This window comes from Burkholderia anthinoferrum (assembly GCF_002925705.1).
GTDB classification, from domain to species: domain Bacteria; phylum Pseudomonadota; class Gammaproteobacteria; order Burkholderiales; family Burkholderiaceae; genus Burkholderia; species Burkholderia semiarida.
Genome location: NZ_LFZP01000011.1, coordinates 1 through 112442, shown reverse-complemented (window position 1 = coordinate 112442; position 112442 = coordinate 1). Strand labels below are relative to the sequence as shown.

105 protein-coding genes, 1 tRNA gene and 1 riboswitch (1 of these 107 running past the window's edge) are annotated in these 112442 nt (G+C 67.5%); of the genes, 53 read left to right on the top strand and 53 right to left on the bottom strand.

Translation table 11 applies throughout. The annotated features are described in order from the left end of the window. The 4 genes from waaF to C5F75_RS04450 form a co-directional block, all read left to right on the top strand. On the top strand, positions 1-841 hold the 3' portion of the coding sequence (waaF, locus tag C5F75_RS04465; protein WP_059578574.1) for a lipopolysaccharide heptosyltransferase II. It extends 197 nt beyond the left edge of the window; the window shows 841 of its 1038 coding nt (coding positions 198-1038); its start codon lies beyond the left edge, outside the window; it ends in the stop codon at positions 839-841. 115 nt (positions 842-956) lie between these two features. Further along, complete coding sequence (locus tag C5F75_RS04460) at positions 957-1403, top strand: nuclear transport factor 2 family protein (protein WP_006477934.1); 447 nt, start codon at positions 957-959, stop codon at positions 1401-1403. A 33-nt stretch (positions 1404-1436) separates the two neighbouring features. Next, entirely contained in the window at positions 1437-2474 is a 1038-nt protein-coding gene (locus C5F75_RS04455) for a hydrolase (RefSeq protein WP_059578575.1), read from the top strand. Then, the gene (locus C5F75_RS04450; RefSeq protein WP_059578578.1) at positions 2467-3054 is read left to right on the top strand and encodes a DUF2946 family protein; all 588 of its coding nucleotides are present in this window, start codon (positions 2467-2469) and stop codon (positions 3052-3054) included. Before C5F75_RS04455 ends, C5F75_RS04450 begins: the two co-directional genes overlap by 8 nt. Positions 3055-3093: 39 nt before the next feature. Here the strand turns inward: C5F75_RS04450 and C5F75_RS04445 are convergent, their stop codons facing one another. Then, complete coding sequence (locus tag C5F75_RS04445) at positions 3094-4788, bottom strand: M48 family metalloprotease (protein ID WP_060011305.1); 1695 nt, start codon at positions 4786-4788, stop codon at positions 3094-3096. Between the two features lie 271 nt (positions 4789-5059). Between C5F75_RS04445 and moaC the strand changes: the two genes are divergently transcribed. The 5 genes from moaC to C5F75_RS04420 all read left to right on the top strand — a co-directional run bounded on the left by moaC (position 5060) and on the right by C5F75_RS04420 (position 11866). After that, positions 5060-5548, top strand: coding sequence for a cyclic pyranopterin monophosphate synthase MoaC (moaC, locus tag C5F75_RS04440; RefSeq protein ID WP_050014564.1), 489 nt, complete (start codon positions 5060-5062; stop codon positions 5546-5548). Positions 5549-5668: 120 nt separating this feature from the next. Then, on the top strand, positions 5669-8356 hold the full coding sequence (locus C5F75_RS04435; protein WP_059578582.1) for a type VI secretion system Vgr family protein: 2688 nt from the start codon (positions 5669-5671) through the stop codon (positions 8354-8356). Further along, complete coding sequence (locus tag C5F75_RS04430) at positions 8349-9215, top strand: calponin homology domain-containing protein (protein WP_059578584.1); 867 nt, start codon at positions 8349-8351, stop codon at positions 9213-9215. The genes C5F75_RS04435 and C5F75_RS04430 overlap by 8 nt, the downstream gene beginning before the upstream one ends. Before the next feature lie 79 nt (positions 9216-9294). Then, complete coding sequence (locus C5F75_RS04425) at positions 9295-10446, top strand: WD40/YVTN/BNR-like repeat-containing protein (RefSeq protein ID WP_059578587.1); 1152 nt, start codon at positions 9295-9297, stop codon at positions 10444-10446. A 70-nt stretch (positions 10447-10516) separates the two neighbouring features. After that, positions 10517-11866: a glycosyl hydrolase gene (locus C5F75_RS04420; RefSeq protein ID WP_104011931.1), complete on the top strand. Its 1350-nt coding sequence runs from the start codon at positions 10517-10519 to the stop codon at positions 11864-11866. 23 nt (positions 11867-11889) lie between these two features. Here C5F75_RS04420 and C5F75_RS04415 read toward each other — a convergent pair whose 3' ends face one another. The 9 genes from C5F75_RS04415 to recA form a co-directional block, all read right to left on the bottom strand. Beyond that, positions 11890-12240 (bottom strand): TonB family protein, encoded by a 351-nt coding sequence (locus tag C5F75_RS04415; RefSeq protein WP_059578589.1) that lies wholly within the window; start codon positions 12238-12240, stop codon positions 11890-11892. Positions 12241-12691: 451 nt separating this feature from the next. Next, entirely contained in the window at positions 12692-14470 is a 1779-nt protein-coding gene (locus C5F75_RS04405) for a PglL family O-oligosaccharyltransferase (RefSeq protein ID WP_059578593.1), read from the bottom strand. A gap of 155 nt (positions 14471-14625) precedes the next feature. Next, entirely contained in the window at positions 14626-15222 is a 597-nt protein-coding gene (locus C5F75_RS04400; protein WP_059578595.1) for a pilin, read from the bottom strand. A gap of 95 nt (positions 15223-15317) precedes the next feature. Then, positions 15318-16022 carry a TerC family protein gene (locus C5F75_RS04395; protein WP_059578598.1) on the bottom strand — a complete coding sequence of 235 codons (705 nt, stop codon included), beginning with the start codon at positions 16020-16022 and terminating at the stop codon, positions 15318-15320. Between the two features lie 157 nt (positions 16023-16179). After that, positions 16180-17061, bottom strand: a complete 882-nt coding sequence (gene sucD, locus C5F75_RS04390; RefSeq protein ID WP_006477916.1) for a succinate--CoA ligase subunit alpha — start codon at positions 17059-17061, stop codon at positions 16180-16182. 69 nt (positions 17062-17130) lie between these two features. Continuing rightward, entirely contained in the window at positions 17131-18297 is a 1167-nt protein-coding gene (gene sucC / locus C5F75_RS04385) for an ADP-forming succinate--CoA ligase subunit beta (RefSeq protein ID WP_059578600.1), read from the bottom strand. 68 nt (positions 18298-18365) lie between these two features. Then, a complete protein-coding gene (locus C5F75_RS04380) occupies positions 18366-18974 on the bottom strand; it encodes a DUF2889 domain-containing protein (RefSeq protein ID WP_050014576.1) in 609 nt (202 codons plus the stop codon). A 146-nt stretch (positions 18975-19120) separates the two neighbouring features. Further along, entirely contained in the window at positions 19121-20002 is an 882-nt protein-coding gene (recX, locus tag C5F75_RS04375; protein WP_059578603.1) for a recombination regulator RecX, read from the bottom strand. Then, positions 20002-21072 carry a recombinase RecA gene (gene recA / locus C5F75_RS04370; RefSeq protein WP_059578606.1) on the bottom strand — a complete coding sequence of 357 codons (1071 nt, stop codon included), beginning with the start codon at positions 21070-21072 and terminating at the stop codon, positions 20002-20004. The genes recX and recA overlap by 1 nt, the downstream gene beginning before the upstream one ends. 190 nt (positions 21073-21262) lie before the next feature. Here recA and C5F75_RS04365 point away from each other — a divergent pair, with 190 nt between their 5' ends. The 4 genes from C5F75_RS04365 to C5F75_RS04345 all read left to right on the top strand — a co-directional run bounded on the left by C5F75_RS04365 (position 21263) and on the right by C5F75_RS04345 (position 25676). Then, positions 21263-21991, top strand: a complete 729-nt coding sequence (locus C5F75_RS04365) for a response regulator transcription factor (RefSeq protein ID WP_059578609.1) — start codon at positions 21263-21265, stop codon at positions 21989-21991. Between the two features lie 17 nt (positions 21992-22008). After that, complete coding sequence (locus C5F75_RS04360; RefSeq protein ID WP_059578611.1) at positions 22009-23556, top strand: sensor histidine kinase; 1548 nt, start codon at positions 22009-22011, stop codon at positions 23554-23556. A gap of 226 nt (positions 23557-23782) precedes the next feature. After that, positions 23783-25441 carry an MFS transporter gene (locus tag C5F75_RS04355; protein WP_059643034.1) on the top strand — a complete coding sequence of 553 codons (1659 nt, stop codon included), beginning with the start codon at positions 23783-23785 and terminating at the stop codon, positions 25439-25441. 158 nt (positions 25442-25599) lie between these two features. Next, positions 25600-25676 (top strand) — tRNA-Met (locus tag C5F75_RS04345). A 326-nt stretch (positions 25677-26002) separates the two neighbouring features. On the opposite strand, the gene C5F75_RS37100 is transcribed toward C5F75_RS04345, so the two are convergent. Then, entirely contained in the window at positions 26003-26137 is a 135-nt protein-coding gene (locus tag C5F75_RS37100; RefSeq protein ID WP_256939976.1) for an RNA-dependent RNA polymerase family protein, read from the bottom strand. A 186-nt stretch (positions 26138-26323) separates the two neighbouring features. Here C5F75_RS37100 and C5F75_RS36170 point away from each other — a divergent pair, with 186 nt between their 5' ends. Together C5F75_RS36170 and C5F75_RS36165 are read left to right on the top strand one after the other, a co-directional pair. Next, a complete protein-coding gene (locus C5F75_RS36170; RefSeq protein WP_124862688.1) occupies positions 26324-26908 on the top strand; it encodes a hypothetical protein in 585 nt (194 codons plus the stop codon). Then, positions 26905-27501, top strand: coding sequence for a hypothetical protein (locus C5F75_RS36165; RefSeq protein ID WP_143328721.1), 597 nt, complete (start codon positions 26905-26907; stop codon positions 27499-27501). The genes C5F75_RS36170 and C5F75_RS36165 overlap by 4 nt, the downstream gene beginning before the upstream one ends. A gap of 173 nt (positions 27502-27674) precedes the next feature. Here C5F75_RS36165 and C5F75_RS04325 read toward each other — a convergent pair whose 3' ends face one another. Together C5F75_RS04325 and C5F75_RS04320 are read right to left on the bottom strand one after the other, a co-directional pair. Further along, complete coding sequence (locus C5F75_RS04325) at positions 27675-28649, bottom strand: LysR family transcriptional regulator (RefSeq protein ID WP_059578621.1); 975 nt, start codon at positions 28647-28649, stop codon at positions 27675-27677. A gap of 177 nt (positions 28650-28826) precedes the next feature. Continuing rightward, positions 28827-29801 carry a GlxA family transcriptional regulator gene (locus C5F75_RS04320; protein ID WP_104011923.1) on the bottom strand — a complete coding sequence of 325 codons (975 nt, stop codon included), beginning with the start codon at positions 29799-29801 and terminating at the stop codon, positions 28827-28829. A 115-nt stretch (positions 29802-29916) separates the two neighbouring features. Here C5F75_RS04320 and C5F75_RS04315 point away from each other — a divergent pair, with 115 nt between their 5' ends. Then, positions 29917-30600, top strand: a complete 684-nt coding sequence (locus tag C5F75_RS04315; RefSeq protein ID WP_059578626.1) for a DJ-1/PfpI family protein — start codon at positions 29917-29919, stop codon at positions 30598-30600. Positions 30601-30659: 59 nt separating this feature from the next. Then, the gene (locus C5F75_RS04310; protein ID WP_059578629.1) at positions 30660-30971 is read left to right on the top strand and encodes a cupin domain-containing protein; all 312 of its coding nucleotides are present in this window, start codon (positions 30660-30662) and stop codon (positions 30969-30971) included. Positions 30972-31029: 58 nt separating this feature from the next. On the opposite strand, the gene C5F75_RS04305 is transcribed toward C5F75_RS04310, so the two are convergent. Continuing rightward, positions 31030-31314 carry a PAAR domain-containing protein gene (locus C5F75_RS04305; protein WP_059578632.1) on the bottom strand — a complete coding sequence of 95 codons (285 nt, stop codon included), beginning with the start codon at positions 31312-31314 and terminating at the stop codon, positions 31030-31032. A 293-nt stretch (positions 31315-31607) separates the two neighbouring features. On the opposite strand from C5F75_RS04305, the gene C5F75_RS36670 reads away from it, so the two are divergent. From C5F75_RS36670 to C5F75_RS04295, 3 genes are all read left to right on the top strand, one after another. Beyond that, entirely contained in the window at positions 31608-31769 is a 162-nt protein-coding gene (locus tag C5F75_RS36670) for a hypothetical protein (RefSeq protein WP_155634633.1), read from the top strand. 231 nt (positions 31770-32000) lie between these two features. Next, on the top strand, positions 32001-32888 hold the full coding sequence (locus C5F75_RS04300) for a LysR family transcriptional regulator (RefSeq protein ID WP_059578634.1): 888 nt from the start codon (positions 32001-32003) through the stop codon (positions 32886-32888). Between the two features lie 242 nt (positions 32889-33130). Beyond that, positions 33131-36238: a transglycosylase domain-containing protein gene (locus C5F75_RS04295; RefSeq protein WP_059578637.1), complete on the top strand. Its 3108-nt coding sequence runs from the start codon at positions 33131-33133 to the stop codon at positions 36236-36238. 39 nt (positions 36239-36277) lie between these two features. Here the strand turns inward: C5F75_RS04295 and C5F75_RS04290 are convergent, their stop codons facing one another. Then, entirely contained in the window at positions 36278-36625 is a 348-nt protein-coding gene (locus C5F75_RS04290) for a GFA family protein (RefSeq protein WP_059578639.1), read from the bottom strand. A 141-nt stretch (positions 36626-36766) separates the two neighbouring features. Here C5F75_RS04290 and C5F75_RS04285 point away from each other — a divergent pair, with 141 nt between their 5' ends. Beyond that, a complete protein-coding gene (locus C5F75_RS04285; RefSeq protein ID WP_059578642.1) occupies positions 36767-37012 on the top strand; it encodes a DUF1272 domain-containing protein in 246 nt (81 codons plus the stop codon). Positions 37013-37046: 34 nt separating this feature from the next. Here C5F75_RS04285 and C5F75_RS04280 read toward each other — a convergent pair whose 3' ends face one another. Next, positions 37047-37730 (bottom strand): FadR/GntR family transcriptional regulator, encoded by a 684-nt coding sequence (locus C5F75_RS04280; RefSeq protein ID WP_059578644.1) that lies wholly within the window; start codon positions 37728-37730, stop codon positions 37047-37049. 146 nt (positions 37731-37876) lie between these two features. On the opposite strand from C5F75_RS04280, the gene dgoD reads away from it, so the two are divergent. Next, positions 37877-39025 (top strand): galactonate dehydratase, encoded by a 1149-nt coding sequence (gene dgoD, locus C5F75_RS04275; RefSeq protein ID WP_104011930.1) that lies wholly within the window; start codon positions 37877-37879, stop codon positions 39023-39025. A gap of 135 nt (positions 39026-39160) precedes the next feature. Here dgoD and C5F75_RS04270 read toward each other — a convergent pair whose 3' ends face one another. After that, positions 39161-40093: a CopD family protein gene (locus tag C5F75_RS04270; RefSeq protein WP_059578801.1), complete on the bottom strand. Its 933-nt coding sequence runs from the start codon at positions 40091-40093 to the stop codon at positions 39161-39163. Positions 40094-40471: 378 nt separating this feature from the next. Here C5F75_RS04270 and C5F75_RS04265 point away from each other — a divergent pair, with 378 nt between their 5' ends. The 3 genes from C5F75_RS04265 to C5F75_RS04255 all read left to right on the top strand — a co-directional run bounded on the left by C5F75_RS04265 (position 40472) and on the right by C5F75_RS04255 (position 44131). Continuing rightward, positions 40472-41236, top strand: coding sequence for a c-type cytochrome (locus C5F75_RS04265; protein ID WP_006477898.1), 765 nt, complete (start codon positions 40472-40474; stop codon positions 41234-41236). Between the two features lie 19 nt (positions 41237-41255). After that, a complete protein-coding gene (locus C5F75_RS04260; RefSeq protein ID WP_059578646.1) occupies positions 41256-42554 on the top strand; it encodes a c-type cytochrome in 1299 nt (432 codons plus the stop codon). A 137-nt stretch (positions 42555-42691) separates the two neighbouring features. Continuing rightward, a complete protein-coding gene (locus tag C5F75_RS04255; RefSeq protein ID WP_059578649.1) occupies positions 42692-44131 on the top strand; it encodes a DEAD/DEAH box helicase in 1440 nt (479 codons plus the stop codon). Here C5F75_RS04255 and C5F75_RS04250 read toward each other — a convergent pair. From C5F75_RS04250 to C5F75_RS04240, 3 genes are all read right to left on the bottom strand, one after another. Beyond that, positions 44125-44631, bottom strand: a complete 507-nt coding sequence (locus C5F75_RS04250; RefSeq protein ID WP_059578652.1) for a hypothetical protein — start codon at positions 44629-44631, stop codon at positions 44125-44127. The two genes, C5F75_RS04255 and C5F75_RS04250, sit on opposite strands and share 7 nt — an antisense overlap. Positions 44632-44701: 70 nt before the next feature. After that, entirely contained in the window at positions 44702-45529 is an 828-nt protein-coding gene (locus tag C5F75_RS04245; RefSeq protein ID WP_011546143.1) for a ferritin-like domain-containing protein, read from the bottom strand. 325 nt (positions 45530-45854) lie between these two features. After that, positions 45855-47495: a gamma-glutamyltransferase family protein gene (locus C5F75_RS04240; RefSeq protein WP_059643124.1), complete on the bottom strand. Its 1641-nt coding sequence runs from the start codon at positions 47493-47495 to the stop codon at positions 45855-45857. Positions 47496-47708: 213 nt separating this feature from the next. On the opposite strand from C5F75_RS04240, the gene C5F75_RS04235 reads away from it, so the two are divergent. Together C5F75_RS04235 and C5F75_RS04225 are read left to right on the top strand one after the other, a co-directional pair. After that, complete coding sequence (locus tag C5F75_RS04235; protein WP_034208319.1) at positions 47709-48488, top strand: DeoR/GlpR family DNA-binding transcription regulator; 780 nt, start codon at positions 47709-47711, stop codon at positions 48486-48488. A 301-nt stretch (positions 48489-48789) separates the two neighbouring features. Beyond that, the gene (locus C5F75_RS04225) at positions 48790-48987 is read left to right on the top strand and encodes a hypothetical protein (protein WP_006477892.1); all 198 of its coding nucleotides are present in this window, start codon (positions 48790-48792) and stop codon (positions 48985-48987) included. Positions 48988-49077: 90 nt separating this feature from the next. Here C5F75_RS04225 and C5F75_RS04220 read toward each other — a convergent pair whose 3' ends face one another. Continuing rightward, the gene (locus C5F75_RS04220) at positions 49078-49446 is read right to left on the bottom strand and encodes a hypothetical protein (protein WP_181035366.1); all 369 of its coding nucleotides are present in this window, start codon (positions 49444-49446) and stop codon (positions 49078-49080) included. Positions 49447-49608: 162 nt separating this feature from the next. On the opposite strand from C5F75_RS04220, the gene glpD reads away from it, so the two are divergent. The 3 genes from glpD to C5F75_RS04205 all read left to right on the top strand — a co-directional run bounded on the left by glpD (position 49609) and on the right by C5F75_RS04205 (position 53543). Next, positions 49609-51132 carry a glycerol-3-phosphate dehydrogenase gene (gene glpD / locus C5F75_RS04215; protein ID WP_059643008.1) on the top strand — a complete coding sequence of 508 codons (1524 nt, stop codon included), beginning with the start codon at positions 49609-49611 and terminating at the stop codon, positions 51130-51132. Between the two features lie 110 nt (positions 51133-51242). Next, positions 51243-52745: a glycerol kinase GlpK gene (gene glpK / locus C5F75_RS04210; RefSeq protein WP_059578659.1), complete on the top strand. Its 1503-nt coding sequence runs from the start codon at positions 51243-51245 to the stop codon at positions 52743-52745. A gap of 81 nt (positions 52746-52826) precedes the next feature. Further along, the gene (locus tag C5F75_RS04205) at positions 52827-53543 is read left to right on the top strand and encodes an MIP/aquaporin family protein (RefSeq protein ID WP_011546148.1); all 717 of its coding nucleotides are present in this window, start codon (positions 52827-52829) and stop codon (positions 53541-53543) included. 42 nt (positions 53544-53585) lie between these two features. Here the strand turns inward: C5F75_RS04205 and C5F75_RS04200 are convergent, their stop codons facing one another. Genes C5F75_RS04200 through C5F75_RS04190 form a run of 3 tightly spaced genes read right to left on the bottom strand, consistent with a single transcriptional unit; the run spans position 53586 to position 56286 of the window. Next, the gene (locus tag C5F75_RS04200) at positions 53586-54854 is read right to left on the bottom strand and encodes an NAD(P)/FAD-dependent oxidoreductase (protein ID WP_104011921.1); all 1269 of its coding nucleotides are present in this window, start codon (positions 54852-54854) and stop codon (positions 53586-53588) included. Between the two features lie 4 nt (positions 54855-54858). Continuing rightward, on the bottom strand, positions 54859-55167 hold the full coding sequence (locus tag C5F75_RS04195) for a non-heme iron oxygenase ferredoxin subunit (RefSeq protein ID WP_059578663.1): 309 nt from the start codon (positions 55165-55167) through the stop codon (positions 54859-54861). Between the two features lie 36 nt (positions 55168-55203). Continuing rightward, positions 55204-56286 carry a fatty acid desaturase family protein gene (locus C5F75_RS04190; RefSeq protein WP_104011920.1) on the bottom strand — a complete coding sequence of 361 codons (1083 nt, stop codon included), beginning with the start codon at positions 56284-56286 and terminating at the stop codon, positions 55204-55206. Between the two features lie 172 nt (positions 56287-56458). Here C5F75_RS04190 and C5F75_RS04185 point away from each other — a divergent pair, with 172 nt between their 5' ends. The 5 genes from C5F75_RS04185 to C5F75_RS04165 all read left to right on the top strand — a co-directional run bounded on the left by C5F75_RS04185 (position 56459) and on the right by C5F75_RS04165 (position 61496). Beyond that, positions 56459-57523: a LacI family DNA-binding transcriptional regulator gene (locus C5F75_RS04185; RefSeq protein WP_104011929.1), complete on the top strand. Its 1065-nt coding sequence runs from the start codon at positions 56459-56461 to the stop codon at positions 57521-57523. A gap of 162 nt (positions 57524-57685) precedes the next feature. Next, on the top strand, positions 57686-58693 hold the full coding sequence (locus tag C5F75_RS04180; RefSeq protein ID WP_059578667.1) for a hypothetical protein: 1008 nt from the start codon (positions 57686-57688) through the stop codon (positions 58691-58693). A gap of 37 nt (positions 58694-58730) precedes the next feature. Continuing rightward, positions 58731-59558, top strand: coding sequence for a TIM barrel protein (locus C5F75_RS04175; protein ID WP_104011919.1), 828 nt, complete (start codon positions 58731-58733; stop codon positions 59556-59558). A gap of 74 nt (positions 59559-59632) precedes the next feature. Beyond that, positions 59633-60619 carry an inositol 2-dehydrogenase gene (gene iolG / locus C5F75_RS04170; protein ID WP_104011918.1) on the top strand — a complete coding sequence of 329 codons (987 nt, stop codon included), beginning with the start codon at positions 59633-59635 and terminating at the stop codon, positions 60617-60619. 190 nt (positions 60620-60809) lie between these two features. After that, entirely contained in the window at positions 60810-61496 is a 687-nt protein-coding gene (locus C5F75_RS04165; RefSeq protein WP_059578675.1) for an HAD family hydrolase, read from the top strand. Between the two features lie 72 nt (positions 61497-61568). On the opposite strand, the gene ribB is transcribed toward C5F75_RS04165, so the two are convergent. The 3 genes from ribB to C5F75_RS04150 all read right to left on the bottom strand — a co-directional run bounded on the left by ribB (position 61569) and on the right by C5F75_RS04150 (position 64817). After that, positions 61569-62279, bottom strand: coding sequence for a 3,4-dihydroxy-2-butanone-4-phosphate synthase (gene ribB / locus C5F75_RS04160; protein ID WP_012329192.1), 711 nt, complete (start codon positions 62277-62279; stop codon positions 61569-61571). A 116-nt stretch (positions 62280-62395) separates the two neighbouring features. Beyond that, positions 62396-62545, bottom strand: a riboswitch (FMN riboswitch). A gap of 192 nt (positions 62546-62737) precedes the next feature. After that, positions 62738-63424 carry a helix-turn-helix domain-containing protein gene (locus C5F75_RS04155; RefSeq protein ID WP_059578678.1) on the bottom strand — a complete coding sequence of 229 codons (687 nt, stop codon included), beginning with the start codon at positions 63422-63424 and terminating at the stop codon, positions 62738-62740. 217 nt (positions 63425-63641) lie between these two features. Next, positions 63642-64817, bottom strand: coding sequence for an MFS transporter (locus C5F75_RS04150; protein WP_059578810.1), 1176 nt, complete (start codon positions 64815-64817; stop codon positions 63642-63644). A 147-nt stretch (positions 64818-64964) separates the two neighbouring features. Here C5F75_RS04150 and C5F75_RS04145 point away from each other — a divergent pair, with 147 nt between their 5' ends. The 8 genes from C5F75_RS04145 to lnt all read left to right on the top strand — a co-directional run bounded on the left by C5F75_RS04145 (position 64965) and on the right by lnt (position 73260). Next, positions 64965-65897, top strand: coding sequence for a LysR family transcriptional regulator (locus tag C5F75_RS04145; RefSeq protein ID WP_104011917.1), 933 nt, complete (start codon positions 64965-64967; stop codon positions 65895-65897). 223 nt (positions 65898-66120) lie between these two features. Then, on the top strand, positions 66121-67494 hold the full coding sequence (gene miaB / locus C5F75_RS04140) for a tRNA (N6-isopentenyl adenosine(37)-C2)-methylthiotransferase MiaB (RefSeq protein ID WP_059578683.1): 1374 nt from the start codon (positions 66121-66123) through the stop codon (positions 67492-67494). A 33-nt stretch (positions 67495-67527) separates the two neighbouring features. Continuing rightward, positions 67528-68574, top strand: coding sequence for a PhoH family protein (locus C5F75_RS04135; protein WP_059578685.1), 1047 nt, complete (start codon positions 67528-67530; stop codon positions 68572-68574). 151 nt (positions 68575-68725) lie between these two features. Further along, positions 68726-69502 (top strand): rRNA maturation RNase YbeY, encoded by a 777-nt coding sequence (gene ybeY / locus C5F75_RS04130; protein WP_104011916.1) that lies wholly within the window; start codon positions 68726-68728, stop codon positions 69500-69502. Between the two features lie 12 nt (positions 69503-69514). Beyond that, positions 69515-70147, top strand: a complete 633-nt coding sequence (locus C5F75_RS04125; protein ID WP_059578691.1) for a gamma-glutamylcyclotransferase — start codon at positions 69515-69517, stop codon at positions 70145-70147. Between the two features lie 43 nt (positions 70148-70190). Further along, entirely contained in the window at positions 70191-70340 is a 150-nt protein-coding gene (locus C5F75_RS36665) for a hypothetical protein (RefSeq protein WP_167351617.1), read from the top strand. A gap of 276 nt (positions 70341-70616) precedes the next feature. Next, complete coding sequence (locus C5F75_RS04120; protein WP_059578694.1) at positions 70617-71504, top strand: HlyC/CorC family transporter; 888 nt, start codon at positions 70617-70619, stop codon at positions 71502-71504. A 52-nt stretch (positions 71505-71556) separates the two neighbouring features. Then, positions 71557-73260 carry an apolipoprotein N-acyltransferase gene (gene lnt / locus C5F75_RS04115; protein ID WP_104011915.1) on the top strand — a complete coding sequence of 568 codons (1704 nt, stop codon included), beginning with the start codon at positions 71557-71559 and terminating at the stop codon, positions 73258-73260. Between the two features lie 57 nt (positions 73261-73317). Here lnt and C5F75_RS04110 read toward each other — a convergent pair whose 3' ends face one another. Further along, complete coding sequence (locus tag C5F75_RS04110) at positions 73318-74973, bottom strand: hypothetical protein (protein ID WP_104011928.1); 1656 nt, start codon at positions 74971-74973, stop codon at positions 73318-73320. A 287-nt stretch (positions 74974-75260) separates the two neighbouring features. Between C5F75_RS04110 and glyQ the strand changes: the two genes are divergently transcribed. Genes glyQ through C5F75_RS04085 form a run of 5 tightly spaced genes read left to right on the top strand, consistent with a single transcriptional unit; the run spans position 75261 to position 80705 of the window. Further along, positions 75261-76265, top strand: a complete 1005-nt coding sequence (glyQ, locus tag C5F75_RS04105; protein WP_006477868.1) for a glycine--tRNA ligase subunit alpha — start codon at positions 75261-75263, stop codon at positions 76263-76265. Between the two features lie 22 nt (positions 76266-76287). Further along, positions 76288-78387 (top strand): glycine--tRNA ligase subunit beta, encoded by a 2100-nt coding sequence (glyS, locus tag C5F75_RS04100; protein WP_059642974.1) that lies wholly within the window; start codon positions 76288-76290, stop codon positions 78385-78387. 10 nt (positions 78388-78397) lie between these two features. Then, the gene (gene gmhB / locus C5F75_RS04095) at positions 78398-78961 is read left to right on the top strand and encodes a D-glycero-beta-D-manno-heptose 1,7-bisphosphate 7-phosphatase (protein ID WP_060314991.1); all 564 of its coding nucleotides are present in this window, start codon (positions 78398-78400) and stop codon (positions 78959-78961) included. A gap of 43 nt (positions 78962-79004) precedes the next feature. Next, positions 79005-79769, top strand: coding sequence for a lysophospholipid acyltransferase family protein (locus tag C5F75_RS04090; protein WP_059578704.1), 765 nt, complete (start codon positions 79005-79007; stop codon positions 79767-79769). A 45-nt stretch (positions 79770-79814) separates the two neighbouring features. Then, entirely contained in the window at positions 79815-80705 is an 891-nt protein-coding gene (locus C5F75_RS04085) for a M48 family metallopeptidase (protein ID WP_060966681.1), read from the top strand. A 108-nt stretch (positions 80706-80813) separates the two neighbouring features. Here the strand turns inward: C5F75_RS04085 and gloA are convergent, their stop codons facing one another. Further along, complete coding sequence (gloA, locus tag C5F75_RS04080) at positions 80814-81197, bottom strand: lactoylglutathione lyase (RefSeq protein WP_059578709.1); 384 nt, start codon at positions 81195-81197, stop codon at positions 80814-80816. Positions 81198-81547: 350 nt separating this feature from the next. Between gloA and C5F75_RS04075 the strand changes: the two genes are divergently transcribed. Further along, entirely contained in the window at positions 81548-82483 is a 936-nt protein-coding gene (locus C5F75_RS04075) for a DMT family transporter (protein WP_104011914.1), read from the top strand. Between the two features lie 88 nt (positions 82484-82571). Here C5F75_RS04075 and rsmA read toward each other — a convergent pair whose 3' ends face one another. From rsmA to C5F75_RS04055, 4 genes are read right to left on the bottom strand one after another with little or no spacing between them, the layout of a single operon-like run. Continuing rightward, positions 82572-83399 carry a 16S rRNA (adenine(1518)-N(6)/adenine(1519)-N(6))-dimethyltransferase RsmA gene (rsmA, locus tag C5F75_RS04070; protein WP_059578714.1) on the bottom strand — a complete coding sequence of 276 codons (828 nt, stop codon included), beginning with the start codon at positions 83397-83399 and terminating at the stop codon, positions 82572-82574. Positions 83400-83446: 47 nt separating this feature from the next. After that, positions 83447-84436 (bottom strand): 4-hydroxythreonine-4-phosphate dehydrogenase PdxA, encoded by a 990-nt coding sequence (gene pdxA / locus C5F75_RS04065; protein ID WP_060314975.1) that lies wholly within the window; start codon positions 84434-84436, stop codon positions 83447-83449. Between the two features lie 11 nt (positions 84437-84447). Further along, a complete protein-coding gene (locus C5F75_RS04060) occupies positions 84448-85806 on the bottom strand; it encodes a peptidylprolyl isomerase (RefSeq protein WP_059578719.1) in 1359 nt (452 codons plus the stop codon). A 51-nt stretch (positions 85807-85857) separates the two neighbouring features. Further along, positions 85858-88218 (bottom strand): LPS-assembly protein LptD, encoded by a 2361-nt coding sequence (locus C5F75_RS04055; RefSeq protein ID WP_089465126.1) that lies wholly within the window; start codon positions 88216-88218, stop codon positions 85858-85860. A gap of 222 nt (positions 88219-88440) precedes the next feature. Between C5F75_RS04055 and C5F75_RS04050 the strand changes: the two genes are divergently transcribed. Then, on the top strand, positions 88441-89490 hold the full coding sequence (locus C5F75_RS04050; protein WP_059642949.1) for an aminoglycoside phosphotransferase family protein: 1050 nt from the start codon (positions 88441-88443) through the stop codon (positions 89488-89490). A gap of 22 nt (positions 89491-89512) precedes the next feature. Beyond that, positions 89513-90232: an N-acetylmuramate alpha-1-phosphate uridylyltransferase MurU gene (murU, locus tag C5F75_RS04045; RefSeq protein ID WP_104011913.1), complete on the top strand. Its 720-nt coding sequence runs from the start codon at positions 89513-89515 to the stop codon at positions 90230-90232. A 78-nt stretch (positions 90233-90310) separates the two neighbouring features. Here murU and C5F75_RS04040 read toward each other — a convergent pair whose 3' ends face one another. Continuing rightward, positions 90311-92182: an ABCB family ABC transporter ATP-binding protein/permease gene (locus tag C5F75_RS04040; protein ID WP_104011912.1), complete on the bottom strand. Its 1872-nt coding sequence runs from the start codon at positions 92180-92182 to the stop codon at positions 90311-90313. Positions 92183-92357: 175 nt separating this feature from the next. On the opposite strand from C5F75_RS04040, the gene C5F75_RS04030 reads away from it, so the two are divergent. Continuing rightward, positions 92358-92753 (top strand): acyl-CoA thioesterase, encoded by a 396-nt coding sequence (locus tag C5F75_RS04030; RefSeq protein ID WP_006485741.1) that lies wholly within the window; start codon positions 92358-92360, stop codon positions 92751-92753. Between the two features lie 33 nt (positions 92754-92786). Here the strand turns inward: C5F75_RS04030 and C5F75_RS04025 are convergent, their stop codons facing one another. Continuing rightward, on the bottom strand, positions 92787-93269 hold the full coding sequence (locus tag C5F75_RS04025) for a nitrate reductase associated protein (RefSeq protein ID WP_059642940.1): 483 nt from the start codon (positions 93267-93269) through the stop codon (positions 92787-92789). Positions 93270-93383: 114 nt separating this feature from the next. Between C5F75_RS04025 and fdhD the strand changes: the two genes are divergently transcribed. Next, positions 93384-94238: a formate dehydrogenase accessory sulfurtransferase FdhD gene (gene fdhD / locus C5F75_RS04020; RefSeq protein ID WP_104011911.1), complete on the top strand. Its 855-nt coding sequence runs from the start codon at positions 93384-93386 to the stop codon at positions 94236-94238. A 49-nt stretch (positions 94239-94287) separates the two neighbouring features. On the opposite strand, the gene C5F75_RS04015 is transcribed toward fdhD, so the two are convergent. From C5F75_RS04015 to C5F75_RS37585, 18 genes are all read right to left on the bottom strand, one after another. After that, positions 94288-95055 carry an enoyl-CoA hydratase gene (locus C5F75_RS04015; RefSeq protein ID WP_104011910.1) on the bottom strand — a complete coding sequence of 256 codons (768 nt, stop codon included), beginning with the start codon at positions 95053-95055 and terminating at the stop codon, positions 94288-94290. Positions 95056-95146: 91 nt separating this feature from the next. Next, positions 95147-96346 (bottom strand): acetyl-CoA C-acyltransferase, encoded by a 1200-nt coding sequence (locus C5F75_RS04010; protein ID WP_059642934.1) that lies wholly within the window; start codon positions 96344-96346, stop codon positions 95147-95149. A gap of 27 nt (positions 96347-96373) precedes the next feature. Then, positions 96374-98809, bottom strand: a complete 2436-nt coding sequence (locus tag C5F75_RS04005) for a 3-hydroxyacyl-CoA dehydrogenase/enoyl-CoA hydratase family protein (protein ID WP_059578752.1) — start codon at positions 98807-98809, stop codon at positions 96374-96376. A 112-nt stretch (positions 98810-98921) separates the two neighbouring features. After that, the gene (locus C5F75_RS04000; RefSeq protein WP_104011909.1) at positions 98922-100709 is read right to left on the bottom strand and encodes an acyl-CoA dehydrogenase C-terminal domain-containing protein; all 1788 of its coding nucleotides are present in this window, start codon (positions 100707-100709) and stop codon (positions 98922-98924) included. A 57-nt stretch (positions 100710-100766) separates the two neighbouring features. Further along, positions 100767-101366: a TetR/AcrR family transcriptional regulator gene (locus tag C5F75_RS03995; protein ID WP_059578757.1), complete on the bottom strand. Its 600-nt coding sequence runs from the start codon at positions 101364-101366 to the stop codon at positions 100767-100769. 198 nt (positions 101367-101564) lie between these two features. Continuing rightward, complete coding sequence (gene clsB, locus C5F75_RS03990) at positions 101565-102839, bottom strand: cardiolipin synthase ClsB (RefSeq protein WP_060314944.1); 1275 nt, start codon at positions 102837-102839, stop codon at positions 101565-101567. Further along, the gene (nudB, locus tag C5F75_RS03985; RefSeq protein WP_059578816.1) at positions 102836-103330 is read right to left on the bottom strand and encodes a dihydroneopterin triphosphate diphosphatase; all 495 of its coding nucleotides are present in this window, start codon (positions 103328-103330) and stop codon (positions 102836-102838) included. Before nudB ends, clsB begins: the two co-directional genes overlap by 4 nt. Positions 103331-103490: 160 nt before the next feature. Next, the gene (aspS, locus tag C5F75_RS03980; protein ID WP_006485737.1) at positions 103491-105293 is read right to left on the bottom strand and encodes an aspartate--tRNA ligase; all 1803 of its coding nucleotides are present in this window, start codon (positions 105291-105293) and stop codon (positions 103491-103493) included. A 67-nt stretch (positions 105294-105360) separates the two neighbouring features. Further along, positions 105361-106011 (bottom strand): DUF502 domain-containing protein, encoded by a 651-nt coding sequence (locus tag C5F75_RS03975; protein WP_059578762.1) that lies wholly within the window; start codon positions 106009-106011, stop codon positions 105361-105363. A gap of 61 nt (positions 106012-106072) precedes the next feature. Continuing rightward, positions 106073-106435, bottom strand: coding sequence for an FmdB family zinc ribbon protein (locus tag C5F75_RS03970; RefSeq protein WP_059578765.1), 363 nt, complete (start codon positions 106433-106435; stop codon positions 106073-106075). A gap of 95 nt (positions 106436-106530) precedes the next feature. Further along, complete coding sequence (locus tag C5F75_RS03965; RefSeq protein ID WP_059578768.1) at positions 106531-107157, bottom strand: methyltransferase domain-containing protein; 627 nt, start codon at positions 107155-107157, stop codon at positions 106531-106533. A 17-nt stretch (positions 107158-107174) separates the two neighbouring features. Then, positions 107175-108752: a ubiquinone biosynthesis regulatory protein kinase UbiB gene (gene ubiB / locus C5F75_RS03960; protein ID WP_059578770.1), complete on the bottom strand. Its 1578-nt coding sequence runs from the start codon at positions 108750-108752 to the stop codon at positions 107175-107177. Between the two features lie 12 nt (positions 108753-108764). Beyond that, on the bottom strand, positions 108765-109391 hold the full coding sequence (locus tag C5F75_RS03955) for a ubiquinone biosynthesis accessory factor UbiJ (protein WP_059578773.1): 627 nt from the start codon (positions 109389-109391) through the stop codon (positions 108765-108767). Positions 109392-109555: 164 nt separating this feature from the next. After that, the gene (locus tag C5F75_RS03950) at positions 109556-110590 is read right to left on the bottom strand and encodes a Tim44 domain-containing protein (RefSeq protein ID WP_059578775.1); all 1035 of its coding nucleotides are present in this window, start codon (positions 110588-110590) and stop codon (positions 109556-109558) included. 41 nt (positions 110591-110631) lie between these two features. After that, on the bottom strand, positions 110632-111363 hold the full coding sequence (gene ubiE / locus C5F75_RS03945; protein ID WP_059578778.1) for a bifunctional demethylmenaquinone methyltransferase/2-methoxy-6-polyprenyl-1,4-benzoquinol methylase UbiE: 732 nt from the start codon (positions 111361-111363) through the stop codon (positions 110632-110634). Positions 111364-111415: 52 nt separating this feature from the next. Next, a complete protein-coding gene (locus tag C5F75_RS03940; RefSeq protein WP_006487879.1) occupies positions 111416-111829 on the bottom strand; it encodes a gamma-butyrobetaine hydroxylase-like domain-containing protein in 414 nt (137 codons plus the stop codon). Continuing rightward, positions 111826-112269: an HIT family protein gene (locus tag C5F75_RS03935; protein WP_059578780.1), complete on the bottom strand. Its 444-nt coding sequence runs from the start codon at positions 112267-112269 to the stop codon at positions 111826-111828. The genes C5F75_RS03940 and C5F75_RS03935 overlap by 4 nt, the downstream gene beginning before the upstream one ends. 87 nt (positions 112270-112356) lie before the next feature. After that, the coding region (locus tag C5F75_RS37585; protein WP_124556541.1) for a DUF3400 domain-containing protein at positions 112357-112442 on the bottom strand (86 nt) is incomplete at its 5' end.

Genomic DNA, 112442 nt, shown 5'->3' with positions numbered 1-112442 from the left:
GCTGCTGCGCCGCTGGCAGCTCGCGAGCGACCTGCGCGACGTCGGCTACGACGCGGCGTACGTGCTGCCGAATTCGCTGAAGTCCGCGGTGATCCCGTGGCTCGCGAACATCCCGCTGCGGATCGGCTATACGGGCGAGCACCGCTACGGGCTGCTGAACGTGCGGCACGCGAACCCCGACAAGTCGGGCGAGCGGCCGCCGATGACCACCCACTACGCGGCGCTCGCGTACGCGCCGGGCGCGAAGCTGCCCGAGTCGATGAAAACCCTGCCCGCGCCGCGCCTCGACGCCGACCTGAACGAGACGGCGCGCGTGTCCGCACGTTTCAATCTCGATACACGCAAGCCGCTCGTCGTGTTCTGCCCGGGCGCCGAATACGGCCCGGCCAAGCGCTGGCCGCCCGAGCACTTCGCGTCGCTCGCGACCATCGTCCATCAATCGTTCCCGTATACGCAGATCGTCGCGCTCGGCTCGCAGAAGGACGCCGCGGCCGCGCAGGCGATCGCCGACCACGCGCCGAACGTGCGCAACCTGTGCGGGCAGACGTCGTTGTCCGAGGCGTGCGCGCTGATCGCGCGCGCGAACGCCGTCGTCACCAACGATTCGGGGCTGATGCACGTCGCGGCCGCGTTGCGCCGGCCGCTCGTCGCGTTGTACGGATCGACCGATCCGCGCCATACCCCTCCGCTGTCGGACCTGGCGAAGGTACAATGGTTACATCTCGAATGCAGTCCCTGCTTCGAACGCGAGTGCCCGCTCGGCCACCTGAAGTGCCTGCGCGAACTCGGTCCCGAGCAGGTATTCGGCGATTTGCGCGGCATGCTCGTCGGGCAGCGCTGACCCTGGCCGGCAGCGTCGCACGGCGCGCCGGGCAATCCGATTCACCGGTGTGCGGCGGCTCCATCCGGGCCGCCGCGCTGAATACGGCGCGCGACGCGCGCGAGAGACAACCCCGATGCCACGTTTTGCCCGCCTCTTCGAAGCCGCTGCCGATACGCTGAACGCCTACTACCAGGCCGTCGCGGATGCCAATCTCGACGCGCTGCTGGCGTTGTGGATCGACGAGGATTTCGCCAGCTGCGTCTGGGCGGACGGCGAGCATCTGCACGGTCTCGACCAGATCCGCGGCGGGCTCGCCAACCGGCTCGCGACGCGCCCGGTCACGATCGAGCCGCTCGACATCCGCGTGTACGACAGCCTCGGCACGGTCGTCTATACGATCGCCGAAGCGCATCAGCAGGCCGACCTGACGGCCGAACCCGACATGGTTTTCGCGACGTACGTGATGATCCACGAACGTGGCGAGTGGCGGATCGCGCACATCCACGCGAGCCCGATTCCCGAACAGGCGGCCGGACAATTCGCCGCGAAGATCCGTCATGGGCAGGGTCCGCTGCACTGACGAAAAACGAAGCAACGCATTAGCGGGGCGATCATGAGTACGGCTTCTCCGCCCACCTCGCCGCTGACCGGGGCCCCGGCCCCCGCCGACGACACACTGCGCTATCGCGCACCGCGCTGGCTACCCAACAGCCATGTGCAAACCATCGTGCCGGCGCTGTTCGCGCGGCGTCCGGTTGTCGCCTACCGGCGAGAGCGATGGGAAACGCCCGACCACGACTTCATCGATCTCGACTGGGTCGCGCACCTCGACAGCGCGGCGCCGGCGCCCGACGCGCCGCTGTTCGTGCTGTTCCACGGCCTCGAAGGCAGCTCCGGCTCGCACTACGCGCTCGCGATGATGGCCGCCGCGCGCGCGAAGGGCTGGCACGCCGTCGTCCCGCACTTTCGCAGTTGCAGCGGCGAGATCAACCGCCAGCCGCGCTTCTACCATCTCGCGGACAGCGCCGAGGTCGACTGGATCCTGCGCCGGCTCGCCGGGCAGCATCGCGGGCCGCTGGTCGCGGCCGGCGTATCGCTCGGCGGCAACGTGCTGCTGCGCTGGCTCGGCGAGCATCGCAGCGACACGTCGATCGTGCGCGCCGCCGCCGCGATCTCGACGCCGATCGACGTGCACGCGGGCGGCCGCGCGCTGTCGCAGGGGTTCGCGATGGTCTACACGCGCAGCTTCCTGAAGACGCTGAAACGCAAGGGACTCGCGAAGCTCGAGCAGTATCCGGGGCTGTTCGACCGCGACGCGATGCTGCGGGCCGTGACGATGCGCGACTTCGACGAAGTCGTGACCGCACCGCTGCACGGCTTCGCGAACGCGGACGACTACTGGACACAGGCCACGACCCGCCCGCTGCTGCGCGCGATCGACGTGCCCACGCTGCTGCTCAACGCGCGCAACGATCCGTTCCTGCCCGAGTCCGCGCTGCCGGGCGCCGCCGACGTGTCGCCGGCCGTCGAGCTCGACCAGCCCGCGCACGGCGGCCATGCGGGCTTCATGACCGGCCCGTTCCCCGGCCGCCTCGACTGGCTGTCGGCGCGGGTGTTCGGTTATTGCTCGAAATTCGTCGACCATGGATGACATCGTCAGGCAGGCGCTCGCCAAATGGCCGAACGTGCCGCATTGCACCGGCTGGCTGCTGCTCGACCGGCGCGGCACATGGCGGCTGCGCGACGACGCGGCGCAGGCGGCCGGCGAGCTCGGCTCGCCGGTCCGGCATGCGGCGCTGAACGCGTTCATCGGCCGCAACTACGCATGCGACGCGCAGGGCCAGTGGTTCTTCCAGAACGGGCCGCAGCGCGTGTACGTCGAGCTCGCCTATACGCCGTGGATCGTGCGGCTCGCCGAACGCGACGGGCAGCTCGCGCTCACCGACCAGACGGGCGCCCCGTTCGAACCGGACGCAGCCTGGCTCGACGACGGCGGCGGCGTGCTGTTTCGCGAGGCCGGCACACCCCCGCGCATCGCGGCGCTGCACGACCACGATCTCGGGCTATTCGCCGATCACGCGGATTTCGATGCCGAGCCGCCCATGCTGCGTTGGCGCGACGGCCGCACGCTGCCGCTCGGCAGCATCGCCTGTGCCGACGTGCCTGCGCGGTTCGGCTACGTCGCGAGCCCGGCGCGCCACGCATGCGACGCCGCCGGCAGCAGCAACTGACCCGCCCCGGCGCCGTCGGCGTTCGCCCCGTGGCGGCCGCTACCCGCGGCCGTTCTTCTCGTCGTCGCGCTCTTCCTTGTAGCGCGCCTCGAACTCCAGCAGCCGCGCGCCGATGATCGACTGCTCGTAGAACGACACGTCCTTCGCATCGCGCGCTTCCTTCAGTTGCCGGATCGCCGACGGCCACGCGCCGTCGAGCGCCAGTTTCTCCGCCAGCGCCCGGCGCCGCGCGAGCACGTCGCCCTTGCCGTCGCTCGCCTTCGCGAGGTAATCCCACCAGTCCGGCTGTTCGGGGTCGGCCTTCGCTTGCGCCCGGGCGAGCGTCTGCGCTTCGGCGAAACGGCGCGCGGCGAGCAGCGCCTGCAGGTGCGCGACGATCGCCGCGTGCGACGCCGGCCAGCGCCGCTGCGCGAGCGCCGAGAGCCGCACCGCGTCGTCGGTGCGGCCCGCGCGGCGGGCGATGTCGGCGGCCAGCACGTCGAGGCTCGGCGAACTCGTCGCCGGATCGTCGTCGCGCCGCTCGCGCGCGTCGAACGCGCCGCGCGCCGACGCGAGCGCCTTGTCCGCCGTGTCGTACTGGCCGAGCAGCGTGTTCGCGAGCGCGATGCCGTACCAGTTCGCCGCGACGTTCGGCGCGGTGCGATCGTCGATCTCGAGCTGCATCCGCCGCGCCTCGGCCGAGATGTCGGTCGGCGCCCGGTTCTGCAGCACGCGAAGACGCGCACGCACGAACCCGTATTCGGCCGACTGGCGCGGCTGCCGGTACGGCGCGCGGCGCGCGCGATCTTCCATGTCGGCAATCCGCTCGCCGGTCAGCGGGTGCGTGCGCGCATAGGCCGGCACGCCCGCATCGCCCATCGACGCGCGGTCGAGCCGCTCGAAGAAGCCCGGCATCCCGTACGGGTCGTAGCCGGCCCCCGCGAGCAGCTGGAAGCCGACGCGATCGGCCTCCCGCTCGGCCGACCGCGAGAAGCGCAACTGGTTGTCGACCGCATACGCCTGCCCGCCCATCGCGATCGCGCTGCCGAGATCGCCGCTGCGCGCGAGCACGCCGGCCAGCACACCGAGCAGCATCGTCGCCAGCGCCGTGTAGCCGGTCTTCTCGTTCGCGCCGATCATCCGGGCGATGTGCCGCTGCAGCACGTGGCCCATCTCGTGGCCGACCACCGATGCGAGCTCCGATTCCGTCTGCGTCGTCACCACCAGCCCGCTGTTGATCCCGATGAAGCCGCCCGGCATCGAGAACGCGTTGATCTGCGGATCGCGTACCGCGAACAGGTCGAAGTCCGGCGTGTAGCCGCCGATGTAGCGCGCGGCCGCCGCGGCCGCGAGCCGCGCCGCCATCGCGTTCAGGTAGTCGCGCACGAGCCAGTCGTCGAGATAGTCGGGATCGCGCCGCACTTCGCGCATCACGCGCTCGCCGAGCCGGCGCTCGGCTCGCGGCGTCAGCGAACCGCCGGAGCCATCGCCGAGATCGGGCAGCTCCAGTGCACGCAGCGGCGCGCGCAAGCTCGCGACGGGCGCCGACGCACCGGCCGCGCCCGAGAATCGGCTCTCCGCGCCGCCGTATGTACCGAACACGCCGGTCGCGATGCCGGACGGCACGGTGGAAATCGACGTCCCGCCGCCGGCCGCCGGCTCGAGCGGTGGCGCGGATGCGCTCTGAGCATGGCCGCCCGGCGGCAGCGCGAGCGCCGCCGACAGCGACACGGCAAGCAACTGTTTGACACGCATGGCAGGATGAAAACGACGCCGTCCCGCGCGAGCGGCGCGCATCGCGGCGTTTGGTCTGAATATTCGGGTCATTGTACCGGCGCCGCGACGACTGTCCCGTGCCGCGCGTGCGTCATCTGCGCCCCCGGCGACGCAGGCGCCGCTGCTATGATAGGCGCCCGTCGCGAGGCTGGATCGGTTCGCCGCGTCGGCATGGGTTCCGGTACCCGGCCGATCGCGAAGCAGCGATCGACGGACGTGCGCGCGCACTCCGTTCTCACAAGAGGAAGACATGTCAGGACTCACCCATTTCGATGCCGCCGGCCATGCGCACATGGTCGACGTCGGCGACAAGCAGGAAACCCGGCGCATCGCGATCGCGCGCGGCACGATCCGGATGCTGCCGGCCACGTTCGCGCTGATCCGCGACGGCAAGGCCAAGAAAGGCGACGTGCTCGGCGTCGCGCGCATCGCGGCGATCCAGGGTGCCAAACGCACGGCCGACCTCATCCCGCTGTGCCACCCGCTCGCGCTCACGCGCGTGGCCGTCGACTTCGAACTCGACGACGCGCTGCCCGGCGTGCATTGCGTCGTGCAGGTCGAGACGTTCGGCCGGACCGGCGTCGAGATGGAAGCGCTGACGGCCGTCCAGGTCGGGCTGCTGACCGTCTACGACATGTGCAAGGCCGTCGATCGCGGAATGGTGATCACCGACGTGAGCGTGCGGGAGAAACGCGGCGGGAAGTCGGGGGACTGGAAGGCGGAAGACGCGGCGGGCTGAACGGCCGGGCGCGGCCGGCCCGCAAATTCGAGATAAAGCCGTTTATCTCATACAATTACCGGATTCCGCACGAGAGAGCGTGCGAACCAGCAAAACAGCACAACAAAGCGAGCCCTGGTGATGAATTCGCAAGCGTCAAGAAGCGCGTTGCTGGCCGGACCGGTCCAGCACGAGCGCCTCGTCAAGCTGGATACCCCGCTCGGCCCTGACGTCCTGTTGCCGCAGCGGGTCACGGGCCGGTCGCGGCTCGGACGCCATTTCGAGTTCACCGTCGATACCGTGTCGGTATCCGACGACGTCGAACTCAAGAAACTGATCGCGCAGCCGGTAACGCTGTGGATCCAGCAGGCCGACCAATCGTACGCGCCACACCACGGCTACGTGCATGCGGTCCGACGGCTCGGATCGGACAGCGGCCTCACGCACTTTCAGGTCGTTTTTGCGTCGTTCCTGCACTTCCTGAAATTCCGCCGCGATCAGCGGATCTGGCAGGACCGGTCGGCAGACGACATCATCGCCGACGTGTTGAACCAGCACCCGCAGGCCAAGGGCCGCTTCACGTTCAAACTCTACCAGCCGCTGCCGTCGCGCTCGTTCTGCATGCAATACGAGGACGACTGGAATTTCGTCCATCGCCTGATGGAATCGGAAGGCCTGTACGGTTTCTGGGAACAGGACGACGACGGCAAGTCGCACCGACTCGTCATCGTCGATCGCCTCGATGCGTTGCCCGCGCTGTCGCCGCGAACCGTGCGCTTTCATCACGCGGGCGCGGGCGACGAAGCCGACACGCTCGTCCAGTTCGCCGGTACGCGCACGCTGCGAAGCGTCGCGCGCACCACGCGCACGTTCGACTACAAGCAGCCGCCCACCGCGTCGAATCCGAAGGCCACTCACACGCCGACGATCGCGAACCAGGGCGACCTGCCGGGGCAACTCGAAGTCTACGAATACACGGGTGCGTACACGTATCCCGAGCAGTCGCGCGGCGACCATCTGTCGAAGATCTGGATGGAGGAACAGGAATCGCACGCCAAGCGCTTTCACGGCGTCGGCGGCGTGCGACGCATGGACGCGGGACGCACGTTCGAGTTCGCCGATCATCCCGAACATGACAAGGACGATGCCGGTCAACGCGAATTCGCCGTGATCGAGACGACGTGGATCATCGTCAACAACCTGCCCGTGGCCGACGAGTCGGCCGTTTTCCCGCACAGCCTGCAGGCCGAAATCGGCCGCCTCATGCGGGAAACCGATAACGACCTGTCGCGCGTGCGGCATCCCGACGGCAGCGAGGGCTTCTTTCAGATCCGCATCGAAGCGCAGCGCACGACGGTGCCGTTCCGCAGCCCGTTCGAGCATGCGAAGCCGCCGATGCACCTGCAATCGGCGATCGTCGTCGCCCCGCAGGGCGAAGAGGTTCACACGGACGAGCTCAACCGGGTCAAGGTCCGATTCCACTGGGACCGCGTGAACGACGGCGACGAAAAGGCGTCGTGCTGGCTGCGCGCCACGGCGTCCGATTCGGGCAATGGCTACGGCGCCGTTCACCCGCACCGCGCCGGCGAGGAAGTGCTGGTCGATTTCCTCGGCGGCGACTGCGATCGCCCGATCGTCGTCGGCAAGGTCTACAACGGCGCGACGCGTCCGCAATGGCACAGCAACGGGCTCCTGTCCGGATACCGGTCAAAGGAATATGCGGGCGCCGGCTACAACCAGCTGGTGCTCGACGACGCGACCGCACAGAACCGCGTGCACCTGTACAGCAGCCAGGCCAACACGCACTTGCACCTCGGCTACCTGATCGACCACACGGGCAACAACCGCGGCAGCTATCTCGGCAGCGGTTTCGACCTGCGTTCCGACGCATACGGCGCGGTGCGCGCGAACCGCGGGCTGTATGTGACGACGCATCCGAAGCAGGCGGCAAGCCAGCCGCTCGACGTCGACGAGACGCGGGAGCAGCTCGTGCGCGCGCAAGGGCTGATCGACGCCATGTCGCAGGTCAGCGCGCAGCATCAGGGCGAATCGCTCGACGCCGGCCACACGGCGCTGAAGCAGTTCAGCGATGCGACGCAGCACAGCGTGGGCGGCAACAGCGCCGGCGGCAGGACCTCAGGTGGCGGAACCGGCTCGGCCAATGCGTTCAAGGAACCCGTGATGCTGTTCGGCAGCCCGGCCGGCATCGGGCTGTCCACGCAGCAATCCGCGCAATTTGCCGCGGACCAGCACATCAACCTCGTCAGCGGGCAAAGCACGCACGTCGCCGCCGGCAAATCGCTGATCGCCAGTGTCCTCGACCGGATCAGCCTGTTCGCGCAGAACGCTGGGATGAAGCTGTTCGCCGGCAAGGGCAAGGTCGAAGTGCAGGCGCAGGCGGACAACATCGAGCTGACCGCACAGAAGGCGCTGAAGCTGATCGCCGTCACGCAATCGGTCGAAGGCGCCGCGGCGAAGGAGATCCTGCTGACGTCCGGCGGCGCTTATATCCGCATCGCGGACGGCAACATCGAGGTGCACGCGCCCGGCAAGATCGACATCAAGGGCGCGCAGCATGCGTTCAGCGGCCCCACCCACCTGTCGCAAACGATGCCGACGCTGCCGAACTCCAGCGGCAACTACGACCAGGCGTTCATCGCGCACTGGGCCGGCACCGACATTCCGGTCGCGAACACGCGGTACCAGATGTTCTCGAACGGCAAGCTGATCTCGGAGGGCGTCACCAACGCGGCAGGCGAGACGGGGCTCACGCAGAGCCACGTGCCGCACGACGTCGTCGTCAAGTTTCTGGGGAAATCGAATGGCTGACGGACAACACGACAAGGTGCTCGGGACAGGTGCGGCGATGCTCACCCCGACGGGATACCAGGATCGGCCGAAGGTGCAGATCAACATCTGCGACAAGCATGTGACGCCGGCACCGAAATGGGTCGTCGGTACCTGCCCGTTTTACTATCGGCCGCTTCACGGCGAATACTGGGAGACGGTCCAGAAAGTCAGTATGTCGAGCATATGGGAAACCGTGAAGAAGTTCGCCACGTCATGGGATCCTTGGAAAGACAAGAAGGTCGCCCAGGAATTGCTGCATCGGCGCGAAAACCTGATCAAAACGGAAAGCACGGATTCCGACTGGTCGCGCCACGGCAACTTCATGATGCGTCATATCGGGTGCGGACATAAACCACCCGATTACTACGTTAGTTACGGCTACTACTATTGCTCCGACTATGGCAAGAATCTTTACCCTCGACTCAGCCGCCAAGGGAAAGCGTGGTTGAACAAAGCGCGGAAATTGCTTCAGGTCAACATGGAAGACGGCCTGAATCAGAACATGATGGGCGACACGATCCAGATGGCCAGTCCGACACCCGGAAACGGTAGCGTCGACATGACGTGGCCACAGTTCGAACTCGAAATGAACACAGAAAAGTTCAAGGAATTCGCATTCAAGACGCACCCGATGGCCTATCTCGACGGCGGATTGGCAGACCTGCCGATCATGGATCTAGTCAAGATCGGGATGCGCCCGAACATTCAGGAATGGGGCGACGGAAGAACGTGGGGACAGGCAGTCGATTCGGCCATCCCCGTGCTCAGGAACAAGGCCGACGCATGGGACGTCGATGATCCGGTCGGCAAGGCCCTCGGAAGGCTGCTGGTGAAGTGACATGCGAAAAAGCAAACAATGGCTTTTGATCGCGGGATGCGCGCTCGCTCTACCGATCGCTATTTACGGATATACGGAAATGACTTCAGGGTGGGAAACAGTATCGACCGAATTCATGCGCAACGAGAAGCCGTACGGTGCGGGCGCATTTCGCGTACAGCGCAACGACTTCATGTCATTGAAGGTCGCACGACCGGAACTCACGTTCAAGCCGGAAAGCGAGCAGAAGAACCCTGACGTCGCGGAGTTCGCCGAACCGTGGATGGACGATTCGAACCAACGGCTGAACCGATCGACCGTGAGTTTCCTGCGCGGCACGCTAGGCGGCAGCTCCGTGCGTCACTTTCAGGAACCGGGCCAGACCGCGTCATGGTGGTACTCGCCTGACTGGCGAATCCTGTACGTAAGCACCGGCTGGATGGATTACGCGGCACCGCGCCCCGGCGACGGAGCGGCCCCTCAGACGACCAAGCTCTGGAAGTCGAGCGATGGCGGTCAGCACTGGACCCAGCTCGAATGGCCGGCGAACCGCAACATCAACCGCTTGCTCTTCATAGACTCGCAACGAGGCTACGCCATCGGCTGGGGGCCGCACGTATGGCGAACGGCAGACGGCGGGCAAACGTGGCAGGAAATCACGGAGCCACCTGGTGCCGCCGTCCAAGGCAAGCCGCGCGGGACTTTCGACGGATCCAGCCTCGGTCCGGACGGCATATTGCGCATCGCCTATCAGGTCGAAAACGCCGAACATCGGCAACCGGCAGCCGTTGTCTGGCGGCTCGCGTGGAGTCAGCAGGATTTCGTCCGGGAAGCGGTGCTGCCCGGACAAGTTGTCGTCAGCCTCGAATCGCCACCGGCACCCGTCCGCAATTACGCGGTGTATGCGTTGTCGCGTACAAGCGGCGAATCCGGCAGTGGTCGTGGTGCGGGCGTCATTTCGACCTGGACCAGCGAGCATCCCGATCACATCCAGCAGCTGCATGCGTTCGACAGCTCGCTGACGCTCAACGGACTAAGCGCGGGTCGCAACGGCGTCCTGCTGGTTCACGCGACCGATCCGAACGTCGCGAACGGCGGTGGCGCGCCGATCGATCTGACCATCAGCAGCACCGACGGTGGGAAGACATGGCGGCAAACCGCCGACAAGGCTTCGCAGGGCGGCTACTTCGACCCGGAAACGAATACGCTCTATTCGGTGTTTGCCTACACACTTCGGAAACGGCAGTTCTGATCGCTACCAGACGCATTTGCCGTGGGCCGGGTCCGCAGAATCGGACGACGCCTGCGGCATGATCGGCCTCATGCCCTCTTCTCCATTGACTCCAGCCCACCCCGTGCGCAACCGGTCCAGAGCGAAGTGGCTGACAGCCATCGCGATCGGCAGCATCGTAGTGATTCTGCTGTTCGAAAACACAGGCCCTCGATGGGAAACCGTTTCGTCGAAGGTGACGTGGCCCGACCGACCGGCGGGTGTAGGTGATTTTTACGTCACCGGCAATGAAATCATGTCGCTCACGGTCGCCGACCCTGTGGTGACGCTGAAGCCTCCCGGCGAGTGGAAGAATCCAATGGTCGCGGAACCCACCGAAGCGTGGATGAACAACGCAGCAGAAACCCTCAATCGGCGGACCGTAAATTTCTTCCGTGGCACCCTCGATCAAGGGCTGCAGCGCTTCTTGCAAGCGCCGGGCCAACACACGGCGTGGTGGCATTCGCGAGACGGTCAGGTCCAGGTCATCGGCGTCGGCCGGACTAGCTACACGGCGCCACATCCGGCAGACGGCCTCGTCTCGCAGCAAACCCGTGTCTGGAAATCGCTCGACGGCGGCCGTCACTGGTCACCGCTCGACTGGCCCGAGCACGAGGATATCGCTCAGTTGCTCTTCATCGACGCGCGACGCGGTTATGCGATCGGTCGGGGCCCGGCCGTGCGGCGAACATCCGACGGCGGCGTGTCCTGGCAGCGGATTGCACTACCGCCGGATGCAGCCGTCCGCGGTGCTCCCTGGCGCAGCTTCGCAGGAGTAAATCTTGGGCCCGACGGCACCCTGCGAGTGACCTACCCTGTCGACCGGTCGGCTACGGCCCCTGCCCGCAGCGTCGTATACCGACTCGCGCCAAATCAGCAGGCGTTCGTTCTCGATACCGTCTTACCTGACCAGACCGTCACTCGACTCGTGTCTGCGCCCGCCACGGCTGGCGGCTACGTGCTTTACACGCTGTCTCTCCTCGATAACGAGAGCGGCGAGGATACTGCACCGGATCGCGCACGCCGGACCGGCGTGCTTTCGACGTGGGCGAACACGCGCCCCGACCAAGTCCGGCAAGTGACGACGTTTGACAGGAAGCTCATCCTGAGCGGCCTCGACGTGGGCCGCGATGGCCTATTGCTCGTCTATGCGACCGACCCCGGGCAGGCAATCGATGATCCACCGATCCCCCTGATGATCAGCAGCACTGACGCAGGCAAGACCTGGAAGCAGAATATCGACGCGATCGTCTATCACACTCGGTATTTCAATCAGGATACGAACACGCTGTACTCGTTGCTCGATGAAAGACTGAGGAAACTGTCGTTCCCGGTCCGAAATAACCGTGCCTTACAAGACCGAATCCCGCTGCTACGACGGGAGACTCAATTCGATGAATAAATCACTGCGCCGCGCCGCGCTCGTCATTCGGCGCGCCGCGGCTCGAACACGAACGGTTGCGTGAGCAGGAACGGATTCGCCGTCGCGCCCGTCTGCGTGCAACTCGCGTGCGTCATCGCCTCGACGGCCGCGCGATCGGCCGCCGCATTGCGGCTGCTCGTCGTCACGGTCACGTTCTGCGCTTCGCCGGACGTCGTCATCAATGCGCGCACCAGCACGGTCGCCTGGCGCGTGAGCGGCTTCGCGGTATCCGGATAGACCGCGCGCGGAATGTGGCAGGTCAGCTTGCTTTCCTGCGACGACGTCAGCATCGCGCAGCCAGAAAACAGCATCGCGACGGCGGGCAGGATCAGGTAGGTTGAGCGGATAGCCATGGTCGAATATCGTTCTTGAGTACTGGTCTGGGCACGCGCGCCGCACGACGGAAGCCTTCCCCGGCCGCGCCGCGTGTGTCGCACCGCGCCGCGGCCATCGGACCGGCGCCCCGTTACGGCCGCACGGCCGAGCGACGCTCGACCGCGATCCTGTTCGTGGAATGTCCCGGATAGCCGCGGGCGTTTTCTACGCTCGCACCGGTTAGCCCCGCGCCGCTTTCATGCGAGCGCTTTCGCGCATTGTGCACGCGCCACCCGGTCAACGGCGGCGATTTGACAATGGTTGACGCGAATCGCCGCCCATTCGAGCGGACTCCACGCGATCCGCGATGTAATCGATACCCGACCGGCGTGGCGCGTTGCGCGTGCACCGGGCCGCGGGGCCCGACGTCGATCCGCCTTCATCGCAACCGATAGACGCCGGTATTCCCCGTGCCGGCACGCGCAGCCGTCAATCCGAATCGTCGTCGTCCGAGTCGTCGCCCGCGTCGGCCGGCGCTTCCCCGTACTTTGCTGCCAGTGCGGCCCGGAACGTCTTCAGCGTCGGCTCGTCATCGCACAGCTTGTACAACGCGGCCAGCTGTTGCGGCCAGTCCTTCAATTCCTTTGCAAACACATGCAGGCGCGCGACGGTATCGAGCGCGTCGGCTTCGCGGCCGGCCAGCGCCTGCAGCACCGCGTAGCGGCGCAGCACCGTCTCGCCCGGCAGCAGCGCGATCGCGCGCTCGTGCGCGGCGAGCTTGAGCGGCAGGTTCTCCGACGAAATGGTGAGCAGCGTCGCCGCACCGTAATCGCCCCATGCGCCGAACAGCCGCGACGGCGCATCGCGATACTGCGCGGCCGGGCTGCTGCCGTAATAGAGCACTTCCGCGCGCTGGTAGTCACGCAGCACCGGCACCGCCGCCAGCACGCCACCGAACGACAGCACCGCGAACAGCCCGAATGCCGCGCGCCCCGGCAGGATGCGCAGCGGCTTCACGTCGAGCAGCCCGATCACGAACATCGCCGGCAGCAGGAAGAACATGTATTGCTGCGGATACTCGACCAGCGCATGCATCAGCAGGATGCCGATCAGCGCGAAACCGAACACGCGCATGCTCGACTGCGGCGCCCGCACCGCGCGCACGAACCACGCGACGAGCGTGACGGCGAGCACGCCGAGGCCGACCAGACCAGACTTCGCGAGCAGATCGATGAAGATGTCGTGCGAGTTGTTCGCGATCTCGACGCCGCCGAGCGTGCGCGCGAGCGCAAACTGGTGCGACGGGAATTCGCCCCAGCCGACCCCGAGCAGCGGATGCTCGCGGAACATCGCGAGCCCGTACTTCCACAGCGCGAGGCGCGGCGCGATCTGCCCGGCGTCGCGCATCCGGTCGGCTGCCGACTCCGCGAGATTCAGGTGGTAGTGCACGTTGGCCCAGCGCACCGCGACGTTGACCGCGATGAATGCAACGGCGAGCACGACCGGGATCAGCCACGCACGCGCATTGCCCTGCGTGCGGCGCGATTCGACCCACGCCATCCAGAACCCCGCGACGACCATCACCGCGACCTGCAGCCACGGCCCGCGCGACACCGTCAGCGCGAGACCGACCGACAGCACGATCGACAGCGCGAGCCATGCCCACACCGCGAGCCGGCGCGTCTGCACCAGATACAGCGCGCCCGCCATCGCGAACGCGATATAGCTGGCCAGATGGTTCGCCTGCGCCATGTTGCCGTACGGACGGCGGTCGACCGCGATGTTGTACACCACGACGAACGGCGAGACGGCCGACTCGAGGTGGAACAACTGCACGATCTGCGTGCCGACCGCGAACACGCCGCCGACGAGCAGCGCACCGGCCATCATCCGCGACACGGTTTCCGCGATCCCGTCGCGCGCGAGCGCGTAGCCGGCCTGCATCGCGACGAGCGCCGCGGCCAGATAACCGAGCGCCAGCCAGTTCATCGACGGCACCTTGAGCGGGATCAGCGCCAATTGCGCGATCAGCACCACCGCGAAGCCAATCGGCACGACGAACGCAGCCGGCGCGGCGAACGGCTTGACCGGCCGGCCCGTGCGCGCGAGCAGCACGACCGATACGCCCAGCAACAGATACAGCACGAGCGCGGAAAACTCGGAATAGAAGGTCGGGATCGGATACGTGTGATTCGTGATCGCATACGGCACGATCAGGGCGACAGCCAGCGCAACGAGCGACAACGAACGGGAAAAAGTAGAAGGCATGAGCGAACCGGGTGTCAGCAACCGGCGCACTATACAAAACTTTCCCCGCTCTGTGCGGCGCACGCGCGATGAACCGCGGCGCGGCCGCCGCCGCATCGGACACGCGGCGGCCGGCTTTGCGCACGGGCCACCGCCCTTCCATACCGGCGGCGGCGCTACGCACGGCACTCCGCGGGCGCATATTTCGCGGGCAGCGTCGCGGCGTTACCCGGCAACGGCCCCGCTCCCGGCGCGGGCAGCGACGATGCCTCCTTGCCGGCGGCGAAACATTCCCACGCGATCGCGCCCGCCTGTATCGCCCCCTTTTTGAGCGGTACGCGCGCGGTGGGCGCATCGGCCTTGTCTGGCGCGGACGGTACGAGCACCAGCGTATTCGCGCCAGCCGCGGCGACGCGGGGGGTAAACGCGACCGTGATCTGGCCGGTGGCGCCGTCGATCGCAACCGATTCGACGTTGCGGGTCGCGGCAGGCGGGCTGTAGCCGCCGTCGAGGCTCGCGCCGCTCGCCGCGTTGTCGGCAACCGCGAGCCGCGCCGACGACGCGAGCGCAAGGCCCTCGCCGACGCGCGACCGCGCGAGGTAATCCTGGTACGCGGGAATTGCATAGGCGGCGACGACGCCGACGATCGCCAGCACGATCATCAGTTCGATCAGCGTGAAGCCGGCCGGCCGCCAGCGCGGCGACGGCCGGTTCGCGCGCCGCAGGTCGGCGGCAACGCGACGAAACAGGGAAACGGAAAAAGCTTCGAACATGACAGGCTCCGGAAACGAAAAACGCCTGCCGATACAGGCAGGCGTCTCGATCGTAGCCAGCGGGCCGCGAAGCCGACAGTCGGCCGGATGGCCAGTCAGGGCGCGTGCGTCACGCCGCGGCGCTTCCTGAGCGCGTAACCGATCGCCACGACGAACAGCGCGCCGGCGATGCTCGCGCCATAGACCACCGACGGCGAATCGAGCACCGGCCAGCGGTCGCCGACCGGGTCGTTCACGATCAGCCCGCCCGCGATCCAGCCGAGCAGCCCCGCGCCAAGCGCCACGACGACCGGGAAACGGTCGAGCAGCTTCAGCACCAGCGTGCTGCCCCACACGATGATCGGCACGCTGACGACGAGCCCGAAGATCACGAGCGCGAGCCGGTGCGACGGATCGGCCTGCTCGGCCGCGCCGGCGATCGCGATCACGTTGTCGAGGCTCATGACCGCATCGGCGATCACGATCGTCTTCACGGCATCCCACAGCCGGTCGGCCGGTTTGATGTTGTCGTGCGCGTCGGCGGCCGGCGCCATCAGTTTGATACCGATCCACAGCAGCAACAGCCCGCCGCCGAATTTCAGGAACGGTACGTCGAGCAGCGCGACCGCGAACGTGATCAGCGCGACACGCAGCAGGATCGCCCCCGCGGTGCCCCAGACGACGCCGCGCAGCCGCTGGTTCGCCGGCAGGTTGCGGCACGCAAGCGCGATCACGACCGCGTTGTCGCCGCCGAGCAGGATATCGATGATGACGATCTGGAGAATGGCGCCCCAGTGCAGCGAGGTCAGGAATTCGAGCATGGAGGTGAGGAAAGGACAACGGCCGCCTCGCGGGCGACCCGGTTCATCGCCGGCACATGCATGACGCATGCCCGGTGCTTACGAATTCATTGCGGGAGCATAACAAAAAACGCCGGCAAAGCCGGCGTTTTCTGCAGGACGAGCCCAACGGAAACAATTACAGCGCCTTCTTCAGCAGACGGCCCATTTCCGACGGGTTGCGCGTGACGGTGATGCCGCACGCTTCCATGATTTCCAGCTTCGCTTCGGCCGTATCCGCACCGCCCGAGATCAGCGCGCCGGCGTGGCCCATGCGCTTGCCCGGAGGCGCCGTGACGCCCGCGATGAAGCCGACGACCGGCTTCTTCATGTTGTCCTTGATCCACTCGGCGGCGTTGGCTTCGTCCGGACCGCCGATTTCGCCGATCATCACGACCGCATCCGTATCCGGATCGTCGTTGAACATCTTCATCACGTCGATGTGCTTCAGGCCGTTGATCGGGTCGCCGCCGATACCGACTGCCGACGACTGGCCGAGGCCGAGTGCCGTCAGCTGCGCAACCGCTTCGTACGTCAGCGTGCCCGAACGCGACACGACGCCGATGCGGCCCTTGCGGTGGATGTGACCCGGCATGATGCCGATCTTCAGCTCGTCCGGCGTGATCGTGCCCGGGCAGTTCGGCCCGAGCAGCAGCGTCTTGCGGCCTTCGCGACGCATGCGGTCCTTCACTTCGATCATGTCGCGCACGGGGATGCCTTCCGTGATGCAGATCGCGAGATCGAGGTCGGCTTCGACCGCTTCCCAGATCGCAGCGGCCGCGCCTGCCGGCGGCACGTAGATGACCGACACGGTCGCGCCGGTTTCCGCCTTCGCTTCCTTGACGCTCGCGTAGATCGGAATGCCTTCGAAATCTTCGCCGGCCTTCTTCGGGTTCACGCCCGCGACGAATGCTTCGCGGCCGTTTGCGTATTCACGGCAGGCGCGCGTATGGAACTGACCGGTTTTGCCGGTAATGCCCTGCGTGATGACCTTCGTGTCCTTGTTGATCAGAATCGACATGTATTTTGACCTCTGTTCGATGGGCGTCGCGAGCAAGCCGCGCCGCCCTACGTGTTCATTAGCGCGTGCTTACTTGCCTGCGGCAGCCGCGACGACCTTCTGCGCGGCTTCTTCCATGCTGTCCGCCGAGATGATCGGCAGGCCCGAATCGGCCAGCATCTTCTTGCCGAGGTCCTCGTTCGTGCCCTTCATGCGCACGACGAGCGGCACGTTCAGGTTCACGGCCTTCGAACCGGCGATCACGCCTTCCGCGATCACGTCGCAGCGCATGATGCCGCCGAAGATGTTCACGAGGATCGCCTTCAGGTCCGGGTTCTTCAGCATCAGCTTGAACGCTTCCGTGACCTTCTCGGTCGTCGCGCCACCGCCGACGTCCAGGAAGTTCGCCGGCTCGCCGCCGAACAGCTTGATGGTGTCCATCGTCGCCATCGCGAGGCCCGCGCCGTTCACGAGACAGCCGATGTTGCCGTCGAGCGAGATGTACGCGAGGTCGAACTTCGACGCTTCGATTTCAGCCGGATCTTCTTCGTCCAGATCGCGGTACGCGACGATTTCCGGGTGACGGAACAGCGCGTTCGAATCGAAGTTGAACTTCGCGTCGAGTGCGGTAACCTTGCCGTCGCTGGAGACGTTCAGCGGGTTGATTTCAGCCAGCGATGCGTCGGTTTCCCAGAATGCCTTGTACAGGCCTTGCAGGATCGCGCGCGCTTGCGGAATCGACGCGGCCGGCACGCCGATCTTCGCGGCGAGGTCGTCGGCCTGCGCGTCCAGCAGGCCCGTCGACGGCTCGACGATGACCTTGTGGATCAGTTCCGGGTGCTTTTCGGCGACTTCCTCGATGTCCATGCCGCCTTCGCTCGAACCCATCAGCACGATCTTCTGCGAGATGCGGTCGACGACGAGGCTGACATACAGTTCCTGCTTGATGTCGGCGCCTTCCTCGATCATCAGACGGTTGACCTTCTGGCCTTCCGGGCCCGTCTGGTGCGTGACGAGCTGCATGCCGAGGATCTGGTTCGCGTATTCGCGCACCTGTTCGATCGACTTCGCCACCTTCACGCCGCCGCCCTTGCCACGGCCACCCGCGTGAATCTGAGCCTTCACGACCCATACCGGGCCGCCGAGCTCTTCCGCCACCTTGACGGCCTCGTCAACCGAGAACGCCGGCTTGCCGCGCGGTACCGCGACTCCGAATTTCCGCAGGATTTCCTTACCCTGGTACTCGTGAATCTTCATGCGTGATTCCCTTCAGTCTGAGAGTTGGATGAAAAGTCGCTTAAGACGCTTCTTCGAATGATTTCCGTTCATTCCTTCGTGCTGCCTTCACCGGGCAGATCCGGCCGAATCGGGCCGTACCAGCGCGGGTAGTACTGCCGTACGACCTCGCCGTCGAATCGCAGCGCCCGGCAGCGGCCGAGCTGGAAAGGCGGTTCGGCGTGCACGCCGTCATGGTCCGGCCCTTCGCCGCCCTCCTCGCGCACGTTCCACACATCACCGGCGAACGCCTGGATCGCGGCCGTCGGCAGCACGGCGCACAGTTCGGTGAGATGGGAACAGCCGGCGACGCCGGCGAGCAGCCGGTTCGCGTTGCGGCGGAAATTGCGGAAGAGGTTGAGCCCGATGAGGGCCCGATAGGCGGGAGAAGCGGATTGACAGTGACCGGGATAGGGAACCCATTCCGAAGACGCTTCGGCGTCGACGACATTGAGGTCACGATCGATGGTCACGCGTAGCCAGAGTTCGTGGATCGGCAGGCCCTGGGGCCGGATGCCCGACGCAAGCGCGACATCGCGCGGCTTGTGGTCGGTCAGGCAGGCTTCGATGTCCCACAAGCCGTCGCCGCGCTCGTAGGCTTCCGCTCGGATTGCGCGTCGATGTCGCAACTGACGGGGCACGGGCTCGGATAGCGGCATGCTGGAGGTTGAGGCCGAAGAGGAAAACCCGTGGATTTTAGCATATTGGGTATTTGAGACATCCGGCCTCGACGGCGGGTATTCCCGCCTGTCCGGAAGCGGTTGCGATGCAGCAAAATCGCGCGCCCCGCGCGCGACCGGGCGGCTCAGTCGTCGAGCGGGAAATCGTCGCCGACCTTCAGCAACTTCACGATGGTCGCGCTCGAGAAGCCGCGCGCGGCAAGGAAGCGCGCCTGCTTCGCGCGCTCGGCGGGCGTTTGCGGCAGCGCACCGAATTTCTTGCGCCACACGGCCTGCGCGCGCGTCAACTCGGTCTCGCGCAATTGGGCATTCACCGCTTCGACGAGGCTGTCGCCGACCGCATGGCGCTTCAGTTCGCTGACGATGCGCGCGACGCCGACGCGCGACGCGCGGCGATGCACGAGACTCTCGGCGAAGCGCGCGTCGGACAGCCAGCCTTCCTGTTCCAGCGCATCGAGCACCGGTTCGACGGACTCGTCTTCGCCGACGTAGGGGGCGAGCTTGCGCGCAAGCTCCGCGCGGCTGTATTCGCGCCTTGACAGATAACCGAGCGCACGGCCCTTCAACGACCGCGGCGGTTTCGACGGCTTGCGCTCGCCTACGCCCGACGCGTCGCTCGAAGCAGCGCCGCGGGAAGATGCGCCGGCAGTGCGACGTATGCGGCGCGGATGCTGGCTGCTGCGCGTATAGACATCTTCCGTCGCGGGCGCATCGGCTGCGCGATCGTCCGGGACGCGATCGCCCGGGAAGCGGACACCGGACACGCGACGGCGGGAGCGGTCGTGCGCGTCGAACGACTCATCGTCGTCGAACGGGTCGTCCGGTGCGGCAATCTCAAACGAAACGAGGGCATCGTCGGATGCCCTCGTCGCGGTGCGGTTCGCGGCGTTGCCGCCTGCGCCCCGCCGGTCGGCGCCCGAGGATCCGGCTCGCCGCCCGGAGCGACCCGCCGTTTCGGGCGTGTCGTGCTCCGCCGGCTCGCCAGCCTGACCTCGGCGCGCAACCATCACTCTTCTTCGTCCATCGCCTCGGCTTCGTTGACTACGCCATCGGGCATCGCGACGACACCGAGCGATTCGCGGATGCGGTTCTCGATCTCGCGCGCGATTTCCGGATTTTCGCGCAGGAATTCACGCGCGTTGTCCTTGCCCTGGCCGATCTTCTCGCCGTTGTAGCTGTACCAGGCGCCCGCCTTGTCGACGATCTTCGCCTGCACGCCGAGATCGATGATCTCGCCCTGGCGCGAAATGCCTTCGCCGTACAGGATGTCGAAGATCGCTTCGCGGAACGGCGGCGATACCTTGTTCTTGACGACCTTCACGCGGGTTTCGTTGCCGATCACCTCGTCGTTCTTCTTGATCGAGCCGATCCGGCGGATATCGAGACGCACCGACGAGTAGAACTTCAGCGCGTTGCCGCCCGTCGTGGTTTCCGGGTTGCCGAACATCACGCCGATCTTCATCCGGATCTGGTTGATGAAGATCACGAGGCAGTTCGTGCGCTTGATCGTGCCGGTCAGCTTGCGCAGCGCCTGCGACATCAGGCGAGCCTGCAGACCCGGCAGCGAATCGCCCATCTCGCCTTCGATTTCGGCCTTCGGCACGAGCGCCGCGACCGAGTCGATGACGATCATGTCGATCGAGCCCGAGCGCACCAGCGCGTCGGTGATTTCGAGCGCCTGCTCGCCGGTGTCCGGCTGCGAGATCAGCAGCTCCGGCACGTTCACGCCGAGCTTCGCGGCATATTGGACGTCGAGCGCGTGCTCGGCGTCGATGAACGCCGCGGTGCCGCCCAGCTTCTGCAGCTCGGCGATGACCTGCAGCGTGAGCGTGGTTTTACCGGACGATTCCGGACCGTAGATCTCGACCACCCGGCCGCGCGGCAGGCCGCCGACGCCCAGTGCGATATCGAGACCCAGCGAGCCCGTGGAGACGACCTGGATATCCTCGGCCGCTTCGCCGTCGCCCATGCGCATGATCGAGCCTTTGCCGAACTGCTTCTCGATCTGCGCGAGTGCGGCCGCCAGCGCCTTGCTCTTCTCGGCGGTCATCCCGGAGCCCTTCTTGCTATCTTCCATGAATCGTCCTTTGCTATGATGAGCAGCGTCTGTTAAAGGCGCGCCCGCTTTCAAGCGCCGCCCACGAATGCAGACACTGTATAAAAAAACAGTGTTTTATGCAAGCCCGCAATGCAGGCTGCGTTGTACACGGATAACTTCGGAGACAGCCGCGCCGGCACGAACGCCTCGCCGGCCATCGGTCAGCAACATGCGAATTCTCATCGCCGAAGACGACAGCATACTCGCGGACGGCCTCACCCGGTCACTCCGCCAATCGGGCTATGCCGTCGATCACGTGAAGAGCGGCGTCGACGCCGACACCGCGCTGTCGATGCAGACTTTCGACCTGCTGATTCTCGATCTCGGGCTGCCGAAAATGTCCGGGCTCGACGTGCTCAAGCGCCTGCGCGCCCGCAATTCCAATCTCCCCGTGCTGATCCTGACCGCCGCCGACAGCGTCGACGAGCGCGTGAAGGGGCTCGACCTCGGCGCCGACGACTACATGGCCAAGCCGTTCGCGCTCAACGAGCTCGAGGCGCGCGTGCGCGCGCTGACCCGGCGCGGCGCGGGCGGCGGGCCGACCGTCGTGCGCCACGGCTCGCTCGCGTTCGACCAGGTCGGCCGCATCGCGTATGCGAACGATCACGTGCTCGATCTCTCGGCGCGCGAACTCGGCCTGCTCGAGGTGCTGCTGCAGCGGATCGGCCGCCTCGTGTCGAAGGAACAGCTCGTCGATCACCTGTGCGAATGGGGCGAGGAAGTCAGCAACAACGCGATCGAAGTCTACGTGCACCGGCTGCGCAAGAAGATCGAACCGAGCGGCGTGCGGATCTCGACCGTGCGCGGCCTCGGCTATTGCCTCGAGAAGGTCGCGCCCGCGACGCCGGCCGACCCGGCGGCGCCCCAGCCCGCGGCGGCCGGCACGCCGCTGCGCTGACGCCGGGCGGCGCCGCGATGGCCACGCCGGCCCATTCCCGTCACCCGACCGGCGCGCCGTCGTCGGCCGCCGACGAGGCGCGCGACGCGCGCTACGAGAACCCGTTCGCGCCGCCCGACGAAACCGAATCGGCCGAAACGCCGCGCCCGCGCTCGCTGTTCGGCGAAATCCTCGACTGGATGCTCGCACCGCTGCTGCTGCTGTGGCCGATGAGCATCGCCGTCACCTATCTCGTCGCGAAGACGATCGCGAACAGCCCGTTCGACCGCGCGCTGGAGACCAACGCGTACGTGCTCGCGCGGCAGATCCATCCGGTCAACGGCGTCGCCGAGCTGACGCTGCCGGAGCAGACGCGCGACTTCCTGCGCGCGGACAACATCGACAGCGTCTACTTCCAGGTGCTCGGCACGCGCGGCGAGCTGGTCGCGGGCGAAGCCGACATGCCGCTGCCGCGCGACGAGGACCGCCCGCCGCCGGGCGTCGTCGTGTTCCGCGACGACCTGCTGCGCGGCAACGACGTGCGCGTCGCGTACACGACCGTCGCGCTGCCGCAGGCGAGCGGCGCGCAGCCCGTGCTCGTGCAGGTCGGCGAGACGCTCGACAAGCGCAACGCGCTCGCGAACGACATCATCAAGGGCGTGATCCTGCCGCAATTCGTGATCCTGCCGCTCGCGATCCTGCTCGTCTGGTTCGGGCTGTCGCGCGGGCTCGCGCCGCTCAACGCGCTGCAGGCGCACATCCGCGCGCGCCGGCCCGACGACCTGTCGCCCGTCGAGGCGCAGCGCGCGCCGCCCGAGATCGAGCCGCTCGTCACGTCGTTCAACGACCTGCTCGCGCGCCTCGAACAGAACATGGCGCTGCAGAAACGCTTCATCGCCGACGCCGCGCATCAGATGAAGACGCCGCTCGCGGGCCTGCGCACGCAGGCCGAATTCGCGCTGCGCCATCCGGTGCCGCCCGACGTGCAGCGCTCGCTCGAGCAGATCGCGACGAGCTCCGAGCAAGCCGCGCGGCTCGTCACGCAACTGCTCGCGCTCGCGCGCGCCGAGAACCGCGCGAGCGGGCTCACGTTCGAGCCGGTCGAGATCGGCGCGCTCGCGCGGCGCACCGTGCGCGACTGGGTGCAGGCCGCGCTCGCGAAACGCATGGATCTCGGTTACGAAGGCCCGGACGACGACGCGCCGCTCGACGTCGACGGCAATCCGGTGATGCTGCGCGAGATGCTCGGCAACCTCGTCGACAACGCGATCCGCTACACGCCCGAAGGCGGCCGCATCACCGTGCGCGTGCGCGCCGAGCGCACGAGGCGGCTCGTGCATCTCGAAGTCGAGGATACGGGCCCCGGCATCCCGGCCGGCGAACGCGAACGCGTCGTCGAGCGCTTCTACCGGATCCTCGGCCGCGAAGGCGACGGCAGCGGCCTCGGGCTCGCGATCGTGCGCGAGATCGCCACGCAGCACGGCGGCACGCTGACGCTCGACGATCACGTCTACCAGCACACGCCGCGCCTCGCCGGCACGCTGGTGCGCATCAGCCTGCCGCTGACCGACACCACCCCGGATTAACCCTGACGCGCGCCGCCGCGGCTGGGTGCAAATATGCCGAAACCGGCGTTTTAACGGACGTTCGCATCACGATCGACACGCGAAGCGGCCGGTTCGCCACGGGTTAACGTGCAGTCGTTTTGTACGCGCGAGTCAGTACGCCGTAAGTTTCCGTGCCAATAATCGTCGACAGGCCCGCCCTCCCAAGGCGGCCGCACATCTATATCAAGGGACTTGGAGACGATTCATGGCAACGTTAGGCGGGCAAATTTCGCACTCGCCGATGACGGGCGAAGAGAAGAAGGTGATCTTCGCGTCGTCGCTCGGCACCGTGTTCGAGTGGTACGACTTTTACCTGGCCGGCTCGCTCGCGGCCTACATCAGCAAGAGCTTCTTCTCCGGCGTCAATCCGACCGCCGCGTTCATCTTCACGCTGCTCGGCTTCGCGGCCGGCTTCGCGGTGCGGCCGTTCGGCGCGATCGTGTTCGGCCGGCTCGGCGACCTCGTCGGCCGCAAGCACACGTTCCTCGTGACGATCGTGATCATGGGCGTGTCGACGTTCGTGGTCGGCTTCCTGCCCGGGTACGCGTCGATCGGCATCGCCGCGCCGGTGATCTTCATCGCGATGCGGCTGTTGCAGGGCCTCGCGCTCGGCGGCGAGTACGGCGGCGCGGCGACCTACGTCGCCGAGCATGCGCCGGCCAACCGGCGCGGCTTCTACACTGCGTGGATCCAGACGACGGCCACGCTCGGCCTGTTCCTGTCGCTGCTCGTGATCCTCGGCGTACGCACGTTCGTCGGCGAGGAAGCGTTCGGCAACTGGGGCTGGCGCGTGCCGTTCGTCGCGTCGATCCTGCTGCTCGGGGTGTCGGTGTGGATCCGGTTGCAGTTGAACGAATCGCCGGTGTTCCTGCGCATCAAGGCGGAAGGCAAGACGTCGAAGGCGCCGCTGACCGAGGCGTTCGGCCAGTGGAAGAACCTGAAGATCGTGATCCTCGCGCTCATCGGCCTGACGGCCGGCCAGGCCGTCGTGTGGTACACGGGCCAGTTCTACGCGCTGTTCTTCCTCACGCAGACGCTGAAGGTCGACGGCGCCAGCGCGAACATCCTGATCGCGATCGCGCTGCTGATCGGCACGCCGTTCTTCCTGTTCTTCGGTTCGCTGTCGGACAAGATCGGCCGCAAGCCAATCATCCTCGCGGGCTGCCTGATCGCCGCGCTGACCTACTTCCCGCTGTTCAAGGCGCTCACGCACTACGCGAACCCCCAGCTCGAACTCGCGACGCAGAAGGCGCCGATCACGGTCGTCGCCGATCCGGCCACCTGCTCGTTCCAGTTCAACCCGGTGGGCACGTCGAAGTTCACCAGCTCGTGCGACATCGCGAAGAGCGCGCTCGCCAAGGCCGGCCTGAACTACGAGAACGTCGCGGCGCCGGCCGGTGCGCTGGCCCAGATCAAGGTCGGCGACACGGTGATCCAGACCTACGACGGCAAGGCGGCCGACGCGAAGGCGCAGGGCGCGGCGTTCGACAAGACGCTCGCGTCGACGCTGAAGGGAGCCGGCTACCCGGCGAAGGCCGACCCGGCGCAGCTCAACTGGCCGATGACGATCGTGATCCTGACGATCCTCGTGATCTTCGTGACGATGGTCTACGGCCCGATCGCCGCGATGCTGGTCGAGATGTTCCCGACGCGGATCCGCTACACGTCGATGTCGCTGCCCTATCACATCGGCAACGGCTGGTTCGGCGGCTTCCTGCCGGCGACCGCGTTCGCGATCGTCGCGGCGAAGGGCAACATCTACTCGGGGCTCTGGTATCCGATCGTGATCGCGCTGGCCACGTTCGTGATCGGCCTGCTGTTCGTCAAGGAGACGAAGGACTCGGACATCTACGCGCAGGATTGATGGCGGGTGCGCAGCGGGGAAAGGCGGCGGAGGCACTGCTTCCGCTGGCCGGCTCCCGCCCGTGATGGAGGCCGGCACGGGGCGGCGGCAACTTTTTTCGGGAAAGATGGAAAAAGGTATTGACAGCCAGCCGGCCGATCGACATAATTCAAGTCTTCGGCGAATTAGCTCAGTCGGTTAGAGCGACGGAATCATAATCCGCAGGTCCGGGGTTCGAATCCCTGATTCGCCACCAAATGCAGAAAGGGCTCAGCACAAGCTGGGCCCTTTTTCTTTGCTCCGCAGACATCGCGCGCCAACAATTCGGGCATCGCCAATCCTAATCACGCGACTCCCGCCAAGGTTGCCCAAAATCTGACTGCCCGCCCGAAGCCGCCCCCCAACGCCCGCATCAGTGACGCCTTCTCATCGCGCCCGCAGCGCAACAGCTCCTGCTTCGTTTGCCGTATTTTTCGATACCGCTCGCTTGGAGGTCGCAGCTCGCGGCCAACCACAACTGCACTCGTGACAACCTTCACCGAGGTTGCGGCATAGGTCTTCCTTCTGCTTGGTCTTGTAATCCTACCTGCTTACCACCTTGCGAAGCTCGCCCAGCAGCTTCTTCGTGGCGGCAGGCCCGGAAATGGTCACGTCGTCTACATAAGCCGTCATCCGGCATTTCTCACCCTCTGCCAGTTCAGCGATATCGTTGAACATATGCCTCGCCGCAAAGAAAGCGATCTTCGCCGCACGATTCGTAATACACAACCTCAAGAACGTCGGCCACTTGCCGTTATCACGACATACTGCGTCGATAGCCAATCGGTCCGACTCTGGCCACGGTCTTTGCCGCCGATGGTCCCTGGCGGTCTGCGCAGCAAGTAACGTTGCCTGCAAGACGCCATGTCAAAAATGAAACCGGTAGCCCTCCTCGCGAGCGTTTTTATTGCGGCGACATCTGGTTGCGCATCGCGGCCGCCCATTTCCTTCGAGCCGCCAGCGCCGGCCCAATGCTGCTCCACTTTCCAGAGCTTTCACTTCGGCGACCTTGGGCCCGACGGGGCCGACAGCGTGTCAATCCAGGTCGGACAAAGTCCCACTTTCGACTTTCCTGAAGGGCGATCTACCTTCGTAGCCTACAAAGTTCCGGCAACGCATCCCGAAGTGGTGGAAGTAAGAACGTATATCGCTGCTTGGGGAGCAATGCTGCTTCCCCATGTGACCATATTCAAACCGCGCCTGATGTTCCTCGACGACAACCTGCACATCACGGAAACCGATCGTCTCGAACCACTGAAGCGCCGCTCCAGGTCTCTCGCCACCCCTTACTTTTTCGCAAGAGCGCAGATTCCGGCAAACGCGAAGTACATGATCGTCTACGCCGCATCGTCGGCAAATAGCGAGCGGCTGATTGCCTATTCACAAAACGGCTCGATGTACGCCATACCGAACGCCTACGAAGGCAAAATCTCAATTACTTTCCCATGAACAAGTCAGTACGTATATTCGCACGCGCCCGAGCAATCGCCTTGTGTGTGATTTCTGCTTGGCTCCTCTCTGCTTGCGTCTCGCCTCTACTCACGACCGATATCAAGCTTGGACCAAACGACACGACCGCAAAGGTACGATTCCGGTTCGTCGGTAACGGTTGGTTGAATATCCTCGAACACGGAAGTGCCGCTTGCTATGCTGAAGCAGACCCGGCCATTCGGTCGCTCGCCTCCATCACCTATCAGGCGCGCTCCCTGAATGCAACAACTTGGCTCTTTAGTCAGCCAAGGCTTGGTATGCCGAACGACCTGGAGGATGTGTCGCAACTCACATACGCTGAAGTCCTCGTCAAGGCCGGCATCCCCCTCGTTTTCTCAGCACATTGGAGCATTGGGGATCGCTATCGGTACTACAAGGCTTGGCGATTCCTTAGCTTCACTCCGGTAACGGGAGCGGACTACGAGGTTGTCGTCACGGACGACGTCAAGATACCGATGTCCGTGACTATTGCCCGACTTCAGGTCGATGATGGAAAGATCGTGCGAACTCCTGTGGAGGTAACGCCGCTGCGCATCTGCGGGACTTCCTGACTCGTCGATTGACAGGAGCGACGCAAATCGGTCTGGACAATAGCCGTGCACATCCCTGATTCGCCACCAAATGCGAAAAGCCGCTGTTTCTTTCGAAACAGCGGCTTTTTTCATTGCTTCATCCAGCACCCGCCGTGCCGCGCGCTGCCCGTCCTTCAGGCCGCGCGCCGCGACTACGCCACCACCGCTCCGCGCTGCGCCTCTGCCGCCTCCACCCCCACCTTCCCGCGCCAGTTCTCCCCGCCCTCCAACGCCGGCGTCGCCTCGAACACCTCCGCGATCCAGTCCGCGAACACGCGCACCTTCTGCGACAAATGCCGGTTGTGCGGATACACGATCGAGATCGGCTTCGGCTTCGGATTGCAGTCCGGCAGTACCTCGACCAGCGAACCGTCGAGCAAGTGCGGCAGCACCATGAACAACGTAGGCTGGATCATCCCGAAGCCTTCGAGCCCGCACGTCACGTAAGCATCCGAATCGTTGACCGTGACGCTGCCGTTCATCCGCACCTCGAACGGCTTGCCGTCGATCATGAACACCCACGGAATCGTCCGCGCGCCGTGGCTCGCGCGAAAATTCACCGCCTGATGTTCGACGAGATCGGCAATCTCGTTCGGCTCGCCGTGGCGCGCGAGGTAATCGGGCGACGCGCACGTCACGCGCTTGAGCATCCCGATGCGCCGCGCGACCATCGACGAATCCTCGAGCGGCCCGACCCGGATCATGCAGTCGATGCCTTCCTCGACCGGATCGACGTAGCGGTCCGACAGCCCCAGCTCGAGCGTGATGTCCGGATAGCGCTGCCGGAAGGTCGACAGCGACGGCAGCACGATACGCCGCCCGAGCGAACTGGGCATGTGGACGCGCAGCATGCCGCTCGGCTTGCGGTTGCCCGCCTGGAAACTCGCGTCGGCCTCGGCGATCTCCGCGATGATCTTCATGCAATGCTCGTAGTACGCGGCGCCCTCCGGCGTCAGCGACAGCCGGCGCGTGGTCCGGTGCATCAGGCGCACGCCGAGCAGCGCCTCGAGATTCTGGATGATGGTCGTCACCGACGCGCGCGGCATCGAGAGCGTGTCGGCCGCCCGCGTGAAGCTGTTCGCGTCGACCACGCGGGTAAAAACTTCCATTGCCTGGATTCGGTCCATGCTGCTCCCCCCTTTCGAATCGCCAACGGAACAGAATAGAGCGCGCGGTGGGCGCGGCACAAGCCCCTGCCTATTGTTCTCCGATCCTGAATAGTTTCGAAACTTCGGACTGGAAACCGACCGGTTTCCGTTCAGTTCCGGGCGCCACCCGCTCCGGCCCCGATGATCGGTCGACCGTTACCGCACGAACCGCTCGCGATATCCCTGCGGCGACACGCCGAACACGCGCACGAAACTGCGCCGCAGCGTCTCTTCGGAACCGAAGCCGCACCGCCCGGCGATCCGCTTGACGGGCCACGCCGTTTCGCCGAGCAGGCGTTGCGCGGCCTCGACACGGATCTGCTCGACCGCGCGCGCGGGCGTGCGGCCGGTTTCCGCGCGATAGTGACGCACGAAGCTGCGCTCGCTCATGCTCATGCGCTCGGCCAGCGCGGGCACCGACAGGTCGGCCGTCAGGTGCTCGGCCATCCACGCGTGCAACTCGCCGAACCGGTCGGCGGTGCGCTGCATCGACAGCATCGTGCTGAATTGGGCCTGCCCGCCCGGACGCTTCAGGAACACGACGAGCTCGCGCGCGACGTCGAGCGCGGTCGCCCGCCCGAGATCGTCCTCGACCAGCGCGAGCGCGAGATCGATGCCGGCCGTCACGCCGGCGGACGTCCACAGCGCGCCTTCGCGGATGAAGATCGGGTCCGGCTCGACGCGCACGTTCGGGTAGCGCGCCGCGAATTCCTCGCAGCGCGCCCAGTGCGTGACCGCGCGCCGCCCGTCGAGCAGACCGGCCTCGGCGAGCAGGAACGCGCCGGTGCACACCGACGCCACGCGCCGCGCGCGTCCGGCCTGCTGCCGCACCCAGCGCACCACCCGCGCATCCTTCGACGCCGCGTGCACACCCTTGCCGCCGGCGACGATCAGCGTGTCAGGGTGGCGCGCGATGGTGCGCAGCGACTCGGCCATCACGACGAGGCCCGACGACGTCTCGACAGGCCCGGCTTCGACGGCCACGACGCGCGGCGCATACGGCGCCGGCTGCCCGCGCTCCAGCGCGAGTTCGTTGACGGACGCGAACACCTGCAGCGGCCCCGTCACATCGAGCAACTGCGCACGGGGAAACGCGAAGATCAGGATCGAACGCGGGGCGGCGGCAGGCATGGCGATTGGCTGAAAACGTGGGTGATATGGCAATTTCGCCAAACACTACGCGCCTAGAATCGATCTGTCCATCCCGTGCCGAACGGCGCGTTCCCTTCCTCTCCGGAGCCTTCGCATGACACTTCACATCGGCCTTCTCGTCTTTCCGGGCGTCCAGCAACTCGACCTCACCGGCCCGCACGACGTGCTCGCGTCACTGCCGGACGCGGCCGTTCATCTGGTGTGGAAGTCGCGCGACGCGGTCGCGTCGAGCAGCGGCCTCGCGCTCGCGCCGACCTGCACGTTCGACGACTGCCCGCCGCTCGACGTGATCTGCATCCCGGGCGGGATCGGCATCAACGAATTGCTGCTCGATGCCGAAACGATCGCGTTCGTGCAGCAGCGTGCGGCCACCGCGCGCTACGTGACGTCGGTCTGCACGGGCTCGCTGCTGCTCGGCGTGGCCGGCCTGCTGCGCGGACGACGCGCGACGACGCACTGGCGGTTCCACTCGCTGCTGGAACCGCTGGGCGCGATACCCGTGCGCGAGCGCGTCGTGCGCGACGGCAACCTGGTCACGGGCGGCGGCGTGACGGCCGGCATCGACTTCGCGCTGACGATCGCCGCGGAGCTCGTCGGCGACGAAGAAGCGCAGGCGATCCAGCTTCAGCTCGAATATGCGCCCGCGCCGCCGTTCGACGCCGGCTCGCCCGACACCGCGCCGGCCGCGGTCGTGACGCGCGTCACCGAACGTACGGCGGCCGGCTTCGCGAAGCGCAAGCAGATCGTCGAGCAGGCGCTGCGCGCCACGTCGCGCTGAAGGCGGATGTCGGGAAAATGACTGGAAAGCGGCGCCCGCGCGCGCCGGGGAACACATCGATGAACATCATCCGAAGCGCCGCATTCACGGCGGACCGCGCGTGGGGCGCCCTCGACATCGCGAACCTGAACGGCATCACGGTCCGGCTGCACTGGACCGACCAGCCGTATCGCTGGCACGTGAACGACGGCGAGGAAGTGTTCGCGGTGCTCGATGGCCGCGTCGAGATGCGCTACCGCGAAGCAGGCGTCGAGCACGCGACGGTGCTCGAAACGGGCGACGTATTCCACGCGACGGTCGGCACCGAACATGTTGCGCATCCGCTTGGCGCCGCGCGCATCCTCGTGATCGAGACCGAAGGCAGCGCCTGACGGCCGGTATCGGCGCCGCGATGCCGCGCGAACGACGAGCGCCTGCGGGCGGCGGGACTCAGCCCGAGATCGTCCCGGTTGCCTGCGATGCGATCAGTTTCGGCTGCGGCGTGCACTGGCACTGGCACAGGTCGTGTTCGAGCGCGACGACCTTGCCCATCACGGTCATCGTGCGCTCGCCGCCGTCCGACACGATCACGCCCGGCGACTTGCACGCCGCACAGAACACGGATGCGCCGAGATACGCGAGTTCGCGCCCGTCGAACGACGAATTGGCGATCCCTTCGAGCACGACGCCGCCGTGATCGGTCGTGTCGCCCTTCAGAATGAATTTGCGGCTCATGATGTCGGTTCTTCCCTCGGAAACGCCGCGCAACGCAGCCGTGCACGGGCATCGTGAAACCGCCCGTCGGTCGCGGGCGTCCCGCGAGCATATCACCGCTCGCGGCCCCCGCAGCCGATCCACGCGGCCGGCAGCCCTCCACCGACGCGCCGCGGCCGTTTCGCGGCAAACGCGCCCCTGCCGCGTCGGCGCCCGCCGACCGTACGCCCACACCGCGCGCCGAACCGCCTCATGGTGGCCGGCCGGATGCGCGAGCATGGCCTGGATCGATATCGGGGCAACGATTCCCCGCCGTGTCGGCCAGCCTGCTCGCGCGCCGCGATGGGCCGGACACGATTGCATGCGACGGTTCGATCCGCTGCTTCGTCGCGGCCGTGCGTCGGCACGATGGCGCAAAAACGCCGGAAATACTTTATCTCGATAAAATCGAATCGCCCGATATCTCAAATACGTGAAAAAAACAATCGTATGAACATTCGTACAATTACTAAAAATGGTTGTAAAAATTACCCTTAACCGGACGCAAACCAGCGCTACCAAAACGCCGAAACCCTATATTTTCCGGGCTTCCCAGCCATCAAATCAACCTGTCGTTTCATAATACTTTTTTCCTCCATCGTCCGACGCTCTGAACAGCAAATTGGAAGATAGAATTAAATAAACAATTTCTGATTCTAGGCAAAAAAATGGACGAACTCCTTCCAATGCGACTATTTGTCAAGGTTGCCGAACTACAAAGTTTCGTGCGCGCCGCGACCGAACTGAACATCTCCAATTCGTCGGCCACCCGCATGATCATGAGCATCGAGAACCGGCTCGGCGCGCGCCTGCTGAATCGCACGACCCGCAGCCTGTCGCTGACCGACGCCGGCCACCTCTACCTGGCGCAGATGCGTCACGTGATCGAGGAAATCGACCGCGTCGAGGAAACGATCGCGTCGATGCACCAGGAACCGATCGGTTCGCTGAAGATCGCCGCGCCGGTCATGTTCGGCATGCACGTGCTCGCGCCCGCGATCGACGCGTTCAAGGCACGCCATCCCAACATCGTGCCGGAAGTCACGATCGTCGACCGCCATGTCGACCTCGTGTCGGAAGGCTTCGATATCGGGCTGCTGCTGTCGCAGCACATCGGCAACAGCACGTTGGTGAAGCGCCCGCTCATGCAATTCCAACGCGTCGTCTGCGCGTCGCCGCAATATGTCAGCCGGCACGGCTCGCCGGCCCATCCGCACGATCTCGCCACGCATGCATGCCTGGTGTTCCATGCCGACTTCGCGAGCGATTACCTGACGTTCGAGCACGACCAGACGCGTGTCACGGTGCGCCCGAACAAGGCCGCGTCGTCGAACAACTTCGGCATGATCCGGAACTGGGCGCTTGCCGGCATGGGCATCGCAGTCCTGCCGGACTTCCTCGCCGAACCGGATCTTCATGATGGCCAGCTTCTGGCCCTGCTCGCCGACTATCGTCTCGAAGCGCTCCAGATGAACGTCGCATACCCGAGCCGCAAGCACTTTCCGCGTAAATCCCGCCTTTTCATCGATCACCTCGTCGAACATTTCGTCAGTTGAATGATGCGATCGCGACGGTCTTTTCGGTGCCAGATGGCTTTCGAACGCGGATGCGGGACGACGTGTACCGCGAGGCCGCACCCGCGCGCGGGCCCGGCCTCGCGGCGCACGATTCCGGTGCGGGCACGGGTGTTGCGCCGCTGCATCTCAGTAGTGAACCACCCTTGGCAGCCCGCTGCGGAGGACTACACTAATCCTTAATGAGGTGCGGCCGGAGCCCGCGCCTTCAGGGAGACGCCGCCATGAATCGGCCGCTGAATCGCATCCTGCCGCGCGTGACCGGAGCTGCATCGGTCTGGACGTGGATCAAGTGGTCCTTGCTGGCCGCGCTGGTGATCGCGATCGCGGTCGTGGTGAGGCTCGTGATGACCGAAATCGCGACGTCGCGCCTGCAGGCGCACTATTTGTCCGAGCTCACCCGCGACGTCGGCTACACGGTCGAAACGGGCGCGAGCAACCACATCCGTTTCCCCGCGAACGGGCCGTACGATCAACGCCTCGGCTATTCGATGATTCCCGCGTTCCAGCAGCGGCTGCTCGCGCGCGGCTTCGTCGTCGGCAAGCAGGCGCGCGATTCCGACCGGATGCTGGCGCTCGCCGATCATGGCCTGTTCCTGCCTTACGAAGAGAAAGACCAGACCGGGCTGATGCTGTTCGACTCGACCGGCTCGCCGCTGTTCGCGACCGTGTTCCCGCAGCGCGTGTACGCCGATTTCGACACGGTGCCGCGCATGGTCGTCGATTCGCTGATGTTCATCGAGGATCGTTACCTGCTCGACCCGAACCAGCCGAACCGCAACCCGGCGATCGACTGGGGCCGCTTCAGCCGCGCGCTCGCCGACCAGGCGCTGCACGTCGTCAATCACCACCAGGCGCGCCCGGGCGGCAGCACGCTCGCGACGCAGATCGAGAAGTTCCGCCACTCGCCCGACGGCCGTACCGCGACGCCGCCGGAGAAACTGCGGCAGATCGCGTCCGCGTCGATCCTCGCGTACCTGAACGGCCCGCAGACGATGCTCGCGCGCCGCTCGATCGTCGTGCGCTACCTGAATTCGGTGCCGCTCGCCGCCCGGCCGCACGTGGGCGAAATCACCGGTATCGGCGACGGTCTCGCCGCGTGGTACGGCCGCGACTTCAACGACGTGAACCGCATCCTGTCCGCGCCGACGACCGGCGACAACGTCGACCAGCAGGGCAAGACGTTCCGCGAGGTGTTGTCGTTGCTGATCGCGCAGCGCGCGCCGTCGTACTTCCTGAATCGCGGGTATCCGGCGCTGCAGAAGCTGACCGACAGCTACCTGCGGCTGCTGTCGAACGGCGGCGTGATCTCGCCCGCGCTGCGCGATGCGGCGCTCGCCGCGCAGATCGAACGCAGCGCGCCGCCGGCCGCCGCGCGCGTGCAGTCGTTCGTGTCGCGCAAGGCCGTCACGTCCGCGCGCGCGTCGCTGCTGTCGGCGCTCGGCATCGCCGACCTGTACCAGCTCGACCAGCTCGACCTGGAAGCGACCAGCACGCTCGACAACGGCGTGCAGCAGGCGGTCGCCCAGCGGCTCGCGCAGGCGTCGACCCGCGACGGCGCGCAGGCGGCCGGCCTGTACGGCTTCGAGATGCTCGCGCCGAAGGACGACCCGTCGCACCTGACGTACAGCTTCACGCTGTACGAGCATCGCAACGGCGCGAACCTGCTGCGCGTGCAGACCGACAGTGTGAACCAGCCGTTCGACGTGAATCGCGGCGGCCGCATCAACCTCGGTTCGACCGCGAAGCTGCGCACGTTGATCACGTACCTGCAGATCGTCTCCGACCTGCATGCGCGCTACGCGAACCTGTCGAACGCGGAGCTGGCGCGCGTGAAGCCCGATCCGATCGACGGGCTGTCGCGCTGGGCGCTCGACTACCTGTCGCATACGCGCGACCGCTCGCTGCAGGCGATGCTCGATGCGTCCGTCGAACGCAAGTACTCGGCGAGCCCGGACGTGTTCTACACGGGCGGCGGCGCGCAGGTGTTCTCGAACTTCGAGAAGTCGGACAACGGCCGCATCATGACGCTGCACACGGCGTTCGAGCACTCGGTGAACCTCGTGTTCGTGCGGCTGATGCGCGACATCGTCCACTACGAGACGCTGCAGGCGGCCGGACCGTCGTCGTCGTGGCTGAACGATCCCGCCCAGCGCCAGCACTACCTGCAGCAGTTCGTCGACGGAGAAAGCCAGGTCTACGTGAAGCGCTACTACACGCGCTATGCGGGCAAGGCGCCCGACGACGCGCTCGCGCTGATGCTGCGCGACGTACGCAAGTCGCCGCCGAAGCTCGCGACGGTGCTGCGCAGCGTCGCGCCGAACGAATCGGTCGCGTGGTTCGCCGCGCGGATGCGCGCGCAACTGAAGGGCACGCCGGCCGCGACGCTGTCCGACGACGATCTCGCCGCGCTCTACGCGAAATACGCGATCGACCGCTTCAACCTGAACGACCGCGGCTATATCGCGAGCGTGCATCCGCTCGCGCTGTGGACGCTCAACTACCTGCGCGCGCATCCCGCCGCGTCGCTCGCGGACGTTCAGCGCGACAGTCGCGACGCGCGTTTCTACACGTATTCGTGGCTGTACAAGACCCGCTACCACGCGACGCAGGACCGGCGCATCCGCCGCATGGTCGAGCTGCGCGCGTACGCGGAGATCACGAAGTCGTGGCGCGCGCTCGGCTATCCGTTCGCGGAAGTGACGCCGTCGTATGCGGCCGCGATCGGCGCATCGGGCGACCAGCCCGACGCGCTCGCGAAACTGATCGGCCTGATCGTGAACGGCGGCCAGAAGGCGCCGACCGAGACGATCACGCGGCTCGATTTCGCGAAGGGCACGCCGTACGAAACGCGCTTCGTGCGCGCGGCCGCGCAACCTCAGCCGATACTGCCGCCGGAGATCGTCAAGGTGGCGCACACGCTGCTGCGCGACGTCGTGCTCAACGGCACCGCGCGCCGCCTCGCGAGCGGGCTCACGCTGCCCGACGGCAAGACGCTCGACGTGTACGGCAAGACGGGCACGGGCGACCAGCGCTTCAACGTGTATGCGCGCGGTGCGCGGCTGATCGAATCGCGCAAGGTCAACCGCAGCGGCACCTTCGTGTTCGCGATCGGCGACCGGTTCTTCGGCGTGCTGACGGCGACCGCGCACGAGCCATACGCGGCGCGCTACGACTTCACGAGCGCGATGGCCGTGCAGCTGCTGAAGTCGATGGCGCCGGCGCTCGCGCCGCTGATCGAACGGCCGGCCGACGCCGGCACGCGCACCGCGGGCCCGGCGCCGCAGGCGGAAACGCCCGCGCCGGGCGCGACGACCGCGCACCCGTCCTGACCCGATCGCCGCGCGCAGGCGCCCGCACCGGCGCGCCGGTCAGTGCGAGCGGCCGTCGTAGTGCGTGACGGGCAGCGCGTCGAGATCGACGCCGTCGATGCAGCGCACGTTGATCGCGGCCATCGCGGTGCCCTTCGGATCGACACCCTCGCCGAACGCGTGAATCCCGCAACGCTTGCAGAAGCGATGCCGGATCACGTGCTTGTTGAACAGGTAGGTCGCGAGATTTTCGTCGGGCGTCAGCAGCTTCATGTGGTCGCGCGGCACGAACCACATCAGCGCGCCCTTGCGCCGGCAGATCGAGCAGTTGCACGCCATCACGCCCTGCAGGTCGCCTTCCGCCTCGAACGTCACGTCTCCACAATGACAGCTTCCGCGATAAAGCATGGTCGTCTCCCGGTGCAGCCCGTGCGCAGCGCCGGCGCCCGGGCGGGACACCGTTGGCCGGGCCGATCCAAACGCGTACAGTAGCGCTCGCATGCGCCGCACGCAATGTGCGGCGCCCCCTCACCCGTCAAGGAGACCGTCATGCTTGAACTGCGCCCCGGCTGCGAATGTTGCGACAAGGATCTGCCGCCGGATTCGACGGACGCGCGCATCTGTACGTTCGAATGTACTTTTTGCGCGACGTGCGCCGACGACGTGCTCAAAGGCCAGTGCCCGAACTGCGGCGGCGACCTGGTCGCGCGGCCGCGGCGGCCAGCGAGCCTGCTCGCGAAGTACCCGCCGTCGACGGAACGCATCCACAAGCCGGGCGGCTGCGCGAACGCCTGACGGCACCGCAACGGCGCCGCCCGCCCCGCTTCCGTCACGACATCTCGATCCGCGCACGCGTCACCGCGAGCAGCGTCGCCATCGCGCGGCGCGCGCCGTCCTCGTCGCGCACGCGGATCGCGTCGCTGACGGCCGTATGCTCGGCCAGCGACGCGTTGTAAACGTCCGCCCGGCGCGCATTCAACTGCAGTTGCGCCTCGAGCGTGCGATCGATCAGCGCGCCGAGCGGCACCAGCAGCTCGTTGCCGCCGGCCTCCAGCACGCTCAGGTGAAAGCGCAGGTCGGCGCGCACCCATTCGTCGACGTTGCGCGCGGCGGCCATCGCGCGCGCCGCGCCCTCGATCGCGTCGAACGCGTCGGGCGTATGCGCGCGGGCGGCGAGCGCGGCCGCGTACGGCTCGATCATCTCGCGCATTTCCTGCAGCTTCAGCGCGAACGCGAGCGGCGGCGCGACGCGCGCATACCAGTCGAGCAGGTCGGCGTCGAGCAGGTTCCACGCCTGGCGCGGCCGCACGCGCGTGCCGACCTTCGGCCGCGATTCGACCAGCCCCTTCGACGTCAGCGTGCGCAGCGCCTCGCGCATCACCGTGCGGCTCACGCCGTACATCTCCATCAGGTCGGGTTCCCTCGGCAGCAGCGATTCGGGCGGATAGTCGCCGCGCAGGATCGCCGTCGCGAGCCGGAAAGCCGTCTGTCCATGCAGGTCGCGTTGAATGATCGTTCTCCGTCGGGCGGGCTGCCCACTATCTGCACATTAATGCTATTAATACTATTTTTTATTCGACTACGCTAGGATAACCGCGAAAGCACGGATCGTGCGCCGCGCCCGAACGGTCGCGCCGGTCAATCATGGAGACTCGCATCGTGAAAATCACCCGCCTCGAAACCTTCGTCGTCCCGCCGCGCTGGCTGTTCCTCAAGATCGAAACCGACGAGGGTGTCGTCGGCTGGGGCGAGCCGGTCGTCGAAGGCCGCGCGCACACGGTCGAGGCCGCCGTGCAGGAACTGGCCGACTACCTCGTCGGCCGCGACCCGCTCCTGATCGAGGATCACTGGCAGGTGATGTACCGCGCGGGCTTCTACCGCGGCGGCCCGATCATGATGAGCGCGATCGCGGGCGTCGACCAGGCGCTGTGGGACATCAAGGGCAAGCATCACGGCGTGCCGGTGCACGCGTTGCTCGGCGGCCAGGTGCGCGAGCGCATCAAGGTGTATTCGTGGATCGGCGGCGACCGGCCGAGCGACGTCGCGAACAATGCGCGCGCGGTCGTCGAGCGCGGCTTCAAGGCCGTGAAGATGAACGGCTCCGAGGAGCTGCAGATCGTCGACACCTACGACAAGGTCGAGCAAGTGATCGCGAACGTCGCGGCGGTGCGCGACGCGGTCGGCCCGCACGTCGGGATCGGCGTGGACTTCCACGGCCGCGTGCACAAGCCGATGGCGAAGGTGCTCGCGAAGGAACTCGATCCGTACAAGCTGATGTTCATCGAGGAGCCGGTGCTGTCGGAGAACGCCGAGGCGCTGCGCGACATCGTCAACCAGACCAACACGCCGATCGCGCTCGGCGAGCGGCTGTACTCGCGCTGGGACTTCAAGCACAGCCTTGCGGGCGGCTACGTCGACATCATCCAGCCGGACGCGTCGCACGCGGGCGGCATCACCGAGTGCCGCAAGATCGCGACGCTCGCGGAAAGCTACGACGTGGCGCTCGCGCTGCACTGCCCGCTCGGGCCGATCGCGCTCGCCGCGTGCCTGCAGCTCGATGCGGTCAGCTACAACGCGTTCATCCAGGAACAGAGCCTCGGCATCCACTACAACCAGGGCAACGACCTGCTCGACTACCTGCGCAACCCCGAGGTGTTCCGCTACGAGGACGGCTTCGTCGCGATCCCGCAGGGCCCGGGGCTCGGCATCGACGTGAACGAGGAGAAGGTGCGCGAGATGGCGAAGACGGGCCATCGCTGGCGCAACCCGGTGTGGCGCCACGCGGACGGCAGCGTCGCCGAGTGGTGACGAACGCGTGAGATAAGAGCGACGCACGCGTGCCGCGCCACGCGTTCGACACGGCCGCCCCGACAAGGCGGCCGTTCTTGCATCCGCGCCACGCGCGCGGCGCGCGCCGGCGCCCGGCGCCGCGCCGTCCGGCCGTCAGCCGAGCGCCGCGAAGCCCGGCACGCTGAACGACAGCACGGCCGCCGCGACGAACACGCCGATCATCGTCATCCCTTCGAGATGCAGGATGTTGCGGAACGTGTGCGCGTCCTCGGTCGACGCGGTGCGGCGCAGGCGCGGCAGCGCCGAGAAGCGGTTGAGCCCGCCGAGCACGAGCGCGAGCGCGACGAGCAGCAGCTTCAGCAGCAACACGCGGCCCCACGTGCTGCCGTCGAGCGGCGCGAGCGAGCCGCCGAGCCCGCGGATCGCGTTGAGCGCGCCGGTGCCGAGCACGAAGACGACTGCGACGATCGACGTGCGCGACAGGTGCTGGCCGATGCGGATCAGCGCGCCGCGCGCGACCGACGTCCCGAGCGCCGGCAACACCGCGAGCCCGCCCGCGAGCACGAGGCCGCCCCATACGGCGGTGGCCAGCAGGTGCAGCGTCTGCACGCCGACCGCCGCGGACAGCACGCCGCTGTCGGCCGCATGGCCGAGCGACGCCTTGCCGGCCGCCACCACGATCACCGCGAACCACAGCACCGCATGCGCGAGCGGGCCGTCCGGCTTCGCGAGCGCGACGATCGCGAGCAGCACCGCGCCGGCGAACGCGACGCTCCATGCGAAGCCCGTGTGCGTCTGCATCAGCATGACGGGAATCGCGGCGAACGCGCCGCCGAGCCCCGCGCCGCTCATCGCCGCGGCCTCGTACACGAGCCAGCCGAGATCGGCGAGCACCAGCGCCAGCGCGGCCGCCACCAGCGAATGTTGCGCGCGCAGCCATGCCGGGTGCGACGGCGCGATGACCGGCCGCGCGCCGTCCTTGCCGAGCCACGCCTTGAGCAGCGCCGAGCCGACCGCCATCGCGAACGCCGCATCCATCAGCGCCGCGAGCGCGACCTGGCCGATCCACAAGCTGTCGAACTTCATCACGCGCACCCTCCCGCAAGCGGCAGGCCGGCAGCGCGGCGGCAACGGGACGGACAGCGTGAGGCAGGCAACGGCACGGTAGAAAACGTCATCGATGAATCCGGAAACGGGAGAAATGACTGGGTCAGCGGCGGAGGCGGCGCCGCGCGACCCGCGAGTGTACGGTCTTCGAGGGTGAAAGCGCACGCCGGTTCACTCGACCGTCGTGCAATGCGCGTCAAATTGTCGCAAGTCGCAAACGGACAGGAACCGATGTCCTTTCGTCAAATAGCCGTCATTACCCATCGATGATAGAATGCCGCGTCGCAGCAGCCCGGCTGTCCTGCCGTCCATGCGCCGAGCCGATCGTAGCCCGGACAAGGTCCCCGACGAATAAACATGGAGTCTCGTGTGTCTTCAAGACGCCTCTTCCGTCCGCTGCTCGCCGTTCTGATGATCGGCGGCGCGGGCCTTATGAGCGCTGCCCAAGCGCAGACCAAGCCCACGGAGCAAGCGCACGCCCAGCAGGCGCCGCTCAAGGCACCCGATACCATGGCCGAGCGCGTGCGCGGCTGTACCGCATGCCACGGCGTCCACGGCCAGGGCACGGACAACGACTATTTCCCGCGTCTTGCCGGCAAGCCGGCCGAGTACCTGTACAACCAGCTCGTCAACTTCCGCGACGGCCGGCGCAAGTACCCGCCGATGAACTATCTGCTCACGTACCTGAACGACGACTACCTGCGCGAAATCGCCGAGCACTTCTCGGCCGAGCGTCCGCCGTACCCGACGCCGGCGAAGCCGACGCTGCCGGCCGCGACGCTCGCACGCGGCAAGCAGCTCGTCACGCAGGGCGACCCGGCCCGCAAGCTGCCGGCCTGCGTGGCCTGCCACGGCGCGGGGCTGACCGGCATGCAGCCGGCGATCCCGGGCCTCGTCGGCCTGCACGCCGATTACCTGAGCGCCCAGCTCGGCGCATGGCGCTCGGGCAACCGCCACGCGAAGGCGCCCGATTGCATGCACGACATCGCCGCGAAGCTGTCCGACGAAGACGTGACGGCCGTGACCGCATGGCTCGCCGCGCAACCGGCGCCCGCCAACCCCGTGCCGGCCCCGGCGCGTTCGATGAAGACTCCGCTCGCCTGCGGCAGCGAACCGCAATAAGGCAAGGGAGACAGACACAATGAAACGCAAGTCCCTGTTTGCACTCTCGGCCGTCGCGATCGTCGCGGCTGCCGCCCTCGTGCCGGTCCTGTGGCCGGGCAACGACACGCTGCACGGCGCTGCCGCCGTCGCGGCCACGCCGGCCGACCAGGCCGCGCTGATCAAGAAGGGCGAATACCTCGCGCGCGTCGGCGACTGTATCGCGTGCCACACGGTGCGCGGCGGCAAGTCGTTCGCGGGCGGCCTGCCGATGGCGACGCCGTTCGGCACGATGTACACGCCGAACATCACGCCGGACGACCAGAACGGTATCGGCAAGTGGACGTCGGACGACTTCTACCGCGCGATGCACACGGGTCGCTCGAAGGACGGCAGCCTGCTGTATCCGGGCTTCCCGTTCGCGAGCTACACGAAGGTCACGCGCGCCGATTCGGACGCGATCTACGCGTACCTGCGTTCGGTCCCGCCGGTGTCGGTGCCGAGCCGTCCGCACGAACTGAAGTTCCCGTTCAACAACCGCAACCTGCTGATCGGCTGGCGCACGCTGTTCTTCAAGGAAGGCGAGTACAAGCCGGATCCGACGAAGTCGGTCGAATGGAACCGCGGCGCGTATCTCGTCGAAGGCCTCGGCCACTGCTCGATGTGCCACACGTCGATCAACATGATGGGCGGCCCGGTGAACTCGTCGGCGTTCGCCGGCGGCCTGATCCCGCTGCAGAACTGGTATGCGCCGTCGCTGACGAACGACAAGGAACTCGGCCTCGGCGACTGGCACGTGCAGGAGCTGTCCGACCTGCTGCAGGCCGGCGTGTCGCAGAAGGGCGCGGTATTCGGCCCGATGGCGGACGTGGTCCACAACAGCCTGCAGTACATGACCGACGAAGATACGCGCGCGATGTCGACGTACCTGAAGTCGATCCCGCAGAAGGCTGAAGCGCCGAAGAACATGCAGTACGAGCCGTCGAAGCAGTTCGGCAACGCGCTGTTCGAACAGGGCAAGAAGATCTACGCGGACAACTGCGCGACCTGCCACGCCGAAAACGGCGCGGGCAAGCCGCCGGCCTATCCGCCGCTCGCGGGCAACCACTCGATCATGATGGAATCGGCCGTCAACCCGATCCGCATGGTGCTGAATGGCGGCTACCCGCCGAGCACGTTCAAGAATCCGCGTCCGTACGGGATGCCGCCGTTCGCGCAGTCGCTGTCGAACCAGGAAGTCGCGGCGGTTGTCACGTATATCCGGATGTCATGGGGTAACAACGGTACGCCGATCTCGCCGCAACAGGTGAGCGATCTGCGTTCCGCGCCGCTCGACTAAGAAGCGGCGCACACAAACGGGGCGCGGCTGCGGGAAACCGCGGCCGCGCCCTTTTGCTTTTTGGCTGTTTTGCGATGCAGGTTTGCCGCGCGGGCCGCGCGATGCATCGCCGATCATAAAACTCAAGAGTGGTATCTATGTCTTTCGAATCTCTCGGCCTGGCCGAACCGCTGGTCAAGGCGGTCAACGAGCTCGGCTACACGTCGCCGACTCCGATCCAGCAGCAGGCCATTCCGGCCGTCCTCGGCGGCGGCGACCTGCTCGCCGGCGCGCAAACCGGCACCGGCAAGACCGCCGGCTTCACCCTGCCGATCCTGCAACGCCTGCACACGTTCTACGCCGAGCACCGCGGCGCGAAGCGCGCGGTGCGCGCGCTGATCCTCACGCCGACGCGCGAACTCGCCGCCCAGGTCGAGGAAAGCGTGCGCGCGTACAGCAAGTACCTGAAGCTGCGCTCGACCGTGATGTTCGGCGGCGTCAGCATCAATCCGCAGATCGATGCGCTCAAGCGCGGCGTCGACATCGTCGTCGCGACGCCGGGGCGCCTGCTCGACCACATGCAGCAGAAGACCATCGACCTGTCGGATCTCGACATCCTCGTGCTCGACGAAGCCGACCGGATGCTCGACATGGGCTTCATCCACGACATCAAGCGCGTGCTCGCGAAGCTGCCGCCGCAGCGCCAGAACCTGCTGTTCTCGGCCACCTTCTCCGATGAAATCAAGGCGCTCGCCGACAGCCTGCTCGACTCGCCCGCGCTGATCGAGGTCGCCCGCCGCAACACGACCGCCGAGAGCGTCGCGCAGAAGATCCACCCGGTCGACCGCGACCGCAAGCGCGAACTGCTCACGCACCTGATCCGCGAACACAACTGGTTCCAGGTACTCGTGTTCACGCGCACCAAGCACGGCGCGAACCGGCTCGCCGAGCAGTTGACGAAGGACGGCATCAGCGCGATGGCGATCCACGGCAACAAGAGCCAGTCGGCCCGTACGCGCGCGCTGGCCGAGTTCAAGAACAGCACGCTGCAGGTGCTCGTCGCGACCGATATCGCCGCGCGCGGGATCGACATCGACCAGTTGCCGCACGTCGTCAACTTCGATCTGCCGAACGTGCCGGAAGACTACGTGCACCGGATCGGCCGCACGGGCCGCGCGGGCGCGACCGGCGAAGCCGTGTCGCTCGTGTGCGTCGACGAGAAGCAGTTGCTGCGCGACATCGAGCGGCTGATCAAGCGCGAGATTCCGCAGGAAGTGATCGCGGGCTTCGAACCCGATCCGAACGCGAAACCGGAGCCGATCCAGCAGCGCCGTGGCCAGCAGCAGCCGCGTGGCGGTGGCGGCGGCAATCGTCAGCCGCGTGCCGGCGGCTCAGGCCAGCCGGCCGCGAAGCGCGACGGCAACGCGCAACCGAAGGCCGCGCAGCAGAAGGCCGCGAAGCCGCGCACGCAAGGCGGGGCCGGCGGCAATGGCGGCGGACGTCCGGCAGGCGGCGGCAACGGCGCCCGCCCGGCAAGCGGCAACGCCGCGCATCCGAACCGCAACCGTTCGTCGCGCAGCGGCCAGCGCGGTCACTGAAGCCGCGCGGCCGCGCGCCGCAGGTGCTCGATCTGGCGTCGCCAGCGTGCGAGCACCGCGGCGCGCTCCCCTTCCAGCGTGAACGTGACGCCTGTCGCGAGACGCGCATAGCCGACCCGCTGCGCATCGCCGTGCGCGATCGTCGCAGCGAATCCGGCCAGGCCGCCGAAGTCTCCTTCGAGCGGCGCCATCTCCAGTTGCGCCTGAAAGAACGCACCGTCCGCGACGAGCGTCAACGCGGCCGTGCGCCGCTGCGCGATCGCGCGCGCCGCCCGCGACTGCGGCCAGAGCGCGATCAGCAGCGTGCGTGCATCATGTGCGTAGATCTCGCCGACGCCGAGCAGCGTCGTGCGCAACTGGCCGTCGTCGGTCGCGACGATCAGCGACGCGGCGAGGTCGGCATGACGCTCGAGCGCGGTGCCGTCGAACAGCGACACGACGGCGGGTGGCCACGCGTCGAACGTCCATTGTTCGAGCGCGTGGCGATGGGTATCGGTCATGATGGCGTGGCCCGGGCGCGAATCGGATGAGAATCCGCCAGCATACGCGCGACGGGCCGTGCCGCGGCGATCAGCGCAGGAAAACGTGCCGCGTGATCTTCGTGAGCGGATAGTGGACGCCCGGCTGGATCTTCGCGGGCAGGTCGAGCGGCTTGAGCAGCATCTTCACGCACATGTCGGCAGACAGGTTGCGCCGGACGAGCGAATTGATGCGTGCGGCGCGCTCGCGGTTGTATTGGCTGTCGCCGACGCGATCCGGATAGCGGATCGCGAACACGTGGCGCAGCGCGATCTCGGAATCCTCGTTCTTGATTTCCATCACGCGGCGCGCCAGCGCCCCGAGGACCGCGAGCCGGCCGTTGCCTTCGACCTGGTTGTACTTCTTGAAGAACTTGAAGAAGTGCTTGTAGTGACGCACTTCGTCCGTACGGATGTTGTCGGTGATTTCCTTCAGCACCGGCTCGTCCGAGCATTCGTTGATCGCGCGATAGAGCGTGGCCGTGCCCGTCTCGACGACGCAGCGTGCGACCATTTCGAGCGCGCGGGTTTTTTCGAACGCCTCGACCGAGCAGGTCTTCGAATACTCGGCGAAGAAATTCGCGAAGGCCGTATCCCAGTCGAACTCGGGCCACACGTGCGCGATATACGCCTTCAGCGCGCGGCCGTGCTGCAATTCTTCGGGCTCCCATGCATTGTTGAGCCATGCGGAGACTTCCGGATCGTCATTGAAGAATTCGCTCAGATTGCTCGTATAGAGATCCGAGCCGCTTTCGATGAACGACGACGCGCACAGCAGCAGCAGCAAATCCTCGTTCGCGGCGGCACGCTGACGATCGATCCGGTTCAGGTCGATGTCCTCGATACGCCACGGCATCACATGCGTCGTTTTGGTGTCCATGGTGGTGCGCTCCCAGTCGTCGCGCGGAGGCCGGCCCATGCCTGGGGCACAGGCGCCAGCCGATCCGCGGCGGCGTTTTACTTGCGTTTATAGTGAGTCGGTCCGGCCGAACCATTCTGGCATCTTAGCCGGACTTTCATGTTCGTGCTCCAAAGCACTGACCATACCCGACAGGCGCAGTTCCACGGCGTCCGTTGCCGTTCGTTAGATGAGACCTTCAAACCGCTTGCGCGCGTTCGATGGCATGCGCCGCGCCAAACGAAACGGGCGGCCGCCGGGCCGCCCGTGATGCCGGGAAACTGCAAGGAAAGCTGGAAGCGATCCGTCAGAAACCGGCCGCCAGCCCGTCGCGCCGGCTGTCGCTCGCGGCCACGTAGCCGCGCTCCGGATCGTCGGGATCGAGGCGCCAGACGAACTGCCCCGAACCGAAATCCATGTACGGGTCGTCGATCGACTTGATCGTATGGCCGCGGGCGGCCAGCCCGTCGACGGTCGCGCGGTTCATCGTCGCCTCGACGTCGAGCGTGAAATCGCGGTTGACCTTCCAGCGCGGCGCGCAACACGCGGCCTGCGGTTGCTGGCCGTAGCCGAGCATCCGCACGACGGTCTGCAGATGGCCTTGCGGCTGCATGTCGCCGCCCATCACGCCGAAGCTCATCACGGCCTCGGTACGGCCGTTGGCCTGCTCGGTGACGAACGCCGGGATGATCGTGTGGAACGGCCGCTTGCCGCCCGCGACGACGTTCGGCGAAGCCGGGTCCATCGAGAAGCCGTGCCCGCGGTTCTGCAGCGCAATGCCCGTACCGGGCACGACGAGCCCCGAACCGAAGCCCATGTAGTTCGACTGGATGAAGCTCACCATCATCCCGCGCTCGTCGGCCGCCGACAGGTAGATCGTGCCGCCCGAATGCGGGCGGCCGGCGGCGAAGTGCGTCGCGCGCGCGCGATCGATCAGTTTCGCGCGTTCGGCGAGATAGGCGTCGTCGAGCATCTGTTCGGGCGTGACGTCCATCGCGCGTGGATCGGCGACGTAGCGATAGACATCGGCGAACGCGAGCTTCATCGCCTCGATCTGCAGATGCTGCGAATCGACCGAGTCGACCGGCCATTCGGTCACGCCCGCGTGCTCGGCGATGCCGAGCGCGATCAGCGCGGCGATGCCCTGCCCGTTCGGCGGAATCTCGTGAATCGTGTGGCGGCCGAAGCGCTTGCCGATCGGCTCGACCCATTCCGGCCGGTACGCGCGCAGGTCGGCTTCGGTCAGCGCCCCGCCGCCCTCGCGCGCGAACGCGGCGAGACGCTCGGCGAGCGCGCCTTCGTAGAACGCCCGGGCGCCTTCCGTCGCGAGCGTGCGCAGCGTCTGCGCATGACCGGGCAGGCATACGCGTTCGCCGACGAGCGGCGCGCGGCCGCGCGGCATGAAGGTGTCCGCGAAACCCGGCAGGCCCCGCAGTTCGGGGACGGCCGCCGCCCACTTGTGCGCGACGATCGGCGGCACCGAATAGCCGCGCTCCGCGATCTCGATCGCCGGCTCGAGCAGGTCCGCGAACGGCAGCGAACCGAACTTCGCGTGCAGCGCTTCCCACCCCGCGATCACGCCCGGCACGGTGACGGTGTCCCAGCCGCGCGTCGGCTTGTTCGCGATGCCGCGCGCGTCCTCGCCGTGGCGCTGGCGGAAGTAGTCGACGTTCCATGCGGCCGGCGCGACGCCCGATGCATTGAGTCCCGACAGTCGCTCGCCGTCCCACACGAGCGCGAACGCATCGCCGCCGAGCCCGCACGACACCGGCTCGACGACGGTGATCGCGGCGGCCGCGGCCAACGCCGCGTCCACCGCGTTGCCGCCCTTCCACAGCATCCGCAACCCGGCCTGCGCGGCCAGCGGGTGCGACGTCGACACGACGTTGCGCGCGAACACCGGGATGCGGGTAGTCGGATAAGGGTTGTGCCAGTTGAAGTCAGTCATCGATGCCACCTTGTCGAAAACGGGATGAACGCGCGCCCGCACGCGCGGGCCATCCGCCATTGCAGCGCGATCGGCACGATCGCACAAATTCATTTGTCACATGAATCCATGCCATTTCCGCATGAATCATGCGCACCGACGCCCGGCAGGCCGGCCGAACGCCGTTGCCGCCCTTACAATACCCGCTCCGTCTCACGACACGACCATCGAGCCATGACCCGAGATCCCCGCCTCACCCTCAACGCGCGCCAGCAGGAATTGCTCGAATGGGTGCAGCGCGACGGCTTCGTGACCGTCGACGATCTCGCCGCGCACTTCGCGGTGACGCCGCAGACGATCCGCCGCGACGTGAACTGGCTCGCCGACCTGAACCTGCTGCGCCGCTACCACGGCGGCGCGAGCCTGCCGACCAGCTCGGAGAACGTGTCGTACACGGCGCGCCAGCGGATGTTTCACGACGAGAAGCGGCGCATCGCGGCGCTCGCGGCGTCGCACATCCCCGACCAGGCGTCGCTGTTCATCAACCTCGGCACGACGACCGAGGAAGTCGCGCGCGCGCTGAACCGCCATCACGGGCTGCACGTGATCACCAACAACCTGAACGTCGCATCGATGATGAGCGGCTACCCCGACTGCGAGGTGCTGATCACGGGCGGCATCGTGCGGCCGTGGGACAAGGGCATCGTCGGCGAGCTCGCGATCGACTTCATCCGCCAGTTCAAGGTCGACTACGCGATCATCGGCACGTCGGCGATCGAGGCCGACGGCACGCTGCGCGATTTCGACACGCGCGAGGTGCGCGTCGCCGAGGCGATCATGCAGCATGCGCGCACGGTCTACCTCGTGACCGACCATTCGAAGGTCGGCCGCCCGGCGCTGGTGCGCCAGGGCCACCTGAGCCAGGTGCACGCGCTCTTCACCGACAAGCCGCTGCCGCCCGACATGGCCGACACGGTCGCCGCCGCCGGCACCCAGGTGTACGTCGCGGAATGACGGTCGCGATGCTGCACCGCACCTGAAACTTCAAGTGAAATCAAGAAGTTGGCGCCGCGCGCGAACCGCTTGTGGCATGCGCTTCTGTCAAACGGAAAATTAACGGGGCACGATTTGTCGTTGCCCGCGCGCTCGACTAGACTCCAGTTCCCCGGCCCGTTCGCCGATCCGCCTGTGCCAGGGCGGTGCGAATCGCAGGCCGGCGAATGCAGCTTTTCCCCCCAAGCCATACCCTCGCGGGGTATCGCGCGGCGGCGTATACGCCGGCCGCGCGGGCAGTCCGATTGCCATGGAGAGAACGATGCTGAGTCCGCATGAATTCGCCACGCTCTTGCTTGTAAAGGACGCGCCTGATCAGCGCGACATGGATCGGGATGAACTGGACATCCTGCTCGAACAACAACTCGTCCGCCTGGAAGGGCTCGGCTCGGGGCGCAAATACTGCGTGACCGAGACCGGCGACGCCGCGCTGCGATCCATCAAGTACCGCTATTCGTAAGCCCGCTGTTCCCGACCTGACCTGATCGCGCGGCCGGATTCCGGCCGCGCGGTCGTTCTGCCTCCCGCCTGCCCGTCGCCGCCGCCGGCTTCAGCCGCCGCGCAGCGTCGGATCGACCGCCGCCCGCCAGCTGATGGCCTGCGCGCGTGCGCCGTTGAAATACGCGATCCAGCCGGCGCGCGCCGCCGCGTCGGGCGCCGCATAGTGGGTCGAAAGTTCGTTTACGAACGCACAATAGTTCGCTTCGGTCAACCCGCGATACCGTTTCGCGACGTACGCGTCGTACAGCGTGGAGTACACCGGCTGCGCGTCCGCGCCCCAGTCGCGCGCCGCGCCGCCGCACGACGTCTGCAGCTCGACGAACGACGGCGCCCGCCAGTTGCCCGCGAGCGGCGGCGTCCCCGCGCCGCATCCCGCCAGAAGGACGGCGCACACGCCGGCCCACATCCCAATACGCATGATTCACCTCGCGAAACGGTCGATTCCGTCAGTATCGTCCGGGATCGTGTCGCACGCTACTGGCCCCGCTTTTTCGAACTTTACTTTTTCGATTTCGTTCGTTAAATTTCGAATTCGAACATTTCATGTTCGCCCCATTTCAACAGACGATAAGGACAGCAGGTGACCCAACCGAATCGCTACGATCTGCTCGTCGTCGGCGGCGGCATCAACGGCGCGGGGATCGCGCGCGATGCGGCCGGCCGCGGCCTGTCGGTCATGCTCTGCGAACAGGACGACCTCGCGTCGCACACGTCGTCGTCCAGCACCAAGCTGATTCACGGCGGCCTGCGTTACCTCGAGTACAACGAGTTCGGGCTGGTGCGCAAGGCGCTGCAGGAGCGCGAGACGCTGCTGCGCGCGGCGCCGCACATCATGTGGCCGCTGCGCTTCGTGATGCCGCACATGCCGAACCTGCGTCCGGCCTGGCTGATCCGCATCGGCCTGTTCCTCTACGATCACCTTGCGAAACGCGAACTGCTGCCCGGCTCGCGCGGCATCGACATGCGCCGCCATGCGGCCGGCGCGCCGCTGATCGACTCGATCAAGCGCGGCTTCGTGTATTCCGACGGCTGGGTCGACGACGCGCGCCTCGTCGTGCTGAACGCGATGGATGCGAAGGAACGCGGCGCCGAGATCCTGACGCGCACGAAGCTCGTTTCCGCCGAGCGCCGCGGCGACGAGTGGGAAGCGCGGCTGCAGCACGCCGACGGCTCGATCCGCGTCGTGCATGCGCGCGCGATCGCGAACGCGGCCGGCCCGTGGGTCGGCGACGTGCTGCACGGCGCGCTCGGCCGCGGCGCGCATCACAGCGTGCGGCTCGTGAAGGGCAGCCACATCATCACGCGCCGCCTGTTCGATCACGATCACGCGTACATCTTCCAGAACCCGGACAAGCGGATCATCTTCGCGATTCCGTACGAGCACGATTTCACGCTGATCGGCACGACCGACGTCGAGTACACGAACGATCCCGCGAAGGTCGCGATCGATCGCGACGAGACGCAGTATCTGTGCGATTCGATCAACCGCTACTTCAAGCGCAAGATCTCGCCGGCCGACGTGCACTGGACCTATTCGGGCGTGCGTCCGCTGCTGGAGGACGAGAACGCGGCGAACGCGTCGGCCGTCACGCGCGACTACCGCCTCGAGCTCGACGACGGCGCGGGCGCCCCGCTGCTGTCGGTGTTCGGCGGCAAGATCACGACGTTCCGCAAGCTCGCGGAAGAAGCCGGCGACATGCTGTGCCGCGCGCTCGGCCGCGACGCGAAGCGCTGGACGGCCGGCGTCGCGCTGCCGGGCGGCGACATCGCGGACGCGAAGTTCGACGTGTTCGCCGGCGCGTTCGCGAAACGTCACCCGTGGCTGCCCGCCGCGCTCGCGCGCCGCTATGCGCGTGCGTACGGCACGCGTGCGGAACGCGTGGTGGAAGGCGCGAAGTCGCTCGCCGATCTCGGCGCCGAAATCGCGCCGGGCATCCACGACGCCGAGCTGCGCTACCTGCGCGACGCCGAATGGGCGACCTGCGCGCAGGACGTGCTGTGGCGCCGCTCGAAGCTCGGCCTGCACGTCGCGCCCGGCACGCTCGATGCCGTGACCGCCGCGGTCGACGCGTGGTTCGCCGCCGCGCATGCGCCGCACGCGTGACTCGAACGCAAATTGCAGTTGCAGTTGCCTGACCGACGTTGATTCACCGACGCGCCGCCCCAAGCGGCGCGCATCACAACTAAGCCGATCCACGGATGGAGATGAGAGACATGCAGGACCAGTACATCCTCGCGCTTGACCAGGGCACCACGAGTTCCCGCGCGATGCTGTTCGATCGCCAGGGCAATATCGTATCGATCGCCCAGAAGGAATTCGAACAGATCTACCCGCAACCCGGCTGGGTCGAGCACGACCCGCAGGAAATCTGGTCGACGCAAGCCGGCGTCGCCGCGGAAGCCGTCACGCGCACGGGCCTGAACGGCACGTCGATCGCGGCGATCGGCATCACCAACCAGCGCGAAACGACGATCGTCTGGGATCGCGAGACGGGCCAGCCCGTCTACAACGCGATCGTGTGGCAGGATCGCCGTACCGCCGACTTCTGCGACTCGCTGAAGAAGCAGGGCCTCGAAGCGAAGGTGCGCGCGAAGACCGGCCTGCCGATCGACTCGTATTTCTCGGCGACGAAGATCCGCTGGATCCTCGACAACGTGCCGGGCGCGCGCGACAAGGCGCGCCAGGGCAAGCTCGCGTTCGGCACCGTCGACAGCTGGCTCGTGTGGAACTTCACGAAGCACGAGCTGCACGTGACCGACGTGACCAACGCGTCGCGCACGATGCTGTTCAACATCCATACGCGCGAGTGGGACAACGAGCTGCTCGAACTGCTCGACATCCCACGCAGCATGCTGCCGGAAGTGAAGGCGTCGTCGGAGATCTACGGCCACACGAAGACCACCGTGTTCGCATCGAAGATCCCGCTCGCGGGCATCGCCGGCGACCAGCACGCGGCGCTGTTCGGCCAGATGTGCACGACGTCGGGCATGGTGAAGAACACCTACGGCACCGGCTGCTTCCTGATGATGAACACCGGCGACAAGCCGATCGAGTCGAAGAACAACCTCGTCACGACGATCGCGTGGCAGATCGGCGACGACGTGCAGTACGCGCTCGAAGGCAGCATCTTCATCGCGGGCGCGGTCGTGCAGTGGCTGCGCGACGGCGTCGGCCTCATCAAGACGGCCGCGGAAATCGAAGCGCTCGCCGCCAGCGTGCCGCATACCGACGGCGTGTATCTCGTACCCGCGTTCGCCGGCCTCGGCGCGCCGCACTGGAACGCGCGGGCGCGCGGCTCCGTGTTCGGCGTCACGCGCGGCACGAGCGCCGCCCATCTCGCCCGCGCGGCGCTCGATGCGATCGCGTACCAGTCGCTCGACGTGCTGGCCGCAATGGAAGCCGATTCCGGCATCAGCATCGGCGAGCTGCGCGTGGACGGCGGCGCGAGCGCGAACGATCTGCTGATGCAGTTCCAGGCCGACCTGCTCGGCGTCGACGCGGTGCGTCCGCAGATCACCGAGACGACCGCGCTCGGCGCGGCCTACCTCGCGGGCCTCGCGATCGGCTACTGGAAGAACCTCGACGAAGTACGCGACCAGTGGCAGCTCGATCGCCGCTTCGCCCCGTCGATGCCCAAGGAGCAGGTCGAGCAGCGCATGGCCGGCTGGCAGCGTGCGGTACGCGCCGCGAAGGCATGGGCCGACGACGCCCAGTAACCCGAATCAATCCAGACGAAATACAACAACACCGGCGGACCGCGCGATGCGCGAGTCCGCCGTGACATACGAGAGACAACCATGTCACCTTATATTGCGGAATTCATCGGCACGGCGATCCTCGTGCTGCTCGGCAACGGCGCGGTCGCGAACGTGCTGCTTGCCAAGACCAAGGGCAAAGGCGCGGACCTGATCGTGATCGTGATGGGCTGGGCGATGGCGGTATTCGTCGCGGTCTACGTGACCGCGTCGTTCAGCGGCGCGCACCTGAACCCGATCGTCACGATCAGCCTCGCGCTCGCGGGCAAGTTCGCATGGTCGAAAGTGGGCGGCTACGTGCTCGCGCAGATGCTCGGCGGGATGGCCGGCGCGCTGCTCGTGTGGCTCGCGTATCGCCAGCACTTCGCGAAGGAAGCCGATGCGGACCTGAAGCTCGCGGTGTTCTGCACGGCGCCCGCGATCCGCAGCACCACGCACAACGTGCTGACCGAAGCGATCTGCACGTTCGTGCTGATCCTCGGCGTGCTGTATCTCGCGTCGCCGCAGGTCGGCCTCGGCGCACTCGACGCGCTGCCCGTCGGCCTGCTGGTGCTCGGCATCGGCATCTCGCTCGGCGGCCCGACCGGCTATGCGATGAGCCCCGCGCGCGACCTGTCGCCGCGCATCATGCATGCGCTGCTGCCGATTCCCGGCAAGCGCGACAGCGACTGGCGCTATGCCTGGGTGCCCGTCGTCGGCCCGCTGCTCGGCGGCGCCGCGGCAGCCGGGCTGTATCTGCGCCTGCACGCGATGGCCTGATCGCCGTTTGAACGAAGCGCGCGGCGTTCACTGCCGCGCGCTTCACGCCCCTCCTTTGCGCGACCGGTCATTCACGGCCGTCACCAGCGACTTCAGCTTCACGCCGACGTTCGCGACCGCCGCCGGCGTCACGTCGATCCCGCGCTCGACCAGCATTCTCGCCACGCGCATTTCTTTCGCGAATCCCGCCGCACGGCCGAAGCCGCTCGCCGCGACGAGCCGCGCGAGCGCATCGAAATGGAAGTGGATTTCCGCATCGTCGCCGAGCCCGCGCGCGACCGACTGCACGCCGAGCGCCGGCTCCCCGGCCACCTGCAACTGCGCATCGTATTGATCGGACCAGAACCACGGCGTGTCGCGATACGGCTCGCCCGCGCCGAGCATGTTGCGGGCGGCCACGTGCGCCTGCGTCTCGGCGCCATGCCACGTCTCCTGCCGAACCAGCCGCCCCGATAACGCGCTCGGAAACACGGCGACGTCGCCGGCCGCGTAGATGCCGCGCGCCGACGTCTCGAGCTGCGCGTTCACGACGATCCCGCGCTCGACCGCGAGGCCCGCGTCGCGCGCCAGCGCGTCGGCCGGTTCGATGCCGATGCCGGTCACGACCGTGTCGGCAAGCAGCGCGTCGCCGTCGTCGAGCAAGACGGCCAGCGCCCCGCCCGAGGTCCGCTCGATCGCAACGGGCTTGCGGTTCAGACGGATCGCCACGCCGCGCTCGTCGTGAAGCGCATGCACGCGCGTCGCGATGGCTTCCGGCACTGCCCGGCCGAGCAGCCGCGGTGCCGCATCGAGCACGGTCACACGGCAGCCGCGCTGCCGCGCCGACGCCGCGACTTCGAGACCGATGAAGCCGCCGCCGACCAGCACGATCCGTGCGTCGGGCACGAGCCGCGCGCCGAGCGCCGCCGCGTCGTCGAGCGTGCGCAACGCGACCACGCCGTCCAGCGCCGCGCCCGGAATGGCCAGACGGCGCGCGCTGCCGCCGGTCGCCAGCAGCAGCGCGTCGTAGCTGAATCCATGCCCGCCCGACACGTGCACTTCGCGTGCATGCGGGTCGATGCGCTCGACGGTCGCGACGATCCGCTCGATGCGGTCGGCCGCCCACGCCTCGGCATCGCGCAACCGGCATTGCGCCGCGCTATGCTCGCCCGTCAGCACGCCCTTCGACAACGGCGGCCGCTCGTACGGCGGGTGCGGCTCCGCGCCGATCAGCACGATGCGCCCGCGCCAGCCGGACGCGCGCAGCACCTGCGCCGCGCGGCCGCCCGCATGACCCGCGCCGACGATCGCCATTACCCGGTCGTGGCTCATCGCGTCACACCTCGATCAGGATGCGACCGTCTTCGATCTTCGCGCGGTACGTGCGCAGCTTCTCGCACGCGGGCGCGGACAGCGGCCGGCCGTCGCGTACGTCGAAGCGACCGTTGTGCTTCGGGCATTCGATCACGTGATCCATCACGAACCCGTCCGCGAGATGTACGTGCTCGTGCGTGCACAGGCCGTCGCTCGCGTATACCTGGCCGTCGATCCGGTAAATCGCGTACGTGCGGCCTGCGTGATCGAAGCGCGCGACGTCTTCGTCGTCGATGTCGTCGAGCGCGCCGGTGTCGATCCATTGCGTCATGGGGTGTGTCTCCTTCGTCGGGATGGTCGGTAGCTGTCATGCACGCGCGGCATCGGGCACCGGCCGCACGACGTAATCGGACGGATCGCGCGTCTGCCGGACCAGGGCCGGCACGATCTCCGCATACGCGGCGAGCGTGCTGCGGTACGGCGGCGGCATGTCGGCCTTCACGGCTTCGTGCAGCTTCGGCAGCGCATGGAACGGCACCATCGGGAACATGTGGTGCTCGACGTGATAGTTCATGTTCCAGTACAGGAAGCGGAACACCGGGTTCATCATCACGGTGCGGCAGTTGCGCCGGTGATCAAGCACGTTCTCCGGCATGCCCGCGTGCTGCGTGAGGCCGAAATACAGGTACAGCCATGCGCCGTAGAGGCTCGGCAGCCCGATGTAGAGCAGCGGCAGGACCGTGTGCCAGTACATCGCGGCGCCCGTCACGAGCGCGTAGATCGCGAGATGGATGCGCGACTCGCGCACGACCTTCGGCCATTCCGATTCAGGCACGTAGGTGCGCTCCTCGTCGTCGAGCCGGCCGGTGACCGACGCCGCGATCATCTTGCGCAACTCGCCGGCCACGTGCTTCAGCGCGACGACGTTCAGCACGAGCGCGAGCCAGTCGGTCGGCTTCGGCGCGGCGATTTCCGGATCGCGCCCGACGACCAGCGTATCGGTGTGATGGCGCGCATGACTCCAGCGCCACGCGGTTGCGCGGCGGAACACCTGGAACGACGCGACCTGGTACAGCGCGTCGTTCATCCAGCGCGTGCGGAACGCGGTGCCGTGCCCGCATTCGTGCCAGCGCGAATCGGCCGGGCTGCAGTAAAGGGTGCCGTACACGAAGAACGCCGGGATCGCCCATGCCGAATGCGCGTGCCACGCCAGCCACGCGAGCGCGCCGCTGATCGCAATCGCCGCGTACCAGATCAGCGTGTCGCGAATCGCACGGGCGTCGCCACGCTGCATCAACTGCTTCATCAGCGGCCGCGGCACCGCGCACCGGTACCACGCGGCGTTGACGAGCCCGGCCGCGTGCGCGCGCTCGCCCGCGCCGCCGATCATTCGGTATTCCTGACGGCGCGCCGCGTTGCGCTTGCGTGCCGGGTCGTCGGTAGGGGCCACGTCTGTCTCCTGGGGTTCTTGTGCGATGCAAGCGCGACACGCGCTGCCATGGAATCAAAATTAGGCGCCCGGCTTCCGCTGCTCAATCGAAACGTTGACGAAATTTCGCCATCGCGTTAGCGTTCCCGGCAACGCCACGCGATCGATGGCGCCTATCACGATGGAGACGACCATGGCAGGTGAATCCGGGCCGCGCTGGCGCAAGCGCACCGCGCGCTTCGACGAGATCGCGGCGCTCGCCGGCGTCAGCACGACGACCGTCGACCGCGTGCTGAACGAGCGCGGCAGCGTCTCCGCGCAGGCGCGCGAACGCGTGGTGGCGGCCGCGCGGCAGCTCGGCGTGCCGCGGCAGCTGCCCGACACGCGGCACGGGCTGATCCACGTCGACGTACTGCTGCCGGACACCGACGCGCCGTTCTTCCGGCGGTTGCAGCAAGCGCTGCAGCGCTCGCTGCAGATGCTCGACCGGCGCGTGGTCGTGCACCGGACGATCCTGCCCGCCGCGGACGACGCGCGCGCCGCCGCGCTGATCGAACGGCCCGCGTACCGGCGCGCGGCGCTGATCGTCACCGCGCACGACACGGCCCGCATGCGCGACGCGCTGGCCGCCGCGATCGCGCGGGGCGAGACCGTCGTCACGATGGTCACCGACATCGGCGGCATCGACCGCGCGCACTTCGCCGGCATCGACAACTATCGCGCCGGGCGCACGGCCGGCTACTACATCGGCCGTCTCGCGGCGCGCCCCGGCCGCGTGCTGCTGCTCGGCGGCCGCATGGGCTACCGTGCGCACGCCGACCGGATGGCCGGCTGCCGCGACCAGCTTGCCGACGCGTTCGCCGCCGTGCGCTGCGACGACGCGCCGGTCGAGACGCTCGACCAGGACGACCGCTGCTACCGCGCGGTGTCGAAGGCGCTGCAGGCGCACGACGACGTGGTCGCGATCTACAACAGCGGCGCCGGGTCGGCCGGGATCGAGGCGGCGCTGCGCCGGGCCGGCGCGATCGGGCGCGTCGTATGGATCGGCCACGAGATGATCGATCTGCACCGCACCTTCATCGAAGCCGGTGCGATGGATCTCGCGATCGACCAGGATCCGGACGGGCAGGCGATTTCCGCGCTGCAGCACGTGCTGCATGCATGCGGCATCGTCGAGGCGCCGCCGCCGGACGACCCCGTCGAATTCCGCGTGTTCTGTCCGGCGAACGTGAGGACGAGCGCGTACCTGCAGCCGTGAACCCGCTGCACGGCATGCGGCATGCGGCGTGCGGCCCGGCGCGTGCATGCGTCGAAAAAATCGATCGCCGCATTGGCGATTTTTCGTCAACGTTTGTCATGCAGCCCGCGCCGCGCGTCCGTACATTGGCAGCCATCCACGAACAACGACGGACAGGAGACGATGGCTGAACCGATCCTCATCGGCGTGAATCTCGACGGCGTGCTCGAACACGACGGGCTGCCGCCGCCCACGCCCGCCGAGCGCTTCCGGATGGTCGCCGCCGCCGGCGTGTTCGACTACGTCGAAAAGAACCCGGTGCGCGGCGAGGACCTGTCGCCATATTTCGCGCTGGTCGAGCGCCACGCGCTGCCGATTCGCGTGATCGGCGGCATCTGGTGCGCGGGCCGCGACGAAGCGCATGTCGCCGAGATCGTCGCGGCGGGCGCGCGGTTCGGCAGCACGGTGCTCAACTGTCAGCTGTTCGCGCATCACGCGGACGGCCATCCGCTGTCGGATCGCGAAGTCGCCGATTTCTACCTGCGCGCCTATGCATGGGGCGAACCGTCCGGCTGCCTGCCGAGCCTCGAAGTGCACGTCGACATGTGGAGCGAGGATTTCGCGCGGGTTGCACGCGTCGCGCGGCATGTCGAGCAGGCCGGCGCGCCGTTCCGTATCACGCTCGATCATTCGCACCTGCTGTTCAAGATCGGCAATCGCGCCGAACTCGACGCATCGGGCCTGCACGAATCGGCCGACGGCGGCCGCGCGATGCTCGACCCCGCATCGCCCGCCGCGATCTACGCCGACTGGATCGCGCGCGGCTGGGTCCGGCATGCGCATGCGCGCAGCGTCGTGCCGAACAACCCGGACAATCGCTGGATGCGCCGCGCGGACGGCCGGCCCGGACGCGGCATCCAGTACCCGTTCGTCGCGCCGCCGCCGGGCGCGTACCACGGCGAATGGCGTGCCGAGTCGCTCGATCCATGGAAAGCCGCGCTGCGTCAGTTGCTGCAGGCGCGGGGGCAGGCCCATGCGCAAGCGACACCGCTCGAGCAGATCAGTTGCGAATTCATCCCGTTTCCCGACTACGGCGGCGGCGCACGCTATTCGATCTTCGACAACAACGTCGCGTGCGCGCACTGGCTGCGCGACACGTGGCACGCACTCGCCGCGCGCGCCGGCGCCTGATCCGAACCCGCCCCACTCAAGCCCCAAGGACAGAACGATGACGCGAGCCTTGCACTTTTCGCTGAACCGGATGAGCGCGCCGCGCTTGCCGCTCGACCGCTACGTCGCGCTGTGCCGGCGCCTCGGCGTCGACACGATCGAGATCCGCAACGATCTCGACGGCGTCGAACTCGCCGACGGCACGCCGGCCGCCGCCGTCCGCGCGACGGTCGAAGCCGGCGGCGTGACGATCCTGACGATCAACGCACTGCAGCGCTTCGAGCAGTGGAATGCCGAGCGCGCCGACGAGGCGACCGTGCTGGCCGACTACGCGGCGCAATGCGGCGCGCGTGCGCTGGTGCTGTGCCCAACCAACAGCCGCGCCGACACGCGCGACGAGCACGCCCGTCACGCGGACCTCGTCACGGCGCTGAAGACATTGAAGCCGATCCTCGAAGCCCGCGGCCTGCTCGGCTTCATCGAGCCGCTCGGTTTCGAAGAGTGCGCGCTGCGCCGCAAGTCGGACGCGGTGAAGGGCATCTACGCGGCAGCGGGCGAACCGGTGTTCCGGCTCGTGCACGACACGTTCCACCATCACCTCGCCGGCGAGGACGTCTTCTTCCCGAACCTCACGGGCCTCGTGCACCTCTCGGGCGTCGAGGAAGCCGACCTGCCGGTCGAGCGGATGCGCGACGGCCACCGCGTGCTGGTCGGCGGCGCCGACCGGCTCGGCAACGTCCGCCAACTGCGCGAGCTGCTCGCGCGCGGCTACTGCGGTGCGTTGTCGTTCGAGCCGTTCGCGAACGAGATCGCCGAAGCCGACGACATCGAGGAGCGGCTGCGGGCAAGCCTCGACTACGTGCGCGGCGAGCTGGCGGATCGCTGAGCGGACCGTCGCGACGGCGTGCGGCCCACGCCGGTCGCGCATCGGCAAGACAGGAAAATCCACGGGAGAACGGAATGATCGAATTCGCTTTGTTCGGCGCGGGCAGGATCGGCAAGATCCACGCGGCGAATCTCGCGCGCCATCCGGGCGCGACACTGAAGTACGTGATCGACCGGCACGCGCCGTCGGCGGACGCACTCGCTCGCGCGCACGGCGCGCAGGCAACCGACGTCGAACGCGCGCTGGGCGACGCGTCGGTGCGGGCCGTCGTGATCGCATCGAGCACCGATACGCACGCGGACCTGATCGTCGCGGCCGCGAACGCGGGCAAGGCCGTGTTTTGCGAAAAGCCGGTCGACCTCGCCGTCGAACGCTCGCGTGCATGCGCGGACGTCGTGCGGCGCACCGGCGTGACCTGCATGATCGGCTTCCAGCGCCGCTTCGACCCGACCTTCGCGGCGCTGAAGGCGCGCGTCGAGCGCGGCGAGATCGGCGCGCCTGAAATGCTGGTCGTCACGAGCCGCGACCCGGGCGCGCCGCCGGCCGACTACCTCCGCAGCTCGGGCGGCATTTTCAAGGACATGCTGATCCACGACTTCGACGTGTTCCGCTGGATCCTCGGCGACGAAGCGCACACGCTGCATGCGACGGGAAGCTGCCTGACCGATCCGGCCGTGCACGACGCCGGCGACATCGATTCGACCGCCGTGACGATCCGCACGCGGCGCGGATTGCTGTGCCAGATCAACACGTCGCGCCGCGCGGCGTACGGCTACGACCAGCGCTTCGAACTGCTCGGCAGCCGCGGGATGCTGCAGGCCGGCAACGTGCGGCCGACCGAGGTGAGCGCGTGGCTTGCCAGCGGCATCGCGACGGACGTGCCGGAGCCGTTCTTCCTGGAACGCTACCGGCATGCGTACGCGGCCGAGATCGCGCACTTCGTCGACGCGTTGCGCGACGGCACGCCGGTCAGGACGACGATCGACGACGGGCTCGCCGCGCTCGAACTGGCCGAAGCCGCGATGACGTCTTGGAAAACGGGGCGCGTGATCGAGCTGTAACGCCGCGAACGGCGGCCGCGATCCGGGCAAGCGGACCGCGGCCGCCGCGCAAGCGCCGGCCGTCCGGCACAACCTGCCGCACGGCACGGCCGCATCGGGCAAATTTGCCGCCACGTCGCGCGGCGTGCGCGTGAAAGCACGTATGATGGCGAATCGATCGGCGTCGCCGATATCCCGCGTTTTCATCACCATGCTCGATCACCTCATCTGCGACTGCGACGGCGTGCTCGTCGACAGCGAAGTCATCGCCGACCGCGTGCTGCTCGACACGCTGTCCGCCACGTTCCCGAACCTCGATTTCGAAGCCGCCGCGAAGTCGGCATTCGGCCAGCAGACGTCCCGCTTCCTCACCGGCATCGAAGCCCGCTTCGGGGTCGAGATGCCCGCCAACTTCATCGAGACCGTCGAGCACAACATCGAAGTCGCGCTCGCGCAATCGCTCGCGCCGATCAGCGGCGTGCGCGACGCGCTGCTGAAGATCACGCTGCCGGCCGCCGTCGTGTCGAACAGCCGGCTCGCGCGCGTGCGCAGCTCGCTCAAGCGCGCCGCGCTCACCGAGATCTTCGGCGAACGCGTGTTCAGCGCCGAACAGGTCGCGCGGCCGAAGCCCTACCCCGACGTGTACCTGCACGCAGCGCACACGCTCGGCGTCGCGCCGGCGCGCTGCGTCGTCGTCGAGGACAGCATCTCGGGGCTGAATGCCGCGCGGGCGGCCGGGATGAAGACGATCGCGTTCGTCGGCGCGAGCCACATCCCCGACAACTACGCGGACGCGCTGCGCGCGATGGGCATCACGCGGATCATGCGCAGGATGGACGAACTGCCGGCGCTCGTCGAAGCCGGCATGCGCGGCGAATTCGGCGACGTGCAGTCCTGATCGTCATTCGGGCCGGTTCGGGTCGATCCGGCCGCGCCACGGGCGCGCGAACCCGCCCGCGTTTCCTTCCGCTCAGGCCGGCTCGCAGCAGCGTTCGCGCGCGGCGGCCAGCGCCTCGCGGAACGCGACGAGTTCCGCGATCGTCAGCATCGGCAGCCCGTGCCGTTGCGCGAAGCGCTCGACATCGTCGCCGCGCGTCATCGTGCCGTCCGGATTCATCAGCTCGCACAGCACGCCGGCCGGCTTCAGGCCCGCGAGGATCGACAGGTCGACCGTGCCTTCGGTGTGACCGCGGCGCGCGAGCACGCCGCCCGGTTGCGCACGCAACGGAAACACGTGGCCGGGGCGCACGATGTCGTGCGGCTTCGCGCCGTCGGCGATCGCCGCGCGGATCGTCGTCACGCGGTCGGCCGCCGACACGCCGGTATGCACGCCTTCGCGCGCCTCGATCGACACGGTGAACGCGGTGCCGTTGCGGCTTTCGTTGGTCTGCACCATCGGCGGCAGCTCCAGCGCACGCACCGTGTCGTCGGTCAGGCACAGGCACACGATGCCGCTGCACTCGCGAATCAGCAGCGCCATCGTCTCGGGCGTGATGCGCTCGGCGGCGACGATCAGGTCGGCCTCGTTCTCGCGGTCGTGGTCGTCCTGCAGCACGACCGCGCGGCCCGCGCGCATCGCGTCGAGCGCGGCGGCGATGCGCGGCGGCACCGGTTCGGAATCCAGCAGAGGGAGATCGGCAAAGGCGTCGGCAGGCGCCGACGAAACGGACATCAAGGACATGTGAAACGCTCCTCGCAAAGACGATTTGGGCGAAAAACGTTTCAGGGCATTGCAAACAGACAGAACGACAACCCGCTTCGCGCGCGGCGAAGCGGCCCTGACGGACATGACTATCTGCACATCTTCTCTCATCCGGACTGTGACCGTCGGCTCTGGCATTCGACCAGATCTGCTGACCCCGCGCGAAATGCGCGGGCGCTCGCGGGCTCGCCGGCTTACGCCAGCCTACCGCCGGTGGGGAATTTCGCCCCGCCCTGAAGACGCACTGATTGCCGGACGGGAACGCCCCGTGACCGGCGGGCCAAGCATACAACAGCCGCACACGACGCGCAGCGAATGACCGGTAAAACCTTACTGACGACCCCGTCTAACGGCATCGTCCGAACGGCCGACGCGCGCACGCGGCGTCTCCCGCGCAAACCGGGGACCGCAACGCTCGCGCCGCGCGACCCGCGCGATCAGTTGGCGGCCGCGTGCGCCGCGTCGGGCACGAGCCAGCGCGGCGGCACCTCCGGGCTCACCGTCACGCGGAACGCACGCGCTTCGCTGTCGCCCGGGTTGCGCAGGCTGTACGGCTGATCGGCGTCGAACACGATCGCGTCGCCGGTCGCCAGCAACTGGCGGCGATCATGCACGCTGACTTCGAGCGTGCCTTCGCTGACGACGAGATTGACCGTCGTGCCCGGTGCGCGGCGCGCGCCGGGTTCCGTATGCAGCGGCGCGATCCGCAGCTCGTGGAATTCGGCCGCGGCCGGCTCGCCTTCCGGATACAGCGCACGCGCCGAGAAGCGGCCGTTCGAGCTGACGACGCGCGACGCGCGCTCGGCCGCCAGGTGCTCGAACCCGTTCACCGCATGGCGCCGCAGGAACGCGGCGACCGACACCTTCAGCGCCGCGGCGATCTTGCAGAGCACCTTGATCGACGGCACGCTGCGCGCCGATTCGATCTGCGCGAGCATCGCCCGCGACACGCCGGACAGCCGCGCGAGCGCATCGAGCGACAGTTGCCGCTCGGCGCGCAAGCGCGCGAGGTTCACGCCGACGACCTGCTCGAGCGCGTCGAGCGATGCGGACGCGCGCAGGTCGGCGCCATTGCCGGACTCGAAGGAAGACACGTCGCGCACGAGCGCCAGGGATGAAGACATAGCATTGCCTCCGGGCCGCCGCGCGGCCCTGCGTAGGGGGTAAGCCGGAATCGGAATCGGGTTGCGCCGGTCGTGGCGCGTATCGAAACGCTATCACCCGGCCTTGCACGGGCAAACGAAGTTATCTTCACACCGTTATCAGCATCGCGGAGGAATGCGTTTCTCGCGAACCTTTTCCTGCCGCTATGGCGTCGCGCTCGGCGCGCCGTGGCGGCGTTCACTGCGCCGCCGGCGCCGCGCCGCGCGCCGGGCCGCGCGCGTCGAGCCGCATCGCGAGCCACGTGACGACCAGCGCCGCGAACGTCACCGCGACCGCGACCCACGGCAGCGCATCGAGCGCGAAGCCGTGCTCCAGCGCGAGGCCGCCGAGCCACGCGCCGCCCGCATTGCCGACGTTGAACGCGCCGATGTTCAGCGTCGACGCGAGATGCGGCGCGCTCGCGGCCTTTTCGACCACGCGCGCCTGCAGCGGCGGCACCGTCGCGAACGCGGCGATCCCCCAGACGAACACGGTGACGGCGGCCGCGACCGGCAGGTGGCTCGTCTTCGCGAACACGGCCATCACGGCCATCAGCGCGACGAGGATCGCGATCAGCGACGGCATCAGCGCGCGGTCGGCGAGCTTGCCGCCGATCGTGTTGCCGATCGTCAGCCCCGCGCCGAACAGCACGAGGATCAGCGCGACCGCGCGCGGCGAGTAGCCCGACACGGCCTCGAGGATCGGCGCGATGTACGTGAACACGACGAACACGCCGCCGAAGCCGAGCACGGTCATCAGCAGCGCGAGCCACACCTGCGGCTCCTTCAGCACGCGCACTTCATGGCCGAGGCCGACCGGCCCGCTGTCGTGACGGTTCGGCACCAGCGCGGCCACGCCGCCGAGCGCGAGCACGCCGAGCGCGGCGACGATCCAGAACGACGCGCGCCAGCCGAGCACCTGGCCGACGAACGTGCCGAACGGCACGCCGAGCACGTTCGACAGCGTGAGCCCCGTGAACATCAGCGCGATCGCGCTCGCGCGCTTGTCGGCCGGCACGAGCGACGCGGCGACCACCGCGCCGATCCCGAAGAACGAGCCGTGCGCGAACGACGTGACGACGCGCGCGACCATCAGCATCGCGTAGCCGGACGCGGTCGCGCACAGCACGTTGCCGACGATGAAGATCGCCATCAGCAGTTGCAGCGCGGCCTTGCGCGGCATGCGGCTCGTCAGCACCGCGAGCAGCGGCGCGCCCACCGCGACGCCGAGCGCGTAGCCGGTGACGAGCAGGCCGGCCGACGGCAGCGACACGGCGAGGTCGTGCGCGACTTCGGGCAGCAGGCCCATGATGATGAATTCGGTGGTGCCGATGGCGAAGGCGCTGATCGCGAGCGCCAGGAGTGGAATGGGCATGACGTTCTCCGGTAGGCGGCGGCCGCGGCGCCGGTTCGGTGCCGCACCGCACAAGAAAGCGGGATGTGCGCGCATTGTCCCGAAGACGCCAATATTTGATAATTGGCGTGGCATTTGAACCATTTTCAAATATTTCTGGAAAATCGCATGGACCGACTGGGCGACATCCGGCTGTTCGTCGAGGCGGCGGAGCTGGGCAGCCTGTCCGCCGCCGGGCGCAAGCTGAACCTCACGCCGGCCGCCGCGAGCGCGCGCCTCGCGAAGCTCGAGGCGAAGATCGCGACGCGGCTGTTCGAACGCTCGACGCGGCAATTGCGGCTCACCGACGAAGGCAAGCTGTACCTGAACTGCTGCCGCCAGGCGCTGCAGGCGCTCGACGACGCGGACGCGATGTTGCAGGAAGGCCGCAACGTCGTGAGCGGCAAGGTGCGGCTGTCGTCGACGTCCGATTTCGGCCGCAATCAGTTGCTCGACTGGCTCGACGAATTCACGACGCAACATCCCGACGTCACGTTCTCGCTGACGGCGTCCGATTCGTCGTCGAACCTGTGGCAGGACGAGATCGATCTCGCGATCCGCTTCGCCGCGCCGCCCGACGGCGCGCTGATCGCCCGCCGGCTCGCGACCAACCGGCGGGTGCTGTGCGCGGCGCCGTCGTTCATCGAACGCCACGGCGTCCCGGCCGATCCGCACGATCTGGCCCGCTTTCCGTGCAACGTGATCACGATCGCGTCCGGCCCGATGAACACCTGGCACTTCACGCGCGGCGATGAAGTGCAGGTTCACACGGTGCCCGTGTCGACCGCGTTCGAGACCAACGACGGCGGGCTCACGCGCGAATGGACGCTGCGCGGCCACGGCATCGCGCTGAAATCGCTATGGGACATCGCCGACGACGTCCGCGGGGGCCGGCTGCGCGTGCTGCTGCCCGACTGGCGGCACCAGGACGCGCCGCTGCACGCGATCTACCACAGCAAGCGCTACATGGCGCCGCGCGTGCGCGTGCTGCTCGACTTTCTCGCCGAACGCTTCGCGCGCGAGGAAGCCGCGCTCGACGACCTGCTGAACGCGTGCCGTTGACGGCCGGCCCGCCGTCGTCGCCGCTATCGAGGGGTCAGAACCCGGAAGCCGGCGTCGCACGCCCGCAACCGGCGGCCCGTCCGCCGCGGCGTGAAAAGCTATAATGGAAGGCTTTCCCGACGGCCTTTCCTCCCGGCTGCGCGCGATTCGCGCGCCGCGCACCGCCGTCCCGACTCACCTTTGACGACGCCCCCAGGTCAACCACTGCGAACGGCGAATCCCCATGACCAAGAAAGTTTACGTAAAGACCTTCGGCTGCCAGATGAACGAGTACGACTCGGACAAGATGGTGGACGTGCTCAACGCGGCCGAAGGCCTCGAAAAGACCGACACGCCGGAAGACGCGGACATCATCCTGTTCAACACGTGCTCGGTGCGCGAGAAGGCGCAGGAAAAAGTGTTCTCCGATCTCGGCCGCGTGCGCGAGCTGAAGGAAGCGAAGCCGGGCCTGCTGATCGGCGTCGGCGGCTGCGTCGCGAGCCAGGAAGGCGCGTCGATCGTGTCGCGCGCGCCGTACGTCGACCTCGTGTTCGGCCCGCAAACCCTGCACCGCCTGCCGCAGATGATCGACGCGCGCCGCGAGAGCGGCCGCGCGCAGGTCGACATCACGTTCCCCGAAATCGAGAAGTTCGACCACCTGCCGCCCGCGCGCGTCGAGGGGCCGAGCGCGTTCGTGTCGATCATGGAAGGCTGCTCGAAGTACTGCAGCTACTGCGTGGTGCCGTACACGCGCGGCGATGAAGTGTCGCGCCCGCTCGACGACGTGCTGACCGAAGTGGCCGGCCTCGCCGACCAGGGCGTGCGCGAAGTCACGCTGCTCGGCCAGAACGTGAACGCCTACCGCGGCGCACTGACGGCCGGTTCGTCGGAAATCGCCGATTTCGCGACGCTGATCGAATACGTCGCCGACATCCCCGGCATCGAGCGGATCCGCTACACGACGTCGCATCCGAAGGAATTCACGCAGCGCCTGATCGACACGTACGCGAAGGTGCCGAAGCTCGTGAGCCACCTGCACCTGCCGGTCCAGCACGGTTCCGACCGTATCCTGATGGCGATGAAGCGCGGCTACACGGTGCTCGAATACAAGTCGGTGATCCGCAAGCTGCGCGCGATCCGCCCCGACCTGTCGCTGTCGACCGACATGATCGTCGGCTTCCCCGGCGAGACCGAGGAGGATTTCGACAAGATGATGGCGCTCGTGCACGACATGCGCTACGACACGAGCTTCTCGTTCATCTACAGCCCGCGCCCCGGCACGCCGGCCGCGAACCTCGCCGACGACACGCCGCGCGAGGTCAAGCTCAAACGCCTGCAACACCTGCAGGCGACGATCGAGGAAAACGTCGCGCGCATCAGCCAGTCGATGGTCGGGAAGGTCGAGCGGATCCTCGTCGAGGGCCCGTCGCGCAAGGACCCGAACGAGCTCGCGGGCCGCACCGAGAACAACCGGGTCGTGAATTTCCCGGCGCCGCTCGCGTCGCACCCGCGCCTGATCGGCCAGATGATCGACGTAAAGATCAACCATGCGTACCCGCACTCGCTGCGCGGCGAGCTCGTGCTCGTCAGCGACGACGCGAGCACGGCCACCCACTGACCGACCGACGCCCGACAGGAGCCCGACGCTACTTTGAAGACCGTCCAAGCACTGGAATTCACCGCCCCGCGCGACGACAACGCGCGCCTCGCCAACCTCTGCGGCCCGCTCGACGAAAACCTGCGGCAGATCGAACAGGCGCTCGACGTGACGCTCGCGCGGCGCGGCCACCGGATCACGATTCGCGGGCGCGGCGCCAAGCTCGCGCTCGCCGCGCTCGAAAACTTCTACAACCGCGCGCGCGATCCGCTGTCGGTCGACGACATCCAGCTCGCGCTGGTCGAAGTGCGCCACACGGCCGGCAACGGCCGCCAGGACACGCTCGACGTGCGCTTTCGCGGCGATCCCGACCATCCGTTCGACGAACCGGTCGTGCAGCTCGACGCCAGCGAGCCGGACGAAGAGCCGGGGCCGAAGCTCTACACGCGGCGCGCCGACCTGCGCGGCCGCACGCCGGCCCAGCGCGAATACCTGAAGCAGATCCTGCAACACGACGTGACGTTCGGCATCGGGCCGGCCGGCACCGGCAAGACCTACCTCGCGGTCGCATGCGCGGTCGACGCGCTCGAGCGCGACCAGGTCAAGCGGATCGTGCTGACGCGCCCGGCCGTCGAGGCCGGCGAGCGGCTCGGCTTCCTGCCCGGCGATCTCGCGCAGAAGGTCGACCCGTACCTGCGGCCGCTGTACGACGCGCTGTACGACCTGCTCGGCTTCGACAAGACGGCCAAGATGTTCGAGCGCCAGATGATCGAGATCGCGCCGCTCGCGTACATGCGCGGCCGCACGCTGAACCACGCGTTCATCATCCTCGACGAGGCGCAGAACACGACGCCCGAGCAGATGAAGATGTTCCTCACGCGGATCGGCTTCGGCTCGAAGGCGGTCGTGACCGGCGACACGAGCCAGGTCGACCTGCCGCGCGGCCACAAGAGCGGCCTCGTCGAGGCGCAGCAGGTGCTCGGCGGCGTGCGCGGCATCGCGCTCACGCGCTTCACGAGCGCCGACGTGGTGCGCCACCCGCTCGTCGCGCGCATCGTCGAGGCGTACGACGAATTCCACGCGCAGCATCAGGACGGCTGAGCGGCGGCGGCCGCGTGCCGCCCCCCCGGCCTCCCGGCCCGGCCCGCCCGACGGCGCGCCGGGCTTTTTTTGCCCGTGCGCGGCCGGGCCGAATTCGGGCGCGATCGGCCATTTGGTGTATCCTCGACGCGTCCCAATCGCCGCACGCGTCATGAAATCCTCCCGTTCCCGCAAGTCCGGCCGCGCCCAGTCCGTCGCGTCCGAATCCCCCCGCCTTTCGCTGTTCGACGCGAAGGGCAAGGCCCGGACCGTCAACGCGCAAGGGCTGCGGATCGACTTCCCGGACGGCCGCAGCCTGATGTTCGACCTGTCGGGCAGCTCGGGCGACGCGGCTGTCGCGATCGTCGCGCAGCACAACGACCCGGCGATGCGCGCGAAGCTCGCGCTGCAGCCCGAGCACTACGACAGCGTGACGCTGCACGTCGGCGCCGAATTCGCGCCGCGCGAGGACGACCCCGAAGACGAGCCGCGCGCGCTGGAACTCGACTTGTCCGTCCAGTACGGCGACGAGATCACGAGCGACGTGCGCAAGACGCTGCCCAAGCGCAAGCTGATCGCCGAATGGCTCGAGCCGGCGCTGTTCGCGAGCGCGCAGCTCACCGTGCGCTTCGTCGGCGAAAACGAAGGCCGTACGCTGAACGCCGGCTACCGCCACAAGGACTATCCGACCAACGTGCTGACCTTCGCGTACGACCCGGCGCCCGACGGCACCGTGATCGGCGACCTCGTGCTGTGCTGCCCGGTCGTCGAGAAGGAAGCGCACGAGCAAGGCAAGCCGCTCATCGCCCATTACGCGCACCTGCTGGTGCACGGCGCGCTGCATGCGCAGGGCTACGACCACGAGACGAGCGACGAGGACGCGGCCGAAATGGAAGCGCTCGAAGTCGACATCCTCGCGAAACTGGGTTTCCCGAACCCGTACCGGTAAGCCGTCCGCACGATGCGTCACGCCGCGATGCTGCCGCCCGCCTACCCGCCGTCGATCGGCGAAGGCCGTCTGCTGACCGAAGACGAGCTTGCGGCATCGCTCGCGCACACGATGCGCGACTGGGACGGCCGGCAGGATCTCTGGCTGTTCGGCTATGGCTCGCTGATCTGGAACCCCGGGCTGCCGACCGTCGCCGCCGTGCGCGGCAAGGTGCACGGCTACCATCGCGGGCTCTACCTGTGGTCGCGCGTGAACCGCGGCACGCCCGAACGGCCAGGCCTCGTGCTCGCGCTCGATCGCGGCGGCTCGTGCTCGGGCATCGCGTTCCGGCTTTCCGGCCCGACCGCGCAGCCGCATCTCGAGACATTGTGGAAACGCGAGATGCCGATGGGCTCGTACCGGCCCGCGTGGCTGCCGTGCTCGCTCGAGACCGGCGAACGCGTGAACGCGCTCGCGTTCGTGATGCGCCGCGACGCACCGACCTATACGGGCAAGCTGACCGACGCCGTCGTGAAGGAAGTGTTCGGCTGCGCGGCCGGCCGCTACGGCACGACGCTCGACTACGTGAGCCGCACGGTCGACGCGCTACGGGCGAGCGGCATCCCCGACCGCGCGCTGGAAGGGTTGCTGGCGCGATGCCGGTGATCCGACACCGCGCCGCCCGCGCACCCGCACGAGGACACCGCCAATGAAACCGTCACACTGGTCGCGTTGCAGGATCGCCGTGCTGCTCGTCGCCGCGAGCGTCGCGCTGTCCGGCTGCGGGATACTCGGCTGCGGCGGCGCCGCGACCAACGGCGCGGCCGCCGGCGGCTGCTCGGCCGGCATGCGGTTCTGAGCGGCGCGCCGGCGGCGCCCGCCTGCGGCAGAATGCCGCCGTCCGGCCGCGCCGCCCGTCCCGCCACCGTTTTTTGGCCGCCGCGCCCCGCCGCTCCTTTCTGCGATAGGATGGACCCGACGACGACGTCGCGCCCGGCGCGGCCGTCCGCGAGCGGGGCCCGCGCGAGCCGCCCGCCCTGGCCGTGCGGCCGGGGTGACACGGTCGCGTCGTGCCCTTGGTGTATCCTTGCCTACTCCGTGACCGCGCGCCCCGGCATGACCCGGGCGCACCACCATGAACGATTCGTATCCCAGTCGTAAGCCAACCGACAAACCGCAAGAAAAGCGCTCGCTGCTCGAGCGCCTGACCGACTTCATCTCGCCCGAGCCCGAATCCCGCGGCGAGCTGCTGGAAATCCTCCAGGACGCCCACGAACGCAACCTGATCGACGCCGATTCGCTGTCGATGATCGAAGGCGTGTTCCAGGTGTCCGATCTGTGCGCGCGCGACATCATGGTGCCGCGCGCGCAGATGGACGCGATCAACATCGCCGACAAGCCCGAGGATTTCATCCCGTTCGTCCTGGAAAAGGCGCACTCGCGCTACCCCGTGTACGAGGAGAACCGCGACAACGTGATCGGCGTGCTGCTCGCGAAGGATCTGCTGCGCTTCTACGCCGAGGAGGAGTTCGACGTGCGCGGGATGCTGCGCCCGGCCGTGTTCATTCCGGAATCGAAGCGCCTGAACGTGCTGCTGCACGACTTCCGCGTGAACCGCAACCACCTGGCGATCGTCGTCGACGAATACGGCGGCGTCGCGGGCCTGATCACGATCGAGGACGTGCTCGAACAGATCGTCGGCGACATCGAGGACGAATACGACTTCGACGAGGAAGCCGGCAACATCATCGCGGGGCCGGACGGCCGCTACCGCGTGCGCGCGCTGACCGAGATCGAACAGTTCAACGAGACGTTCGGCACCGATTTTCCCGACGACGAGGTCGACACGATCGGCGGGCTGATCACCCATCATTTCGGACGCGTGCCGCACCGCGGCGAGAAGCTGCAGCTCGGCAACCTCGTGTTCGAAATCCAGCGCGGCGATGCGCGCCAGGTTCATGTGCTGCTGGTGCGCCGCAACCCGCTCGCCAGCCGTCGCGCCGAAACCTCGCACGAAGACTGACCGCTCCGCGCCAGCCGCGCTTCCTTCAACCGCTCGCCCACTTCCGCTTCACATGGACGATCCGATCCCGTCCCGCCCGGCTGGCGGCCTTCTCGCGCCGGCCCCCGGCCGCGCGCTGCCGCGCTGGCACTATCCGGCCGCGCTGCTCGCCGGCGCGGCCAATACGCTCACCTTCGCGCCCACGCCGCATGGCGGCTGGCTGCAGCTCGTCGTATTCGTCTGGTTTTTCGCGCAACTGACGCGCACGTCGAGCTGGCGCGGCGCCGCGCTCACCGGCGGCGCGTTCGGCTTCGGCAACTTCATCACCGGCGTCTGGTGGCTCTACATCAGCATGCACGTGTACGGCGAGATGGCCGCGCCGCTCGCCGGCGGCGCGCTCGTGCTGTTCTCGCTGTACCTGGCGCTGTATCCGGCGTTCTCGGCCGGGCTGTGGTCGTTCTGCGCGGGCCATGCGTGGCACCGCCGCGAGCCCGACCCGCGGCCGTTCTCGCCGACCTGGCACGGCGCGTTTGCGTTCGCCAGCGCGTGGGCGCTCGGCGAATGGCTGCGCGGCACCGTGTTCACCGGCTTTCCGTGGCTCGGCAGCGGCTATCCGCAGGTCGACGGCCCGTTCGCGGGCTTCGCGCCGGTGGTCGGCGTGTACGGGATCGCGTGGGTGCTCGCGCTGTTCGCCGCGCTGGTCGTGCAGGCGCTCGCCGCCGCGCGCCCGTCGCCGGTGCGTGACGGCGCAGCCAGCGCATCGGGCGGCAACGCCCGCGTGCGCATCGCCGCGCCGGCCGGCATCGCGCTCGCGCTCGTCGCGGCCGGCCTCGGGCTGTCGCAGGTCACGTGGACCGTGCCCGCGAACGCGCCGCTCACCGTGCGGCTGCTGCAGGGCAACGTGAAGCAGGACATCAAGTTCGAGCAGGAAGGCATCGACGCGGCGATCAAGATGTACCAGCAGATGATCGTCGAGAAGCCGGCCGACCTGATCGTCACGCCCGAGACCGCGATCGCGGTGATGATCCAGGAACTGCCCGAGCCGTTCGCCGCCGCGATCCGCAAGTTCAGCGACACGACCGGTTCGGCCGTGCTGTTCGGCGCGGTCGGCGCGTCGGTGACCGAGGACGGTCACTACGTCGACTACACGAACAGCCTGTACGGCGTGACGCCGAATTCGCGCGACATCTATCACTACGACAAGCATCACCTCGTGCCCTTCGGCGAGTTCATTCCGTGGGGCTTCCGGTGGTTCGTCAACCTGATGAAGATGCCGCTCGGCGACTTCGCGCGCGGCGCGCCGGTGCAGAAGCCGTTCCTCGTGCACAACCAGCCGGTAATGGCCGACATCTGCTACGAGGACTTGTTCGGCGAGGAAATCGCCGCGACGATCCGCGACAATCCGCAGCCGCCCGGCGTGCTCGTCAACGTGACGAACCTCGCGTGGTTCGGCGACACGATCGCGCTCGACCAGCATCTGCAGATCGCGCGGATGCGCTCGCTCGAAACGGGCCGGCCGATGCTGCGCTCGACCAACACCGGGATGACGGCCGCGATCGACGCGCACGGCCGCGTGCTCGGCCAGTTGAAGCCGTTCACGATCGGCTCGCTCGACGTGCGGATCGAAGGCACGAGCGGCTTCACGCCGTACGTGACGAGCGGCAACAACATCGTGCTCGCGGTGTCGTTCGTGCTGCTCGCGTTCGGCTTCACGTTCGGGCCCGGGCTACGCCGCCGCAACGGCCGGCAGCAGCACGGCGGCGACGGAGCGGCATGATGCAACGGGCCGCTGCCGTGCACGGCGGCGGCCCGTGACCGCGAACCGGCCGGCCGTTCAGGCCTGCCGGGACGATCGATCCGATTGCGCCGGCTGCGCGGCGAGGCCCCGCAGGTCGCGGCTCACGTCCTCCATCACCGGCGCCCACGCGCCGAACGTCGGCTGCCGGTACAACGTCGCGGTCGGATACCACGGGCTGTCCCGACGATCGAGCAGCCACGGCCAGTGCGGATTCACGTCGAGCAGCACCCAGGTGCGCGCGCCGAGTGCGCCGGCCAGGTGCGCGACCGACGTGCACACGGTGATCACGAGATCCAGCGCGCCGATGAATGCGGCCGTATCGTCGAAGCTCTTCAATTCGTCGGTGTAGTCTTCGATCGCGAAACCGGCCGCGCGCGCGGCGGCGACGTCCGCGTCCGCCCCCGGCTGCAGCGAATAAAACGTGACGCCGTCGATGCCGCGAAACGCGTCGGCGTAGCGTTCGAGCCCGACGCGCCGGAACGGATTGCGCTGGTGGCCCGCGCTGCCCGTCCACACGAGCCCGACCTTCAGCCGGCCGTCGCCCGCGAGCCGCGCGCGCCATGCGTCGCGGGCGCCCCGCTCCGCCCGCAGGTACGGCACCGACGCCGCGAGCGTCGACGCCTCCATGCCGAGCATCAGCGGCACGCCGATCAGCGGCACTTCGTAATCGAACGCCGGCAGCGCGTCGACGCCGCCGCCCGCGCCGAACACGTCCGCATGCGCGCCGAGGCTGCGCTGCATCAGCGCGCCGAGCGCCGGAAACGTATTCCACGCGAGCCGGCCGCCCTCGCGATGCACGCGTTCGGCGAGCGGCACGACGAAGCGGCAGAACTGCAGCACGTCGCCGAGCCCCTGCTCGCCCCACACCAGCAGCGTCTTGCCGGCAAGCGGCTCGCCCTGCCAGCGCGGGCCCGGCAGCGCCGGCCGGCGGCCGCGCAACTCGCCCGCGCCGTCCCAGCGCGCCTCATGGCCGCGCCAGCCGGCCGCGTAGTTGCCGCGCACGAGCTGGATGATCGCGAGATTGAAGCGGAACGACGCGTCGTCGGGCGCGAGCTCGCACGCGCGCGCCGCATGGCGCTCGGCGTCGTCCCAGCGCTGCGCCTCCTTCATCGCCATCGCGACGTTGTTCATCGCGAGCGCGTTGTCGGGTGCGAGATCGGCGAGCCGCGCGGCGCTCGCGAGCGCACCATCCAGGTCGTGCATCGCGATCCGCGCGACGACGAGATTGATCCACGCCTGCGCGTCCTGCGGATCGTGCTTCACGGCCGCGTCGAGCAGCGCGATCTCTTCCGCGCGGTCGCCGCCCGACAGCCGCAGCGCGATCGCGAGGTTGTTGCGCAGCGACGGCCAGCCGGCGTCGATGGCGAGCGCCGCGCGGTACGGCGCGACCGCCTGCGCGTGATGGCCGGCCATCTGCAGCACGTAGCCGTGGTTGAAGTGCGTGGCCGCGCCCGGCTGCATGCGCGCCGCGCATTCGGCGAGCGCGAGCGCGTCGGCCGGGCGCTGCCGGGCAACGAGCGCGGTCGTGAGCCGCACCAGCGAGTCGGCATCGACCGCATGCAGATGGGCGGCGGCGGCCAGCCAAAGATCGTGCGCGGGGCGCTCGCCGCGCGCCTGCGCGTCGGCGGCCTGCCCGAGCAGCGCGAGGAACGGCGGAAGCAGCGGAATCAGAAAGTCGGTCGGTTCGTTCATGCAATCGGCATCGGCGAGCGGGTGACGCGGCGCGCATCGCACGCGCCGCAATACGCGCATCTTAACGCCCGCGCGAGGCGCCGCGGCCCGCGCGCGTGCGCACCGATGCGCGGGCCGCCGGAACGGTGCGGCGGTGCCCGCATCCGGCTTCCGGCCGCATCCGCTCGCCGATCCGGTAAAATTACGCGTTTCTGCACACTAACAAGCCGCGCCGCCGCGCGAGCCGACCCTCCGGGCCCGCCCGGAGCGCCGTCCGCAACGGAGCGCCAGCGCCACGAAGGCTCTTCATGCTTACGTTTCAGCAAATCATCCTGACGCTGCAGTCCTACTGGGACAAGCAGGGTTGCGCCCTGCTCCAGCCCATCGACATGGAAGTCGGCGCGGGTACGTCGCACGTCCACACGTTCCTGCGCGCGGTCGGCCCCGAGCCGTGGCGCGCCGCGTACGTGCAGCCGTCGCGCCGCCCGAAGGACGGCCGCTACGGCGAAAACCCGAACCGCCTGCAGCACTACTACCAGTACCAGGTCGTGCTCAAGCCGGCGCCGGAAAACATCCTCGACCTGTACCTCGGCTCGCTCGAGGCGCTCGGCTTCGACCTGAAGCAGAACGACGTGCGCTTCGTCGAGGACGACTGGGAAAACCCGACGCTCGGCGCGTGGGGTCTCGGCTGGGAAGTGTGGCTGAACGGGATGGAAGTCACGCAGTTCACGTATTTCCAGGAAGTCGGCGGCCTCGAATGCAAGCCGGTGCTCGGCGAGATCACGTACGGCCTCGAGCGCCTCGCGATGTACCTGCAGAAGGTCGAGAACGTGTACGACCTCGTGTGGACCGAGTGGGAAGAGCAAGGCCCGAACGGCCCCGAGCTGCGCCGCCTGTCGTATGGCGACGTGTACCACCAGAACGAGGTCGAACAGTCGACCTACAACTTCGAGCATGCGAACGTCGACCTGCTGTTCACGTTCTTCAACAGCTACGAAGCGGAAGCGAAGAAGATGATCGACGCGCAGCTCGCGCTGCCCGCGTACGAGCTCGTGCTGAAAGCCGGCCACACGTTCAACCTGCTCGACGCGCGCGGCGCGATCTCGGTCACCGAGCGGGCAGCGTACATCGGCCGCATCCGCGCGCTGTCGCGTCTCGTCGCGCAGGCTTACTACGACTCGCGCGAGAAGCTCGGCTTCCCGATGCTCGGCAACCCGCCGGGCGTGCCGGGCCTCACCACCGACGCCCAGGATGCCGCGCAGCCGGCATGGGCGCCGCCGCTCAAGGTCGAACGCAAGATCGATCAGGACTGACGAGACGAGATTTATTCCAGACATGACGCACAATCATCCCGCCCCCCTGCTCGTCGAACTGCTGACCGAAGAGCTGCCGCCGAAGGCCCTCGCGCGCCTCGGCGACGCATTCGCCGAAGGTATCGCACAACGCCTCGCCGCGCGCGACCTCGTCGAAGGCGAACTCGTGTTCGAACGCTACGCGACGCCGCGCCGGCTCGCCGTCGTCGTGCAGAACGTACGCGCCGTCGCGCCCGACAGACAGGTCCGAGAAAAGGTCCTGCCCGTGTCGGTCGCGCTCGACGCGCAAGGCAAGCCGACGGCTCCGCTCGCGAAGAAGCTCGCGGCGCTCGGCCACCCGAACCTGTCGATCGCCGATCTCGAGCGCGCGCAGGACGGCAAGGCCGAAGCGTTCTTCATCAACTACTCGGCGGCCGGCGCCACGCTCGCCGACGGCCTGCAGGCCGCGCTCGACGAAGCGCTCGCGAAGCTGCCGATCCCGAAATTCATGACGTACCAGCGCCCGGACGGCACGGACGTGAAGTTCGTGCGCCCGGTGCATCGCCTGACGGTGCTGCACGACGACCGCGTGGTGCCCGTCACCGCGTTCGGCGTCGATGCCGGCGACACCACGCTCGGCCACCGCTTCCTGTCCGACGGCCTCGTCGCGATCCAGCATGCGCGCGCGTACGCCGACACGCTGCGCGACAAGGGCCGCGTGATCGCGCACTTCGCCGATCGTCGCGAAACGATCCGCACGCAACTGAACGAACATGCGAACGGCGACACGGTCGTGATGCCCGAATCGCTGCTCGACGAAGTGACGTCGCTGGTCGAGTGGCCGGTCGTCTACCCGTGCCGCTTCGAGGACGAATTCCTGCAGGTGCCGCAGGAATGCCTGATCCTCACGATGCAGACGAACCAGAAGTATTTCGCGCTGACCGACGTCGCCGGCAAGCTGCGCTCGCGCTTCCTGATCGTGTCGAACATCGAGACGAAGACGCCGGGCGAGATCGTCGAAGGCAACGAGCGCGTCGTGCGCCCGCGCCTCGCCGACGCGAAGTTCTTCTTCGAGCAGGACAAGAAGAAGCCGCTCGCCGATCGCGTGCCGCAGCTCGCGAACGTCGTCTATCACAACAAGCTCGGTTCGGCGCTCGCACGCGTCGAGCGCCTCGAGGCGCTGGCGGGCGAGATCGCCCCGGCGATCGGCGCCGATCCCGCGCACGCGAAGCGCGCCGCGCGCCTCGCGAAGGCCGACCTGCTGACCGACATGGTCGGCGAGTTCCCGGAACTGCAGGGCACGATGGGCACGTACTACGCGCGCCACGACGGCGAGGCCGACGACGTCGCGCTCGCGTGCGCCGAGCACTACCAGCCGCGCTTTTCCGGCGACGCGCTGCCGACCACGCCGGTATCGACCGCCGTCGCGCTCGCCGACAAGCTCGAAACGATCGTCGGCATCTGGGGCATCGGCCTCGCGCCGACCGGCGAGAAGGATCCGTTCGCGCTGCGCCGCCACGCGCTCGGCGTGCTGCGCCTGCTGCTCGAGAAGCAGTTGCCGCTCGATCTCGTGTCGCTGCTGCGCACGGCCCATGCACGCTTCGACGGCGTGCCGGGCGTCGCCGAATCGACCGACGCGATCTTCGCGTTCTTCATGGATCGCCTGCGCGGCCTGCTGCGCGAGCGCGGCTATTCGGCCGGCGAAATCGACGCGGTGCTGAGCCTGAACCCGACGCGCATCGACGATCTCGTCGCGCGCCTCGACGCGGTGCGCGAATTCACGCGCCTCGCGGAAGCCGAAGCGCTCGCGGCCGCGAACAAGCGGATCTCGAACATCCTGAAGAAGTCGGAAGGCGGCGCGAACGGCGCGGTGCAGCCGACGCTGCTCGTCGAGGCCGCGGAAAAGGCGCTGCACGAACAGCTCGCGGCCGTCACGCCGCACGTGCAGTCGCAGCTCGAGGCGCGCGCGTACACGGGCGCGCTGTCGGCGCTCGCCGCGCTGCGCGCGCCGGTCGACACGTTCTTCAACGACGTGATGGTCAACGCGGACGATCCGGCGCTGCGCGCGAACCGTCTCGCGCTGCTGTCCGCGCTGCACCAGCAGATGAACTGCGTCGCCGACATCTCGAAGCTCGCCGCATAAGGGCCGCACGATGCCGATCAGCCCCAACCGAAAGCTCGTCGTCCTCGACCGGGACGGCGTGATCAATGTCGATTCGGATGCGTTCATCAAGACGCCCGACGAATGGATCGCGCTGCCCGGCAGCTTCGAGGCGATCGCCCGGCTCAACCATGCGGGCTATCGCGTGGTCGTCGCGACCAACCAGTCCGGCATCGGTCGTGGGCTGTTCGACATGGCCGCGCTCAACGAGATGCACCTGAAGATGCATCGCGCGGCGGCTGCCGTCGGCGCGCGCATCGACGCGGTGTTCTTCTGCCCGCACACGGCCGAGGATCACTGCGACTGCCGCAAGCCGAAGCCCGGCATGATGCAGATGATCGCCGAGCGCTTCGAGATCGATCCCGATCACACGCCGGTCGTCGGCGATTCGCTGCGCGACCTGCTCGCCGGCGTCGCGGTCGGCTTCCAGCCGCACCTCGTGCTGACCGGCAAGGGCAAGAAGACGCTCGCCGCGGGCAACCTGCCGCCCGGCACGAAGGTCCACGACGACCTGCGCGCGTTCGCGCTCGATTTTCTTTCACACGAACACGAGTGATGCGGCTGCCGCGCGCATCCTCCCCAACGCCAGACTCACGCCGATGCGCTTCGTTCGCTCCCTGCTGCTGCTGATCTACTTCATCCTGTACACGGTGCCGTACGCCACCGCGTGCTTCATCGCGTTCCCGTTCATGCGCCCCGACGCACGCTACTGGATGGCGGCCGGCTGGTGCAAGTCGACGCTGTGGGTCGTGCGCTGGCTGAACGGCATCCGCTACCGGATCGAAGGGATGGAGAACCTGCCCGACGGCCCGGCCGTGCTGCTGTCGAAGCACCAATCCGCGTGGGAGACGCTCGCGTTTCCGGCGCTGATGCCCAAGCCGCTCTGCTACGTGTTCAAGCGCGAGCTGCTGTACGTGCCGTTCTTCGGCTGGGCGCTCGGGCTGCTGCACATGGTCAACATCAACCGCAAGGAAGGCAAGAACGCGTTCAATTCGGTGATCCGCCAGGGCAAGAAGCGCCTGTCGGAAGGCGCATGGATGATCATGTTTCCCGAAGGCACGCGCACGCCGGTCGGCAAGCAGGGCAAGTACAAGACGGGCGGCGCGCGCTTCGCGATCGAAACCGGCACGCCGGTCGTGCCGATCGCGCACAATGCAGGTCGTGTGTGGCCGCGCAACTCGTTCACGAAATTCCCGGGCGTCGTCACCGTGTCGATCGGCAAGCCGATTCCGGTCGAAGGCAAGACGCCCGACGTATTGAACTCGCAGGTCGAAGCCTGGATCGAAGCGGAAATGCGCCGCATCGATCCCGATGCGTATCGTCAGGCGGGCAACGCCGGCACACGCGATGCCGCGCGCGCCTGACGCCCCGGATTGCAGCCGTTGCGTACGACAAAAAGAAGCGAACTGATGAAACAGCGTCCGCGGCCACGGCCTGCCGTCGTGGCCCTCGATCATCGCCAGATGGACCTGCCGCTCTTCGACGGGCCGGCCGCGCCGCCGTCGGCGCCCGCCGCCCCGCCGGCGCCGCCCGACATCGCCGCCCCTGCCGCGCCGCTCGATCCCGGTCCGGCGCCCGATCGCTCGCGCGTGCGCACGTTCGCGCTCGACAGCCGCGTGCTCGAATACCGGCTCAAGCGCTCGGCGCGCCGCACGATCGGCTTCACGATCGACGGCAGCGGGCTGTCGATCACCGCGCCGCGCTGGGTCACGCTCGCCGACATCGAGGCGGCGATCGCCGAGAAGCAGCGCTGGATCTTCGCGAAGCTCGCGGAATGGAAGACGCGCACCGAGCAGCGCGCGCTGCCGCAGATCGACTGGCGTGACGGCGCGCAACTGCCGTATCTGGGCAAGACGGTGACGATCGCGCTCGGCGCGGGCGCCGTCGCGTTCGATGCCGATGCGCAGCGGCTGTCGCTGCCGCTGCCCGTGCAGGCCGACATGCAGCAGATCAAGGATCGCGTGCAGGGCTGGCTGCAGGGCGAAGCGAAACGCATCTTCGGCGAACGCCTCGCGGTCTATGCGGAAAAGCTCGGCGTCACGTATTCGATGTATGCGCTGTCGTCGGCCGCGACGCGTTGGGGCAGTTGCTCGAGCGACGGCAAGATCCGCCTGAACTGGCGGCTGATTCATTTCCCGATGTCGATCATCGACTACGTCGTCGCGCACGAGCTGTCGCACCTGCGCGAGATGAACCACAGCCCGGCCTTCTGGCAGACCGTCGAATCGATCTTCCCCGAGTTCCGCGAAGCGCGGCACACGCTCAAGCATCACCCGCCCGAGCTGCTGCCGTCGCTCTGACGCGCACGGCTTCGCCGCCAACGAAAAAGGGCGATGCGGATTACCCCGCATCGCCCTTTTTCGTTGGCGCGGCGCACATCGCACGCCGCGGCCCGGTTCATCCCGCGCTTACTTCTTCTGGATGAACTCGATCTTGTAGCCGTCCGGATCCTCGACGAACGCGATCACGGTCGTGCCGTGCTTCATCGGGCCGGCCTCGCGCGTGACCTTGCCGCCTTGCGCCTTGATCTTCTCGCAGGCCGCGTACGCATCGTCGACCGCCACCGCCAGATGGCCGAAGCCATTGCCGAGATCGTAGGACGGCGTGTCCCAGTTGTGGGTCAGCTCGATCACGGTGCCCGTGCGCTCGTCTTCGTAGCCGACGAACGCGAGCGTGAACTTGCCTTCCGGATAGTCCTCGCGACGCAGCAGCTTCATGCCGAGCAATTCGGTGTAGAACTTGATCGAGCGGTCGAGATCGCCGACTCGCAGCATCGTATGCAGCAAACGCATGTGTTGTACTCCTGTGGGGACTTTCCAGAACCGGAAATTCTACCGGAGTCGGGTGAATCGCGCCGGGGACGGCCGGCCGGCGCGCGCCCGGGCGGTGCAGCGGTTGAGCCGCACGAGCACGAGCGAGCGCCGCGGCGGGAAACAGCACGATCCGACTCACCCGGCCACCGCGTCGATCGGGTAACATCCTTCCACTTCGCACCAAAATCGGGCACGCGTGCCACCGCCCGACCGCGACCACCCACTCTTCCGTACCGCCACCCTGCCGTGCGAAACCGCCCATCCGAGCGCACCGGACGCGCCGCCCGCCTCACCTCGCCGCCACCGCACCGGACCCGCGAGGCACGTCGATGAGCCCGCTTGCCGCCGCCCCCGTGCGCCGCGCACTCGATACGCGCGCCGTCGGCCTGATGCTGCTGCTGTGCGCGATCTGGGGCTTCCAGCAGGTCGCGATCAAGAGCACGAACGCCGCGATCGCGCCGATGTTCCAGGCCGGGCTGCGCTCGGCGATCGCCACGCTGCTGCTGTGGGGCTGGGCCCGCACGCGCGGCACGCCGCTGTTCCAGGCGGACGGCACGTTCGGCGCGGGCCTCGCGGCCGGTGCGCTGTTCGCCGGCGAATTCGTCTGCGTGTTCTTCGGGCTGACGCTGACGAGCGCGTCGCACATGGCGATCTTCCTGTACACGGCGCCGTGCTTCACCGCGCTCGGCCTGCACCTGTTCGCACCGGGCGAGCGGCTGCAGCGCACGCAATGGGCCGGCGTGGGCATCGCATTCGCCGGCATCGCGCTCGCGTTCGCGGACGGCTTCCTGAAGCCGCGCGCGCCCGGCGCGTCCGTACTGGCCGGGCTCGCCGGCGACGCGCTCGGGATCCTCGGCGGCGCGATGTGGGCCGCGACGACGGTCGTCGTACGCTCGACGGCGCTCGCGCGGGCCAGCGCGAGCAAGACGCTGTTCTATCAGCTCGCGGTATCGGCGGTCGTGCTGGTCGCGCTCGCCGCGCTGTTCGGCCAGATGTCGTTCGCGCACGTGACGCCGATTGCGGTGGCGAGCCTCGCCTACCAGTCGGTGATCGTCGCGTTCGTCAGCTATCTGTCGTGGTTCTGGCTGCTGACGCGCTACAGCGCGTCCCGGCTGTCCGTCTTCACGTTCCTGTCGCCGCTGTTCGGCGTCGCGTTCGGCGTGCTGCTGCTCGGTGAATCCGTCGGCTGGCGCTTCATGTCCGCTGCCGCGCTCGTGCTGACCGGCATCGCGCTCGTCAACGCGCCGCCGCGCCGGCGGGCGTGACGACCGGCGCAAGACGCGCGGGCAATAAAAAAGCTGCCCGTCGGGCAGCCTCTTCGATACAGCCGATGAGCGGCTCGCGCCACGCGCATCATCCGGCCTTGCGCGCCGCCGCCAGCGCCTGCGCGACGCCGACGTATTCGGCCACGCTCACGTCCTCCGCGCGGCGCGCGAGATCGAAGCCGAGCGCATCGAAATCGATCGTCTCGCGGTAGTCGCCGAGCGTATTGCGCAGCATCTTGCGGCGCTGCGAGAACGCGGCGGTGACGATTTCGCCGAGCAGCCCGGGATCGACGTCCGGCAGTTCGTGCGGCTCGTACGGAATCATCCGGACGATCGCCGAATCGACCTTCGGCGGCGGCTGGAACGATTCCGGCGGCACGTCGAGCATCTTCTCCATCACGTAACGGTACTGCAGCATCACCGACAGCCGGGAAAACGCCTTCGTGCCCGGCTCCGCGACCATCCGCTCGACGACTTCGTTCTGCAGCATGAAATGCTGGTCGATGACCGCATCGGCGAACGTCATCAGGTGGAACAGCAGCGGGCTGGAAATGTTGTACGGCAGGTTGCCGACGATCCGCAGCGACGGCTTGTCGCCGGGCGCCGCGAGTGAGCGGAAGTCGAACGCGAGCGCGTCGCCCGCGTGCAGCTCCAGCAGCGCGCCGAAGCGTTGCTGCAGGCGCCCGATCAGGTCGCGGTCGAGCTCGACCGCGTGCAGCGGCGACTCGGGCGTCGCGACGCGCTCGATCAGCGGCTCGGTCAGCGCGCCGAGCCCGGGGCCGATCTCGACCATCCGCTGGCCGCGGGCGGGGCCGATCGTCGCGACGATCGAGTCGATCACGCCGTGATCGACGAGAAAGTTCTGCCCGAAGCGCTTGCGCGCGAAATGGCCTTGGTGCTGTCTGCTGTTCGACATCGACTCAGTAAAACGAAAAATACGACGAAAGGAGTAAGCCTGCGGCGTCAGGCTGCGCGGCGATGGCGCGCCATCGTGACGGCCGTATCGAGCGCGGCGATCATGCTGCCCGGATCCGCGCGGCCCGTGCCGGCCAGATCGAGCGCGGTGCCGTGATCGACCGACGTGCGGATGATCGGCAGCCCGAGCGTCACGTTGATGCCCTCGCCGAACGTCGCGTACTTCAGCACGGGCAGGCCCTGGTCGTGGAACATCGCCAGCACGCAATCGGCATCGGCCAGATGGCGCGGCTGGAACAGCGTGTCGGCCGGATACGGGCCGCGCGCGTCGATGCGTTGCGCGTTCGCGCGGGCCAGCGCCGGTTCGATCACGTCGATCTCCTCGCGGCCGAGATAACCGTTCTCGCCCGCGTGCGGGTTCAGGCCCGTCACGAGGATGCGTGGCGCGGCGAGACCGAAATCGCGCCGCAGGTCGCGATCGATGATCGCGAGCGTCTCGACGAGCCCGTCGATCGTCAGCGCGGCCGATACGTCCTTCAGCGGCAGGTGCGTGGTCGCGAGCGCGACGCGCAGCGGCCGGTGGCCGGTGCCGGCCAGCATCATCACGACGCGCGGCGTATGCGTGCGTTCGGCCAGGTATTCGGTATGGCCGGTGAACGGCACGCCCGCGTCGTTGATCGTGCTTTTCTGCAGCGGCGCGGTGACGATCGCGTCGTACCGGCCCGCCAGCGCGCCGTCGATCGCCGCGTCGAGCAACCCGAGCACGTACCGGCCGTTCGCCGCGTCCAGCTTGCCCGCCTGCGCGGGCGCGGCCAGCGCGTGATGCGCGACCGACACCTGCGCGCCGCCCGCCAGCGTGGCCGGGTCGGCCCCGACCGCCGCCGCCCGCGCATCGAGCAGCGCCGCATCGCCGAGCACGGTGAAATGCGCGTCGGGCCAGCGCTGCGCGGCGTCACGCAGCGCCTGCACAGTCAGCTCCGGGCCGACCCCCGCGGGTTCGCCGGTCGTGATCGCGATCTGCAGCGCGGGCATGGTCATCCGACGCTCGCTCAGTTCGCCGGGCCGACGCCGCCGATCTTGTACTGCACGTACGACGAATCGCGCAGCTCGCGCAGCCAGTCGGCATAGGCCTGTTCGGCCTTGCGCTGGCCGATCGCCTGACGGGCGATGTCCATCTGCTGCTGCACCGACCCTTCCGCTTCACGGCGGCTCAGCACCTGGATCAGGTGGTAGCCGTACTCGGTGCGAATCGGCTGGCTGATCTGGCCGTCCTGCAGGCTGTTCATCGCGCGCTCGAATTCCGGCACGGTCTCGCCCGGGCTGATCCAGCCCAGATCGCCGCCCTGCGACGCCGAGCCGTCCTGCGAGTAGGTGCGCGCGAACTTCGCGAAATCGCCGCCGGCCTCGACCTGGTTGCGGATGTCGCTCAATTGCTGGCGCGCCTGGCCTTCCGACTTGCCTTCGCCAACGCGCAGCAGGATGTGGCGCACGTGCGTCTGCACGATCTTCGGCGCCGCGGCGCTCGCGCCCTGGCTCTGGCGGCGGTCGACGAGGCGCACGATCTCGAAGCCGTCCGGCACGCGGATCAGCGTCGGGTTGACCTGGCCCGGGCGCAGCTTCGACGCGGCGTCGACGACGTCGGCCGGCAGCGCGCTCGGCGCCTTGAAGCCGAGATCGCCGCCCTTCTTCGCGTCGTTCGCTTCGGAGTTGTTCTTCGCGAGGCGCTCGAAATCGGCGCCCGACTTCGCCTGCTGCAGCAGCGCTTCGGCCTTCTTCTGCGCGGCTTCGATGTCGGCCTGCGGCGCGTTGGTGGGCGCCTTGATGAAGATGTGCTGGAAGCGCAGGTCCTGCTGCTGCGCCGCGTTCGGCCCGCGCTGGCTCGCGATGTAGTTCGCGACCTCGGCGTCCGACACCGTGATCTTGCCGTCGACTTCGCGCTCGCGCAGCTTCGACAGCATCAGCTCGGTACGCGCATCGTTCGTGAAGATGCTCCACGGCACGCCTTGCGCCTCGAGACGCGCGCGATACTGGTCGAGCGTCATCCCGTTCGCCTGCGCGAGACGCTGCAGCGTGGCCTGCACGGTCGCGTCGTCGATGCGGATCCCGTCGTCCTTGGCCTTTTGCACCTGGATACGCTCGAGCACCATCTGGTTCAGCACCTGCGCGCGCAACTGGTCGGCCGGCGGCACCGGCGCGTTCTGCTGCTGCAGCCGGCGCGCGATCAGGCCGACGCGCTGGTCGAGTTCGCGGCCGGTGATCACGTCGTTGTTGACGACCGCGACGACTTCGTCGGCGAGCTGCGCACCTTGCGAACCGAGCGCCTGCGCCGCAGCGGGCGCGGCGGCGAGCAGCGCGGCGGACGCGGCGAGGCTGGACACGACTGCCGCGAAACGAAGGGTTTTCTTCATTGCCACTGAAACTCCATTGAAATCGTGCTGACCGGTGCAGACATGCCGGCGTTACTCGTAGTTGCTGAAGCGGGACATCGGCGGCGGCGGCGGCGGCAACGGCGTGTAGCCCGGCACCCCGGCGCGGAATGCGGACACGAGGCCGTTGTCGATGGTCGACAAGCCCTTGAGCGTCAGCTGCATCATGAATCGCGTCGACGAGTTCTGCTGTCCCGACGTATTGATGCCGTTCGCGGCCCGCTGCACTCCGACCCCGAGCGCCCAGCAATCCGCGTCGTATTGTAAGCCGACCAGACCGTCGACCACGCGATCTCCGGCGAAGTCGTAGTTGAAGCGGCCGATCGCATACAGGCGGCGCGTGAGCGGCCACTGCGCGGACACCAGGAACTGGTTGATCGGCTGGTTGTCGAGCGTGGTGTTCGTGCGCGTATAGCGGTAGCCGACGTTGATCACGCGGCGCTCGCCCGGGCTGTAGCCGAAACCGATACTCGACTTCACGAGCTGGTTGTTGTTCTGGTTGTACTGGAACGCCGTTTCCGACATGAAGCCCGAGCCGAGCTTCAGCGCGGCGCCGACGATCAGGTCCGAGTGGCGCGCCAGCACGGCGCTCTGCCCGGGCGTCAGCGTGACGCGCTGATCCGCGAAGTAGTACTGCTGCGCGATCACGAAGCGCGCGCGCTCGTCGCCGGTGCGCGGATCGATGAAGCGCGACGTGAGGCCGGCCGTGATCCGGTTCGCGTCGGCGATCCGGTCGTTGCCGACGAACGTGTTCGGCTGGTAGATCTCCGCGAGGCCGAAGTCCGATTCCGCGGTGTCGAACAGCGGCGCGTTCGACTGGTCGCGATACGGCGTGTACACGTAGTACAGGCGCGGCTCGAGGGTCTGGATGAAGTCCTGGCCGAACAGGCGCACCGAACGGTCGAAGATCAGGCCCGTGTCGAAGCTCACGGTCGGGATCGACTCGGTGAAGCGCTTCGGGCTGTTCGGCGTGGTCGACGACAGGTAGTTCAGGTCGTAAGACGCGAAGTGGTACTGGACCTTCGGCACGACGAAGTAGCCGGGCCCGTACACGCCGTACGAGATGTACGGATTGAAGACGATGCGGTCGCCTTCGGTCGCGTCGGCGGTCGTGATGCGGAACCGCGAATAATCGGCTTCCGCGCCGAAGTCGAAGCCGCCGACGTTGTACTTCGTGTACTTCACGTTCAACTGCGGCTCGCGGCTGTACGGCGCGATCGACGGCGGCAGCGTCTGCCAGTGCTGGTAGCGCGCGAGCACCGACCACGGGCCGTTGTTGTACGTCAGGCCGGCTTCCTGCTGGTACAGCGTCTGCGTCCCGTTGATGAACTGGTTCGCCGACCCGAGGTCTTCCGGATACGTGTTGTCCGAGACCTTGTTGTAATAGACGTAGCCGCCGAAACCGCCGCCGAAGTTCTGCTGGTGCTGCCAGTAGATCGCGTAGCGGTTGCGGTGCGCGAGCCGGTCGTCCGGCAGGTAATTGGCCGTGAACGTGCCCGAATACGACGGCGACAGATAGCGGAACGTCGCCTCGGCCATCACGCCGCGCCGCGAGATGATGCGCGGCGTGAGCGTCAGGTCGCGGTTCGGCGCGATGTTGAAGTAGTACGGCAGCGACAGCTCGAAGCCGTTGCTCGAGTTCACCGAGAACGTCGGCGGCAGCAGGCCGCTGCGCCGCTCGCCCGACAGCGGGAACGTCATCCACGGGCTCGCGAAGATCGGCACGCCCTGGAAGAACAGCACGCCGTTGCGCGCGGTGCCCTCATCGGCACCCGTATCGAAGTCGAAGCGGCTGCCCTTGATGTACCACGCGGGATTCGTCGCGCACTGGCATGCGGTATACGTGCCGTTGACGAACACCGAGCGCTCGTTGTCGACCATGTCGACGCGCTCCGCGCTGCCCGACCCGCCCGTCACGTTGAAGTGATACTTCGGCGCGGTCATGAAGCCCTGGTTCGCCTCGACCTTCAGGTGCGCCTCGGGGCCCGCGAACGACGTGCCACCGTTGATCACCTTGACCTGGCCGTACGCATCGGCCATGTCGGTATCCTGATCGTAGTGGATCGCGTCGGCCTTCACGACGGCATCGCCGCGCCGCAGCTCGGCGGAGCCCTTCGCGGCGAGATCCTGCTCGGCGGTGCCGCTCGTGTGGTCGGCGATCACGAACGCGGCCGGCTTCGCGCCGTCCTTCAGCGGATGATCCTCGAGCTGGGGTGCGAGACGCAGATCCCACGGCGAGTCGAGCGGCTGCGGCTGCGCAGCGGCGCCCGACAGCTGCGCGTACGACACGGCCGGCACGAGGCCGGGCACGGCCAGGAGCGCGAGCGCGAGCCGCCGTTTGCGCGGCGCCCCGTCACCGGGGAAAACATTCGGGAATAGCGGTTTGGGCGGCATCTATCGTTTGGCGAATCGCCCCTTGTCAACCGCGCCTGCACGGCACCTTCGCGCGCGGCGGGCCGCGCCGTCGAGCCGCGACTGCGGCTCTTCGCAAACCGGGGAGGCGATCGGGCGGACGTCGCGACAGGCGCGGGCCTGCACGGCGGAAGCTGACGCGGGGCGCGTCAAAAAAGTCGTGGGGTATTATATGGCAAGACGTTCCCCCCTCCGCCGAGTTTCATGACGCCCCCATCCGCCGCATCCCAGCCCGACGCCCGCCTCGACGCGCTCACCGCGTGGCTGCGCCCGCTCGCCGGGCGCTACGCCCTCGATCTGTCAACCCTCGCGCCCGCGTCGTCGGACGCCAGTTTCCGCCGCTATTTCCGCGTCGCGTCCGCCGCGAGCCCCGGCGGCACGCTGATCGCCGTCGACGCGCCGCCGCCCGAGAAGTGCCGCGAATTCGTCCAGGTCGCGCAGTTGCTCGCCGCGGCCGGCGACCACGTGCCGGACGTGCTCGCCCACGATTTCGACGCGGGCTTCATGCTCGTGACGGACCTCGGCCGCACGTCGTACATCTCGGTGCTCGATCCGGCCGACCCGGCCGCCGCAAAGCCGCTGATGCGCGCGGCGCTCGACGCGCTGATCCGCTTCCAGCTCACGTCGAAGCCCGACGTGCTGCCGCCGTTCGACGAAGCGTTCCTGCGCCGCGAAATGGAGCTGATGCCCGAATGGTTCGTCGGCCGCCACCTCGGCAAGCCCGTCACCGACGCGATGCGCGGCACGCTCGACCGCACGTTCGCGCTGCTGGTCGCGAGCGCGCACGCGCAGCCGCAAGGCTTCATGCTGCGCGACTTCATGCCGCGCAACCTGATGGTCTGCGAGCCGAACCCGGGCGTGCTCGACTTCCAGGACGCCGTGTACGGGCCGCTGACGTACGACGTCGTGTCGCTGCTGCGCGACGCGTTCATCAGCTGGGACGAGGAATTCGAGCTCGACTGCTTCGCGTACTACTGGGAAAAGGCGAAAAAGGCCGGCCTGCCGGTCGATCCCGACTTCGGCGAGTTCTACCGCCAGCTCGAATGGATGGGCCTGCAGCGCCACATCAAGATCCTCGGCCTGTTCGCGCGCATCAACTACCGCGACGGCAAGCCGCACTACCTGAACGACCTGCCGCGCTTCCTCGCGTATGCGCGCAAGGTCGCGCTGCGCTATCGCCCGCTCGTGCCGTTCGCGAAGCTGCTCGACGAGCTCGAGGGCAACGCGCCGGCCGACGTCGGCTATACATTCTGAGCGCCCTTACACCCAGCCGAACATGAGCCCTACCCTGACCACGGCGATGATCTTCGCCGCCGGACGCGGCGAACGGATGCGTCCGCTGACCGACACCTGCCCGAAGCCGCTGCTCGAAGCCGGCGGCAAGCCGCTGATCGTGTGGCAGATCGAGGCGCTCGCGCGGGCGGGCATCGACACGATCGTGATCAACCATGCGTGGCTCGGCGAACGAATCGAGGCCGCGCTGGGCGACGGTTCGCGCTGGGGCGTGCGGATCGCGTATTCGGCCGAAGGCGAAGCGCTGGAAACCGCCGGCGGCATCGCACAGGCGCTGCCGCTCATCGAGCGCGACGGCCAACCGACCGTGTTCGCGGCCGTCAGCGGCGACGTGTACTGCGCCTTCGACTACCGGACGCTCGCGCCGCGCGCCGCCCGGATGGCCGCACTCGACACGCCGGCGATGCACCTCGTGATGGTGCCGAACCCGCCGTTCCACCCGGCCGGCGACTTCGCGCTCGGCGACGACGGCCGTCTCGCGCTCGATGGCGCCGCGCGCTTCACGTTCGGCAACATCGGCCTGTACGACACACGGATGTTCCGCGATCTCGCGCCCGGCACGCGGCGCGCGCTGACGCCGTACTACCGCGCGGCGATCGAGGCCGGCCACGCGAGCGGCGAACTGTACGAAGGGATCTGGGAGAACGTCGGCACGCCCGCGCAGCTCGGCGAGCTGGACGCGCGCCTGCGCGCCGCGGGCTGAGCGGAGCCGACGGACGGCCGCGCACCGTCGTGCCGGCCGCCCGCTGCGCGCCACGGCACGCAGCACACCCGCAAGCCGTTACGCGGCCTCGGCCTCTTCCCCGCCGGCTGCCGCGCGCTGCTGCTGCAGCGCCCACATCTGCGCATACAGCCCGTCGGCGCGCACGAGTTCGTCGTGCGTGCCGCGCTCGACGATCCGCCCGTGATCCATCATGAGAATCTGCTGCGCGTGCACGACCGTCGACAGCCGGTGCGCGATCACGAGCGTCGTGCGATGCCGCGCGATCTGGTCGAGTTCGTGCTGGATCGCGCGTTCCGAGCGCGAATCGAGCGCCGACGTCGCTTCGTCGAACAGCAGCACCGGCGGATCCTTCAGCAGCGTGCGCGCGATCGCGACGCGCTGCTTCTCGCCGCCCGACAGCTTCAGCCCGCGCTCGCCGACCGGCGTGTCATAGCCCTTCGGCAAGCTCTCGATGAAATCGTGGATGTGCGCGGCGCGCGCGGCCGCGACCACCTCGTCGCGGCTCGCCGTCGGCCGGCCGTACGCGATGTTGTAGTAGATCGAGTCGTTGAACAGCACGGTGTCCTGCGGCACGATCCCGATCGACGCGCGCAGCGATTCCTGCGTGACGTCGCGAATGTCCTGCCCGTCGATCCGGATCGCGCCGCCCGTCTGCCGGTCGAGATCGTAGAAGCGGAACAGCAGCCGCGACAGCGTCGATTTCCCCGAACCGCTGTGGCCGACCACCGCGGTCGTCGTGCCGGCCTCGATCGTAAAGGTCACGTCGTGCAGGATCGGCCGCGACGGCTCGTACGCGAAGTTCACGTGCTCGAAGCGCACCTGCGCGCCGGCCACCGCGAGCGGCGGCGCATCCGGCCGGTCGGCCACTTCCTTCGGCGCCGACAGCAGCCCGAACATCCGATCCATGTCGGTGAGGCTCTGCTTCAGCTCGCGATAGACGACGCCCAGGAAATTCAGCGGGATGTACAGCTGCAGCATGAACGTGTTGATCAGCACGAGATCGCCGAGCGTCAGCTTGCCCGCAAGCACGCCCTGCGTCGCGCGCCACAGGATGAACACGAGCCCCGTGCCGATGATCGCCTGCTGGCCGAAGTTCAGCACCGACAGCGAGTTCTGCGAGCGGATCGCGGCCTTCCGGTAGCGCTTCAGGTTCTCGTCGTAGCGTTGCGCCTCCCATTCCTCGTTGCCGAAGTACTTCACCGTCTCGTAGTTGATCAGCGAATCGATCGCCCGCGAGTTCGCGCGCGAATCGAGCTCGTTCATCGTGCGGCGGAAGTGCGTGCGCCAGTTGGTGACCTTCACGGTGAACACGATGTACGTGACGAGCGCCGCGAACGTCACGTACGCGTAGTACGCCTCGTACTTGACCACGAAGAAGCCGAGCACGAGCCCGACCTCGACGAGCGTCGGCAGGATGCTGTACAGCGAATACGAAATCAGTTGCTGGATGCCGCGCGTGCCGCGCTCGATGTCGCGCGACATGCCGCCCGTCTGGCGTTCGAGATGAAACCGCAGCGACAGCCCGTGCAGGTGCCGGAACACCTGCAGCGCGAGCTGGCGCACTGCGCTCTCCGTGACCTTCGAGAACAGGATCTCGCGCAGCTCGGTAAAGAGCGACGTCGACAGCCGCACGAGCGCGTACGCGACGACCAGCAGCCCGACGCCGCCCGCGAGCACGATGCCGGCCGACTGCTCGGCGCGGCCGAGCGCGGTGAGCTGCTGCACGGCGGACAGGTGGTCGACGATGCGCTTCATCACGACCGGCACGCCGAGGTTCGCGACCTTCGCGCCGATCAGGCAGCCAAGCGCGAGCGCGACGCGCCATTTGTAGGTGATCAGGTACGGCAGCAGCGACCGGATCGTCTGCCAGTCGTTGCGGGGCCCGGTCGAAGCCGGCGCGGGCTCGCCGGAAGCGGGAAATCGGCGCATGGGGAAAAGGTCCTGCGGCGATGCCGGACGCGCGTATCGACGGCCGGCTCGCGCGCTTTCTCGTACAATTTGCGAACGTTGTATTGTCGCAGAAGCCGCTTCGCGCCGCTGCCGGCGGCCTTGCCGGCCGGCCTGCGCGCGGCGGCCCATTTATTACAGGATGAAAGCCCCCGCCATGACCGATTCGACCCTCGAACTCCCGCAGAAGCAGCCCGCGCTGCGCGTCGTCCCGCAACCGCACGACGCGAACGTTCACGGCGACGTGTTCGGCGGCTGGATCATGTCGCAGGTCGACATCGCCGGCTCGATCCCCGCGAGCCAGCGCGCGAACGGCCGCGTCGCGACGGTCGCGGTCAACTCGTTCGTGTTCAAGCAGCCGGTATTCGTCGGCGATCTGCTGAGCTTCTACGCCACGATCATGCGCACCGGCAACACGTCGATCACGGTCGACGTCGAGGTGTACGCGCAGCGCATGCGCCTGATGGGCGAAGTCGTGAAGGTCACCGAGGCGACGCTCACCTACGTCGCGACCGGCCCGGACCGCAAGCCGCGGCAACTGCCGCCGCTCTGACGCGGGCACGCGCCGCGGCGCGGCAGGCGGCCGTCAGTGCGTGGCCGTCAGCCCGAACTCCCGCATCGCGGGCAGGAAATCGTGATTCAGCTTCGGCTTGCGCGACAGCTTCACCAGCACGTAGCGCTGGAACGGCGCGAGCCGCTGCCACTGCGCGAGCGCGGGCGCCGGCAGCCCGGCCAGCGCGCTTTGCTGCACGAGCGACTCCGGCACCGTGTCGACGTCGCGCCAGGCCGGCTGCTCGTCCGGCTGAAACCATGACGGCTCCAGATCGGCGTGCGTGCGCAGCATTTCGAACAACGCATGATCGAAGTTGGGCTCGATCGCGGTGTCGTCGTCGGCCGGGAAGCGCGCGAGCAGCTTGCGATCCTCGAGCGGCAGCAGTTGCCACTGTTCGAGCGAAATCCGCAGCCCGAAGCGGTCGAGATTGAAACGCACGATCATCGGGATGTACGTGAAGTTTTCCGACGAATCGTGTTCGAAGTTGAAGAGCAACGGAGCGTCGCTGAGTCCCATGGTCGTTACCTGACGTGGCGGATGCCGGCGCGGCCGGCTTGCCTGGGGTATTTTAGAACCTCTGCGCGCGGGCGGCGGCACGATCGTCGCCGGCCGTGCGTCGAATCAACGGGAGTGCTCGTGAATCCGACCCAATCAGACGATCCGCGCGACGCGTTGCGCGATGAGCCGCGCGGCGCGATCGAGCTGCCCGTGAGCCGCACGCGCGGCGGCGCGGTCGAAACCGCGCACGACTTCGTCGGCCAGGAATGGCCGGTCGCACTCGTCTTCAACGGCATCTCGCACGCGGTGATGATGTGTACGCCATGCGACCTCGAAGCGTTCGCGGTCGGCTTCGCGATCTCGGAGGGGATCGTCGCGCGCGGCAGCGACATCAAGGACATCGAGGTGATCCTGCATGCCGATGCGCCGTTGCCGCACGCGGAAGTCCACCTGGAAGTCGTCCAGCAGGCGTTCGCCGCGCTGAAGGACCGGCGCCGTGCGCTCGCCGGGCGCACGGGCTGCGGCGTGTGCGGCATCGAAAGCATCGACCTGCTCGACCTCGCGCCCGAACGCGTGCCCGATACCGGCTTTCTCGCGCGCCTCGCGCCCGATGCGCTGGCGCGCGCCGCGCATGCGCTGCCGGCGCATCAGGCGCTCACGAAACTGACCGGCGGCCTGCATGCGGCCGCGTGGTGCGACGCAACAGGCGCGATCCGCACGGCATTCGAGGATATCGGCCGCCACAATGCGCTCGACAAGCTGATCGGCTCGCTCGTGCTGTCGCGTGCCGATACCACCGACGGCTTCGTGTTCCTGTCGAGCCGCGCGAGCTATGAGCTGGTACGCAAGGCCGCACGGGTCGGCATCCCGCTGGTCGCGACCATCTCCGCGCCGTCGTCGCTCGCGATCGAGATCGCGAAGGCGGCCGGCTTGCGGCTCGTCAGCTTCTGCCGCGAAACGGGCCACGTCGACTACGGCACGGCCTGATCGCGGTCCGAGCCGCGCCGGCAAGCCACCGCCGGCGCGGCCTGCTACGTCAGTCGAACTGACGGAAATCCGGCTTGCGCTTCTCGAAGAACGCGGTCATCGCCTCGCGTGCCTCCGGCGCGCGCAGCATCGCGGCGAAATGGCGCGCTTCCTCGGCCATCCGCGCGGGCGTCGCCACGCCGCCCGTATCCTTGAGCAGCGCCTTCGTCACACGCAGCGATGCCGCCGGCAGCGCCGCCAGCTTCGCCGCCTGCTTCGCCGCGAATGCGTCGAGCTCCGCCGCCGGCAGCACGCGGTTGACGATGCCGATCCGGTGCGCTTCCAGCGCATCGAACGCCTCGCCCAGCAGCAGCTTCTCGGCGGCGACCTGATGGCCGGCCAGGCGCGGCAGCAGGGCGCTCGACGCGGCTTCCGGGCACAGCCCGAGCTGCGCGAAAGGCAGCGAGAACGTCGCGGTGTCGGCCGCGTAGACCAGATCGCAGTGCAGCAGCATCGTCACGCCGACGCCGACCGCGATGCCCGGCACCGCTGCCACGATCGGCTTGCTCGCGCTGCTGATCCGCGCCAGGAACTGGAACACCGAGGCGGTGTCGTCCTTCGGCGGCGACTTCAGGAAATCCTCGAGATCGTTGCCCGCGCTGAAATTGCCGTCGCTGCCGCGCAGCAGGATCACGCGCGTCGCCTTGTCTTCCTGCGCGTCGGCGAGCGCGTCGGCCATCGTCTGGTACATCGCCGCCGTCAGCGCATTCTTCTTCGCCGGGCGCGCGATCGTGATCGTCATCACGCCGTCGGCGCGTTCCACTTGAATGTCGGCCACAACCGTCTCCTTTGACTGTCTCTACCGGAATGAAAAAACGGTGCGCGAGCTCGTGGCCCGCGCACCGTCGTCGCTTTTATCCGCGCCTCGCTTACAGGCGCTCGATGATGCCCGCCGCACCCATGCCGGTGCCGACGCACATCGTGACCATCCCGTACTTCAGGTTGCGGCGGCGCAGGCCGTGCACGACGGTCGCCGCGCGGATCGCGCCGGTCGCGCCGAGCGGGTGGCCCAGTGCGATCGCGCCGCCCATCGGGTTGACCTTCGACGGATCGAGGCCGAGGTCGCGCATCACCGCCAGCGATTGCGCGGCGAACGCTTCGTTCAGTTCGATCCAGTCGAGATCGTCCTGTTTCAGGCCGGCGGCCTTCAGCGCGGCCGGAATCGCTTCCTTCGGACCGATGCCCATGATTTCCGGCGGCACGCCGCGCACCGCGAAGCTCACGAAGCGCGCGAGCGGCGTCAGGTTGAATTGCTTGAGCACCTTCTCCGACACGACGAGCAGCGCACCCGCGCCGTCCGACGTCTGCGAGCTGTTGCCGGCCGTGACCGAGCCCTTGTTCGCGAACACCGTGCGCAGCTTCGCGAGGCCTTCGAGCGACGTATCCGCGCGCGGACCTTCGTCGAGCTTGATTTCGCGCGTCTTCACGTCGACCTCGCCGGTCGCGAGGTTCGGGAAACGCTCGGTGATCGTGTACGCGGCGATTTCGTCGCCGAACTCGCCGGCCTGCTGCGCGGCGAGCGCCTTGCGGTGCGACTCGACCGAGAACGCGTCCTGGTCCTCGCGGCTCACCTTCCACTGCTCGGCGACGCGCTCGGCCGTCAGGCCCATCCCGTACGCGATGCCGAAGTCTTCGCTGCGATCGAAGATGTGCGGCGACATCGACGGCTTGTTGCCCATCATCGGCACCATGCTCATCGATTCGCAGCCGCCCGCGAAGATCGCGTCCGATTCGCCGACGCGGATGCGGTCGGCCGCCATCGCCAGCGCGGTGATGCCCGACGCGCAGAAGCGGTTGACCGTCACGCCGCCGACCGTCTGCGGCAGGCCCGCCAGCAGCGCGCCCATGCGCGCGACGTTCAGGCCCTGCTCCGCTTCCGGAATCGCGCAGCCGATGATCGCGTCCTCGATCACCTTCGTGTCGAGGCCGGGCACCTGAGCGACCGCCGACTTGATCGCGTGAACCAGCAGCTCGTCGGGGCGCGTGTTCTTGAAGACACCGCGCGGGGCCTTGCCGATCGGCGTGCGGCTGGCGGCGACGATGTATGCGTCTTGCAGTTGTTTGCTCATTTGAAACTCCTTGCCTTATCCGCTCGCTCAGTTACGCACCGGCTTGCCGGTCTGCAACATGCCCATGATCCGTTCCTGCGTCTTCTGCGTGCCGAGCAGCTCGACGAACGCGCGACGCTCCAGCGCGAGCAGCCATTCTTCGTCGACGAGGCTGCCGGCTTCGACGTCGCCGCCGCACACGGCTTCGGCGATGCGGCTCGCGATCAGGTAGTCGTGGTCGCTGATGAAGCGGCCGTCACGCATGTTGACGAGCGACGCCTTGATCGTCGCGATCGCCGAGCGGCCCGCGACCGGCACGTCCTTCGCGCGCAGCGGCGCGCGGTAGCCGGTAGCGGCCAGCGCACGCGCTTCCTTCTTCGCGGTGTCGAGCAGTTCGAACACGTTGAAGACGATCGTGTCGGACGGCTTCACGTAGCCCATCGCACGCGCGTCGTGCGCGGACGACGACACCTTCGCCATCGCCGCGTTCTCGAACGACTTCGTGACGAACTTCAGGATGTCGGTGGTCGCGTTCGCGGCCGTCGCGGCTTCCGCTGCGCGCAGCGCCGCTTCCTTCAGGCCGCCGCCGGCCGGCACGAGGCCGACGCCCACTTCGACGAGGCCGATGTAGCTCTCGACGTGCACGACGCGCTTCGCGCTGTGCAGCATCAGCTCGCACCCGCCGCCGAGCGCGATGCCCGACACGGCCGCGACGACCGGCACGTTCGCGTACTTCACGCGCAGCATGCCTTCCTGGAATTTCTTCACGAACGGCTCGATGCCCTTCGCGCCGCCCATCATGAACGCGGGCATCGCCTCCTCGAGGTTCGCGCCGGCCGAGAAGGGGCCGCCCGGCGTGCCGAGCTTCAGCGACGTCGGCTGCCAGATCACCACGCCCTTGTAGTCCTTCTCCGCGAGTTCGATCGCCTGCACGAGGCCGTCGATCACGCTCGGTCCGATCGTGTTCATCTTCGACTTGAACGACACGATCACGACGTCGTCCTCGCCGGCACGGTCGTCGACCCACGCGCGCACCGCGTCGGTTTCGAACAGCGTCTTGCCGTACGTCTTCGGGTCGGCGCCGGCTTCGCCGACGAGCGGCGCACGGAACACCTGCTTGTCGTACACGGCCAGGTCCGAACGCGGCACGAAACGCTTGGCGGCCGGCGCCCACGAGCCTTCGGCCGTGTGCACGCCGCCCTTCTCGGCGACCGGGCCTTCGAGCACCCACGACGGCAGCGGCACGTTCGCGAGCGCCTTGCCGGCCGCGATGTCTTCCTGCACCCACTCGGCGACCTGCTTCCAGCCGGCGGCCTGCCAGCCTTCGAACGGGCCTTCGTTCCAGCCGAAGCCCCAGCGGATCGCGAGATCGACGTCGCGCGCGTTGTCGGCGATCGATTCGAGATGCACGCCGATGTAATGGAACACGTCGCGGAAGATCGACCACAGGAACTGCGCGTGCGGATGGTTCGTCTCGCGCAGCAGCTTCAGGCGTTCCGCCGGCGGACGCTTCAGGATGCGGCCGACCGTTTCGTCCGCCTTCGCGCCCGAGTCGACGTAGGTGCCCGTCTTCGCGTCGAGCACCTTGATCGCCTTGCCTTCCTTCTTGTAGAAACCGCCGCCCGTCTTCTGGCCGAGCGCGCCCTGCTTCACCAGCTCGGCGAGCACGGCGGGCGTCTGGTAGACCGGGAAGAACGGATCGTCGGCGAGGTTGTCCTGCATCGTCTTGATCACGTGCGCCATCGTGTCGAGGCCGACCACGTCCGCGGTGCGGAACGTCGCCGACTTCGCGCGGCCGAGGCGGCTGCCCGTCAGGTCGTCGACTTCGTCGAAGCGCAGGCCGAACTTCGCGGCCTCGGTGATCACCGCGAGGATCGAGAAGATGCCGACGCGGTTCGCGATGAAGTTCGGCGTGTCCTTCGCGCGCACGACGCCCTTGCCGACGACGCTCGTCAGGAAGGTTTCGAGCTGGTCGAGGATTTCCGGGCGCGTATGCGCGGTCGGGATCAGCTCGACGAGGTGCATGTAGCGCGGCGGGTTGAAGAAATGCACGCCGCAGAAGCGCGCCTTCAGCTCGTCCGAGAAACCTTCGGACAGCTTCGTGATCGACAGGCCCGACGTGTTGGTCGCGAAGATCGCGTGCGAGGCGATGTGCGGTGCGACCTTCTTGTACAGGTCGTGCTTCCAGTCCATCCGCTCGGCGATCGCCTCGATCACGACGTCGCATTCGGCGAGCTTCGCGATGTCGTCCTCGTAATTCGCCGCTTCGAGGTACTTCGCGTCGTCCTTCACGCCGAACGGCGCGGGCGACAGCTTCTTCAGGTTCTCGATCGCCTTCAGCGCGATCGCGTTTTTCGGGCCTTCCTTGGCCGGCAGGTCGAACAGCAGCACCGGCACGCGCGCGTTGACGAGATGCGCGGCGATCTGCGCGCCCATCACGCCGGCGCCCAGCACGGCGACCTTGCGAATCAGGAAATTGCTCACGGGATGTCTCCGGATAGTGTCGTGCAGCGCGGAATATGGGGGCTGCACGGCGAAGTGAGTACCAGAACCGTTGCGTTCGGGCGGCGCGCGGCGCGCACCGCCCGGACTTGGATCAGAACAGCGATTCGTCGACTTCCATCAGCGTCTTCGAACCGGCGCGCGCGGCGCGGATCGTCGATGCCGTTTCGGGCAGCAGGCGCGCGAAGTAGAAGCGGGCGGTGGCGAGCTTCGACTTGTAGAACGGATCGCCCGACGCTTCGTTGTCGAGGGCGATGCGCGCCATGCGCGCCCAGAAGTACGAGAACACCAGGTGGCCGACGGTGCGCAGGTACGGCACGGCCGCGGCGCCGACTTCGTCCGGGTTCTGCATCGCCTTCATGCCGATTTCCATCGTCAGCTTCTGCACCTTTTCACCGATGTCGGCGAGCGGGTTGATGAACTCGGCCATCTCGGGCTTCACGCCTTCGGCTTCCGCGAATTCGGTCACGAGCTTGCCGAACTTCTTCAGCTTCGCGCCCATGTCGCCGAGCACCTTGCGGCCCAGCAGGTCGAGCGACTGGATCGAGTTCGTGCCTTCGTAGATCATGTTGATCCGCGCGTCGCGCACGTACTGCTCCATGCCCCACTCGGAGATGAAGCCGTGGCCGCCGTAGATCTGCATCGCATGGTTCGTGCACTCGAACGCGTTGTCGGTCAGGAACGCCTTGATGATCGGCGTGAGCAGCGCGACGAGGTCGGCCGCTTCCTTGCGCACCGCTTCGTCGGCGTGCGACAGCTCCTTGTCGATCTGCAGCGCGGACCAGTACGTGAATGCGCGCGCGCCTTCCGCGTAGGCCTTCTGCGTGAGCAGCATGCGGCGCACGTCCGGGTGCACGATGATCGGATCGGCCGGCTTGTCCGGTGCCTTCGGGCCGGTCAGCGAACGCATCTGCAGGCGTTCCTTCGCGTACGTCAGCGAGTTCTGGTACGCGACTTCCGTGAGGCCGAGGCCCTGCATGCCGACACCCAGACGCGCGGCATTCATCATCACGAACATCGCGTTCAAGCCCTTGTTCGGCTCGCCGACCATCCAGCCCTTCGCGCCGTCGAGGTTCATCACGCACGTCGAGTTGCCGTGGATGCCCATCTTGTGCTCGATCGAGCCGCACTTGATGCCGTTGCGCTCGCCCGGCTCGCCCGAAGCGTCCGGAATGAACTTCGGCACGATGAACAGCGAGATCCCCTTCGTGCCTTGCGGCGCGTCCGGCAGGCGCGCGAGCACGAGGTGGACGATGTTCTTCGACATGTCGTGCTCGCCGCTCGAGATGAAGATCTTCGTGCCGCTGATCGAGTACGAGCCGTCGCCGTTCGGTTCGGCCTTGGTGCGCAGGATGCCGAGATCGGTGCCGCAGTGCGGCTCGGTCAGGCACATCGTGCCGGTCCATTCGCCCGACACGAGCTTCGGCAGGTATTGCTGCTGCAGTTCCGGCGCGCCGTGCGCGTGCAGGCATTCGTACGCGCCGTGCGACAGGCCCGGATACATCGTCCAGGCCTGGTTCGCCGAGTTCAGCATTTCGTAGAGTGCGTTGTTCACGAACGCGGGCAGGCCCTGGCCGCCGTAGTCCGGATCGCAGCCGAGCGCCGGCCAGCCGGCTTCGACGTACTGCTGATACGCTTCCTTGAAGCCGGTCGGGGTCTTCACGACGCCGTCGCCTTCATACGTGCAGCCTTCGCGGTCGCCGACCTGGTTCAGCGGGAACAGTACCTCGGAGCAGAACTTGCCCGCTTCCTCGAGGACCTGGTTGATCGTGTCGGCGTCGAGGTCCGCATGCTTGGGCATTTGCTTGACTTCGGCTTCGACGTTCAGAAGCTCGTGCAACACGAATTGCATGTCGCGCAGCGGCGCGGCGTACTGTCCCATGACTCTCTCCAAAGGTGGGCAAACGGCTCGAGCTCCTGGCGGGCGGGTCACGCGCCGCTAACGGCTCTCGCTCTGATACGAAACAATCGTCTTTTCCAGCGCGGCCCACGTGAGGCGCACGGCGTCCGGCGAATGCAGGAAGCGTGCGTCGTGATGCAGGCCGAGCGTGAAGCTGTACAACTCGAAGAGCATCAATTCCGGATCCGTGTCCGCGCGCAGATGCCCTTCTTCCATCGCCTGCGAAATGGCGCGCAGCAACGCGGCACGCCAGGCGGTCACGCTCGCGATCAACTGTTCGCGCACGGGGCTGTCCGGCCGGTCGTCGTACTCCACCGCGCCGCTGATGTAGATGCACCCGGTCGTCACCTCCTGGATGCGCTTCTCCATCCAGCGCGCCAGCATCGCCCGAAGACGCGGCAGACCGCGCGCCTCGCGCAGGCTCGGAAAGAACACCTCGTTCTCGAAACGATGGTGGTACTCGCGCACGACCTCGACCTGCAGGTCCTCGCGCGATCCGAAGTGCGCGAACACGCCGCTCTTGCTCATCTGCATGCGCTCGGCCAGCAGGCCGATCGTCAGCCCCTCCAGCCCGTCACGGCTGGCGAGGTCCAAAGCAGCTTCGAGTATCGCGGCACGCGTCTGTTCGCCTTTTCGCATAGCTATTTCTGTAACCGTTCGGGGGTTCGAATAAAATCGAACGGCCGTACTATTATTGAGTGCGGCCGCTCGCGAAACAAGGAAATTATTAGAAACCGGTGTCTAACCGAGCCGCTATTTTGCGCGATTCCGGCGGGACCGGAGCGGCTTTTCCGCACGAACGTGCGGACGGATTTTGAAGTGAATGCTTAGTCTGCGTCAGTCGTAACCGCCGACCGTCAGCGCCTTCATCAGGAGGCGGTACGTGTTGTACGCCAGCCAGTTCAGCAGCCGCTCGATGCGCGGGCGCGCGGCGTAGTGCGCGGCGTCGATCTCGCGCCCTTCGGCGAACGCGGTGGCGATCGCGTCGCGCAACTGGTTCGTGACTGCATCGTAGCGCACCAGCACGACGTTCGCTTCATTGTTCAGCATCAGGCTCAGCGCGTCCAGATTCGACGAGCCGACCGTCGCCCAGTTGTCGTCGATCACGGCGACCTTGCCGTGCAGGATCGTCTTGTCGTATTCGGCGACGCGCACGCCCGCGCGCAACAGCGAGTGATACAGGAACGGCACGGCCGTATCGAGCGCCGTGAACTCCTTGCGGCCGATCAGCACCTGCACGTCGACGCCGCGGCGGGCCGCGCCCGTCAGCGCGCGGCGCAGCTTGCGGCCCGGCATGAAGTACGGATTCGCGAGCAGGATCCGCTGGCGCGCCTGGCCGATCGCCGCGAGATACGCCTTCTCGATCGCGCGGCGGTTCACGACGTTGTCGCGCGCGACGAACGCCACGCTCGGCTCCGTCACGACCCGCAGCGCGCCGGCCTTGATCCACCGGTGGCTGCGCATCCAGCGCCGGAACATGTCCGGGAACGCTTCGCCGCCGTGCAGCCCGGCCGCGTACTGCGCGTACGGCTTGTGGCCGAACTGGATCCGGTGCCACTGCAGCTCGAACGCGGCGCGCACGTCGGACACCGCGGGCCCGGCCATCTCGACCGCGAAATCCCAGCGCGGGAACGGCAGCGTCGCGCTGCCCTGCGTGTAGTCGTCGACGATGTTGATGCCGCCGCAGAACGCGACCGCGTGATCGACCACCGCGAGCTTGCGGTGCGTGCGCGAGAAGCCGAAGCGGCCGAACAGGTAGCGGTTGTAGATGCAGTGCTCGACACCGGCCTCGGCCCACGTGTCGAACAGCGGCAGGCGCGCGGTGCCGATGCCGTCGGTGATCACGCGCACGCGCACGCCGCGCTGCACCGCGCGGATCAGCGCGTCCGACACCGGCCGGCCGGCCGCGTCGTCGCAGAAGATGTAGGTTTCGAGCATCACCTGCTCGCGGGCGGCATCGATCCGATCGATCAGTGCCTGGAAGAATTCGCCGCCGGTTTCGCACAGCCGCACGGTGTTGCCGGCCGTAAACGCGAGCCGCGACGCGGAGCCGCGCTCCTGCAGGAACATCTGCCGCAATTGCGCGAAGCGCTTGCGGGTCTCCGCATTCATGCGGACGAGCCGTGCGGCGCGCGCGCGAGCGCCACGCGTACGGGCAATTGCAGGATCGCCTCGGCGTTCGACGGCGAGAAACAGCGCGCGGCCGCCTCGCGGAACGGCAGCCACGCGTGGTCGACGTGCTCGCGCGGCGACAGCGTCACGTCGACGCGATGCGGCACGCACAGCCCGAACCAGTGCTCGACGTTGCGCGTGACGCCCGGCGCATAGCGGTGCAGGTATTGCGGATAGATCGTGTATTCGATCCGGTGATGCCAGTCGACGAGCGCGCTGGCCGGCACGTCGGGCGTGCCGACCGCGATGCCGGTTTCCTCGGCTACTTCGCGCGCGGCGGTGAGCGCGAGCGGCTCGTCGAGCGCGTCCTTCGAGCCGGTGACCGATTGCCAGAAATCGGGCTGGTCGGCACGCTTGATCACGAGCACGTCGAGATCGGGCGTGTAGATCACGACGAGAACGGATTCAGGGATTTTCGGCGGCTTCGTCATCTTGGTTTCATGCGGCACGGGGCCGTGCGTCGACCCTGTGCCCCGAACGTGCGGCAAGTGCTGCGACTGTACCGCAAAAAATGCAAAAGGCGCATCAGCGCCTTTTTCATGGGTGTCGTGTGGGCGTGACCGCACACACGACAGAGGGGGCGAAAGCGCGTTACGCCTTCGGCTGCTCCGGCTGACGCAGACGGATGTGCAGCTCGCGCAGTTGACGCTCGTCGACCGGGCTCGGCGCCTGCGTGAGCAGATCCTGCGCACGCTGGGTCTTCGGGAACGCGATCACGTCGCGGATCGAATCGGCGCCGGCCATCATCGTGACGATGCGGTCGAGACCGAACGCGATACCGCCGTGCGGCGGCGCGCCGTACTGCAGCGCGTCCAGCAGGAAGCCGAACTTCGCCTGCGCTTCTTCCGCGCCGATCTTCAGCGCGCGGAACACCTTGCTCTGCACTTCCTCGCGGTGGATACGCACCGAGCCGCCGCCGATTTCCCAGCCGTTCAGCACCATGTCGTACGCCTTCGCGAGGCAGCGGCCCGGATCGGTCTCGAGGTACTCGAGGTGCTCGTCCTTCGGGCTCGTGAACGGATGGTGCGCGGCGACGTAGCGCGCGTCTTCGTCGTCGTATTCGAACATCGGGAAGTCGACGACCCACAGCGGCTTCCAGCCTGCCTGGACGAGACCGTTCGCCTTGCCGAATTCCGAATGGCCGATCTTCAGGCGCAGCGCGCCGAGGCTGTCGTTGACGACCTTCGCGCGGTCGGCCGCGAAGAAGATGATGTCGCCGTCCTCAGCGCCGGTGCGCTCGAGGATCGCCGCGATCGATGCGTCGTGCAGGTTCTTGACGATCGGGCTTTGCAGGCCGTCGCGGCCCTTCGCCTTCTCGTTGACCTTGATCCAAGCGAGGCCCTTCGCGCCGTAGATGCGCACGAATTCGGTGTAGCCGTCGATGTCGCCGCGCGACAGCTCGCCGCCCTTCGGCACGCGCAGCGCCGCGACCCGGCCGTCCTTCGCGTTGGCCGGCGTGCTGAACACCTTGAAGTCGACGTCCTTCATCGCGTCGGTCAACTCGGTGAATTCGAGCTGCACGCGCAGGTCCGGCTTGTCCGAACCGAAACGCGCCATCGCTTCGGAGTACGGCATCACCGGGAATTTCGCGTCGAGCTCGACGTCGATCGTCGTCTTGAAGATGTGACGGATCATGTCCTCGAACAGGTCGCGGATTTCCTGCTCGCCGAGGAACGACGTCTCGCAGTCGATCTGCGTGAATTCCGGCTGGCGGTCGGCGCGCAGATCCTCGTCGCGGAAGCACTTGGTGATCTGGTAGTAACGGTCGAAGTTCGCGACCATCAGCAGCTGCTTGAACAGCTGCGGCGACTGCGGCAGCGCGAAGAACTGGCCCGCGTTCACGCGCGACGGCACGAGATAGTCGCGCGCGCCTTCCGGCGTGCTCTTCGTCAGCATCGGCGTTTCGATGTCGATGAAGCCCTGCTCGTCGAGATACTTGCGTGCCTCGATCGCGACGCGGTAGCGCAGGCGCAGGTTGTGCTGCATCTGCGGGCGGCGCAGGTCGAGCACGCGGTGCGTGAGGCGCGTCGTTTCCGACAGGTTGTCGTCGTCGAGCTGGAACGGCGGCGTGACCGACGCGTTCAGCACGTTCAGCTCGTGGCACAGCACTTCGATCTTGCCGCTCTTCAGGCCGGCGTTGACCGTGCCTTCCGGACGGTTGCGCACGAGGCCCTTGATCTGCACGCAGAACTCGTTGCGCACGCCTTCGGCGGTCGCGAACATCTCGGCGCGATCCGGGTCGCACACCACCTGCACGAGGCCTTCACGATCGCGCAGGTCGATGAAGATCACACCGCCGTGATCGCGGCGGCGCTGCACCCAGCCGCACAGCGACACGGTTTGGCCCAGCAGGTGTTCGGTCACGAGACCGCAGTATTCAGTACGCATCGACATGATGTTTGCTTTCGTTCGGTTTGATCAACGGGCGCCGCAACACGCGGCCCGGGCGATGATTCTTTACTTACAGCGGCGGCTCGACGGGACGGCGGGCGGGCGCCGGAACCGGCGCCGAAGGCGCCACGACGCCCATCGAGACGATGTACTTGAGCGCGGCATCGACCGACATGTCGAGTTCGATGACTTCGCTCTTCGGCAGCATCAGGAAGAAGCCGGATGTCGGGTTCGGCGTCGTGGGCACGTACACGCTCACGTACTCTTCCGTCAGATGGTTGACCACGTCGCCGCCGGGCACGCCGGTCAGAAACGCGATCGTATACGAGCCGCGGCGCGGGTATTCGATCAGCAGCGCCTTGCGGAACGCGTTGCCGCTGCTCGACAGCAGCGTGTCCGATACCTGCTTGACGCTCGTGTAGATCGGCCCGACGACCGGGATGTGGCGCACGACCGCGTTCCACCACGTGACGAGCTTCTGGCCGATGAAGTTCTGCGTGGCCAGCCCGACCACGAAGATGAACGCGAGCGTCAGCACCGCGCCGATCCCCGGCAGATGGAAGCCGAGCATCCGCTCGGGCTGCCACGATTCGGGCAGCAGGAGCAGCGTCTGATCCATCGTGCCGATGATGAGGCCGAGCACCCACAGCGTGATCGCGAGCGGGACGAGAACCAGCAAGCCGGTCAGGAACACCGTTTTCAGGGTCGTCTTTTTCATCATCTGCCGTCAATGAACCGCGCCGGCGGCGCGGGTTGGTCGCGACCCGGCCGGGCCGCGACGGTCAACTGCCGGCGGCGGGCGTCGCGGCCGGTGCCGGCGCGGCGCTCGTCGTCGTGGTGCTGCTTGAACTGCTCGCCGCGGCCGGCGCGGCCGGCGCGGCCGCGGCGGGTGCGGCTTGCGCCCCGGAGGCTGCCGGCGCCGCGTCGCCCGACGTCGCCGCCGGTGCGCTGGTGCCGCCCGAGCCACCGCGGAAATCGGTGACATACCACCCCGAGCCCTTGAGCTGGAACCCGGCGGCAGTCACCTGTTTGCGAAAAGCATCCTTCCCGCATTCAGGGCATTGCGACAGCGGCGCGTCGCTCATCTTCTGGAGCACGTCCTTCGCGAAACCGCACGCTTCGCATCGATAGGCGTAGATCGGCATGATATTTTTCCCGCGGAAACTGGAAACGGCTTGCAAAACCTTGAATTATAGCCGAAACCCGGGCGCGCTCCGGCAATGGCCGAGACGCCGGCGCATCAGCGGCGACGCCACGTGAGCCAGCGCTCGTGCCCGTCGAACACGGCCAGCGAATCGGTCACCGGCAAATCCTCCACCCGTTCGAAGTGCGGCGCGAGCAGCGCGTCGAGCTCCGCACGCTCGATGCCGAACGGCGGCCCCTTCGGCTTCGCCACCAGGAAGAAATAACCGGCCAGCAAGCCGCCCGCGGGCAGCAACTCGGCCATCCGCGCCGCATAGTCGGCACGCATGGCCGGCGGCAACGCGCACAGAAACGCTCGCTCGTACACCCACTGCACGTCGAACGGCGGCCGGTACTGGAAAAAATCCGCCTGCTCGACGACGTCCGCATGCGCGCCGAGCTGCGCCTTCGCGGCAGCGACCGCCTGCGCGGCGAAATCGATCGCGCGCACCGGCCAGCCGGCCTGCGCGAGCCATCCAGCCTCCTGCGCGCTGCCGCAGCCGGGGATCAGCACCGCGCACGGCTCGAGCCGCCGCGCGAACACGCGAAAGCCGTCGGGCACGCCGCCGAATTCCCACGGCGTCACGCCGCGCTCGAAGCGCTCGTTCCAGAACGACGCGCTGCCCGGGTCGCGCGTCGCGAAATCGGCGGCCGACGGTGCGGCCGGTTGCTTCGGATCGGACATCGCCGCGCTCCTTTCGATCAGGCGCCGTACGCGAGCGCGAGCAGCACGCGCGCGACGAGCGCGCCGACGCCGACGGCCAGGCCGAAGATCAGCAACGCCTGCATCAGCCGGTTCGTCCGTTTCTGCTCGACGAGGATCTGGCGCATCAGCTCCTCGCTCGCGGCGCGCGGCGCGTCGTGGCGCGCGGCCATCGCATGGTGGATCAGGCGCGGCAGCTGCGGCAGCGTCTTGCTCCACTGCGGCGCCTCGACCTTGAACCGCTCGTACCAGCCGCGCAGGCCGATCTGCTCGGTCATCCAGCGCTCGAGATACGGCTTCGCGGTCTTCCACAGATCGAGTTCGGGGTCGAGCGAGCGGCCGAGCCCTTCCACGTTCAGCATCGTCTTCTGCAGCAGCACGAGCTGCGGCTGGATCTCGACGTTGAAGCGGCGCGACGTCGAGAACAGGCGCATCAGCACCTGGCCGAGCGAAATGTCCTTCAGCGCGCGGTCGAAATACGGCTCGCACACCGCGCGAATCGCGCTTTCGAGCTCCTCGACGCGCGTCTCGGGCGGCACCCAGCCCGATTCGAGGTGCAGCGTCGCGACGCGGTGGTAGTCGCGCTTGAAGAACGCGAGGAAGTTCTGCGCGAGGTAGTTCTTGTCGAAATCGGACAGCGCGCCGACGATCCCGAAATCGAGCGCGATATAGCGGCCGAACGTGTTCGGATCGAGGCTCACCTGGATGTTGCCGGGGTGCATGTCCGCATGGAAGAAGCCGTCGCGGAACACCTGCGTGAAGAAGATCTCGACGCCTTCGCGCGCGAGCTTCTTGATGTCGACGCCCGCCGAGCGCAGCGTCTCGACCTGGCTGATCGGCACGCCGGTCATGCGCTCCATCACGAGCACCTGCGACGTCGAGAAATCCCAGAACATCTCCGGCACGAGCAGCAGGTCGAGGCCCGCGAAGTTGCGGCGCAGCTGGCTGCCGTTCGCGGCCTCGCGCATCAGGTCGAGCTCGTCGTGCAGGTACTTGTCGAATTCGGCGACGACCTCGCGCGGCTTCAGGCGTCGGCCGTCGGCCCACATGCGCTCGGTCCACGTCGCGATGTCGCGCATCAGCGCGAGGTCGGAATCGATCACCGGCAGCATGTTCGGGCGCAGCACCTTGACGGCGACCGCCTTGCCCGCATGCGCGCCCTGCTTCAGCTTCGCGAAATGCACCTGTGCGATCGACGCGCTCGCGATCGGCTCGCGCTCGAATTCGTCGAACAGTTCGTCGACCGGCGCGCCGAGCGATTTCTCGATGATCGCGATCGCGACGGCCGAATCGAACGGCGGCACCTGGTCCTGCAGCTTCGCGAGTTCGTTCGCGAAATCGACCGACAGCAGGTCGCGGCGCGTCGACAGCACCTGGCCGAACTTCACGAAGATCGGGCCGAGGCTTTCGAGCGCGTGACGCAGCCGTACGGCGGGCGGATCGGAATAGCGGCGGCCGATCGTCGTGATCCGCAGCAGCAGCTTCACGCGCCGGTCGTCGATCCGGGACAGCATCACTTCGTCGAGACCAAAGCGGATGACGGTGTAGACAATCTTGATGAAACGGAAAATGCGCATGCCCTGCGGCCCTCAGTGCGCGCCGCGCGGGCCGGAACCCGTGCGCGCGCCGATTTTTTGTTCGAGTCGCTCGACCCGCTTTTCGACCCGCGCGAGCGCATCGCGCGCGCGCGCCAGTTCCGCGTCGAAACCGCCGAGCGACGCGCGCCGGACGACTTGCGGGTTCTCGTCGAGCCAGTATTCGGCGACGGAATCGAGCACGTTGCGGCCGGTGCGGCGCACGCGCGCGCCGGCGTCGCGCACGAACGTCGCGATCCGGTACGCGGCCGCGTCGCCGACCAGCTTCGCGAGATCTTCCTCAGGTTCCCAGCGCAGATGCTCGGCCAGCTTCGCGATCTGCGTCGCGAATTCCGCGTCGCCCTCGATCTTCACGTGCTTCATCACGGCCGCCTGGCCGCCCTGCAGGAACGCGGCGACCGTGTCGCCGGCGAGCGCGATCGACACGTCGACCTGTTGCGCATCGTGCGCGTCGACGGCCGACAGATAACCGTCGGGCTGCACGAGCAGCGTGAGCGTGACGGGAGGCACGTCGATCCGGGCAGTCTTGCCCGCATAGGGAATCAGGCGGTCGCGCGCCCACGATTCGCGCGCGAGCAGGTGATTGACGGCAGCAGCAAAAGGCTTGGCGGCAAAGGTCATCGGGCTGGGAAAGAAAAAACCCGCGCAGGCCGGGCGCCCACGCGGGTTTCTATTGTAACGTCGGATCGGCGGCAGACCGTGCCCGACCGTACACCCGGGCGGCAAGCGGTCGCAGTGCGGCGGCCGTCGCCCGGATGCCCGGCGGCGCGGGCCGCCGGTCACGCTCAGTGCGTGTTGATCTGCTGGATACCCGCGAGCAGCCAGCCCTGACTGCCCGACTTCGACAGGTTCCACACCTCGTCGAACGGCGCGGCCGACGTATTCGCCGATTCGCGGATCAGGCCGTGGAAGCGTACGCTCGCCGACTGCTCGATGCCGCGATCCTCGATCGCGACCAGTTCGGCGTCGAGCTGCACGACGTCGGTCTGGTTCGCGTCGTTGCCGCGCGAATCGAGGTCGATCTTGATCTCGGCGAACATTTCGGGCGTCGTGAACTCGCGGATGTCGGCCAGGTTGCCCTGGTCCCACGCGGCCTGCAGGCGCACGAAGTACACCTTCGCGCTGCGCAGGAACGCTTCGGTATCGAAGCCGGCCGGCACCTGCAGCGGCGCAGCCACCATCGCGCCTGCCGCACCGGCCGCCGCCGCACCGCCGCCGAACACGCCCTGCGCTTCGTTCGCATAGCTGCTGCCGCTACCTGCATAGTTGCTGCCGGTGTTGCCCTGCTGGAACGACGGGCTTTGCGCGTAGCCGCCCGACGACGACGACGCGCCGCCGACCGAATACGCCGGCTCCTGCGGGCGACGGCGGTTCATGAACTTGCGGATCAGCCAGATGCCGACCATCGCGAGCAACGCGATCACGATGACGTTCGCCATCATGCTCGCGAACGCGCCGCCGAGGCCGAAGTGCGACAGCAGCGCCGCGATGCCGAGACCGGCCGCGAGGCCGGCGATCGGCCCAAGCCAGCGCGAGCGGTTGGGTTGCGCGGCCGGCGTGGGCGCGGCCGGGTTCGTACGCTGCGCCTGCGACGGCGCCGCTTGCTGCATCGGCTGCTGCGCGGGCGGCGTGGCCTGACGCTGCGTGACGGTGGAATTCTGGCGGCCGATGCTGCGCCCGCCGCCCATGCGCTTGGCCTCAGCGTCGAGCGATGCGAACGTGCCGGCCGTGAGCAGGCCGACCATCAGCAGGGTGCCGACCCGTCGAGCCCACGGCTTCGACGGCTTGCCACGGTTGAACAACGAACGCGATTCGAACATCAGTTTCTCCGGATGTAAGACAAATGTATGGGAAGAGCCCCTTAGTACTTGGCTCCCATGTGTAAAGCTACCACGCCACCTGACAAATTGTAATATTTGACGGCATCGAGGCCCGCTTGTTCCATCATCGTCTTCAGCGTGTCCTGATCGGGGTGCATCCGGATAGATTCAGCAAGATACCGATAACTTTCAGCATCTTTCGCGAACTTGTCGCCAAGCCACGGTAATACTTTGAAAGAATACAGATCGTACGCTTTTTTCAGCGGATCCCAGACTTTCGAGAATTCCAGCACCATCACGCGGCCGCCGGGCTTCGTCACGCGGCGCATCTCGGCGAGCGCGGCGTCCTTGTGCGTCATGTTGCGCAGCCCGAACGCGACCGTCACCACATCGAAGTAGTTGTCCGGAAAGGGAATTTTCTCGGCGTCGCACAACAGCGACGGCGTCACGATGCCCTTGTCGAGCAGCCGGTCGCGGCCGACGCGCAGCATCGATTCGTTGATGTCGGTATGCCAGACCTCGCCCGTCGGCCCGGCCGCCTTCGCGAACGACTTGGTCAGGTCGCCGGTGCCGGCCGCGATGTCGAGCACCTTGAAGCCGGGGCGCACGTTCGCCTGCGCGATCGTGAACGCCTTCCACGCGCGGTGCATGCCCGCCGACATCAGGTCGTTCATCAGATCGTAGTTGCTCGCGACCGAATGAAACACGCCCGCCACTTTCTTCGCTTTTTCGTTTTCCTCGACGCTTTCGAAGCCGAAGTGGGTTTTGCTCATCGCGTTGATCCTCAGTAAATGGCAAGACGGCGCCGAGCGGGCGCCGTCGATTTCAGTGGCAGTGGCCGTGCGGCGCGCCGGCCGCCTGCATCGGGGCGTCGCGCTCGACGCCCGCCGCCTTCAGTTTGTCGAAATAGTCGCGCCACAGCGCGTCCTGCTGCGTCGCCAGTTCGTACAGCAGATCCCACGAGTAGATGCCGGTCGAATGGCCGTCGGAGAACGTCGGCTGCAGCGCGTAGTTGCCGACGCCTTCGAGCGCGGTGATCGTCACTTCGCGCTTGCCGGTCTGCAACGTCTCCTGGCCGGGCCCGTGGCCGCGCACCTCGGCCGACGGCGAATACACGCGCATCAGCTCGAACGGAATCCGGTAACTCTCGCCGTTCGGATACTGCAATTCGAGCACGCGCGACACCGCGTGCACGACGACGCCGGACGGAATCGGCGTCGTGGAAGTCAAACCGCTCATGGCTGCCTCGAATCGGTCATGCGTTGAATTTCCTCGCGCACCGCATTGTGCAGCAGCGAGGCCTGCGCCGCGCGCGAGCGCAGCAGCGCCTCGGACACGCTGCGCTGGCGCGGCGCCCATACGGGCTGCGGGAAATGGGCGTCGTTGGAAAAACGCGGAATCACGTGCCAGTGCACGTGCGGCACCATGTTGCCGAGGCTCGCGAGATTCACCTTGTTCGGCTGCATCACGCGGCGCACGGCCCGCTCGACCGTGTAGACCACGCGCATCAAGTGTGCCCGCTCCGACTCGCCGAGATCGGAGAACTCGGCGACGTGCGCGCCCCAGATCACCCGGCAGAAGCCCGGGTAGTCGTGCTCGCCCGTCGCGAGCACGACGCGCAGCGCATCGTCCTGCCAGAGCACCTCGCCGCCGTCTTCACGGCAAAACACGCATTCCATCGTCGCTCCCATGTGGACGGGCGCCGGCGCATCAGCGCCGGCGCCCGCTCTCATCCGTCGCCCGGCCGGGCGGTCGTCATGCCCGCATTAGACCAGCACGCGCTCGATCCCGCCATGGTTGGCGCGTGCGACATAATCGGCCATCCAGTTCTCGCCGAGCACCTGGCGCGCGA

Excerpts from the sequence above, each read along its gene's own strand:
- lnt (WP_104011915.1), top strand. The coding sequence starts at position 71,557 with ATGGACGATCCGATCCCGTCCCGCCCGGCTGGCGGCCTTCTCGCGCCG.
- C5F75_RS04225 (WP_006477892.1), top strand. The coding sequence starts at position 48,790 with ATGCTGAGTCCGCATGAATTCGCCACGCTCTTGCTTGTAAAGGACGCG.
- C5F75_RS04405 (WP_059578593.1), bottom strand. The coding sequence starts at position 14,470 with ATGCCTTCTACTTTTTCCCGTTCGTTGTCGCTCGTTGCGCTGGCTGTC.
- C5F75_RS03965 (WP_059578768.1), bottom strand. The coding sequence starts at position 107,157 with ATGTCCGATCCGAAGCAACCGGCCGCACCGTCGGCCGCCGATTTCGCG.
- C5F75_RS04450 (WP_059578578.1), top strand. The coding sequence starts at position 2,467 with ATGGATGACATCGTCAGGCAGGCGCTCGCCAAATGGCCGAACGTGCCG.
- C5F75_RS03935 (WP_059578780.1), bottom strand. The coding sequence starts at position 112,269 with ATGGAATGCGTGTTTTGCCGTGAAGACGGCGGCGAGGTGCTCTGGCAG.
- C5F75_RS04320 (WP_104011923.1), bottom strand. The coding sequence starts at position 29,801 with ATGCCTGCCGCCGCCCCGCGTTCGATCCTGATCTTCGCGTTTCCCCGT.
- aspS (WP_006485737.1), bottom strand. The coding sequence starts at position 105,293 with ATGTCGATGCGTACTGAATACTGCGGTCTCGTGACCGAACACCTGCTG.
- C5F75_RS04325 (WP_059578621.1), bottom strand. The coding sequence starts at position 28,649 with ATGGACCGAATCCAGGCAATGGAAGTTTTTACCCGCGTGGTCGACGCG.
- miaB (WP_059578683.1), top strand. The coding sequence starts at position 66,121 with ATGACCAAGAAAGTTTACGTAAAGACCTTCGGCTGCCAGATGAACGAG.
- C5F75_RS04415 (WP_059578589.1), bottom strand. The coding sequence starts at position 12,240 with ATGGCTATCCGCTCAACCTACCTGATCCTGCCCGCCGTCGCGATGCTG.
- C5F75_RS04240 (WP_059643124.1), bottom strand. The coding sequence starts at position 47,495 with ATGACTGACTTCAACTGGCACAACCCTTATCCGACTACCCGCATCCCG.
- C5F75_RS04460 (WP_006477934.1), top strand. The coding sequence starts at position 957 with ATGCCACGTTTTGCCCGCCTCTTCGAAGCCGCTGCCGATACGCTGAAC.
- C5F75_RS04185 (WP_104011929.1), top strand. The coding sequence starts at position 56,459 with ATGGCAGGTGAATCCGGGCCGCGCTGGCGCAAGCGCACCGCGCGCTTC.
- C5F75_RS04310 (WP_059578629.1), top strand. The coding sequence starts at position 30,660 with ATGAACATCATCCGAAGCGCCGCATTCACGGCGGACCGCGCGTGGGGC.
- C5F75_RS04180 (WP_059578667.1), top strand. The coding sequence starts at position 57,686 with ATGGCTGAACCGATCCTCATCGGCGTGAATCTCGACGGCGTGCTCGAA.
- C5F75_RS04010 (WP_059642934.1), bottom strand. The coding sequence starts at position 96,346 with ATGAGCAAACAACTGCAAGACGCATACATCGTCGCCGCCAGCCGCACG.
- ribB (WP_012329192.1), bottom strand. The coding sequence starts at position 62,279 with ATGTCCTTGATGTCCGTTTCGTCGGCGCCTGCCGACGCCTTTGCCGAT.
- C5F75_RS04220 (WP_181035366.1), bottom strand. The coding sequence starts at position 49,446 with ATGCGTATTGGGATGTGGGCCGGCGTGTGCGCCGTCCTTCTGGCGGGA.
- C5F75_RS04295 (WP_059578637.1), top strand. The coding sequence starts at position 33,131 with ATGAATCGGCCGCTGAATCGCATCCTGCCGCGCGTGACCGGAGCTGCA.
- C5F75_RS04360 (WP_059578611.1), top strand. The coding sequence starts at position 22,009 with ATGGCCACGCCGGCCCATTCCCGTCACCCGACCGGCGCGCCGTCGTCG.
- C5F75_RS04300 (WP_059578634.1), top strand. The coding sequence starts at position 32,001 with ATGGACGAACTCCTTCCAATGCGACTATTTGTCAAGGTTGCCGAACTA.
- C5F75_RS04200 (WP_104011921.1), bottom strand. The coding sequence starts at position 54,854 with ATGAGCCACGACCGGGTAATGGCGATCGTCGGCGCGGGTCATGCGGGC.
- C5F75_RS04245 (WP_011546143.1), bottom strand. The coding sequence starts at position 45,529 with ATGGACACCAAAACGACGCATGTGATGCCGTGGCGTATCGAGGACATC.
- C5F75_RS04040 (WP_104011912.1), bottom strand. The coding sequence starts at position 92,182 with ATGCGCCGATTTCCCGCTTCCGGCGAGCCCGCGCCGGCTTCGACCGGG.
- C5F75_RS04290 (WP_059578639.1), bottom strand. The coding sequence starts at position 36,625 with ATGCTTTATCGCGGAAGCTGTCATTGTGGAGACGTGACGTTCGAGGCG.
- recA (WP_059578606.1), bottom strand. The coding sequence starts at position 21,072 with ATGGAAGATAGCAAGAAGGGCTCCGGGATGACCGCCGAGAAGAGCAAG.
- C5F75_RS04445 (WP_060011305.1), bottom strand. The coding sequence starts at position 4,788 with ATGCGTGTCAAACAGTTGCTTGCCGTGTCGCTGTCGGCGGCGCTCGCG.
- C5F75_RS04285 (WP_059578642.1), top strand. The coding sequence starts at position 36,767 with ATGCTTGAACTGCGCCCCGGCTGCGAATGTTGCGACAAGGATCTGCCG.
- C5F75_RS04400 (WP_059578595.1), bottom strand. The coding sequence starts at position 15,222 with ATGTTCGAAGCTTTTTCCGTTTCCCTGTTTCGTCGCGTTGCCGCCGAC.
- C5F75_RS36170 (WP_124862688.1), top strand. The coding sequence starts at position 26,324 with ATGTCAAAAATGAAACCGGTAGCCCTCCTCGCGAGCGTTTTTATTGCG.
- C5F75_RS04355 (WP_059643034.1), top strand. The coding sequence starts at position 23,783 with ATGGCAACGTTAGGCGGGCAAATTTCGCACTCGCCGATGACGGGCGAA.
- C5F75_RS04430 (WP_059578584.1), top strand. The coding sequence starts at position 8,349 with ATGGCTGACGGACAACACGACAAGGTGCTCGGGACAGGTGCGGCGATG.
- C5F75_RS03970 (WP_059578765.1), bottom strand. The coding sequence starts at position 106,435 with ATGCCGATCTACGCCTATCGATGCGAAGCGTGCGGTTTCGCGAAGGAC.
- C5F75_RS04175 (WP_104011919.1), top strand. The coding sequence starts at position 58,731 with ATGACGCGAGCCTTGCACTTTTCGCTGAACCGGATGAGCGCGCCGCGC.
- iolG (WP_104011918.1), top strand. The coding sequence starts at position 59,633 with ATGATCGAATTCGCTTTGTTCGGCGCGGGCAGGATCGGCAAGATCCAC.
- C5F75_RS04435 (WP_059578582.1), top strand. The coding sequence starts at position 5,669 with ATGAATTCGCAAGCGTCAAGAAGCGCGTTGCTGGCCGGACCGGTCCAG.
- C5F75_RS04315 (WP_059578626.1), top strand. The coding sequence starts at position 29,917 with ATGACACTTCACATCGGCCTTCTCGTCTTTCCGGGCGTCCAGCAACTC.
- moaC (WP_050014564.1), top strand. The coding sequence starts at position 5,060 with ATGTCAGGACTCACCCATTTCGATGCCGCCGGCCATGCGCACATGGTC.
- C5F75_RS04030 (WP_006485741.1), top strand. The coding sequence starts at position 92,358 with ATGACCGATTCGACCCTCGAACTCCCGCAGAAGCAGCCCGCGCTGCGC.
- C5F75_RS04025 (WP_059642940.1), bottom strand. The coding sequence starts at position 93,269 with ATGGGACTCAGCGACGCTCCGTTGCTCTTCAACTTCGAACACGATTCG.
- C5F75_RS04195 (WP_059578663.1), bottom strand. The coding sequence starts at position 55,167 with ATGACGCAATGGATCGACACCGGCGCGCTCGACGACATCGACGACGAA.
- C5F75_RS04125 (WP_059578691.1), top strand. The coding sequence starts at position 69,515 with ATGCGTCACGCCGCGATGCTGCCGCCCGCCTACCCGCCGTCGATCGGC.
- C5F75_RS04305 (WP_059578632.1), bottom strand. The coding sequence starts at position 31,314 with ATGAGCCGCAAATTCATTCTGAAGGGCGACACGACCGATCACGGCGGC.
- C5F75_RS04155 (WP_059578678.1), bottom strand. The coding sequence starts at position 63,424 with ATGTCTTCATCCCTGGCGCTCGTGCGCGACGTGTCTTCCTTCGAGTCC.
- C5F75_RS04150 (WP_059578810.1), bottom strand. The coding sequence starts at position 64,817 with ATGCCCATTCCACTCCTGGCGCTCGCGATCAGCGCCTTCGCCATCGGC.
- ubiB (WP_059578770.1), bottom strand. The coding sequence starts at position 108,752 with ATGCGCATTTTCCGTTTCATCAAGATTGTCTACACCGTCATCCGCTTT.
- C5F75_RS04265 (WP_006477898.1), top strand. The coding sequence starts at position 40,472 with ATGGAGTCTCGTGTGTCTTCAAGACGCCTCTTCCGTCCGCTGCTCGCC.
- C5F75_RS04260 (WP_059578646.1), top strand. The coding sequence starts at position 41,256 with ATGAAACGCAAGTCCCTGTTTGCACTCTCGGCCGTCGCGATCGTCGCG.
- C5F75_RS37100 (WP_256939976.1), bottom strand. The coding sequence starts at position 26,137 with ATGTTCAACGATATCGCTGAACTGGCAGAGGGTGAGAAATGCCGGATG.
- C5F75_RS04420 (WP_104011931.1), top strand. The coding sequence starts at position 10,517 with ATGCCCTCTTCTCCATTGACTCCAGCCCACCCCGTGCGCAACCGGTCC.
- glyS (WP_059642974.1), top strand. The coding sequence starts at position 76,288 with ATGACGCACAATCATCCCGCCCCCCTGCTCGTCGAACTGCTGACCGAA.
- C5F75_RS04050 (WP_059642949.1), top strand. The coding sequence starts at position 88,441 with ATGACGCCCCCATCCGCCGCATCCCAGCCCGACGCCCGCCTCGACGCG.
- C5F75_RS04085 (WP_060966681.1), top strand. The coding sequence starts at position 79,815 with ATGAAACAGCGTCCGCGGCCACGGCCTGCCGTCGTGGCCCTCGATCAT.
- C5F75_RS04235 (WP_034208319.1), top strand. The coding sequence starts at position 47,709 with ATGACCCGAGATCCCCGCCTCACCCTCAACGCGCGCCAGCAGGAATTG.
- C5F75_RS03975 (WP_059578762.1), bottom strand. The coding sequence starts at position 106,011 with ATGATGAAAAAGACGACCCTGAAAACGGTGTTCCTGACCGGCTTGCTG.
- C5F75_RS04110 (WP_104011928.1), bottom strand. The coding sequence starts at position 74,973 with ATGAACGAACCGACCGACTTTCTGATTCCGCTGCTTCCGCCGTTCCTC.
- C5F75_RS03955 (WP_059578773.1), bottom strand. The coding sequence starts at position 109,391 with ATGACCTTTGCCGCCAAGCCTTTTGCTGCTGCCGTCAATCACCTGCTC.
- ybeY (WP_104011916.1), top strand. The coding sequence starts at position 68,726 with ATGAAATCCTCCCGTTCCCGCAAGTCCGGCCGCGCCCAGTCCGTCGCG.
- C5F75_RS36165 (WP_143328721.1), top strand. The coding sequence starts at position 26,905 with ATGAACAAGTCAGTACGTATATTCGCACGCGCCCGAGCAATCGCCTTG.
- C5F75_RS04000 (WP_104011909.1), bottom strand. The coding sequence starts at position 100,709 with ATGGGACAGTACGCCGCGCCGCTGCGCGACATGCAATTCGTGTTGCAC.
- C5F75_RS04055 (WP_089465126.1), bottom strand. The coding sequence starts at position 88,218 with ATGCCGCCCAAACCGCTATTCCCGAATGTTTTCCCCGGTGACGGGGCG.
- C5F75_RS04165 (WP_059578675.1), top strand. The coding sequence starts at position 60,810 with ATGCTCGATCACCTCATCTGCGACTGCGACGGCGTGCTCGTCGACAGC.
- gloA (WP_059578709.1), bottom strand. The coding sequence starts at position 81,197 with ATGCGTTTGCTGCATACGATGCTGCGAGTCGGCGATCTCGACCGCTCG.
- sucD (WP_006477916.1), bottom strand. The coding sequence starts at position 17,061 with ATGTCGATTCTGATCAACAAGGACACGAAGGTCATCACGCAGGGCATT.
- murU (WP_104011913.1), top strand. The coding sequence starts at position 89,513 with ATGAGCCCTACCCTGACCACGGCGATGATCTTCGCCGCCGGACGCGGC.
- glyQ (WP_006477868.1), top strand. The coding sequence starts at position 75,261 with ATGCTTACGTTTCAGCAAATCATCCTGACGCTGCAGTCCTACTGGGAC.
- C5F75_RS04120 (WP_059578694.1), top strand. The coding sequence starts at position 70,617 with ATGAACGATTCGTATCCCAGTCGTAAGCCAACCGACAAACCGCAAGAA.
- rsmA (WP_059578714.1), bottom strand. The coding sequence starts at position 83,399 with ATGTCGAACAGCAGACAGCACCAAGGCCATTTCGCGCGCAAGCGCTTC.
- gmhB (WP_060314991.1), top strand. The coding sequence starts at position 78,398 with ATGCCGATCAGCCCCAACCGAAAGCTCGTCGTCCTCGACCGGGACGGC.
- sucC (WP_059578600.1), bottom strand. The coding sequence starts at position 18,297 with ATGAAGATTCACGAGTACCAGGGTAAGGAAATCCTGCGGAAATTCGGA.
- C5F75_RS04455 (WP_059578575.1), top strand. The coding sequence starts at position 1,437 with ATGAGTACGGCTTCTCCGCCCACCTCGCCGCTGACCGGGGCCCCGGCC.
- C5F75_RS04365 (WP_059578609.1), top strand. The coding sequence starts at position 21,263 with ATGCGAATTCTCATCGCCGAAGACGACAGCATACTCGCGGACGGCCTC.
- recX (WP_059578603.1), bottom strand. The coding sequence starts at position 20,002 with ATGGTTGCGCGCCGAGGTCAGGCTGGCGAGCCGGCGGAGCACGACACG.
- C5F75_RS04205 (WP_011546148.1), top strand. The coding sequence starts at position 52,827 with ATGTCACCTTATATTGCGGAATTCATCGGCACGGCGATCCTCGTGCTG.
- nudB (WP_059578816.1), bottom strand. The coding sequence starts at position 103,330 with ATGACGAAGCCGCCGAAAATCCCTGAATCCGTTCTCGTCGTGATCTAC.
- C5F75_RS04090 (WP_059578704.1), top strand. The coding sequence starts at position 79,005 with ATGCGCTTCGTTCGCTCCCTGCTGCTGCTGATCTACTTCATCCTGTAC.
- C5F75_RS04255 (WP_059578649.1), top strand. The coding sequence starts at position 42,692 with ATGTCTTTCGAATCTCTCGGCCTGGCCGAACCGCTGGTCAAGGCGGTC.
- C5F75_RS04060 (WP_059578719.1), bottom strand. The coding sequence starts at position 85,806 with ATGAAGAAAACCCTTCGTTTCGCGGCAGTCGTGTCCAGCCTCGCCGCG.
- C5F75_RS04395 (WP_059578598.1), bottom strand. The coding sequence starts at position 16,022 with ATGCTCGAATTCCTGACCTCGCTGCACTGGGGCGCCATTCTCCAGATC.
- clsB (WP_060314944.1), bottom strand. The coding sequence starts at position 102,839 with ATGAATGCGGAGACCCGCAAGCGCTTCGCGCAATTGCGGCAGATGTTC.
- C5F75_RS04270 (WP_059578801.1), bottom strand. The coding sequence starts at position 40,093 with ATGAAGTTCGACAGCTTGTGGATCGGCCAGGTCGCGCTCGCGGCGCTG.
- C5F75_RS03950 (WP_059578775.1), bottom strand. The coding sequence starts at position 110,590 with ATGTTCGAATCGCGTTCGTTGTTCAACCGTGGCAAGCCGTCGAAGCCG.
- ubiE (WP_059578778.1), bottom strand. The coding sequence starts at position 111,363 with ATGAGCAAAACCCACTTCGGCTTCGAAAGCGTCGAGGAAAACGAAAAA.
- C5F75_RS04425 (WP_059578587.1), top strand. The coding sequence starts at position 9,295 with ATGACTTCAGGGTGGGAAACAGTATCGACCGAATTCATGCGCAACGAG.
- pdxA (WP_060314975.1), bottom strand. The coding sequence starts at position 84,436 with ATGACCATGCCCGCGCTGCAGATCGCGATCACGACCGGCGAACCCGCG.
- C5F75_RS04145 (WP_104011917.1), top strand. The coding sequence starts at position 64,965 with ATGGACCGACTGGGCGACATCCGGCTGTTCGTCGAGGCGGCGGAGCTG.
- C5F75_RS36665 (WP_167351617.1), top strand. The coding sequence starts at position 70,191 with ATGAAACCGTCACACTGGTCGCGTTGCAGGATCGCCGTGCTGCTCGTC.
- C5F75_RS04250 (WP_059578652.1), bottom strand. The coding sequence starts at position 44,631 with ATGACCGATACCCATCGCCACGCGCTCGAACAATGGACGTTCGACGCG.
- glpK (WP_059578659.1), top strand. The coding sequence starts at position 51,243 with ATGCAGGACCAGTACATCCTCGCGCTTGACCAGGGCACCACGAGTTCC.
- C5F75_RS04075 (WP_104011914.1), top strand. The coding sequence starts at position 81,548 with ATGAGCCCGCTTGCCGCCGCCCCCGTGCGCCGCGCACTCGATACGCGC.
- C5F75_RS03995 (WP_059578757.1), bottom strand. The coding sequence starts at position 101,366 with ATGCGAAAAGGCGAACAGACGCGTGCCGCGATACTCGAAGCTGCTTTG.
- C5F75_RS04380 (WP_050014576.1), bottom strand. The coding sequence starts at position 18,974 with ATGCCGCTATCCGAGCCCGTGCCCCGTCAGTTGCGACATCGACGCGCA.
- C5F75_RS03940 (WP_006487879.1), bottom strand. The coding sequence starts at position 111,829 with ATGAGCGGTTTGACTTCCACGACGCCGATTCCGTCCGGCGTCGTCGTG.